Origin of the sequence: Xenorhabdus griffiniae, from assembly GCF_037265215.1 — a bacterium.
In the GTDB taxonomy this organism is placed as follows: Bacteria; Pseudomonadota; Gammaproteobacteria; order Enterobacterales; family Enterobacteriaceae; genus Xenorhabdus; species Xenorhabdus griffiniae.
Window position 1 is genome coordinate 3,699,880 of sequence record NZ_CP147737.1, and the last position, 115,343, is coordinate 3,815,222.

Genomic DNA, 115,343 nt, shown 5'->3' on the forward strand with positions numbered 1-115,343 from the left:
TAATCCCTGCCCGCGTTTTACATCCACTTCCAGCGTTACTGCATCAACCAGACGGTAATCGTAACCTTCCACGACAAGTTTTGTTCCTTTCGGGGTGACTAAATCAAGTAAGAATGTTTCACTTTCAAGTTGGCTAAGCAGGTTTTTCATGCTTGTGTTTTCCACCAGTTCACCATGTTGGATAATGCCGATGTTACGGCATAACATCTCAGCTTCTTCAAGATAGTGTGTCGTCAAGATGATCGTGGTTCCCTGCTCATTTAATTCTTTCAAAAATTCCCACATAGATCGGCGCAGTTCGATATCCACTCCCGCTGTAGGTTCATCGAGAATCAACAATTTTGGCTGGTGCATTAAAGCACGGGCAATCATTAAACGTCGTTTCATACCACCAGATAAACGAATTGCCCGCTCGTTACGTTTTTCCCATAGATCCAATTGAGTAAGGTAGGTTTCCGCCCTCTCCTGCGCCACATTACGCGGAACACCATAATATCCCGCCTGGTTTAGTACGATCTGAATCACCGTCTCGAATGGGTTGAAATTAAATTCCTGTGGAACAAGGCCAAGCTGCCGTTTGGCACTAACGAGATCCATATCGATATCGTAACCAAAGACCTTAACCTTACCGCCACTTTTATTAACCAAGGAACTAATAATACCTATCGTGGTGGATTTCCCTGCACCATTTGGCCCCAAAAGTGCGTAGAAATCGCCTGCTTCGACACGCAAATCAATTCCCCGCAGCGCTTTTACTCCACTCTCATAGACTTTCGTGAGCTGCCTCAATTCCAATGCGTAAGCCATAAGTAAAAAATACCCTTTATTATTTGCAATTGCTGACTGCTGAAAAATAGAAATTATGCCATTATTTTTCCCCTGTTTCTTAGCAATGGCAGGGGGTAAAATAAAAAACATTCTTCAATTAAATATTAAATTCTCAATTAATGTTGTATATGATTCTATCTCAAAAATGTTATCAGGCTATTAGTTATGATGAGAAAAATTGAAGAGCTGTTTGCCAGGAACAAACAGTGGTCAAAATCCGTAAACGAAGAAAACCCGCTTTTCTTCAAGGAATTATCAAAAGCGCAAAAACCTCATTTTCTGTGGATAGGCTGCTCTGATAGCCGAGTACCTGCCGAAAAACTGATTGATGCAGCCCCCGGCGATCTTTTTGTTCATCGAAACGTCGCTAACCTCGTTATCCATACCGATTTAAACTGTTTATCTGTTGTACAATATGCCGTTGATGTTTTACAGGTTGAACACATCATCATCTGTGGTCACTACGGTTGTGGTGGTATTGAAGCTGCCGTGGATGGCACTGAATTGGGCTTAATCAATAACTGGCTGCTCCATATCCGTGATTTGTGGTACAAACACAGTTCCATGCTTGGTGAGTTACCTCCTAACGACAGACTAAATCGCCTGTGTGAATTGAATGTCATTGAACAGGTTTACAACCTTGGCCACTCAACCATTATGCAATCCGCATGGAAACGCGGGCAGAAAGTGATGATCCACGGTTGGGTATATGGTTTGAAGGATGGTGAATTACATGATCTGGATATTACCGCTGACAGCCGTGAAAAGTTGGAACTTAATTACCGTCAGGCTATTTCCAAATTATCCCAGACAAAATAACCGTCCCAAAGACAACTTATTAATAAATGGCAGCAGAAAGGCTGCCATTTGCTCACTCAATATTAATCTTCTAGCAAGGTAACATGCCCGATATAAGGCAGATGGCGATAACGCTGTGCATAATCAATGCCATAACCGACAACAAATTTATCTTCAATTGAATAACCAATCCACTCAACGGGAACATCGACTTCGCGACGAGAAGGTTTGTTCAACAAAGTACAAATCGCCAGTGAATTAGGCTCACGCAGCGCCAGAATCTCGCGGATTTTATTCAGAGTATTGCCCGAGTCGATAATATCTTCAACGATCAACACATCTTTACCACGAATGTCTTCATCCAGATCCTTGAGAATTTTCACATCGCGGGTAGAACTCATCTCATTGCCATAACTGGATGCAGTCATAAAATCCACTTCGTGAGGAACCTGAATTTCACGGCATAAATCTGCCATAAAGATAAACGATCCTCTCAACAAGCCAATCAACACTAATTCACGATCGCTATTACGATAATGCTCTGTAATCTGTTGCCCCAGCTCAGCAATACGTTGCTTAACCTCCTGTTCGGAGATCATTACTTCTACAATATGTTTCTTCATTAAGATAACCAGTTGTTTTAATAACAAATTCATGTCTGATTATGTGATAATTCTTTAAAATTGATACACCGATTGATACACAGTTCGCCGCACAAATACGCACACATAAGAAAACATGAGAACAAAATATTGGCGAAGTATACCAGAAGGTATCGATTGCGGTAAAAGAGGAAGCTGGGTTTAGATGAATGTCTATTGGCAAAGATCGTTGGCTGTGAGTAGGTCAACATGCCAAATGTTACGACCTTGTGAATAGGTTGCGACGTATTGCGTCGAAAGCTATTGATATGACGTCACGAATGTTTATGCCAGTGATAAGTAGATAACGTGTGACACCGTGTCTCCTGTGATCTGACTTCCGATAAATATCGGATGAATTGAACAGGATACAACAGGAATATTTATGGATTCTAGTATGAGTAAAAGCTCATCAATGAAATTGTGATTAACGTCTATTCTTAAACAAAATCAGATAATTACATTATTTAAATTTCAGATAGCGCCAAAAAATAAAACGGATGCACTGCGTATGCTTTCTCTGATTGGTCTGACTTTTAGATAGAAATGCGGGGGCATGTTGCCGGATAAACTCACCAAGCGCATAAATTAACACTCTCTGCCATCAGAACAAACCTGTTCGTTAACATACAACCCGATTTTCTCACTGGCAGAAAAAAACGGTAATTTTATTAAAATGAAGCAAATAAAGTTTGGCTAACAAAGATATTAATATGTTAATTTAAGCAAAACGGTAGAAAATCAGTATAATAGAAATTATGCAAAAAATTGCCCTATTCGCGTACATTCTGGCTCTGTTTAGTTTTGCTCAACCAGCAATAGCGCTGTCTGAGAATGAAGCTGAAGATCTCGCCGATCTGACAGCCGTCTATATCTATCTAAAACATGACTGCGGCTATAGCCACATCCCGGATTTTCAAATTAAACGTACAATTATCTATTTTGCCCAACGTAACAAGTGGGATCTCAGTAACTATGATAGTCAGTTAATGCAGAAACTAAATCAATTAGGTTACAAAGACTTAAAGGGAATCAACCTACCTCATGAGGTTAAATGCCGTTCTCTTGCAAGGAACTCCCTCAGCCTGCTCTCTTATATAAAATAATTCCTTTTGAATACTTCCAAGATTAATTTCATGTTGAAACTAAGTGACAACAATGTAAATTATTGGCTACTATGTGCAGCCGATGCCGACGAAGATCACAATGGAGGAATAGCGGAACATGTCACAAAAAGAAATTTGGTATGAAACGTTGCATCCCAATTTCGGTCAGTATTTCGCCGTTGAGAACGTGCTTTATCACGATAAAACAGAACATCAAGATCTCATTATTTTTGAAAATACAGAACTAGGCCGCATCATGGCACTCGATGGTGTGGTTCAAACCACAGAGCGCGATGAGTTTATCTATCATGAAATGATGGCCCATGTACCGCTATTTGCGCACGGCCAAGCCCAAAAAGTGTTAATCATTGGCGGTGGTGATGGCGGGATGCTGCGCGAAGTTTGCCGTCATCACTATCTCGACAATATTACAATGGTAGAAATTGATGCTGGTGTGGTCGAATTCTGCCGCCAATATTTGCCAAACCATAACGCAGGGGCCTATAGCGATCCTCGTTTCAAGCTGGTGATTGACGATGGTGTTAATTTTGTCAAAACCACATCTGAAAAATTTGATGTTATCATTTCTGATTGTACCGATCCTGGTGGACCGGGTGAAAGCCTGTTTACTTCTGACTTCTATGCAGGCTGCGCTAATTGCCTAAACGAAGGTGGTATTTTTGTTGCCCAAAATGGTGTTTGTTTCCTTCAGCAAGATGAGGCCGTTAACAGCCATAAAAAGTTAAGCCACTATTTTGCGGACAGCAGTTTTTATCAGGCTGCCATTCCAACTTATTACGGTGGGATCATGACATTTGCTTGGGCAACCCAGAATTCTGCCTTGCGTCAGGTACCTCTGACAACGCTACAACAACGCTTTGAAGATGCGGCCATAGCTTGCCGTTACTACACACCCGCCGTACATACAGGAAGTTTTGCATTGCCGCAATACTTACTGAATGCCCTATCTGGAAACCAATAATCACCCATTAACCGGGAGGTGAATTAAATTGCGCAAACTGAAATTGCACGGCTTTAATAATCTAACAAAAAGCTTGAGTTTCTGTATCTATGACATCTGTTATGCAAAAACGAAAGCCGATCGCGACAGTTATATCGCGTACATTGATGAACAGTATAATGCCAACCGCTTAACTGAAATTCTTAGTGAAACCTGTTCAATCATTGGTGCAAACATTCTTAATATTGCTCGCCAAGACTACGATCCAAAAGGGGCGAGCGTTACCATTCTGATAAGTGAAGAACCCATTGATCCCAAGCTGGTAGATAATACGGAAAATCCTGGCCCACTTCCTGATTCTGTCGTCGCCCATTTGGACAAAAGCCATATCTGTGTACATACCTATCCAGAAAGCCATCCAAATGGCGGCATATGTACCTTCAGGGCAGATATTGAAGTATCAACCTGTGGTGTCATTTCTCCCCTTAAGGCACTGAATTATCTGATTTATGAATTGGAATCTGACATTGTGACGATGGATTATCGTGTTCGTGGTTTTACCCGAGATATTAATGGTGTAAAACACTATATCGACCATGAAATTAGCTCTATCCAGAATTATGTGACAGAAGAGATTCAATCTCAGTACCATATGCTTGATGTGAATATTTTTCAGGAAAATCTCTTCCATACTAAAATGATGCTGAAAGAATTTGATCTGAATGAATATTTGTTCAATACCACAGCAGAAGACTTGAGTGAAACGGAAAAGAAAGAAATCATTCATTTACTTAAGCAAGAGATACAAGAAATCTACTATGGCCGAAATTTACCCAATCTATAACTAATTGTATTCAGCCTGATCTCTTTGACTGGCAGAATATCAATCTGCCAGTCATTCATTTCTTACCAAGCATAGCATTCTTTATTTTGATAACACACCTAACTAAATAGTGTTTAAATGATAGCAGTATTCCTTACCCCGCGCTTCGCGGGGAGATATCAGGTTTCATATCGTGTTGTAAATTGCAATTTGAAGTTTAATGCGTATAAATGCTTTTGTTTTTTATGAAAAATTAATAAAAATAGAATTCATTATTACTATACCAATCCAACTTCAAGTAAGCAGCTTGCAAATCAATGTGATTGTTTATATCTCCCCGTTACGCGGGGAGATATAAGACGCATCTTGAAAGACGATTGGTATATACTTTATCTGCTTTAAAATAAATTTTGTTATCTAACTAACAAATTTAGTTTATTTATTTGCATGAATTTTATTTTATGAACATTATGATATCTGAATGATTTATAATAAAACCCCCTACGACATACAATAAAAATGACGATAAAAATTGCTCTCATTGATGATCATGTTGTTGTCCGTTCAGGCTTTGCTCAATTATTGACACTTGAAGATGATATTATAATCGTTGGTCAATACAGTAGTGCCGATGAGGCATGGCCGGATTTACTAAAAAAAACGATTGATATCGTCATCATGGATATTTCCATGCCCAACGAAAGTGGCCTGCAGCTTCTGACCCGACTTCGTCCTACCAACCCAAATTTTCGTACGATCATGTTAAGCATTTATGACACCGCTGCGCTTGTGCAAAGTGCACTAGATTCAGGTGCACGCGGTTATTTGACGAAATACTGTGGGCCAGAGGAATTAGTACAGGCCGTCCGGTTAGTCCATCAAGGAAACATTTATCTTTGTGCTCATGCAATGAAAGCACTTCGCCAAAAACCTCAAGAAATTACAGCACTACACGCTCTGACACCAAGAGAAAGAGAAATTTTTACCTTATTAGTTGATGGGAGCAGTGTAAAAGTAATTGCTGAACAACTTGAACTTAGCCACAACACAGTTCATGTCCATCGAGCCAGAATTTTAGATAAATTACAATGTAATACCACTATTGATCTAGTTCATTATGCCCTTAAGAATCAAATCATTACGACGAGTTAAACAATGAATGAAAAATTTCTCTTCATTTTACAATCACTATTCCTCGGTCTATTTTATTCACTGATTTGGATTTCATTATGGGTAATCAGTTTTTATTTTCACAATAGTGGACTACAGGCGACACTATTTTTACCCCAAGGGATACGCTTAGTATTTATGACCTTACTGGGGCGACGTTATCTTCCAATTCTGCTGATGAGTGAAATTAGTATATTACTATGGCTAAAAAGCGAACAACTCATTATATATCCAATCATTCTACTTTCCCCATTTATTAGTTTGATCCCTGCACTCATTATTCAAAAAATATGGTGGAATTATTCTCTTTATTGGCAACAGCTTTCTATTTTATTAGCGGGCGTTATCATTAATAGCCTTTTACAAATTTTATTTTTAAGCTTTTCGTTACCTGATAAAATCAGCTTTATTTTTCTCTCTTCCTTAACTGGCGGATTTTTACTCTCTCCATTCATTTATCTGATTTATGTTTATTTATATGAGAAATATTGGAAGAATCAGCATACTAAAGCTGATATAGCCGATCCACAATTAAGAACATCTTTGCTGATGTGGTGTTTCCTGTTTAGTTTGCTGGGAATAAGTGGCCAATATCTTCTATCCTCGGAAATAGAGTGGTTACTGTCAATTTTAGTCTTTATTCCTAATATATTTATGGCTTATCATTATGGTTGGCAAGGTGGAGTTCTCTCCGCATTATTAGGAAGTTTACTCGTCACTTCTGCCCGTCAATTCAATGGTTCATTCAGTGAATTACAGGAATTGGAGATTTTTTTAACCACGCAAGCTTTATTAGGGATAGGGCTTGGCATTGCCATCAGTCGCCAGCAACAATTAGCAGGTAGCCTAACCTATCAAAAACAATTGGCAAATAATTTAAACCGTTATCGTGAACGACTAGAAAAAGAGTTAGCAACACGTCATATCTTGATGCAAAAATTAGTACATACAGAAGAAGATATCCGTAAAAATATTGCCAGAGAACTCCATGATGCCATCGGGCAAAATATAACGGCCATTCAAATCCAATCTATGCTAATAAAACGGACTTCAACGTTGGCATTAGCTCAGAAATCTGCCGAACAGATTAATCACCTCTCCCAACAAATACATCAAACAACGCGTCAACTGCTGCGCGAGCTTCGCCCACCGGCACTCGATGAAATGTCTCTTGAACAATCAATTCATCACTTAATAAATGAATTTGCTTTTGAAGAGCAAAACATTTGTTGCCATTTTGATTATCAGTTACCACATACTCCCAGTGATAACACGATCACTCTGACGCTTTATAGGCTGATTCAAGAATTACTGAACAATATTAGTAAACATGCTAACGCCGACCAAATAAACATTACATTAAAGCAAAAAAGAAATTTAATCGTGCTTCAGGTTGACGATAACGGCATTGGTATTATTGATGATAAAAAAAATACAGGATTTGGGCTTAAGGGGATTGAAGAGCGTGTCCGAGCGCTTGGAGGCCATTGGAGACTCAAAATCCAACAAGGAACCCATGTCAATATATATTTACCTGTAGATTCAGGCAGTAATACTGAATAACAAAATATCCTCTTTGGGACGGCTAAAGCAACAACGACTATTCGTATCTTTTTTATGGAGGCACTTATGCAAGGCACCAGCCATGAGCAAATATCACAACATTATCGTTATTGGCGAAGCCATTTGCTCATATCAATGATTATAGGCTATGCCGCATTCTACCTAACTCGCAAAAGTTTGAATATCGTTATGCCCGCCATGCAACTGGAATTGGCTCTTAATAAAAATGATATTGGATGGATAATCAGTTTGTTTTACCTTGCTTATGGCAGTTCAAAATTTTTTGCCGGCATTTTCCATGATCATACTGGTTATCGCTGGTTCATGGGGGTAGGGCTATTAATGACAGGTGTACTGAACATTATTTTTACCTTCTGCTCATCACTGCCCTCCCTATTATTTGTCTGGACGCTGAATGGCTTTTTTCAAGGATGGGGATGGCCAACATGTGCTCGACTTCTCACTCACTGGTATTCTCGTAATGAACGAGGTTTCTGGTGGGGCTGTTGGAATATATCCATCAATATAAGTGGTATTTTTCTGCCACTATTGTCTGCATTTTTAGCCAATTATTATGGCTGGCGCGCTGCATTATTTGTTCCTGGACTCATCAGCATTGCGCTTGGAATTTGGTTATGCCGGAGAATGCGGGGAACGCCACAGGAACATGGTTTACCTAGCGTAGGGGATTGGCGACAAGATACCATGGAGCTACGACAAGAACGGTTATCTTTACCCATGCCTATGATAAAAATTCTAAAGGAAACCATTTTATTCAACCGTACCATCTGGCTCCTTGGTTTTTCTTATATTCTCGTCTATTTCATTAGGATCGCAATTAATGACTGGGGTAATTTATGGTTATTAGAAAAACATGGAGCTAACTTACTGAATGCCAATGCCACACTGTCGCTATTTGAACTGGGAGGATTATTAGGTGCTCTTTGTTCTGGATGGAGTTCTGATTTATTATTTCGCAGTCAACGTACACCCGTAATTCTACTATTTTCTCTTGGCCTTTTCTTTTCTATGGCTGCACTCTGGTTAATTCCTATAAATAATTACGTATTATTATCTATCTGTATTTTTAGTATTGGTTTTTTTGTATTTGGTCCTCAAATGTTAATTGGTCTTTCAGCAACTGAACACTGCCACAAAAAAGCGGCAGGTACGGTAACAGGATATTTAGGATTGTATGCTTATTATGGTGCCGCAATTGCTGGTTGGCCATTAAGCCAAATCATTGACCACTATGATTGGACAGGCATGTTTGCCTTGCTGACTCTTGCAGCCGCTGTGATAGGGTTATTACTGATGCCAATGTTAATGGCTGACGTCAGTAAAGAGTATAAAACAGACTGATAACAGAATTACCGGTGATGTATTCAAGGTGTTGATTGGTCTTAAACATAACATTTTCTTTCGATGAAAGTGCCGATCATTTCGTCATGCATTTTAGGGGATGTTGTGTCAACCGTTTTCCGAAAGTATGAGCGATGATACGCTTCAAGCGGATTATGAAGTTTAATTTATCTCTATTTATTAAAATTTTATTATTATATAAATTATGTATATATTAAAAATATAAATCTGTCGGCAAACCAGAATTAAAAAGCGCTCGTAATTTCAGACCTTGGAGTGTATAATCTCCATATTTCCTTTCCTTCAACACTTTCCCAAGGTGGAGAAGTCGGTTTACCATCTAACCAAAATTGAATTTTTCTTTGCACGTTAGGATTGTACCTGTTTCTATAGACCCATCTCAATTCATGTGAAATTATATCAGTCCTAACTCCTGGATATTTAATTTTATTTACTACATATCTCATATCGATGCCATCAAGAATAAAATGTATATTATTATTCTTAAGCAGATCAGTATTTCCATTGCTTGTAGTTACCCAAGATAATCCTCCTTTACATTTCCTTGAGAATATTTTGTCTGCATCTTCGGGTATTATTTCCAATGAGGTATTATATTTAGGATGATTTTTAAGATGTAACATAAAACTCTTCTGATAGGGAAGTTTTTTCGTCATGTGCATGTATTCATACTGTCTTTTCATATTTTCTCGGGCTAATTCATCTTTAACGCATAGTTCTGGAGGGATTGTAAATTGATCTATAAACATAACTTGAGCGTTAGGAAGCGTCCTTTGAGCGTTAAAACGCTTCTCTATAGCAAAAGCAACAGCCAGAGTACTTCCTTTGAAAGGCTGATATTCATGAAGATACCTTAATCTTTCACTTCCTAGTCCGTAAACTAAATCACCAATAATCAATTTGTGGGTAAAAGGCTCTTTAAATGGCATATTTTTACACTCACTACTAAATTCATTCTTAAAAGGGAAAGTATGACACCATAAAAGAGTATGCTATTTGACCACATCAGCGATTGTCAATGAGCAGAAGAAAATAAATTTATCGGGGCGAGATCTCACAATATTAACGATGCTATCTCGCTGAAAGCTCCCGATCGGGCAGCACAAATGGCACTTTTTAACCGGATTGCGTTAAATATCATTTACCAATCCAACTTCAAGTTACAGCTTGCAAATCAATGTGATTGTTTATATCTCCCCACTACGCGGGGAAATATGAGACTCATCAATTTAAGCTAAGCAGCCTATTTTTCACGTTCAGGATTTAGAATAAAACCAACGTCGTATCACTAACCACGCCATGTTGTGAGTCGGGATCTGAATTACATTCATACCGTGAGCACCTAATTAAGCAGTGTATTTTATACGCTGTAGCCAATATTCACGTTCCACGGAAGCAGATCATACTGGGGATCGTCGTAATGGCGTTTGAGGAGGTTCCAGTTCCGTAAAAAATTTACTAAGGTTGAGCTGTTCAAGTCACCGTTTAATTTGGGTACGCAGCTCAGCCAGCGATTCGGCCTACGCCTGAATCTGACGATCTTTTCCCTGAATATCGGTCTGAAGCTGGTAGATAGGGGCTTTCAATTGGTCAATATCATCAGTCATCATTCAGGCGCTCAGGGAAAAGCTTAAGTGTGACAGTGAAACAATCGCGTGTTCTGCCTATCAAATCAGCAATAAACCCTGTAAAATCAGCTACGCTTTCTGGGGATGTCACACCGCAAAAGACCATTCATTTCACTTCTAATAAATAGGTTTTACTAATGCATCAGTCTGATGTTGTTGATCGCTCTCTTTTTTCATTAAGTTGGCCGATTTTCATTGATATCTTTCTGCATATGGCGACGTTATTAATCAATACGTACATGGTCAGCCATATTTCTTCTGCTTATCTTGCTGCAATGGGAGTGGGTAATCATGTTTTTGATCTCTTTATTACAATTTTTAACTTTATCAGCGTAGGTTGCAGTGTTGTCATAGCTCAATATCTGGGATCAGGAAAACGTGATAAAGCAAGCCAGGCTATTCATATTTCCATTGCTTTTAATTTTGTGCTGGGTTTCAGTTGTGCGCTGATCACCGTGTTCTTCGGTTATAAGATCCTGTATATCATGAACCTGCCTGAAAATCTGATGGAAGATGGATTCGCTTATCTGCATGTTCTTGGCATCTGTCTGGTACCCGAAGCAATTTCGATTATTTTGGCGGCTTGCATGCGGGTTTATGGAAAGTCAAAATCGGCCATGTATGTCACGCTGATTGCCAACCTGCTTACCATTGTCGGCAATATGATCGTACTCTATGGATTCTTTGGATTGCCTCAATATGGACTCGAAGGCGTAGCGTGGTCTACAGTATTTGGTCGTACTGTCGCTGTTATTTTGCTCTGCGGATTACTGTTTTTTGGTTTGAAGATCAAATTCGAGCCTAAATTGCTCGTGAATTGGTCTAAGAATATGTTGAGCAAAATCCTGCACATCGGCTTACCTGCCGCGGGTGAGAATTTGGTGTGGATCCTGCAATATATGACTGCACAGGCGTTTATCGGCCTGATGGGTGAAATGTCTCTGGCCGCGCAAACACTGTATTTCCAGCTATCTCTGTTCATTATGTTGTTTGGTATCTCTATCAGCATTGGCAATGAGATTATGGTTGGTCACCTTGTTGGGGCAAAGCGTTTTGAAGATGCCTATCTTCGGGGGCTGAAGAGCCTGAAAATTGGTGTGATTGTTACAATAGGCGTCGTCTTAATGTTCTGGATTTTCAGGGAACCGCTTCTCTATGTTATGACGGAAGATCAGAAGATTGTTGAACTTCTGCTGCCGTTGTTCCTGCTCTCGGTCTTTTTGGAGCCAGGACGCACTTTCAACATTGTGATGGTCAATGCTCTGCGTGCTTCTGGTGATGCCCGTTTTCCTCTTTATACCGCATTGATTTGTATGTGGGGAATCTCTATTCCAGTCGGTTATTTTTTGGGAATTACCATGGGTATGGGGATCTTGGGGATTTGGATAGGATTCTTCTGCGACGAGTGGATCCGCGGGTTAGTGAACGCCTGGCGTTGGAAGTCTAAAAGATGGCAAACCAAGCGATTAGATGTCTAATTAAAAAATAACAGTAACAATAAGTATAAAAAATGCCGCAAATAGACTTGCGGCATTTTAATCAAAGATGGGTTTGATTAATAATTGCATAGTAACTTGAACAATTTTCTCATTAATATGTTATTCAGTATTTATCTGATAATTTAATTTCAAGACTGTAAAAAAATAAAAAACAGGGCTATTTCCATTTTATTTTATCAATAACATTACCCGCTTTGTTTTTATTAATACCAAGTCTATAGTAAAATAAGGTCTTACCAATTAAGTATTAATTTTCCTTTATTTTTCATCGAAAAACAGGATGACACATAGTTTAATCCTATTTCACTAAATAGCGTTTCAAAATGATAGAAATATTCCTTACGCCGCGCGGGGTAAGGAACGCCAACATCTGATATTCTCAGTATTATGGAAACCTAGTTAGATTGGTATAGATTAATCCTTTGAATTACAGCATAATATTAACGATAAAAAGGATTTAATCCTGACAACGTGTTTTTGACAATTTTCTTTTTTGCGCAGTTTCCCTTTGTAATTTCTTCTTCATGAAAAAGTTGTTCTCCTTGGAATCACATTAGCTATCAGCACACAATAATTCACTTACTAAAAGATATGAAAACAGCAACAAAAAACAATAACGTCACGCCACAGTTATCTCCAGCGGCCAAACGCGCCAACATGACGGAGAAAGAGTGGAAAAAAGCAATAAAATTCGACCATACCGATACTGGCTGGGTTATTATGAGTATCGGCATGGCAATCGGGGCCGGCATTGTTTTCTTGCCGGCGCAGGTTGGATTGATGGGATTGTGGGTTTTCCTGCTCTCTTCCATTATTGGTTATCCTGCCATGTATCTCTTTCAGCGGCTCTTCATCAATACCCTGGCAGAGTCACCAGAATGCAAAGATTACCCTAGTGTTATCAGTGGTTATCTTGGTAAAAATTGGGGCATTCTGTTAGGCGTACTCTACTTCATTATGCTGGTGATCTGGATGTTTGTTTATTCCACCGCGATAACCAATGATAGTGCTTCTTACCTGCAAACATTTGGCATCACAGATGAATTAATGTCGAAAAATCCGCTTTATGGATTGGTATTAATCTGTGTATTAGTCGCCATCTCTTCCCGTGGTGAACAATTACTGTTCAAAATATCCAGCCTAATGGTCATAACCAAGTTATTTGTTATCGCGGCATTAGGATTTTCCATGATCGGTATGTGGCATCTTTACAATATCGGGGCCTTACCTCCCCTGGAACTATTGATCAAACAAGCTATCATCACGCTACCTTTTACGCTCACGTCCATCCTGTTTATCCAAACACTTAGCCCAATGGTGATTTCTTATCGCAATCGGGAGAAAAACCGTGAAGTTGCCCGTCATAAGGCACTGAGAGCGATGAACATTGCTTTTGCTATCCTGTTTTGTACGGTATTTTTCTATGCCATCTCTTTTACGCTGGCAATGGGACATGACGAAGCACTCAAAGCCTATGAACAGAATATTTCAGCATTAGCCATTGCCGCCCAATTTTTCCCAGGCGGTTGGGTTATTGCTGTCAGTATCATGCTCAATGTTTTTGCCGTGATGACTGCCTTTTTTGGTGTTTACCTTGGGTTTCGCGAAGCCAGCCAAGGCATTGCCATGAATATTCTTAGTCGCCTGATGCCTGCTGAAAAGATCAATGAAAAGTGGGTACAAAAAGGCATCATGGTGTTTGCCATCTTATTGGCATGGAGTGCGATCCTTCTGAATGCCCCTGTATTAAGTTTTACTTCTATTTGTAGCCCAATATTCGGCATCGTTGGCTGCCTTATTCCGGCTTATTTAGTCTACAAAGTCCCTGGCTTGCGCCATTACAAAGAGATATCACTTATCTTGATCATCTTTACTGGAATTTTGTTATGTGTTTCCCCTTTCCTGGCCTTCTCCTGATATGAGGGCTTATTATTAAGGTTCACTTGGTGCGCCCTAAATTCTCATCTTTCTGTTAGAGGATATAAGGCGCATTTAACTAATCAACTCCCTACAAAATTTACTGTACTTATTTAGTAAGCAATTCTTTTAATGACACTTCTATACGCATTAAACTTCAAGTTGCAATTTACAACACGATATGAAACCTGATCTCTCCTCGCGAAGCGGGGAGAAATTACACATATCTTGAAGATAAATTGGTATATACGCATTAAACTTCAAGTTGCAATTTACAACACGATATGAGACCTGATCTCTCCCCGCGAAGAGGGGAGAAATTACACATATCTTGAAGATAAATTGGTATATCCTTAATTAATCATGAAAAATATCTATTTAATTAAATTTCACAAACAGAACAAAAAACAGCCAACCCACTCAATTCAAACAAGGATATAGTAAACAATAGAAATTATAACCACCGTTATCAAATTAACTAAATCTCTTCCTTTAACCTTGTGTAATTACAAACATTATCCCTTGTTCTCCCTTGATATTTCTCCTTTTTCGTCAAAAAAATGCATACATTCAGAATAAAAACCCGATAACAAACAAAAAACTAAAATATTATTTCGAAAACACTAAGTAAAAGTTAATTTTCAATCAATAATAAGGCGTTATCTAAACAACTTAGATAAATCATTTACTTTTTCCACTAAATGCAGTAAAAATACAAACTCGATACACTTAAAGGGATTTTTAAAAGAATAAAAAACTAAAAAACAAACCGAGCCAAATGATTAGTTGTAAAGTTCAATAGAGTTGTTTTTATATATGGAATTCTATTTATGAATACCTCATTCTGGGTATCAGAATCACATAGTACGTATTTATACGATTCCAATTAGCATTTTCATTAAAAATAAGACAAAAATAAGCAGCAATTTTTTATTTGCGCTATTCCAATTAAATCAATCTGGTATTTAGCTAATCATGTTTAAAAAACACTAATGTTTTGTTGTATTCGATTAACTTAAATACCTTGCCATTCACAATTTATCTCTCTGATTTCATAGGAATGATAATTTCATGAAACAACGTAAGTTTTTAACCCGATACGAAATAGACGCAATTTTGACAGCGACAAAACAAGGACGTCACGCAGAGCGTGATTATTGCATGCTGTTAATGTGTTTCATTCACGGCTTTAGGGTAAGTGAGTTATGTAATCTATGCCTATCTGATCTCGATTTGAACTCAGCAATCATTCATATCAGACGGTTAAAAGGTGGGCTTTCAACCACACATCCTTTAATTCCAGAAGAAATTGATGCGTTAAATAAGTGGCTAGATATCCGCCCAAAATGGCGCGAAGCCGATTCACCGTGGGTATTTCTTTCTCAAAAATCAGGCCCTGTTTCACGCCAGCAAGTTTATGGTTTATTAAAACGCTATGGAAAGCAGGCGTCTGTCAGTGTTTCTCCACATCCGCATATGTTAAGGCACGCTTGTGGTTATGCATTAGCTGATCTCGGTCGCGATACCCGCTTGATCCAAGACTATCTTGGACACCGTAATATTTCACATACTGTCATTTACACCGCCAGTAATGTGAAACGTTTTTCCAGAATTTGGGAGTCTCACTCTAAATAATTGTGTTATTTTTTCTGCTGTTTTCACTAACATGCACTGTTATTGCAACAATCTCCACTAATTAATTTGTGGAGATTGCCGGCAGATAGAATGGACAATGCCATGAATATCGAAGATAAATGATTATTGTGTACACATGACAAACTTAATTTGTAAATAAACTTTATTTTTACTGTTTTTTATTTGTTAATAAATCTAAGTTTATTTTAAAAAAGCCTAAATCTAACAGGCAAATATATAAATCTTTATTTAAATTTGAGCAGCGAATTTATATGAACAATTTCACTGCTCAATAAGAAATATTAATCTACAGACAGGAGGTGAATCACCTGCCTTTGGATAAGTCCGTATGAAAACCCCGTCATCGATGTGAAGATCCAGTGAGGTAATTTCCTGATTTTACTATTTTACTTAAGAAGAGAAGTTAATCACAAATTTGCTGATGTACTTTTATTCATAGTTGTATGTATAAATAATTCTATTATATTCTGTTTGTCGCTGTATTAAAAATAATCATTTATTATTTTATCATTAAATTATTTTTACCATTCTGACGATAACTGAGGATTTATACACCGATAGCTCATGAATAAAATGACTCAACGATTTGCTCGCTCAGGTTTAGTGTTTACGCTCATTACCGAACATTTACCTGAACAAGCCCTTGCTGTTCCCGCCATTTTGCTTGCAGCGGCAAGCAAAGGTTCAAAGTTCGTCGCCCTGTGCCGCCCGATGAAAGGGAAGGAGAAGCAGGAATGATTCAGGAAAAACTATACGCCATTATTGATGGCGCGGCAGAACCCGATTTGTTTTTAGCGTTGGAACGTTACGATCCGCCATCCACATGCCTTTACGGAGAACCTCTTCAACCAGAACTGGTTAACATTGTGCCTTATCTGGTGCAGGTGACGGAAGAAGTCAAAATCTGGCTGGAATGTCGCAAAACCCCGTGGGGAATTTTCGTTCACAGTGCAGCGGACATGAAAGCCGTGCGCCAGCATTTACGAAAGTACCTGCAAGTATTGCTTCCCCAACAAGAAAAACCCGTCTTTTTCCGTTTTTATGATCCACGCAATATCTGGGATTTTCTCGGTGTGCTAAGTGACTGGGAAGTACATTGTTTTTTGGGGCCAATCACGCGGATCACAACACGTTACCTTGAAGAAGAACGCACAGATAACTTTGTAAAAATCAGAGAACCTTTTCCCGATAATGCTAAGGGAAAATACAAAATTTTCAAAATCAGTGAAGAGCAGTATGAACTGATAGAAATAAAGAAAAAAGAGCAGTATTTACAAAAGCTTGATTCCATTTTGCTATCTGAATTAGCAGAACTAAGAATAAGTATCAGCATCAACAACTCATTACCCTTCTTAGCTTTTTTCTATGATTACCTTATGTCTGAGAAAATAACAGACACTCGCTCTATAGAAGGCATTCTTAAAAAAGTGATCAGAGAAGACAATTTTGACATTGATAACTTTGATAAATCAATTCTGACCAACCTTACTGATGATGGGACTCCTGGCTGGTATAGAGCCAATCAGTTCATTTACAATATTAAGGAGTAATAGGAATGGATACTGTCGTTGGAATTAATGCAGGAAAAGCGTGTGCAACATGTGATACTCCACCGTCTTGCACTCATAAATATGAGATAAAAGGAGAAAAAGAAACTTATATTAATTTCCCTGAAAAACACAAGACGTTCGAAATCATTAATATTATCTCAGACAAAAGAGAGCATACACTCACTTCAAAATTAACGCCTATTAGATGTATAAGTGGAAAACCCAATTGTCCCAGCACTTATATATATTCACACGAAAGTCAAGATAAGTTTGAGCTTGGCCCTAGTCATAAAAGTTCAACTTATACTATTAGGAGTAATGCAAAATTACCTGAAGCAAAACTACCAGGAATGGATATTTGGGATAGGATTGAAGAACTATTTAAACCATGGAATAATAGTATAGGGAAAATAAAGTATTATTCTCAAACTACTGATTGTTCAGGGCTAGTACAAAGCACACAAATTAATGTATATCCCCAATATACGTTGTCCGCCTCTTTCGAAATTAATTTTGAAAATAATGTAAAAGATCATTATGTCGCAAAACGCTCTGATTTTACAAAAGAAGATGTAAAAGAACTAAAAAAAGAATTAGGAGTAAAAAAATGGAGTGACATCAATAAATATGTTAACGAAAGGAAATCAACTCTTGAATTCAAATCAGAAATTAAATTGTTTGACGAAAAATATCCATATAATTTTATTTTAGGTGAACTCAATGAAAATATATGGAATAACAAAAATTCAGTAACTCAAAAAATCAGAAGATTATTAGATAAAGTAATAAACAGTATATTAAAGAAAGCTGGCGGTTCTTTTGGCATTAAAGATGCATTATTAAACGGACCTAATATTTCAGCAAAAGGTAAAAAAGATCTGATTATAGTTAACTCAAGACCTGATTTTGAGTATGAATGGAATTTATTATTTTCACCTCTCATAGGATTAACAATTACTCTCGATATTATTAATGTGATAATTGCTATATTTGCCACTCCAGTCACAGGAGATAAGTGGAGAAGCTTTAGAACATCAATGGAAGATCAAATGGATAAGCTTAAGGATCACAAAAATAGAATAGTAGCAGGAGGCCTTCCTTATGCTGATCTAATAATATCCGGTGAAATACTAAACACAGGAGTTTCTGTATTAAGAAAAGAGCAAAAAATGAATGTTATTGGAAAAACAGGAAGTAGTTTAGGATTGGCAATAAAAATAGGATTTGATACTGGCGCTAGAGTTTTTTTTGTTGAAGGAATGCTTAGTACATACGGTGGTGGAACAGCAAAGATCTCTTTTGATCTTATATGTGATTCTACAGGAATAGGGATTTCTTTTTCTCATGAAGGAGTAAAACTAATTTTCAAACTAGATTTTAAAGCAGGTTTTTCAAAAGAAGTTAGTAATAAATCCATTAGTCAATCAAGAGGAAGAGGAAAAAAACAAGGAAAAGGTACTAGTGAAAAAATGACACCTATTAATGATTCATTAATAGATTTTGAATATTTTCTTGCAGAAGAGTATAAAAGTGAACCATTTTATTTTTACAAGTTCTAATGAACTTTCACTCACAAAAAAAATAATTATTTGTTTTTTCATTTTTTTTATATTACCTAAAGGAAATGCTATGAACCCTGAAATTATTTCCGCTGATTACAGATTAGAAGTCGACTTAAAAAAATGTGCAATGGATATATCAATCAATGGACTAGATATTTTTTCATATTATGGAAATGGTCCAATTAATACATTGATCGGAGTAGGTGAATACCTAAAATCAAAAGGAAATAAGCTCAAGTTCACAACATGGCCATCAAATAACTCAAAAGACATTTTTGATGCTGATTCAATTTGCAACCTAACTTTAAAATCAAGAAATAGATTTGAAGATGGAAATTACTCTGATTTTTTTAAAATAAAATACTCTCCTAATGAAAATATTGTTCATAATACATCAGAAAAATCCATTAACATTATTGTAATGAATAAAGATTGGGGAAATGTGTCAAAAAAAGAAAACATCCATCATGATAGTGATAATTACTATTATGAATACACGCAAATCTTCGATATAATTAATGATTTTCCTGAATGGAAATGGGTTAATTCATATAAAATTTCAGACAATATAAAAAATACATCTTCTTTATCTCAACCGTATCAAGCATTACTCGAGTCAGCTTATGAAGAATATTGGAGTTTTCTTCAGTCAAAAGATCTTTCTAAACTAAAAAAAATTCATTCTGAAATGTTATATGAATCTGTTATGGCTAATGGTGGAACTATAGAATCATATTTCTTATCTTTAGGGTTAGACGAAACTACAAATAATAGTGAACTAGAATTACTGCCATTGAAATTTGAGGAATTAGAAATAGTATTAGATGGTAGAGTAATATATATGGAACCATCCCCATTGAGATATCTAAATAAAGAAAAAGACACAACTCTCTTTATATCTCCAAAATTCCGTTTTGATGGAAATAAATTCATTGTGACGCGTTAATTTAAATATTGGCACAGAACACAGTGATTGTTCAGCGAGGCATTAAACTTCAAGTTGCAATTTACAACACGATATGAAACCTGATTTCTCCCCGCTTTGCGGGGAGAAATCACCCAGTTTGTTGACAAAATCGACACTTCACTTCTACCGTTGTCATCTCATTTCCTTAGAAAAAGTGGGAAGGATACACAAAAAACAACAAATTGAATGCGTGACCAAATCACTCAATATAACGCATATTAGTATCATTGAGTGATAATATTTTAGAGTTCTATATCATATTTTTTATTATTGTCATTTTGTTTTATGGTAAATTATTAATATAGCTATTGACAGGCAGGAAAATGGTTATATATTTTATGACCATAAAATGGCAAATAAAAGGAAAGGAAATGGCTAACATTATTTACATGACCTTAAATGGAAAAAAACAAGGTTTGATATCAGCAGGTTGTTCAACCTATGATTCTATAGGTAATAAATATCAAGAAGAAAATAAAGATAAAATATTGGTTTATTCTGTAGACCACGATATCAGTAGGGAACACAATGTAAATCATCAGCCTATAATAATAACAAAACCAATCGATAAATCATCTCCATTATTAGGCGTTTCAATATCGAATAATGAGCATTTAGATTGTTTGCTTGACATATATAGGAATAGCTCAGCGGGAGGATTAGAAAAGTTTTACTCTATCAAATTAACAAATGCCACTATAAAAAATATCTCCAGCCACTATCCCAATTCACTAAGCCACAATGATATGCAACCATATGAAAGTATAACAATTTCATATGATAGCATAACATGGACACATCACATTGCTGGCACATCAGGTTATAGTATAAGAGAAGATAATGTCTTTTAGTTCTTCTCAACTAAAAACAAAATGGTACGTTCAGTATCATTTTGTTTTATATTTATAATGGTATTATCTTTACGCCAGCGTTCATCTTTCCAATACTTATCATAGTATTTTATAAATCCCATGTTCTCAGTATATTTTATTAATTCTGTCAGACGACTCAATTTTACATTTGAAAATATAATTTCGTTAGTCATGGTGTTGTTACCATCAGGGGAGTCATAGTATATGATATAATCACTTGAAATTAAAGGTACATTCTTAATTTCATCAAAAGTAAATGCGTAATAATAAATAAAATTTCTTTTTGTATATGATAAGCTAACATTCGCTAATGATGCAAAAAAAAGAATAACACCAATAGCTAAAGTAAATATAAGTATACATATACGTATGAAACTATTCAATCGCAATCCCAGCATATTCTTTACCTATATTAATCCAGCTTGCATCTTCAATAAGCATTATGTCTTGACCAGTTTTTATATCGCTCATAGGCGTTATTGTATTTAAAAAAATAGGTAAGGGAATATTATAAGGAATTGTATTATTTGGATACTTTTCAGGGTCGGGAAATAATAATGGTTTAAAAGATTTATTTTTATATTTTCCTATAGCTCCGTAGTAGTCCCATCGTTTGTATGCTTTTTCTTTACTTACTACCCCTACTTGAGGTAAATAATTAATACCATTGATAACCTGATAAAAACCGAATAAGTTAGAAATCAAATCTTCACCACTATAGCCACTATCTGAAATTAAAGTAAAAGGAAAGGAATCTTGATATGATTCAAATGAATGAGTTGTATACATCATAATAGTAAGAGCAACTCTTTTTTTATCATGTAAGGATAAACCTCTTCTAACTCTCCATCTTGTTTTTATAGATGTTCCTAGTCTACGCCCCCTGCCCATATATTGGACATATCTAACGATAAAATGCGATTTATTAGTAGTTTCATCCCCCATAGCAAGAGAGAGCATCAACTTTCTTGCATCATCACCATTAGCATGCCCTAAATCTAACCATCCTAATTTTTCTGTATAGACCAATCGTCCATTTTCTATATCAGATCTTTTAGTCATTATAACTCCTGTAATTTAGTTAAGTTAAGTGCGCTATAAAATTTTAAAAGAAACCAGACACAGCTATTTTACTCTCATTCTAAACAAAAAATTCATGTAGATATAATTAATAAACCAGTAAATATCACCCAGTCTTCTTTATAAACACAATGATAATCTTAGGTCAAAAATATTTAAATAGCAGTATCGTATATTTTCATTTTTAACATATCATCAGCAAAAACATCATCACATTGACTCCACGAAAAGTAATGTTAACTATAAACTATAACGGCTATTTAATTATCAATAATATCCGATTGGTATATAACGAATTCATTAGGCTAATTAATTGTTGATAATTATTAGCCTAATGTCTATTAATGAAGCCAAGGATAATTAAAATTCCACAAAAAGTGATGACTCAATCAATTATTCTTCAAACAATTCGGCAAATTTTTCACGGATTTTCTGTTCTGGCAGATCTATACCAATAAAAACCAACACACTTTCTCGTACTTCATTATCGCGCCATTCTCTATCCCAATCCGCGCTATACAGACGCTGAACCCCTTGAAACAGTAACCGACAGGGCTCTCCTTTGATAGCAAGAATACCTTTGTACCGCAGAAGATTATCCGCAAAACTCAGTAATAACTCTTCCATCAGGTTAGAAACTTCTGGCAGTTCAACGGGGTGCGCTAAGTTAATGACTATCGATTGAACCGAGTTTTGTGGCTGGGGTACAAATCGAAAAACAGGTGTCGAAACCGTCAGTTTGTCATTCAACATAAATCCTTCGATATCGAACAATAAGCCTAAATCTGCTTCACCGTGAATAACCTTATGAATAGGCGCTCTGGCATTGATCCGCTGCAAACGTTCAACCAAAGCATCATGAACCGGAACAACATCTGTTTTAGTTAAAAGAATTCTGTCTGCATATCCCACCTGCGCCTGTGCAATGGAAAAACGATCTAATTGCTGTTCCGCATGAACCGCATCCACCAGCGTAATAATGCCATCAAGCAAAAAACGCTGGCACAAAATTTCATGGGAAAAGAAAGTTTGCGTAATCGGTCCGGGATCAGCCATTCCCGTACATTCGATAATCAAGCGGTCAAAGTTGATCTGCCCTTTATCCAGGCTATCCAGCAAGTCCAATAATGCATCTTCCAGCTCATTCGAACGACTACAACAGATGCATCCGTTACTTAATGTCTTAATTTGGGTTGCGCGATCACCAATTAATTCGTCATCAATGGGGACTTCACCAAATTCATTTTCAATGACAGCTATTTTATGACCATGATTGGCATTAAGAATATGACGCAGCAGCGTCGTTTTGCCTGATCCCAAAAAACCGGTCAGGATCGTGACTGATATTGGTTGCATTTTCGTTTCCTGATTTTTAACTAACAGCAGCGCATTCCGCCTTTGCCATCGCCACCATAGCGAGCATTCTGACGTTCGCGAAAAAATTCTTCAAAAGACATATAAGGCTTATCAGGGTGATTTTCCTTCATGTGCTGTACATATGTGTCATAGTCAGGAACCCCCACCAACATTCGGGCAGCCTGCCCCAAATACTTGCCTGCCCGACCAAGATTACCAAACATACACTGTTCTCCAAGGCTTGTTCTATAAAAATACCCCACATAATACAAAGCCAATTATGTGGGGTATAGCGGTTACTGATACGCAATGATTTGGTCGGTAGCAGTTTTAGTGTTGCATCAGTGCGTAGAAGAGACGTTCACCCCACCTTCAGGAACCGGAACATAAGGCGTTTCATTATCGGTACGCTCTGGATTTTTGCTTGCTTTGATCGCAGTTTTGATACCATAGATAATGATGCTGTATACCACTATCAGGAACAGGATGCTCAGGCCCGCATTGGTGTAGTTGTTCACAACAATGTGATTCATGTTACTGATTTGCTCAGCCGTCAATTCTGCACCCCCTTCGGCAATCTTCTGCTTATATTCTTTCGCCAGGAAGAAAAAGCCTTCAAGCCGTGGGTTATCACTGAATAATTTCAGCCCCAGCGCCCATGTAGTACAAATCAACAACCAAACCGCAGGGATCACCGTTACCCAGATATATCGGGTGCGTTTCATCTTGATCAAGACAACCGTACCCAATACCAACGCAACGGCAGCCAACATCTGGTTAGAGATACCAAATAGCGGCCACAAGCTCTTGACGCCACCCAATGGATCAACTACGCCTTGATACAGCAAATAACCCCATAAGCCAACACAACCCGCTGTACCAATGATGCCCGCAATCAGAGAGTCCGTTTTTTTCAGGAACGGAACAAAGTTACCCAAAAGATCTTGCAACATGAAACGGCCAGAGCGTGTACCTGCATCCAACGCCGTCAGGATGAACAGTGCTTCAAACAAAATACCAAAGTGATACCAGAAGCCCATGTCTGCCGCAGGGATGATCTGATGGAATACATGAGCAATACCCACAGCCAGGGTTGGTGCCCCTCCTGCACGGTTCAGAACGGATGGCTCACCAATGTCTTTTGCCGTTTGCAAAATTTGATCGGGTGAAATAACAAAGCCCCAAGAACTGACGGTCGCAGCCGCATGGCTTGTTACTTCTTTCAAAGAGGCCATAATCATTGGCGCTTCGGCAGTACCCAAATTATGCAGGTCAGGCATGGTAATCCCCAACGCAGCCGGAGGGGTATTCATGGCAAAATACAGTCCCGGCTCAATGATGGATGCAGCAACCAATGCCATGATCGCCACAAACGATTCCATCAACATTGCACCATAACCAATGAAACGAGCATCTTTTTCATTTGCCAACAGCTTAGGTGTCGTCCCCGAAGAAATCAGGGCATGGAAACCAGACACTGCACCACAAGCAATAGTAATGAACAAGAATGGGAACAGAGTTCCTTTCCAGACTGGCCCAGTACCGTCAATATATTGTGTGACAGCGGGCATTTTCAGTTCAGGGTTCAGGATGATAATCCCAATCGCAAGGCCAACAATAACCCCAATTTTCAGGAAAGTTGCCAGATAGTCACGCGGAGCCAAAATAAGCCAGACCGGCAATAATGCAGAGATAAATGCATACCCGATCAATGCATAAGTGATGGTGGTATCTTTGAACGTCAGCGCAGGTCCCCAGTAAGGATCTGCGGCAACAACCCCACCAAACCAAATAGCAGCAATCAACAGGAAAATACCGATCACAGAGACTTCACCTACACGCCCCGGACGGATATATCGCATGTAGATCCCCATGAAAAGCGCAATGGGTACTGTTGAACAAACAGTAAATACACCCCACGGGCTTTCTGCCAATGCTTTCACGACGATTAACGCCAGCACCGCCAGAATGATGATCATGATTAAGAAGCAACCAAACAGAGCTATTGTGCCTGGCACTCGTCCCATCTCTTCTTTGACGATCTCACCCAGTGATGCCCCATTGCGACGGGAGGAGATAAACAGCACCATAAAGTCCTGCACCGCGCCGGCAAGCACCACTCCTGCTAACAACCACAGTGTTCCTGGCAGATAACCGACCTGTGCCGCCAATACTGGCCCGACTAATGGACCGGCTCCCGCGATGGCGGCAAAGTGGTGACCAAACAGGACATTTTTGTTGGTGGGAACATAGTTCAAACCATCATTATTGACAACAGCAGGGGTTGCTCGCGTGGCATCCAGTTTCATCACCTTTGTGGCGATATACAGGCTGTAATACCGATAAGCAACCAAGTAAACGGCTACGGAAGCGACAATGATCCACAAAGCACTAACGTGTTCTCCCCGACGCAGCGCAACGACTCCAAGACAGAATGCGCCAATTATCCCCAATATCATCCAGGGGATATGTTTTAACAATTTATTATTCTTCATAAAACTTCCTTTTCCACAGTAAGACGAACAGCAAGCCATTATTTAATTTTTTACTTCCTTCTCCATAAACCGGCCATATACAGCCAGCAGGAAGCGATACCCATAAAAGGTATATACTCCTCGTCACACTGCACTATGATATAAAACTCTCCCTGATAAGAGGGAGAGGATCTTACTCAGCGGTTGAATACCAACATTAAGCGGTCAAAATCCCCCAATCAGTGGTTCATACACATAAAGCATGAACCAAGTTTTGTGAGGTAACTCACTTCCTCAATAAATTGCAAAATGAAGGTATATACCAATCTAACTTCAAGATGCGTGTGATTTCTCCCCGCAAAGCGGGGAGAAGTCAGGTTTCATATCGTGTTGTAAATTACAACTTGAAGTTTAATGCGCATATTCATCAATCGAAATGAATGGCGTCATCCTTTAAGTGATTAAAGTCTTTATATTCGTTACTGAATGAAATCACTGTATGCTGGTTCGGACACGTTTGGTTAGAAAACCAAACACATTTGGATATCAGGCGAGGCTCTTCAATTCCCAACCATGTGGATAGCATAGATAGCAAATTCAAACCGCTGCGGTGAGCATCTATGATATTTTTGCTTACTGTGTTCTTGTCGGTATTTTTCATGGCATAGTCATAACCGGTAATAATAAAGGGAACTTGATAGTTCTGCTTATTACTATCGTTATGAGTCAAATTCTCGCTATCTGTATTCTTATTCACAAGTGACAAACCATGATCCGCAAAGTAAAGCATTGTCCAGTGCAATTGATTTTTATTGGCAATGCTTTCAATATCAGCTAGCAGGCTGTCCGTATTATGAATACTTTGAAGATAGCATGAAATATTTTTGGAATGAAAATAGGTGTCGTATTTACCATTCGTTCTGGTACAAGGTTGTGGATGCGACCCCATTAAGTGAATAATGATCAGTTTCTTTTTCCGCTCATTCTTCACTAATGCTTTACGAATATAAGGCAATAAATTCTCATCCGGCATATAACGGCGATCATCTGAATTGCCTTCTTTTAGAAAGGTATAATGATCAGCCTGCTGTCCAATCAGTGCTACAGGAGAATCAAATCCTCCCTTCATTCCCTGATTGGATAGCCAATAAGTCTCAAATCCCGCTTTTTTCGCCAGTGAAACAATACTGTTGTTCAGTTGAATTTCATTTGCTTCACGAACCGCCAGAGAGTTAGTCAACGATAATTGTGTCGAGGGTGCCGCAGAAATATAGTGGGTTAACACGGTAACATGCGCGTTATCCAACCAAGGGGTATTTTTATCTGGAAACCCATAGATACTCATAAAATCTTTTCGGACGCTCTCACCGATCACCATGATATAGGTATCGTATTTCTCTTCTTTTACTACTGGCTGCCAGTCATCCCGATATTTAATGATCTTGGCAAATCGGTTATTTTCTGACATGACTTGCTTGTAACTCTGATAGACATCACTGAAAAAGCGCACTTCCGGTAAACTGGTATTTAAAAGTTCCGAGCTATCTTCAAAACCCGATTTTATATATCCTTTGGCTGGCGACCAGAACGCTGAAATAAAGAACAGAGTAAACAACCACTTTTTACTTTTGCCTGATATGCTGATATTTAGCTTAAGTGAAAATATCATCAGAACAAAAATAGCGATAGCAGTTAAATAAGTTGAAACAGAAAGGCTGCTAATATATTCCACTGTTTCGTTTCTATTGGTATAGATTAATGATCCTACCGCATTGATGTCTGGATAACCGTAATTGAGGCCAATTGGGGTATAGAGCACGCCTATCAAGGAAAAAAAAGCAATTAAAAAGACATATATTCGTCTGCTGATAGCTGCCAAAAATAAAAAAAGTGCAAAGGCACTAAAGACATATATTAATTTTAATTGATACCCCAAACATTTATGTATCAGAAAAATAAGGAAAAAGAGAACAATAAAACAAGAGAGATTCTTGTTTTTATCAAACCAAGACATAATCACCCTATCATTTCACATAGCCGTAGTTAAATTTCTATCAACCCAACGTGGCGCTATTTTAGCCAGATAAAACCCAACACTGCACAATACAGTATTGGGAAAATTATTATATAATAAATTGTAATTTAAATACCTTCTCCCTCCTCGCCATAATGCAGAACTTGTGGTTCCTCATGCACATCGCAGCCAATACCGTGCCCGCAATATTCCCGTACCACCGTGTAATATTTTCTTAACTATACAACGCGCCAATAGCCTCCTTTTTTCGCCCCAACACGAATTAAACGCCCAATATCCTGTAATATCTTAATATTTCGCTCGATCGTGCGCCGGCTTACTCCCACTTCATTGGCCAATTGGGTTATGGTAATGGCAGGATGCGCAGCAATAACAAACAAGATTTTTTGCGCAGTAGCATTCAGTGGTTGTGGATTTTCTACCGACATTACGCCAGTATTCTGTTTTCGCAGATCTAAGCTTTCTTTAAGTGCTTCGGCTAATTTTTCCAGCATAAAATCGATAAATAGTGTACAGTCGCTGGTACGATCACATCCTCTAAGCACCTGATAATAATCCTGTTGTTGATAATGAATTAACGTTTCTACCGGTAACCACGCTAATTCAGGACGCCATTCGCTCAAAATCAATGTTTGCCACAAACGCCCCATACGGCCATTACCATCGGTAAATGGATGAATAAATTCAAACTCATAATGGAAAATTGAACTGGCGATCAATGGGTGAATAGCCGTCTGTTGCAACCATGTCAGTAACTCGCCCACTAACCGTGGTACTTGACTGGCAGGAGGAGCCATATGGATTAACTGTTTTTCTTGATAAATTCCCACATCTCCTCCACGTAATTGCCCTGGACGATCAACCAATCCAGTCATCAGTAGCCGATGTGCGGCCAATAAATCCGTCACACGGGAGCTATGCCAGTCCGGTAATTTTTCATAGGTTAATATGGCATTGCGCACTTCCTGAATATCCCTTGCTGGTGCCAACACGCGCTTTCCATTAATAATTGCCGTCACCTGTTCCGTAGATAAACTATTATGTTCAATTGCCAATGATGCCTGTATGGTACGAATGCGATTCTCTTTACGTAATACAGGCGAAGAAGTTTCCGCTTGCATTGACCAACGCCCTAATAGCTCACCAATTTCTACCTCTCGATTAAGTATATCCGGGGTAATAGTGTAGGGGGGTTGGTAAATAGCCACGATAATTTCCTCTAAGTCCGTCAATTTTTGATATCTCTTATAGCATTCAAGTGATTGATGCCATCTGTTTTCTTATTATTTGATAGCATGGCTTAAACCAAACAACAATCGAGCCGCTTCGCAATCCTGCTGAATTGTCAAAAAATCTGATACATTCCTGCGAGTAATCCTGCTAACCTACCGTGTAAATCTTCTAATCGCATCCACAGATGAATCACACAGATTATCAGTGATAAGATAGCGTTTTCGCCCAGGATGAGGTCTATTAACGTTCCATCCTTAGCTGATTATATTTAGGTTTTGTCATTTAGATGGGTTGACTGAGCGTCGATGGCCCAACTGAGTCAACAGGAATAATAGAATTGAATCAAGTCAATATGAAAGAATCTCCAGCAAAGGATATAGATAGCCATACTCCCATGATGCAACAGTATCTGCGTCTGAAAGCACAGCACCCCGATATTATGCTGCTGTATAGAATGGGAGATTTTTACGAGCTGTTTTATGACGATGCCAAAAAGGCGGCAAAGTTACTGGATATCTCTCTAACCAAACGCGGCCAATCGGCTGGTCAACCTATTCCGATGGCGGGTGTTCCTTATCACGCGATCGAAAACTATCTGGCAAAACTGGTACAACTCGGTGAATCTGCGGCGATCTGCGAACAAGTTGGTGATCCTGCAACCAGTAAAGGCCCTGTTGAACGCAAAGTTGTGCGTATTGTCACTCCTGGCACCGTCACTGATGAAGCTTTGCTACAAGAACGTCAGGATAATCTGCTCGCCGCTATCTGGCATGATAACCAGGGATTTGGTTATGCGACGCTGGATATCACTTCTGGCCGCTTCCGCGTTTCTGAAATGTCCGATCAAGATAGTATTGCCGCTGAATTGCAACGCACCCGTCCCGCGGAATTGCTTTATCCTGAAACCTTTGAGCATATGGCGTTGATTGAACGTTGTCATGGCTTGCGCCGACGCCCAATGTGGGAATTTGAGCTGGAGACAGCAAAACAACAACTTAATTTGCAATTTGGCACTCGTGACTTGATTGGCTTCGGAGTGGAAAAAGCGACGCTCGCCCTACGTGCAGCGGGCTGTTTGCTGCAATATGTCAAAGATACTCAGCGCACCACTTTACCCCATATTCGCAGCATAACGATGGAACGCCAGCAAGAAACGGTTATTATGGATGCCGCTACCCGTCGTAATCTGGAGATAACACAAAATTTATCCGGTGGCACTGAGAACACGCTGGCAGCGGTACTCGATCAATGTGTGACACCGATGGGCAGCCGAATGCTGAAACGCTGGCTCCATGCACCAACTCGCAATAAAGATATGCTGGAAAATCGCCATCAAGCCATTTCCGCATTACAAGAAATCGGTTATGAATTACAGCCATTTTTACGTCAGGTCGGTGACTTAGAGCGTGTGCTTGCCCGTCTTGCTCTCCGCTCTGCCCGCCCTCGTGATCTGGCCAGAATGCGCCATGCTTTCCAGCAATTGCCTGATATTCATCAGATCCTGACCTCCTCAGATGCCCCGTATATCCAAGCGCTACAACAGCGTGTGGGACATTTTGATGAATTACAAACTCTGCTAGAGAATGCAGTTGTCGAAACACCTCCTGTTCTGGTGCGTGACGGTGGCGTCATTGCCACGGGCTATAATGCAGAATTGGATGAATGGCGGGCACTGGCCGATGGCGCCAGTGATTATCTGGATAAACTGGAGATTCGCGAACGCGAAAAACTTGGTATTGACACCCTGAAAGTAGGCTTTAATGCGGTACATGGTTACTATATTCAGGTTAGTCGTGGACAAAGCCATTTAGTCCCTATCCATTACGTTCGTCGTCAAACGCTGAAAAATGCAGAACGCTATATCATTCCTGAATTAAAAGAATATGAAGACAAGGTGCTGACTTCCAAAGGCAAAGCACTTGCCATCGAAAAAGCCCTGTACGAAGAGTTGTTCGATCTGTTACTGCCTCATCTGGCCGATTTGCAAACCTGTGCCGAAGCGCTGTCAGAGCTGGATGTCCTGGCAAACCTCGCCGAGCGTGCTGAAACCCTAAATTACACCCGCCCGATACTAACCGATAAAGTTGGTATTCAGATCACTGGCGGCCGGCATCCGGTTGTCGAACAAGTATTAAGCGAGCCATTTATTTCTAACCCATTGACGCTCTCATCACAACGCCGTTTGCTGATTATTACAGGGCCAAATATGGGAGGGAAAAGTACCTATATGCGTCAGACGGCCTTGATGACGTTGATGGCTTATATTGGAAGCTTTGTTCCTGCCGAAAAAGCAGTTATTGGGCCGGTAGATCGCATCTTTACTCGTGTCGGTGCATCCGATGATCTGGCATCAGGACGCTCTACCTTTATGGTGGAAATGACCGAAACTGCCAATATCTTACATAACGCGACTGAATACAGTCTGGTTTTAATGGATGAGATCGGTCGTGGTACATCAACTTATGATGGTTTATCCCTGGCGTGGGCCTGTGCTGAAAATTTAGCTAACCGTATCAAAGCAATGACACTGTTTGCGACTCACTATTTCGAACTGACAACGCTGCCTGAAAAACTGGAAGGGGTTGTCAATATTCATCTTGATGCGGTCGAGCATGGCGACACCATTGCTTTCATGCACAGTGTACAAGAAGGGGCGGCAAGTAAGAGTTATGGATTAGCTGTTGCATCGCTGGCAGGTGTTCCACGCGATGTCATTAAACGTGCGCGCCAGAAATTGAAAGAGCTGGAATCACTCTCTAATAGTGCAACCGCAGGCCATGTCGATACACCACAGTTAACCCTGCTGACAGAAGAAACCTCTCCAGCAATTGAAGCATTGGAAAACCTCAATCCAGATAGCTTGACGCCACGTCAAGCATTGGAGTGGATTTATCGTCTGAAAGATATGGTTTAACAATGAATGAAACAGCAATGAAGTTTGATACCAATTTGTTAGCACCCATTTATCAATTTTTACAGTGTGCGACTCCCGATCAATGGGTAGAAAAGGCGCGGCAGCCTGAGAATCTGCCAATTTTATTGCGCGATCATCTGCTATGTGAATTGAAAGCAGCACAAAGTGCTATGTTCTTAATTCGCAAATATGCTGTTGCTCCAGAGAGTGCTGATGCTCTGTTGGCTTGGTTTCAGCCCTATGAGGATTTTGCCTATAAAAAAATTGGCGATATCCATTCATTGAAAGGAAAAAATCAGGCCACCAAGCAAATTACCGCGCGGGCAAAATCACCTTATAGTCAAGATCTCATCGATAAGATGGTGTTATTGATTAAGGAAGAATTGCATCATTTTTATCAAGTATTAGAAATCATGGATGCCAGAGGGGTAAACTATGACAGTATCAGTGCTAGCCGCTATGCTAAATCCCTATTTCAGCATATTACCAATCATGAGCCTTATACGTTGGTCGATAAATTGATTATTGGTGCTTACATTGAAGCACGCTCATGCGAACGTTTCGCAAAATTGGCTCCTCACCTGGATGAAGATTTGGGTAAGTTTTATATTTCTCTGCTGCGTTCAGAAGCTCGCCATTACCAAGATTATTTGATGCTCGCTCAGTCAATAGCTAAAGAAGATATTACAGAAAGAGTGAATTATTTCGGCCAGGTGGAAGCAGAGCTTATTCAAACTCCCGATCATGATTTTAAATTTCATAGTGGTGTTCCGATTATCTAAAATTGCTGAATGTCACACCAAATGGTATGAAAATATAAATGAGTAAATAAAAGGTGGGCTAAATAAGCCCACCTTAAGATTACCGCCTATCTTCATCTATACCAATCTAACTTCAAGATGCATGTGATTTCTCCCTGCGAAGCGGGGAGAAATCACGTTTCATATAATGTTGTCAATTGCAACTTGAAGTTTAATCCGTATATACCTTTATCTTTTCAATTGTCACTTTTGGAATTACGTCTGATCTTGCCATCACCAAGTTGTCTAATTATCTTTGTTTCAGGAAATTCGTCTATTTTCCACTAACAATGTAATTTGAAATTTCTTAGGTATACGTTCTCAGGAATAAAGAATTAAGTACGGAATAATGATTCTATATTCAACCCTTGGGTATGCAATATGTCTCTAAGGCGACGCAATCCCTCAACTTGAATCTGACGAACTCTCTCTCTTGTTAAACCAATTTCTCGTCCAACATCTTCCAATGTTTCTGCTTCATATCCAAGCAAACCGAAACGACGGGCCAAAACTTCGCGCTGTTTTGCGTTCAGCTCAAACAACCATTTCACGATACTCTGTTTCATATCATCATCTTGAATAGTTGTTTCTGGCCCTGAATCATTTTCATCAGATAAAATATCCAATAATGCTTTATCTGAATCACCACCCATCGGTGTATCGACAGAAGTAATACGTTCGTTCAGCCGCATCATACGACTGACTTCTTCAACCGGTTTATTCAGTTTTTCCGCAATTTCTTCGATACTCGGTTCATGGTCCAATTTATGTGCGAGTTCTCTTGCGGTACGTAAATAGACATTCAATTCTTTGACTATATGAATAGGCAGGCGAATTGTGCGAGTTTGATTCATAATGGCACGTTCAATGGTTTGACGGATCCACCATGTCGCATAAGTAGAAAAACGAAAACCCCTTTCAGGATCAAATTTTTCCACTGCACGAATAAGCCCAAGGTTACCTTCTTCAATCAGATCCAGCAGTGCTAATCCACGATTGCTATATCGGCGGGATATTTTTACAACCAATCGCAAGTTACTTTCAATCATACGTTGGCGTGCAGCAACATCCCCTCGTAGTGCTCGTCTGGCGAAAAGAACCTCTTCCTCCGCTGTCAGCAAAGGTGAAAAACCAATCTCTCCAAGATAAAGCTGTGTTGCATCAAGAACCCGTTGGTTGACTCCTTGCAACAAATCCAAATCTTCATCAAGATCAGTGACATCATCCTCACCTTTCAGCAACGCTTCATCAAAGTCATCAGCTTCCATGCTATTTTCGTCTAAATTCGCATCATCATACAACTCATTAACTTTAAGCGTACTTTGGCTCATCAGCTGCTCCTACCCATGATAATGCGGGCAGGAATTTCAGATCCCTGCCCCGGTTTATCGCTGCGGAAGATAACGCAGCGGGTTTACGGATTTTCCCTTATAGCGAATTTCAAAATGTAATCTTACTGAACTTGTTCCGGTGCTACCCATAGTGGCAATTTTTTGCCCCGCTTGGACGTCCTGTTGCTCACGAACTAACATTGTGTCATTGTGCGCATAAGCACTTAGGTAGTCATCGTTATGTTTTATTATTATTAGATTTCCATAGCCACGTAATGCATTTCCGGCATAAACCACTTTACCTCGAGCTGTAGCAAATACGGGTTGGCCACGATTCCCCGCAATATCAATGCCCTTATTTCCTCCCTGAGAATCAGAGAAGCCTTCAAGAATTTTTCCTTCTGCCGGCCATCTCCAACTATTAATGGTATCAGCACCATTAATCGCATTATTTCCCCCTGTACCTGTTGCTGTAGATACTTTTGGGGAAGAATTGTCGTCATCTGAAATTGTTGCCTTTGGCAACATTTTTTCTGACTTTGGTTTATCAATAATTGCAGGATACGCATTAATTTTTTGAAAATCAACCTGGCTAATTTTTGATTTCGTACTATTTGATGCTATTAATACACCGTTTTTGGAGGTTGGATTACCTATTCTCAGGACCTGACCAACATTTAAGCTATAAGGTTCTGAAATATTATTTCTGAGAGCCAGATCACGGAAATCACTGCCTGTAATCCAGGCTATATAAAACAAAGTATCGCCATGTTTAACCGTATAAGTGCTTCCGTTGTAGCTTCCTTTGGGAATATTTTCGTAGTTACGGCGATAAATAATTCGCCCTTGAGAGGAACTAGCATTATTCGCTAGCTGACGATTTTTAATAGCATGATTATCTGAAACACGATTTGTATCGATATTCACGATTGGGGCTGGGCGATTTGGTGTATTACTACAACCTATCAATACAACCCCCATAACAGTGCTGGCGATTATCCACTTTATTTTTTTCACTGGTTTTTCTAGATTCATACTTTATTCCCCCATAAAGGCAAATATAAGTGAAAATAATAATGATTTATAAAAATTTAGGATTACAAAAGATTTAAAGCGAAACATTTTGCTTAATTTCAGAAAAAATAACAGCTAATTTGGAAACTCCCCCTTCTAAAATAAATTAGCTGATTATGTTAGTTCGCCTTGAATTAGGGGTACAAAACGGACAGGTTCGATAACGTCGCTATGAAAATCATTCCCATAACGATGTACTACTTTCAGTAACTGATTTCGCTTACCGACAGGCAAAACCATCACGCTTCCATTAGCAAGTTGATGGAGTAATGCCTGTGGAATTTCTGGTGGTGCAGCTGTGACAATAATTGCGTCAAAGGGGCCTTTTGATGGCCAGCCATCCCAACCATCACCGTGGCGGGTTGAGATATTATGTAGGTCGAGTTGCTTCAATCTGCGCTTCGCCTGCCACTGCAATCCTTTAATCCGCTCCACGGAGAAAACATGTTTGGCTAAGTGAGCAAGTATTGCCGTTTGATAACCTGAGCCTGTTCCAATTTCCAATACATTGGAGGCCGGAGTTAAATTCAGCAACTCAGTCATGCGAGCAACAATATAGGGTTGGGATATCGTTTGCCCATGACCAATAGGCAGTGCGGTATTTTCATATGCCTTATGAGCGAGAGCTTCATCAACAAAATATTCTCTAGGTACTTTGCCAATCACTTCCAACAGAGGCTCATTGTGAATTCCTTGCTGGCGCAACTGCGCCAGCAAATTTTTCATTGCTCGGTTTAACATGCCCCAATATCCCCGACTTTTGCCAACCAATCGCTTACCAGCTCCTGGGCTTTATAAGCTGTTAAGTCCACTTGCAAAGGGGTAATAGAGACAAATCCTTCTTCCACCGCAGCAAAATCTGTTTCAGGCCCAAAATCACTTTTTTCTCCCGGAGGGCCTAACCAATAGAGCATATTGCCTTTGGGATCTGTCATCGCATAGACCTGCTCAGCCGCACTACGGCGACCACATCGCGTCACCCTAAAGCCCTTGATCTGTTCAATAGGAATATCAGGGACATTAACATTCAAAATATTGCCCGCTCGCAATGGGTATTTTTGCAGCAAAGCTAATAAACGCACGGTCACTTCTGCCGCTGTTTCGTAATGTTGATCACCGTTGAGTGAGACCGCCAATGCAGGTAAGCCTAAGTGACGCCCTTCCATTGCAGCCGCAACCGTGCCAGAGTAAATCACATCATCACCAAGGTTAGGGCCGCAGTTGATACCAGAAACGACAATGTCAGGACGAGGACGCACCAGATTATTCACGCCCAAATAAACACAATCCGTCGGTGTACCTTCCTGAACAGAAATATCACCATTGTTCAGCGTGTTGATGCGCAAAGGGCGATCTAACGTTAAGGCATTCGACGCACCACTACGGTTACGGTCAGGCGCAACGACCTGAACATGATAGTGTTTCCGCAATGTAGCCGCTAAGGTTTGAATTCCCGGTGCGGTGACACCATCATCGTTACTCAGCAATATCCGCAGCATTGATATATCTCATTGATTTAAATAAAATAAAAAGGTTTATAATGTAAATTACCCTGTGTGTGTTTGATCTTAGCATGACGTTGACCGTTTTGTAGAGTGCTTTGCATTCAGGCCACATCAAGGGAAGAGCCGAGATCCTGATTGATCAGTTCTCTCACAACACTGGTTGCAAAGCTACCAGATGGCAGAGAGAAATGCAGAATGACAGTTTGGTCATTTTGCCATTCCCAACGCAGGTTAAGCGGTTTCACCAATATTGCCCGACGAGCGCTTTCCACACGCTCACGTTTCACTAACGCCCAAAGCGTTTCATAATCCAATAAACATTGTTGTTCGAAATCCAGGGCCTGATATTGTGTTCCTAATGCTTTGTCACCCGGTAAAGGAGCCGTTATCTGTAATTCTCCCCCTATAACTCGCTGCTGCAATACCGACAATTCAGATTCATCAGCGACAAACCAGCTACCACGCCCCGTTAATTGTAGTGCATCGCCATTTTTTACCTTTTGGTGTTCATCTTGAGCAATCCGTTTGCTGGCAACCGCATTAAACATCGCGCTGCGGCAAGCAGAAAGATAAAAACTGCGGCGGTTACGTTCTTTGACTTGAATTTCATTAGCTGCCCAGCGTTGAGCCTGGACTAAATTTTGTCCATCCCGCCCGAAACGCTGTTCACCAAAGTAATTCGGTACACCGGTTTGCGCTATCTGCTGCAAACGTTTTTCCACTGATTGTCGGTCAGAAATGTCTCTTAATACCAGAGTGAAATCATTGCCTTGCAGCGCGCCAATTCGTAACTTGCGTTTCTGGCGGGAAGTTGCCAGCACTTCACAACCTTCAAGTTGAAATGCCGTGAAATCTGGATCTTGTTTCCCTGGTATATGTAAACAGAACCACTGTTCCGTCACTGCGTTACGATCTTTCAATCCCGCATAGCTGACAGAGCGAGCCGGTATTTTGGCAAAACGGGCAAGATGATCCGCGACAAATTGGGTGTTACATCCTGTTTTACGGATATGGACCATTAAGTGTTCGCCTTCGCCATCAGGAGAAAATCCCAAATCTTCGCGAACAATAAAATCTTCTGGTGTGGCTTTCACAATACCGGTGGCTTCCGGCCGGCCATAAAGCCAATGTAATTCACTCAATGTCATATTTATTTCTTTTACCCGCTTATTCTTTTACCAACAAAGCAACCGCTTCGCAGGCAATACCCTCTTTACGACCAACAAATCCCAGTTTTTCTGTTGTTGTCGCTTTAACGTTAATATCATCCATATGGCATTCAAGATCTTCCGCCAGGTTAACCCGCATCTGGGGAATATGCGGTAACATTTTTGGTGCCTGTGCGATAATGGTGATATCCAGGTTGCCTAACCGATAGCCCTTCGCACGGATACGGCGATAGGCTTCTTTCAGTAATTCACGGCTATCCGCGCCCTTGAAGGCAGGATCGGTATCGGGAAATAATTTACCAATATCTCCCAATGCTGCCGCGCCCAATAGAGCATCTGTAGCTGCGTGCAAAGCGACATCCCCATCGGAATGAGCGATTAATCCCTGTTCATAAGGAATGCGGACACCGCCAATGATCAATGGCCCTTCTCCGCCAAATTTATGCACATCAAAACCATGTCCAATTCTCATACGTTCGATTCCTTAGCTTTTTGGGATAGGTAAAATTCAGCCAATGCCAAATCTTCAGGTTGGGTTACTTTTATATTGTCCGCCCGTCCAGTAATCAGCACAGGACGATAACCACAATGCTCAAGTGCCGAAGATTCATCGGTGATACAGGCTTGATCTGCAAGTGCTTTGATCAAGCAATCACGCAATAACTGCAATGGGAATAATTGTGGCGTCAAAGCGTGCCACAATCCGTTACGGTCAACGGTATGTGCAATCAATGTGTGGTTAATTGTGGGTGACTCTGCGACTGGCAACGATACCATGCGTTTCATCGTATCTCTTACCGGTGATGCCAACAATCCACCGCATATGTCAGGAGATCCTGCGTTGTGATCAATCAGTCGCAACAGGCTATCGAGATCATTTCGATGAAGACAAGGGCGGGCTGCATCATGCACTAAAACCCAGCTTGTCCTGTCTGTAGGCAAACTAACCAGATAATCTAACCCGGCCAGAACCGAACCAGCTCGCTCTTCACCACCAATAACTGTCGTAATTCTCGGATCAGAAGCAACAGGCAATTGTGCAAATTGGGTATCAGCTGGATTCAGAGCAATGATAGCGCGTTGTATGCGAGGATGCTCAAACAACGCTGCCAGAGTATGTTCAAGGATCGTTTTTCCGGCAACTTTCAGATACTGTTTGGGGCAATCTGATTTCATCCTGCTACCAATACCCGCAGCAGGGATCAAGGCAATAATTTCAGCAGGGGAATGAAGTTGTGACTTATTCATTTTGATTATTATTTACTGTTTTTGATTTAACGATTATTGCGCATTATGTTTTGAGGTATCAGGCACCATACGATAAAAAGATTCTCCTGGTTTAATCATGCCCAATTCATTACGAGCGCGTTCTTCAATCGCTTCCTGTCCCCCTTTAAGATCCTTAATTTCAGCAAACAACTGGTCGTTACGTGCTTTTAGTTTTAGGTTATCAGCTTCTTGTTTATTAACTTCAGCCTTAACCCGCACATAATCGTGAATGCCGTTTTTGCCGAACCACAACGAATACTGTAACCAACCCAGAAGAACCAATAATAGTAGCGTTAGTTTGCCCATCTCCCCCCCTGAAAACCCGCTAATCATCCCACAACTGAAAGCATGACGCCACTGACTCTCACAAAACCGTTTACAAAACCATCCGCAAAAAAAGCCTCTTGCAAAACAGGATGGTACGATATATACGCATTAAACTTTAAGTTGCAATTTACAACACTCTATGAAACCTGATTTCACCCCGCTTCGCGGGAAGAAATCACACGCATCTTGAAATTAGATTGGTAGAGTAGAAATGCATTGCATTAAATGAGTGTAGAAACACATTATTTAACTAACAATAATAATGTGTTTCATGACAGTTTGTTGGGTTTAGTCGCTAAGTTGGTAGGATATCGTTGCTTTTCAGGGCAAAAAGCAGTTTTTCAATCGAAGATTCTACAGGCTGTGAACCCTCTAAATAGACTTCTGGCTGTTCTGGAGCTTCATAGGTGGCATCAATTCCGGTGAAATTGCGCAATTCTCCCGCTCGTGCTTTTTTATATAGTCCCTTGGGATCACGAGCCTCACAGATTTCCAGTGGCGTATCGACATACACTTCAATAAATCGCCCCTCTCCCATGAGTTCACGTATTTTTTGCCGTTCTGCTCTATGGGGAGAAATAAAAGCTGTCAGGACAACCAATCCCGCATCAACCATCAATTTTGCAACTTCACCGACGCGCCGGATATTTTCCTGCCGATCTATTGCAGAAAAGCCTAAATCACTGCACAGACCATGACGGACATTATCCCCATCCAGTAAGTACGTTTTGATTCCCTGTGCAAATAATGCCTGCTCCAATGCTCCTGCAAGGGTGGATTTTCCTGAACCAGACAGCCCTGTGAACCAAATCACCCGTGCAGGATGCCCATTTGCGCTTTCCCGCTGCGCCCGATCCAAAACATGTGAATGCCAGACGATATTATTCTGAGCCACTTATTTTCCTCCCAATAGATCACGTACTCCCCAGTGCGGGAAGTGGCGACGAACTAATTGGTTAAGTTCCAGCTCAAACTCACTGTATTCTTTAGGCTCTTCATAAACATCTGCCTGGATTTCACGCACCAATCCCGCTCCTACGGTCACATTGGTCAGACGATCAATCAGGATAATGCCACCGGTATCTGCATTTTGCGCATAACAGTCGAGCAACAAAGGTTCATCAAATGAAAATTCCACCCGCCCAATGGCGTTGAGGGGTAACTCAAGTGCAACTTTCTGTGTCAGGTTGTTAATATCCACTTGATATTGGACATTCTCGACTTTGCCACGGCTTTTTTTACCCGCGACTTTGATATCCAAACTTTGCCCTTGAATCAAAGGCTGTTCTGACATCCAGACGACATCAACCAAAGCGTGGCGAGTTGCCCTCATTTGAGCGTCAACAGCAATCAATAAGTCACCACGGCTAATATCTATTTCATCTTTTAATACGAGGGTAATAGCCTCTCCGGGTACGGCAAATGTGAGATCACCATTAAACGTGACGATCCTTTCTACCGTAGAAATCACACCTGACGGCATCACTTTTATTTGCTGGCCTTGCCATAAAATCCCTGATGACAATGTGCCGCTATATCCACGAAAATCAAGATCAGGGCGGTTGACATACTGTACGGGGAAACGCAAGGGCTGTTCTGTCGCTTTTGTTTTTACGTCCACGGACTCCAGGATATCCAGTAGCGTTTTTTCCGTATGCCACGCCATTTTTTCACTGCGGGTGACAATGTTATCCCCTTCCAACGCCGAAATTGGGACGAAATAGAGGGTGAGATCAGTAGGTAATTGTGCTGCAAAATTCAAATAATCTTGCTTGATCTGTTCAAATATCTCTTGCTGATATCCAACCAAATCCATTTTATTGACTGCCACCACCAAGTGACGAATACCTAGCAAGGTGCTGATAAAACTGTGGCGGCGAGTTTGTTCCTGAACACCTTTGCGTGCATCGATCAATAAAATAGAAAGATTACTGGTTGAGGCTCCTGTCGCCATATTGCGGGTATATTGCTCATGTCCTGGTGTGTCCGCAATAATGAATTTACGCTTTTCCGTGGAAAAATAGCGGTATGCTACGTCAATGGTGATGCCTTGTTCCCGTTCAGCCGCCAATCCATCAACTAATAAGGCTAGATCGAGCTTTTCTCCTTGAGTCCCAATTCGCTTGCTATCACTTTGTAAAGTTGCAAGTTGATCCTCATAAATTTGACGGGTGTCATGCAGCAAACGTCCAATTAGGGTACTTTTGCCATCATCCACGCTACCACAAGTTAAAAAACGCAGTAATCCTTTTTCCTGCTGCGTCCGAAGATAGGCTTCAACTCCGCCTTGTTGCTTGATCTGACTAGCAATAGTTTCATTATATGCAAGTGCTGGCATATCTGGACTCCTTAAAAATAACCCTGGCGCTTTTTCAGCTCCATAGAACCTGACTGATCACTGTCAATCAGCCGCCCTTGCCGTTCGCTAGTGGTCGATATCAACATTTCTTCGATGATTTCCGGCAACGTTTCTGCTCCTGATTCCACCGCTCCTGTCAGCGGCCAGCAGCCAAGTGTCCTAAAACGCACTTTCCGCTGGCTAATGACTTCCCCTGCTTTCAGGTCGATTCGATCATCGTCAACCATAATTAATGTCCCCTCACGCTGAACAACCGGACGAGGTTTAGCAAAATAAAGAGGGACTATCTCGATCTGCTCCAAATAGATGTATTGCCAGATATCCAACTCGGTCCAGTTGGATAACGGGAAGACGCGGATACTTTCCCCTTTGTTAATCTGGCCGTTATAGTTGCGCCAAAGTTCAGGGCGCTGGTTTTTAGGGTCCCAACGATGGGAACGGTCACGGAATGAGTAAATTCGTTCTTTGGCTCGCGATTTTTCTTCATCACGCCGCGCCCCGCCAAATGCTGCATCAAAGCCGTATTTATCCAGTGCTTGCTTCAATCCTTCTGTTTTCATGATATCGGTATGTTTGGCACTGCCATGAATAAAAGGATTAATTCCCAACATCTCTCCTTGTGGATTGCGGTAAACCAGCAACTCAAAACCATATTTTTCCGCTGTGCGATCACGGAAGTCGTACATGTCCTGAAATTTCCAGCCTGTATCTACGTGTAATAAAGGGAAAGGCAGTTTTCCCGGATAAAATGCTTTACGTGCAAGATGCAGCATTACAGAGGAATCTTTACCAATCGAATAGAGCATGACGGGGTTGGCAAATTCAGCAGCCACTTCCCGAATAATATGGATACTTTCAGCTTCAAGTTGCTGTAAGTGTGTTAGTCTTTTTTCGTCCATTGGACACTCCTTATACTAAATCAATCACAGCAGGGCGATTTACTTGATCAGCCGCGTTTTCGCTTTCAAACCATCCTATTTGATGGTGGAGTTGAGCCACCTCTCCTATTACCAGTAAGGCAGGTGAGGGAACTTCTTGTGCCAATCGTTCCAATTCGGATAAGGTTCCGGTCAATACTTGCTGTTCTGGACGAGTGCCACAACCAATCACGGCAACGGGGGTATGGCTATCCCGACCGTGTGAGATCAGCTTTTGGCTGATCAAGGCTGCTTTCATGATCCCCATATAAATGGCTAATGTTTGATTGCCCCGCGCGAGTGCAGGCCAATCCAATTCATTGCCATTTTCACGGCAATGTCCGGTAATAAAGGTGACGCTTTGCGCGTGTTCTCTGTGAGTCAATGGGATACCCGCGTAAGCAGAAGCACCTACCGCTGCCGTAATGCCAGGCACAACTTGAAAAGGAATTCCCGCTGCTGCTGCAATCTGTAATTCTTCTCCACCACGGCCGAAAATAAAGGGATCGCCCCCTTTTAAGCGAACCACTTTTTTCCCCTGATTCGCGAATTTGATGATAAGTCGGTTGGTTTCTTCCTGCGCTACGGAGTGATTACCTGCTCTTTTTCCAACACAGATTTTGTCTGCATCACGGCGAACTAACTCCAGAATTTCTGCGCTCACTAAATGGTCATAAAGAATGACGTCAGCCTGCTGGATCACTTGCAAGCCTTTTAAGGTCAATAATCCTGGATCACCTGGCCCTGCACCTACCAGAGCAAGTTCTCCTTGGGAATGAGAGTCATCTTGTGTCAACTGCTGTTCAAGTTGCTCTTCTGCTTGCTGTAATTGCCCATTGGCGATGAGTGTGGCAAAACGCCCATTAAACGCCTTTTCCCAAAAATGGCGCCGTTGACGTACGGAAGTAAAACGTTGTTTCACGCGTTCGCGCCAGCGCCCCGCGATATTTGCCATCGTACCCAGGCTAAATGGGAGCAAAGACTCCAGCTTTTCCCGCAATAATCTTGTTAATACCGGAGATTTTCCAGCCGATGAGATCGCCACAATAATCGGAGAGCGATCAATAATTGAGGGGAAAATGGCCGAACAGAGCGGTTGGTTATCCACAACGTTGGTCAAAATAGCGCGCTTATTGGCTTCGGTAAAAATATGTTGATTGAGGTTGTGATCGTCTGTGGCGGCAATCACTAAAAATACACCATCAAGATATTCTGTTTTAAACGTTCCCTGTAACCACTCAACTTCCCCTTTTTGGTAGCGTTGTTGCAGTTCTGCATGTAGCTCAGGAGCAACAACCGTTAGCACTGCACCAGTACGAAGTAATAAGTCTGCTTTGCGAGAGGCGATTTCTCCGCCCCCAACAAGCAGTACCGATCGGGCTTTAAGCTCAATAAATAAAGGTAAATAATCCACGATACCATCCTGCGTTAGAGCCTGTTCATGTTCTACCCTATGGATGTCAAGTCACAAAGGATATAGCTCTTAATTATTATGATGACCAGAAGATGAATATATGAGGCCGTGATTAGGTTATGAAATGACAAAAAGTAATTATTTGTTCCTGAATCGCATAAGCTAAAAAAGCAGCGGTAGCCCACCAGCGCAGTAACTCTGGTTTTCCAGCCTACCACGACTATTAATTAATAGTTTACTCGAATAAAAATGATCTCAAGCCGATCTTTTTTGCTTTGCTGTACCTATTACACATTTTTTTAATGTGTTAAGTTATACTTCTCTGATTTAAATTCAAGTCTTCTTCATTAAAATAAAAAACTAGGACGGTAATCATTATGTCATACATGATTTATCTTACCTTAAACGGTAAGAAGCAAGGCTTAATATCGGCAGGTTGTTCTACTCTCGATTCCATAGGAAACCGATATCAAAAAGGACACGAAGATCAAATACAAGTGTTAAGCTTAAATCATATGATGAATCGAGAACAAAATGTAAGTCATCATCCAATACAATTTGTCAAACCAATAGATAAGTCCTCTCCATTATTAGCAATGGCTATAGATTCTAATGAATCACTGAATGCCGCTTTTATTTTTTATCGGACAAATCCTACTGGACAATCAGAACTTTTTTATGAAGTAAAACTCACAGAAGCAACCGTTGTGGATATTTCTTGCACTTATCCAAATTCAATTAACAACAATGATATGATGCCATATGAAAAAATTTTACTTAACTATAAGTCTATATCATGGAGTCACGTAACAGCAGGTACATCTGCCTATAGTATATGGGATGACCGAGTTTACTAACACCAAGTTAAGCTAAGCATATATATGCTTAGCTTTTATTTTTTTCACTTATGTACGCAAAAATAAAAAACAAAGCCAAAATTATAATTATGCCAAATAAAGACAACCAACCCCATATATCAGGGAAAAAGTATAAACATACAGATACCCAGATAAAAATAACCACCACAGGAATATTTGTCCATAATAAGTCTTTAAAGAAAGACAAAATAAGTGCTTTAAACCATCCCTTACTAAATATTTTATTATTCATATATACACTCAAAAGTCTATTATATCTGAAATTACACGAGCAACAGAGTTTTCATCAGGTTTGTCTATTCCTTTTTTACCTATTAAATGAGTACCCTTAGATAATACAGGTTCAACTATAAAATACATCATTTCCAAATTCTTACTATATAATGCCCAGTAAAGAGATGGACATTCTCTTTTAAGCTTATCTGCTGATACTGCCGCCTTTTCAAAATATCCATATGATTGAAAAGCACTTAAAGCCATATTTATAAATTTTCTAGCTATGTTTTTTACAAGAATGTTTGTTATTAACGTTCTATATATAAACTCCGCTACTACAATAGATATTGATAATTTTGTTGATTTAGACGCCGCTACTTTAGCCGAAAATTTCAACACTCCAAGGTATATTCTTTCTCTTGCATCTTCACTATAGTCTTTGAATAATTCGTCAACATATGCTACTGCCATCCTCATTATAAAGTCTTTTTCATTCTTAGCAGTCCATAGGTTTATGATCATCCTCTTATCATCTGCATTTATTTTCTCATTTACATCTTCATATCCATCCCAAAAATATGATGTTCTCCAAAGTGCACGTTTAGCCCCCAATCCTATATTTTCCACTGTATCTATCGCCATTACTCCAACTTCTTCAACAGCACGTTCTAACCTTAAAGCGGCTTCACGTTGAGCTTCTTCTATTCTCAAAGCTAAATTTTGTTGAGCTTCTAATGACATCTTAAAATGACGGCTAATATCAAATCCCATGTATTACTCCACAAAAAATAATTCAATCAGTGTTTAACTGCTTTTCTATCCAGTTTTAATGATAAGATTCTACCATCCGAAATTTTCATATTAGCAGCATCAGTCTGAGTTGATGACAATAATTGAAAGCAAAACGTCATCATTATAGTTTATCCTCTGCAATCACAGGACTATTAGCTAACACATGATTTATTTGTTGTAGTAATTCTTCCCTCTTATCCATACGACATATCCTATTCTTAACGAAGAGTTAGAATATAACATTTCTATATAAAAAAATAGCCACATCAATCACATAATAATAATGTATTAAAAAAGCACAAAGTTACCCCCAATTCATCCATAAAGAATAATTGTAATTTTGAAGATTTTTAATTTTTCCTACCGGAAATAATAGAGGATTTAATAGTGCATTCAAGGCAGCTCGGTTTTTTTAACCATTCCAACCTAAAAAACCGAGCCTAAATTTACGCGGTTCTGAACAAACCCTTCTCAAATAAAGCTGGGGATTAATTCAACTTTCGTGCAAACCACACTCACGTTTCAAGCCAAAAAAACGCGTTTGTTCTTCACTCATACCGGGTTCCCATTTTTGGGTGGTATGCGTATCCCCGACAGAAAGGTAGCCCTGTTCCCATAATGGATGGTATTCAAGGCTATGCTTGGTCAAGTATTGGTGAACCTGCCTATTATCCCAATCAATTATAGGCAAGATTTTAAAAACTCCCCGTTGAACTGCCAGCACAGGTAAGTTAGTTCGGCTTTCTGATTGCTGGCGACGCAACCCCGCAAACCAGCTTTGTGCTTGCAGAGCTGCTAATGCACGATTCATCGGCGCAACTTTATTGATTTGGTTATAACGTTCTATCCCTTCTATTCCCTGTTCCCATAATTTGCCATAACGTGCTTCTTGCCAGGCGGGAGAATGTTCTGCACGAAAAATCTTCAAGTTCAAGTTGAGTTTTTCAGTCAGTTTATCAATAAATTGATAAGTTTCAGGAAATAAGTATCCCGTATCGGTAAGAATCACGGGAATATCAGGATACTCCCGTGTCACAAGATGCAAACAGACAGCCGCCTGAATACCAAAGCTAGAGGAAAGCACAAATTCGCCAGATAGATGCTCCAATGCCCATCTCACACGTTCACGAGCATCCAGTATCTCCAGTTGTTGATTGATGTCTGCCAATGACGTGATTTGCTGCTCTGGAGCCAGTGCCACCAGCTCCGATAAGTTCAATCGGCTCATACTGCCTCCTGCCAATCATAAAAATCGACGGCTGAATTCAATACGGGTTTGATGATATCAGCGCGGATCAGAAAATCACCAAAACATTCACCGGCATGACGCTCTGATGCCCAACGACCAATTAATTTATCCAGTATCTCAAGGATCTCTGCTGATGTAATATTTTCCTTGTACATGCGGGGAATGCGATCACCGATGCGATTTCCACCAAGATGCAGGTTGTAACGATCAAGTGCTTTACCCACCAGCCCAATTTCTGCCAGCATCGCCCTGCCACATCCATTCGGACAGCCTGTAACACGCAGTATGATCTCTTCATCACCCACACCATGTTTTTCCATTAACGCATCAACATAATCGACAAAAGTCGGCAGGAAACGTTCTGCTTCAGCCATCGCTAATGGGCAAGTAGGAAATGAAACACAGGCCATAGCGTGGTGACGCAAAGTAGTCACGCTATCGTCAATTAAGCCATGAGCACGGGCAATGTCTTCAATCCGCGTTTTTTCACTCTCCGGCACTCCTGCCACAATCAGGTTTTGGTTGGCAGTCAGACGAAAATCGCCTTTATGGATTTTCGCAATTTCTGCAATCCCTGTTTTTAATGGCTTGTTGGGATAATCCAACAAACGGCCATTTTCAATAAATAAGGTCAGGTGCCATTGATCATCAATGCCTTTTAACCAACCAATTTGATCGCCCCGACCAGTGAATTTATATGGCCGAATAGCTTCAAATTTCACACCAGCACGTTTTTCAACCTCTTGTTTGAAGGTTTCAATACCCACACGTTCAAGGGTATATTTGGTTTTCGCATTTTTACGGTCAGTCCGGTTACCCCAATCACGTTGGGTGGTCACTATCGCCTCTGCAATGGCCAAGGTGTGTTCCTGTGCAATAAAACCAAATTCACTCGCCAGTCGTGGGAAGGTTTTTTTGTCGCCGTGGGTCATGGCTAATCCCCCACCCACCAATACGTTAAAGCCAATTAATTGATCATTTTCCGCAATGGCGACAAAGTTCATATCGTTGGCATGTAGATCCACATCATTTTGTGGCGGGATCACCACCGATGTTTTGAATTTACGGGGCAAATAAGTAGTGCCAAGAATCGGCTCTTCATCGGTCGTTGCAATTTTTTCTTTATCCAACCAGATTTCAGCATACGCATTGGTACGAGGCAGCAGATGTTCCGATATCTTTTTCGCCCACTCATAAGCCTGTTGGTGTAAAGCAGATTGCACCGGATTGGACGTACACAGCACGTTACGATTGACGTCGTTAGCGGTAGCCAGTGAATCCAAGCCCATATGTGCTAATAATTGATGTGCTGGCTTGAGATTGTTTTTTAATATCCCATGAAACTGAAATGTCTGGCGGTTGGTCAATCTAATACTGCCATACAGCGTATTTTCTGTCGCAAACCGATCAATACCCAGCCACTGTTTTGGGGTAATAATCCCCCCCGGTAAGCGACAACGCAGCATCATGGCATGGCGTGGTTCGAGTTTTTGTTCTATACGCTCGGCCCGAATATCACGGTCATCTTGCTGATACATGCCATGAAAGCGGATAAGGAGAAAATTATCCCCCTCAAATCCGCCTGTCAGCCCATTTTTTAAATCTTCGCTGATCGTTCCTCGCAAATAATTACTGTCCAACTTCATGCGTTCACTGTCTGCAAGTTTGCCTTCAACGATTAAGATATCTGTTTTTTCTTTGCTCACATTGCTCATATTAGTAAACATCTCTCTGATAACGGCGCTCAAGGCGCAATTCACTCAAGAATTCATCAGCCTGTTCAGCATCCATACCACCATGTTGTGAAATGATGTCCAATAGGGCCTGTTCTACGTCTTTTGCCATGCGATTCGCATCGCCACAAACATACAGATGAGCGCCATCCTGGATCCAGCGCCAAACTTCTCCTCCCTGTTCACGCAGTTTGTCTTGTACATATACTTTATGTTGCTGATCCCTTGACCATGCCAGATCAATGCGGGTCAATAAGCCCTCTTTCATATAACGCTGGAATTCAACCTGATAAAGAAAATCTTCAACAAAATGGGGATTACCGAAAAACAGCCAGTTTTTACCTTCAGCTCCCTGACTGTCACGGTGCTGCAAAAATGCCCTAAACGGAGCAACCCCCGTTCCCGGCCCAATCATGATGATTGGTGTATTAGGATCGGCCGGTAAACGGAAATTGTCGTTCTGTTCGATAAACACGCGGATGCTGTCATCTTCTTGCAAGCGATCCGCCAGATAACCTGACGCGCCACCTGTACGGGCACGCCCTTCAATGTCATAACGAACAACGCCAACAGTAATATGAACTTCGTTTTCCACCTCAGATTGTGAAGAGGAGATGGAATAGAGACGTGGTGTCAGTGGGCGCAATAAATCAATAAATTGTTGGGCTTCTGGCTGTGAAGCCGCAGCCCTGACCATATCAACAATAGGTGTTGTCTGAGCGTATTGCTGCAAGGCTTGTTTGTTAGCGACTAGCGATAACAGTTTTTCATCTTTCGCCAACGCTGCATATTTCCCAACAATTACACCAGTATTTTGTGTCAACTCTACGTGACTAATCAAAGCATTACGCAATGGAAGTGATTTTCCATGCACATTGACCTGCTCTGAACCGTCTAACCAAAGCAGAGCTATTAATTCATCCACTAAAGCCGGATCGTTTTCAAACCAAACCCCCAAGGCATCTCCTGGTTGATAACGCAGCCCTGAGTCCCCTAAATCAATTTCAACATGGCGAACATCTTTGTCAGAACCACGTCCCGTTATTTTCTGGCTCGTCAACAGGGAAGCCGTCAAGGGGCTTTCTTTGGTATACGTTTGGGCTTCCTTGACATGCGCTGAAATAGTAGATGAAGTGACAGCATTTACCTGTACTGACAAACGCTGCTTCAAAATATCTGTAATTTGCTGACGCCATTGAGCCGCTTGTTCTTGGTATTCCACATCAGCATCAACACGATCCAATAGGCGCTGAGCACCAAGCTCATACAGACGACTGTCAAAATCTTTCCCTGCCTGACAGAAGTTTTCATACGACGTATCCCCAAGGCCAAATACGGCGTATACCGTCTCTTTCATTGATGGCGCTTTTTTGGCATAGAGATACTTATGGAGTGCTACAGCTTCTTCTGCGGGTTCACCTTCACCTTGTGTTGAAGCAATAATAATCAATATCCGTTCCTGGGAAATTTGTTTAAATTTATAGTCACCCGCATTAATTAAGTTTACATTGATATTTTCAGCTAATAGTGAATCTCTTAACTGTTCAGCCAGGCGACGGGCATTGCCTGTTTGCGATGCGGAAAGCAAAGTTACGGTTTCCTGTGCGGAAACGGCAGGTGCCTCTGCCCCCATTTGTGGCTGATGATTCACCATTCCCCAAAAGTAACCAGACAACCAGGCTAATTGGTGGGGAGAAAAATCGCTAATTGCAGACTGCAAGCGTGATAATTGTTCTGGAGAAACAGGTAGTAATGCGATTGAAGGTGGTTTTGCGGTCATTGTCCCAGTGCCTTTTGCTATAGCCAGTATCCATGTTGTACAAGATGCAGGAATCAATCCAGTCATGAACATGAATTGATTAAGGTTATCCCAGAATAGGAGCTGTATTTAAAGAAAGGATCGCAATATCTCATAACCAAAACACCTAACTTTATTTACAGATTTAATATATCAATAAAGTCGTTAAGCGTTGTGCTTTTTACTTCCAGAAAAATCACGTTAAGCTCGCAAAGTTCAGGTAGAATAGCCGACCTTTTAAAATCAGGGGAAAGCACAATGAGTACAACTATCTTTAAAGATTTTCAATTCGAGGCAGCACATCGCCTTCCACACGTACCGGAAGGACACAAATGTGGGCGTTTGCATGGGCATTCATTCATGGTACGTCTGGAAATCACCGGAGAAGTTAATCCGCTTAGTGGCTGGCTCATGGATTTTGCCGATGTCAAAGCCGCCTTTAAACCTGTCTGGGAACAGCTCGATCACCATTATCTCAATGAGATTCCTGGGCTTGAAAATCCAACCAGCGAAGTGTTGGCCAAGTGGATCTGGGAGAAGTTAAAACCGACGTTGCCTCAACTCAGTGCTGTTATGGTTAAAGAGACTTGTAGCGCAGGTTGTATCTATCGGGGAGAATAAGGATTCAGCACCAGAGCCTGGTGCTGAATGAGATTTAGGCGATATTTAAGTATTTATGGGTTTGCATCGAAAAACGCCAATTACGGGCAATACACGTTTCGATGCACAGGCGAGTAGCATCTTCTTTCTGGCTGATCGGCTGTAAGGCAATAACCGGAGTAGGATTTCCATCAAGCATAGTCAATAATTCATCTAATGCTTCAATATCGCGCTGCCGCCCAACAGGGTGCTTAATTTCATTAGCGCGTTTAATCGCCTCAGGCAAAACCCGATAGCCTCCGCGCATTTTCACTTTCGGAGAAACTGTCACCCACGTTTTGTCAGAACACTTAATAGCATGTGTACCACTCGTCTCTATCTGACATTGATAGCCTTCACTTTCCAGTGTTTCAGTCAAAGGATACAAGTCATATAAGCACGGTTCTCCGCCTGTAATAACAATATGCTTCGCACTATAACCTTGACGAGTGAATATGCTCAGTAATTGTTTTGCACTGGCAACGCCCCACAAATCGCTGTCTTGCGATTTTAGTAAGATATTTTCCATTGGCTGCTGCTTATCAGCCTCTTTTTCCCATGTATGTTTGGTATCGCACCAACTGCACCCTACTGGACATCCCTGTAATCGAATGAAAACCGAAGGTACACCGGTAAACACGCCTTCTCCCTGTAAAGTTTGGAAGATTTCATTTATTGGGTAAATCATAAAAAAACTCTGGTTTTAATAAACTGCCCGTTATTATTACAGATATCTATCCCGCGAACATCCATCTTTATGGTATTGTACCAGGTTGCTTTTGCTGGCATCTCACGCCAGACAGAGCATCGTATGCCTAAATACTCTCAGGCTGAAAGGATAGATGGGAATAACGAATGCAAAATAATGAAAATCAGCTTAAACAGGGTCTAAGCGTGCGGCATATCCGCTTTATGGCTTTAGGCTCTGCAATAGGCACAGGGCTGTTTTATGGCTCAGCAGCAGCAATACAGCAAGCAGGTCCCGCTGTATTGCTGGCCTATTTACTCGGCGGAGCTGCCGTATTTATCGTGATGAGAGCACTCGGCGAAATGGCCGTTCACCATCCTGTTTCTGGTTCTTTTTCGCAATATGCTAGCCATTATCTGGGACCTTTGGCCGGTTTCTTAACTGGTTGGATCTATATTCTTGAAATGCTGTTTGTTTGCCTGGCTGATGTTACTGCATTCGGCACGTATATGAAGCTCTGGTTCCCACATGTTGATCAGTGGATTTGGGTTTTAGGGATTGTCTGTTTTATTGGCGCCTTGAATCTGTGTCACGTAAAAATCTTTGGTGAAATGGAGTTTTGGCTTTCAATCATTAAAGTCACTGCCATTATTGCCATGATTATTGGCGGCCTTGCCATTATGTTTTACGGTTTCGGACAAGCAACTGAACATGCAACCGGTTTGTCCAATTTATGGGAACATGGCGGTTTTATGCCAAATGGTATCAGTGGCGTGATAGCTTCATTCGCCATTGTTATGTTCGCCTTTGGTGGCATCGAAGTCATTGGTATCACCGCTAGTGAAGCGAAAAATCCAGAAAAAACGATCCCTCAGGCAATTAATGCGGTTCCGTTTCGTATCTTGATCTTCTATGTTTTGACTCTGTGTATCCTGATGAGCATCTATCCATGGAATCAAATTGGTCAGGATGGCAGCCCATTTGTACAGATTTTTTCTAATTTGGGAATTAATTCAGCGGCAAATATTCTGAATGTGGTCGTGATTACCGCGGCGATTTCCGCTATCAATAGTGATATTTTTGGTGCTGGCAGGATGATGTATGGCATGGCGCAAGAAGGACAAGCACCCGAATCATTCAAAAAATTAACTCGTAATGGTGTGCCATGGATGACGGTTCTTGTCATGACTGCAGTTCTGTTACTTGGCGTAGTGCTAAATTATCTGATCCCTGAAGAAATCTTCATTCTTATCGCTTCTGTTGCCACATTTGCAACCGTTTGGGTATGGTTGATGATTTTAATCTCGCAGATTGCTATGCGTCGCCAAATGAGCGCAGAAGAAGTCAAGACACTGAAATTTCCAATCCCAATGTGGCCCATAGCCCCAATAATCACACTTGTTTTCATGGTCAGTGTCATCGTATTACTGGGCTATTTTGAGCAAACAAGAGACGCATTATATGTTGGTCTGGGCTGGGTGTTTATTTTGACTCTGGCTTATTTCTTCGGTGTGAAGAAGAAACTATCAGCAAATCGTTCTTCTAATCAGTAAACTGTTCAAGTATGTTTCAAAAAGCGTCGGTAAGCATCGACGCTTTTTTATCTTTTCTCTGCAAGATCAATAAGTCGTTTTAGCCAATCAATTATCATCACAAAGAAAATTTCACCATCAACGGGTTATGATCAGACGCACCCGTCATGACAACTGCTGCACGGGAAACTTTTAATTCACGATAAAAAACAAAATCCAGCGGCTTGCCAAAAACAATCGTTCTATGATCATCATTAAAATATACTTCTTTCAAATGCATACGATGTGTAAAACGTTCCAATATTTTTAATCTCTGCCGACTCCATGCATTAAAATCCCCAGCAAAAATAACAGGCCCATTATGTAAGCTGATATGAATGCCAATGTTATTGAGTTGTCGACTATAAACATCAACACCAAGGCTAAAGTTAATGGCATGCACGTTTATCACCATTAACTGACGTTTATCTGGCAATGGATAAATTGTAATTAATGACGATTTAGATAGTCTAAATATCGGTTCTTTTTCACGTAGCGGGCAGCAATAAACTGGTGAAGACGATGCTAATGTCATCACACCCGATGGATGTTGAGGGAGAGCAAATGCAGGAACCTGATCCGCGACCAAGCCACTGTCTGTAATAAATCTCAATAAAGCTGGGGTCGTTTGTGCTTCTTGTAGCAAGACAAGGTCACTCTTCTCAATCAAAGAAGACAAAACCTGTTGCCATGATGGGCGCTGTTGTTTATAGATATTCCAGATAGCAACAGAAAGCTCACGATTATGCTCAAGGAGAGGTTCTCCACGTGGTAGCGACTCATCCTCAAGTAATTGCTTAGAAGTAGGGAAAACACGCTCTACAGGCTGTCCGGCAACATATCTCATGGCAAAATTTTTCTGCGCATAATCTTTTCTCGCCCAACTTTTTCTTAAATAACTATTCCTGATCAAGTTTCCCCCAGTTTACCTCAACACCTTTATCTCCACTAATATGACATCTTGAGAATTGATTTCAATCTCTAGCGCTTAAAAAATCAGCATGATTGTGTAACTATATAATAACAACACAACATATTGGTAAAACATTTACTCACTATAATTAGTCGATTGATTTGTTTAATATTAAAAAAATAAATATTAATATATTTGATAAGTATCAAAAAATAGCATATTTAGGAAATAAATTTCTCTCAGGCAAAGTCATATAAGGATAAGATCAATTAATTTATAAAAGCTGTAATTATTCCACTATACATTGAAAGATCATCGCCCTATACCAATCCAACTTCAAGTTGCAGCTTACAAATCAATGTGATTGTTTATATCTCCCCGCTACGTGGGAGATATAAGACGCATCTTGAAGTTAGATTGGTATAGATGAAAAATACGAATTTAAGATCATTGATAAGGATATAAGCAATAAGCTATAGATTAGACAATAGAAAAAGCCCTGAAAGATATCTTTCAGGGCTTTTTCTAAATACGGTGGCGGTGCGGACGGGACTCGAACCCGCGACCCCCGGCGTGACAGGCCGGTATTCTAACCAACTGAACTACCGCACCACCGAATTTCTTTTTTCTTGCTGCCTTTTGTGCCGGCAACACTTATAAATTGATGTCTGGCAGTGCCCTACTCTCACATGGGGAGACCCCACACTACCATCGGCGCTACGGCGTTTCACTGCTGAGTTCGGCATGGGGTCAGGTGGGACCACCGCGCTATTGCCGCCAGACAAATCCTGTTTTCAATCCCGAACAAGCTGCTTTTCTACACTGAAACCCGTCTCTCTCTTTCCACTCCCGAAAACCCCTTCGGTGTTGTCAGGTTAAGCCGCACGGTTCATTAGTACCGGTTAGCTCAACGTCTCGCAACGCTTACACACCCGGCCTATCTACGTCCTCGTCTCGAACGTTCCTTCAGTACCCTCCAGGAGTAAGGGAAGACTCATCTTAAGGCAAGTTTCCCGCTTAGATGCTTTCAGCGGTTATCTCTTCCGCACTTAGCTACCGGGCAGTGCCATTGGCATGACAACCCGAACACCAGTGGTGCGTCCACTCCGGTCCTCTCGTACTAGGAGCAGCCCCTTGCAATCTTCCAACGCCCACGGCAGATAGGGACCGAACTGTCTCACGACGTTCTAAACCCAGCTCGCGTACCACTTTAAATGGCGAACAGCCATACCCTTGGGACCTACTTCAGCCCCAGGATGTGATGAGCCGACATCGAGGTGCCAAACACCGCCGTCGATATGAACTCTTGGGCGGTATCAGCCTGTTATCCCCGGAGTACCTTTTATCCGTTGAGCGATGGCCCTTCCATGCAGAACCACCGGATCACTAAGACCTACTTTCGTACCTGCTCGAGCCGTCACTCTCGCAGTCAAGCTAGCTTATGCCTTTGCACTAACCTCACGATGTCCGACCGTGATTAGCTAACCTTCGTGCTCCTCCGTTACACTTTGGGAGGAGACCGCCCCAGTCAAACTACCCACCAGACACTGTCCGCAACCCGGATAACGGGCCGGCGTTAGAACATCAAACATTCAAGGGTGGTATTTCAAGGATGGCTCCATGCAGACTGGCGTCCACACTTCACAGCCTCCCACCTATCCTACACATCAAGGCTCCATGTTCAGTGTCAAGCTATAGTAAAGGTTCACGGGGTCTTTCCGTCTTGCCGCGGGTACACTGCATCTTCACAGCGAGTTCAATTTCACTGAGTCTCGGGTGGAGACAGCCTGGCCATCATTACGCCATTCGTGCAGGTCGGAACTTACCCGACAAGGAATTTCGCTACCTTAGGACCGTTATAGTTACGGCCGCCGTTTACTGGGGCTTCGATCAAGAGCTTCTCGCCGAGGCGATAACCCCATCAATTAACCTTCCAGCACCGGGCAGGCGTCACACCGTATACGTCCACTTTCGTGTTTGCACAGTGCTGTGTTTTTATTAAACAGTTGCAGCCAGCTGGTATCTGCGACTGGCCTCGGCTCCGGAAGCAGGTTCCTTCACCTAACGCCAGCGTGCCTTCTCCCGAAGTTACGGCACCATTTTGCCTAGTTCCTTCACCCGAGTTCTCTCAAGCGCCTGAGTATTCTCTACCTGACCACCTGTGTCGGTTTGGGGTACGATGGACCCGAATCTGAAGCTTAGGGGCTTTTCCTGGAAGCGGGGCATCAGCAACTTCAGCACCGTAGTGCCTCGTCATCGTGCCTCAGTGTTGTGGCTCACCGGATTTGCCTGGTCAGCCCACCTACACACTTAAACCGGGACGACCGTCGCCCGGCTTGCCTAGCCTTCTCCGTCCCCCCATCGCAATTCGGGCCCGTACAGGAATATTAACCTGTTTCCCATCGACTACGCTTTTCAGCCTCGCCTTAGGGGTCGACTCACCCTGCCCCGATTAACGTTGGACAGGAACCCTTGGTCTTCCGGCGAGCGGGTTTTTCACCCGCTTTATCGTTACTTATGTCAGCATTCGCACTTCTGATACCTCCAGCCCACCTCACAGTGGACCTTCAACGGCTTACAGAACGCTCCCCTACCCAACGACACGTTGTGTCGCTGCCGCAGCTTCGGTGCATGGTTTAGCCCCGTTACATCTTCCGCGCAGGCCGACTCGACCAGTGAGCTATTACGCTTTCTTTAAATGATGGCTGCTTCTAAGCCAACATCCTGGCTGTCTGAGCCTTCCCACTTCGTTTCCCACTTAACCATGACTTGGGGACCTTAGCTGGCGGTCTGGGTTGTTTCCCTCTTCACGACGGACGTTAGCACCCGCCGTGTGTCTCCCGTGATAACATTCTTCGGTATTCGCAGTTTGCATCGGGTTGGTAAGTCGGGATGACCCCCTAGCCGAAACAGTGCTCTACCCCCGAAGATGAATTCACGAGGCGCTACCTAAATAGCTTTCGGGGAGAACCAGCTATCTCCCGGTTTGATTGGCCTTTCACCCCCAGCCACAAGTCATCCGCTAATTTTTCAACATTAGTCGGTTCGGTCCTCCAGTTAGTGTTACCCAACCTTCAACCTGCCCATGGCTAGATCACCGGGTTTCGGGTCTATACCCTGCAACTTAACGCCCCGTTAAGACTCGGTTTCCCTGCGGCTCCCCTATACGGTTAACCTTGCTACAGAATATAAGTCGCTGACCCATTATACAAAAGGTACGCAGTCACCCTGATAAATCAAGGCTCCCACTGCTTGTACGTACACGGTTTCAGGTTCTTTTTCACTCCCCTCGCCGGGGTTCTTTTCGCCTTTCCCTCACGGTACTGGTTCACTATCGGTCAGTCAGGAGTATTTAGCCTTGGAGGATGGTCCCCCCACATTCAGACAGGATAACACGTGTCCCGCCCTACTCATCGAACTCACAGCCTGTGTCTCTTCGTGTACGGGACTATCACCCTTTACTGTGCGCCTTTCCAGACGCTTCCACTGACACACACACTGATGCTGGTTCTGGGCTCCTCCCCGTTCGCTCGCCGCTACTGGGGGAATCTCGGTTGATTTCTTTTCCTCGGGGTACTGAGATGTTTCAGTTCCCCCGGTTCGCCTCATTAACCTATGGATTCAGTTAATGATGGTGCAACGGATTGCACCGGGTTTCCCCATTCGGACATCGCCGGCTGATAGCGCTTCATATCAGCTCACCGGCGCTTTTCGCAGATTAGCACGTCCTTCATCGCCTCTGACTGCCTAGGCATCCACCGTGTACGCTTAGTCGCTTAACCTCACAACCCGAAGAAGTCTTCCGGTCGGAGTGTTGAGAGTTTCATCAATGTTAATTCCATAACATTGACGGTTTCAAATTTTCAGCTTGTTCCAGATTGTTAAAGAGCCATAATTTCACAACACACCACGTTTGATGCGTTCTGAAATCATTCAAGTCAAGAAGAGTCATGGTGGAGCTAAGCGGGATCGAACCGCTGACCTCCTGCGTGCAAGGCAGGCGCTCTCCCAGCTGAGCTATAGCCCCATGTCACCGGACAGCAAAATTGGTAGGCCTGAGTGGACTTGAACCACCGACCTCACCCTTATCAGGGGTGCGCTCTAACCACCTGAGCTACAAGCCTATTTCGTTTCCGTCTCTTCTTTTATCAGACAATCTGTGTGAGCACTGCACAATCACTATCGTTTGGTAAGGAGGTGATCCAACCGCAGGTTCCCCTACGGTTACCTTGTTACGACTTCACCCCAGTCATGAATCACAAAGTGGCAAGCGCCCTCCAAAAGGTTAAGCTACCTGCTTCTTTTGCAACCCACTCCCATGGTGTGACGGGCGGTGTGTACAAGGCCCGGGAACGTATTCACCGCAGCATGCTGATCTGCGATTACTAGCGATTCCGACTTCATGGAGTCGAGTTGCAGACTCCAATCCGGACTACGACAGACTTTATGAGGTCCGCTTGCTCTCGCGAGGTCGCTTCTCTTTGTATCTGCCATTGTAGCACGTGTGTAGCCCTACTCGTAAGGGCCATGATGACTTGACGTCATCCCCACCTTCCTCCGGTTTATCACCGGCAGTCTCCCTTGAGTTCCCACCCGAAGTGCTGGCAACAAAGGATAAGGGTTGCGCTCGTTGCGGGACTTAACCCAACATTTCACAACACGAGCTGACGACAGCCATGCAGCACCTGTCTCACGGTGCCCGAAGGCACTTCCGCATCTCTGCAGAATTCCGTGGATGTCAAGAGTAGGTAAGGTTCTTCGCGTTGCATCGAATTAAACCACATGCTCCACCGCTTGTGCGGGCCCCCGTCAATTCATTTGAGTTTTAATCTTGCGACCGTACTCCCCAGGCGGTCGATTTAACGCGTTAGCTCCGGAAGCCACAGCTCAAGGCCACAACCTCCAAATCGACATCGTTTACAGCGTGGACTACCAGGGTATCTAATCCTGTTTGCTCCCCACGCTTTCGCACCTGAGCGTCAGTCTTCGTCCAGGGGGCCGCCTTCGCCACCGGTATTCCTCCACATCTCTACGCATTTCACCGCTACACGTGGAATTCTACCCCCCTCTACGAGACTCTAGCCAACCAGTCTTAGATGCCATTCCCAGGTTAAGCCCGGGGATTTCACATCTAACTTAATTGACCGCCTGCGTGCGCTTTACGCCCAGTAATTCCGATTAACGCTTGCACCCTCCGTATTACCGCGGCTGCTGGCACGGAGTTAGCCGGTGCTTCTTCTGTGGGTAACGTCAATCACAGGGTGTATTCGACCCTGTGCCTTCCTCCCCACTGAAAGTACTTTACAACCCGAAGGCCTTCTTCATACACGCGGCATGGCTGCATCAGGCTTGCGCCCATTGTGCAATATTCCCCACTGCTGCCTCCCGTAGGAGTCTGGGCCGTGTCTCAGTCCCAGTGTGGCTGGTCATCCTCTCAGACCAGCTAGGGATCGTCGCCTAGGTGAGCCATTACCCCACCTACTAGCTAATCCCATCTGGGTTCATCCGAAGGCGTGAGGCCCGAAGGTCCCCCACTTTGCTCCTTAGAGATTATGCGGTATTAGCCACCGTTTCCAGTGGTTATCCCCCGCCCTCGGGCAGATCCCCAGACATTACTCACCCGTCCGCCGCTCGCCGGCAGGAAAGCAAGCTTTCCCCCGCTGCCGCTCGACTTGCATGTGTTAGGCCTGCCGCCAGCGTTCAATCTGAGCCATGATCAAACTCTTCAATTAAAAGTTTGATGCTCAAAGAATTTCACTGTTAGTTCATAATGAATTAACTGCTTAGTCACTCTTTAAGACTTGAATCTTTTTTGCCTTGCGGCAATTCGATAGTCTCTTGCGAGTGCCCACACAGATTGTCTGATTAACTTGTTAAAGAGCATTGGCAACCGGAAATCACTTCCGGGTTGCGAGGCTGCGTATCTTACGCTTTCCTCTTACCGTGTCAAGCCTTATTTTTCGAGGCTTTTCACGTTGTCATCCCGACCGGTTTGTGTGTTTGTCGTGACAACGGAAGCGCATTATAGGGAGTTTTACGGCGCTGACAATAGTTTTTTTTAAATTTCTTTCTGTTCGTGTTTTTTTTCCTCAAAACGAGGCAATAACCAGCAGAAAGACTGTTTTTAAGACGTTTTATCACACGTTATTTGCAAAAATTTCTCAGAAAAATGATCTACCTGTTCCCAATCGGTGTATTCGACTTCTTTCGTCGTATCTGTTTCTCCTCCGGTCATTCGCATAATGAACTGAATCATGATGCGATCCAACCAACGATAACGTGGATAAAGTAGCGCTCCCGCAAAAACTCCGCATAAATCAGGTTGCCACGGACTTTTTATTAAAAACTTACGTACATAAGCGTTCGTTTCTGGCGTTCTTTTTTCTGGCTTTCTCGCCGTTAAATTGACGCCAAAGAAAGCTGCTGGCATTTGGTTCAATTGTTGTTGATGGCGAATGACAAAATCATGCAATACAGAATTGAAACGGCCATAACGTATCGACGCACCTACCATTACTTTTTGGTAAGGCGTCAAATTGACTTGTTTCACGGTAGAAAGATCTCTTAATTCACACTTAATACCAGCACGACGAAGGTTCTCTGCGATACGGGTAATAATTTTTTTAGTCTGTCCATCTTGGGTAGAATAAAGCAACAAATAACTCATAGATACGCCCTTATTAAACAGAGAATCACATATAAAAATTCAATCGTTCACTATTCACGCCAAAAAGTCGGTGTAAACAACACCAATAATGTGAACACTTCCAGACGTCCAAATAACATAGTGACAACCAATATCCATTTAGCCGCCGGATTCATGGTTGTAAAGTTATCAGCAACCACTCCCAAACCGGGTCCCAGGTTATTCAATGTTGCGGCGATAGCAGAAAAAGCAGAAAATTCGTCAACACCCGTTGCGATCAGTAACAACATACTGACAACGAAAACCAGTGCATAAGCAGAGAAAAAACCCCAGACTGCTTCAATAATTCGTTCCGGTAATGCTCGCCGTCCCAATTTAATGGTATACACTGCATTCGGGTGCACTAATCGCTTTAATTCACGCGATCCTTGCAAGAATAGCAACAAAATGCGGATAACTTTGAGACCGCCTCCCGTTGAACCCGCACATCCCCCTATAAATGCAGAACATAACAGCAGAAAAGGCAGAAAAAGAGGCCAATTGGCAAAAGAGTCCGTTGTAAATCCGGCTGTTGTCGCCATGGAGACAACTTGAAAAAAAGCGTGATTCAACGCTTCCCATTCTGATTCATAAACGGAATGTTGCCATAATATCAGCATACAGATTGCCAATAGTGCCAACTGGATAGTAATGAACATCCGAAATTCTGGATCACGCCAATACACGTTCAAGCTTCGTCCAGAAAGAACCGCGAAATGCAAACCAAAATTACAGCCCGAAATCAATAAGAAAATGGCAATAATCGTGTTGATGGCTGGGCTATTGAAAAAACCGATGCTGGCATCATGGGTAGAAAATCCACCAATAGCGATGGTAGAAAAGCTATGAGAAATCGCATCGAACACCGGCATCCCCGCAGCCCACAATGCCAGGGCACAGGCAATGGTCAACAAGACATAAATCAGCCAAAGCGTTTTTGCCGTTTCTGCAATACGAGGACGCATTTTATTGTCTTTCAACGGCCCTGGCATTTCTGCACGATAAAGCTGCATTCCCCCCACACCAAGCAGAGGTAAGATCGCCACAGCCAAAACGATAATCCCCATCCCCCCCAACCATTGCAACATTTGTCGGTAGAACAAAATAGCCTTGGGAAGGGAATCGAGGCCAACAAGCGTCGTCGCACCAGTAGTCGTTAGGCCAGAAAATGATTCAAAAAAGGCATCGGTGACTGAAAGATTGGGTTTTTCAGAGAAAATGAATGGCAATGCCCCCACACTTCCCAATACAGTCCAGAATAGGACAACAATCAAAAAGCCCTCTTTCGGCTTAAGCTCAGATTTTTGTTCGCGATTAGGTACCCACAATATTAAACCAATGACGAGAGCAAAGATGAATGTCTGGCTAAATGCCCTGCCTGCGCCATCGCGATAGATCAATGCGACCAGCCCCGGAATAATCATTGTGACAGAAAAAAGAATGACAAGTAGTCCAACAATACGGGTTATGGCGCGAAAATGCATTCGGCTGGTTCCTTAGAAATCCGATATGAAGAATAGTTATGATTTTGGTGTTAAAAACAAAGCACCACGGCTCAAGTCCCGTAATTTATCACCTATCTCACCAACAAGGGTAGCTGGCAGCGAGACTTGCAACGTGACATTTTCAGCATAATCACTGGCGATCACCTGCCCAGAAAATTGGTGTAGCAACTGTTCTACCATTGAAATATGCGAATATTCACACTGTAACTGGTATAACTTCTGCGGTACTTTGTATTCGGTTTGCAACAACTTCAGAGCTTGTTGTACCCCATTGCCATAGGCTTTGACCAAACCACCCGTACCAAGTTTTATGCCACCAAAATAGCGAACAGATACAGCGGTAATTTCCCCCAGACCACTTCCGATTAACTGGGCAATCATTGGCTTGCCAGCGGTTCCAGTAGGTTCGCCATCATCAGAAAACCCTAACTGTTGGGAATCATCCGGCGCTCCTGCCACAAAAGCCCAACAATGATGCCGAGCATCAGGATATTGCTCTTTAATGCTTTGGATAAATAACTTAGCCTCATCCACCCCGCTGGTATGCTCCAGCAGGGTAATGAAACGACTCTTTTTTATTTCTTCAGTAAAGCTGACTGAAGCCGCAGGAATTAAATAAGGCTTCATTACGATAATTGTAATTCTCTGGTCATATTTTCAATTTTTCCATCGTGAATAACGATGTTATCTTCAATACGAATACCACCATAAAGTTTCAACATTTCGATTTTTTTCCAATCAAAATGTTGACGATATTCGCTTTCACGCCATTGCGCTAATAATGTTTCAATGAAATAGATCCCAGGCTCAATGGTCAAAACCATTCTTGGTTCCAGAATACGGGTGCAGCGCAAATAAGGATGCCTCTCCGGTGCGGCCAGATAAGTTCCTTCATCATCTTGCATAAACCCAGCCGCATCATGCACTTGCAAACCTAAAGGATGGCCGAGTCCATGTGGGAAAAACGGCGTCGTCAATCCTGTCTCAACCATACCTTCTTCACTGATCCCATGAACAATATCATGTTTTTTCAGTATCCTGGCTATACGTTGATGCATATTAATATGGTAGTCGGTATATCGAACTCCCGTTTTAATTGTGCCAATGAGCGCCTGTTGTTCTTCATTCAAATCCTTTATCAGTGAAGCGAAATCGTTATGAGATTTTGCTGCATAGGTTCTGGTGATATCCGCGGCATAACCATGATATTCCGCTCCCGCATCAATCAAGAAACTGCGTATTTCCGCAGGAACTCTCTGCTGTAATTTGTTGTAGTGCAAAACAGCCGTATTTTCATTCAGAGCAACAATATTATCATAAGGAACATCGGTATCACGGTGCCCTGTTGCCATCAGATAGAACATATTGATTTCGAATTCGCTCACACCAGACAAAAATGCATCATAGGCTGCCAGATGACCATTAACGGCGGTTTTCTGGGCCTCACGCATACAAGCCAATTCATAATCTGTTTTATATGAACGATGATAATGCAAGTAGTCCAAGACAGCTTTTGGGTTGATATTGTGCTCAAGAATCCCCAAGGATTTAGCACGCTCCGTTTGTTCACCAATATAAGCAGCGTTCTGTTTTGATAATCCATTCAGCTTAATGCTGATATCTTCAGCTTTTGCCAAATGAATCATTTCTATGTCTTCAGTCCAATAGCCACTAGGTAGTGGCTCTACGCTGTGCCAGTAGTCTACCGGTGAATAAAACCAGAGCTTAGGTTTATTGACACCATCAATCCACAACCAGCAATTAGGCACTTTGGTCACAGGTACCCAAGCCTTAAAGTGTGCATTTACCTTAAACGGATAATGGCTGTCATCCAGAAAAACCCGTAATGATTCGCCTGAATGAATAAGCAAAGCGTCAAACTGAGTTCGTTCTAAGATTTCTCGGGCACGTTTTTGTAAAATTTTAATATGTTCTTGGTACAGAGATGCCAACTTTTCCATCTTAATTAGCCTTTTGATTTTTTGGCAGGAGCTTAAATATTACCACAATTCATTATCGTCGGAGCTATCACGTAAAAAACGTACTTTCTACAACCAAATCAATATAGTTATATTTTTCAAATGATTAACAAAATATATTGTTCTCTGCCATAAATCTTACCTGTGATCCGCCCTACAAAAAATTAATCATCAGTTTGCATTAAATTAACACAGTAATCACAATCAACTGCATCTGGTCATACCAGAAGGTATGCACTCATTGAGGAGAATGACATGCTCTACCTAAGTGAAACTATTCAAGTAAAATGGCTAAAAGATGGCATTGCTGAACTCATTTTCAATGCACCGGCTGCAATTAATAAATTAGACACAAAAACGGTCACTTCACTGGATAAAGCCGTTGCGACCCTTGAGCAAGAGACTAAACTAAAAGGGTTACTGCTACGCTCTGAAAAACAAGCTTTTATTGTTGGTGCTGATATCACAGAATTTTTATCGCTATTCAGTGCACCAGCAGAAAAACTGCACGAATTACTGAATCTCGCTAACAATATCTTTAACCGTATAGAAGATCTTCCGGTTCCGACTATCTCGGCTATCAATGGCTATGCCCTTGGCGGTGGCTGTGAATTGGTACTTTCAACAGATTTTCGTATCGCATCCCCCGATCTTCGCATTGGATTACCAGAAACTAAATTGGGCATTATGCCGGGATTTGGGGGTTCTGTTCGCCTGCCACGCTTGATTGGCACAGATAATGCTCTCGAAATCATCTCCGCAGGAAAAGATATTGGTGCTGAAGAAGCGCTGAAAAATGGCTTGGTCGATGCCGTCGTTTCTGCTGAAAAACTGGTTGATTCTGCCGTTTCAGTTCTGGAACAAGCCATTCGAGGAGATTTAGATTGGCAAGCCGCCCGTCAGCCTAAATTGTTGCCTCTGACTCTCAATGAGATCGAACGTACCATGAGTTTCACCGTAGCAAAAGGTATGGTAATGAAGGTTGCTGGCCCGCATTATCCAGCACCAATCACAGCGGTAAAAACCATTGAAAAAGCCGCTACACTCGGTCGCGAGGAAGCCTTAAAACTGGAATCAGCCAGTTTTGTATCATTAGCGCACACTTCTGTCGCTCGTGCGTTAGTCGGCATCTTCCTGAATGAGCAATATGTTAAAGGGCTGGCGAAGAAACATCTGCAAACCGTTACAACCCCTGAACATGCGACTGTACTGGGTGCCGGTATTATGGGAGGCGGTATTGCCTATCAATCAGCGCGCAAGGGTATTCCTGTCTTGATGAAAGATATTAATCAAAAAGCGCTGGATTTAGGTATCAATGAAGCGGCCAAGTTGCTGAATAAACAGTTTGAACGGGGACGTTTAGATGCCATGAAGATGGCCAAAATTCTGTCATCCATCCAACCAACCCTGAATTATGCGGGTATTGAACAATCCCAAGTTGTTGTTGAAGCTGTAGTTGAAAATCCTAAGATTAAAGCTGCGGTTTTGGCAGAAACAGAATCACATATCAGCGATGACTGCATTCTGACTTCCAATACCTCCACTATCCCAATCACTGAATTAGCAAAATCGCTAAAACGTCCGGAAAACTTCTGTGGTATGCATTTCTTCAACCCAGTACATCGTATGCCGTTGGTTGAAGTCATCCGTGGAGAAAAAACTTCAGAGAAGACTATTGCAAGCGTTGTCGCCTATGCCAGTAAAATGGGTAAAACACCGATCGTTGTTAATGACTGCCCTGGCTTCTTTGTAAACCGCGTGTTGTTCCCTTATCTGGCTGGTTTTGGCATGTTGCTACGGGATGGTGGCGATTTCCGCCAAATCGACAAAATCATGGAAAAAGAATTTGGCTGGCCAATGGGTCCTGCATATCTCATTGATGTTGTCGGTATTGATACTGCTCACCATGCACAAGCTGTCATGGCTCAAGGTTTTCCAGCCCGCATGAGCCGCGATTATCGGGATGCCATTGATGTACTATTTGAAAATCAGCGTTATGGTCAGAAAAATGGCGTTGGTTTCTATAAATATACCCAAGATAAAAAAGGTAAACCGAAAAAAGAGCTGGATGAAACTACCGATCAGTTACTGGCAAGCATCAGCAAACCGAAACATACTTTCTCCGGTGAAGAGATCATTGCCCGAACCATGATCCCAATGATCAACGAAGTTGTTCGCTGCTTAGAAGAAGGTGTCATTGCCAGCCCAGCAGAAGCAGACATGGCATTGGTATATGGTTTAGGCTTCCCTCCATTCCATGGTGGCGTTTTCCGTTACCTGGATACCATGGGAACCGCAGCCTATGTGAAGATGGCAGAAAGTTATGCTCATTTGGGCGCACTCTATCACATACCCGCTGGCCTGAAAGCAAAATCCGAAAGCAATGAAAGTTACTACCCTGCACCGGCAGAACTTGCTGTTAATCCAGGTGAAAAAGCGTGAGGTCTGAAAACATGGAAAACGTAGTTATTATTGATGGTATCCGTACCCCAATGGGGCGCTCAAAAGGTGGTGTATTCCGTCAGGTCCGTGCCGAAGATCTCTCCGCACATCTGATGAAGTCAATACTCAAGCGCAATCCTGCCGTTAAGCCTGAAGATATTGATGATATCTCGTGGGGATGCGTGCAACAAACACTGGAACAAGGGTTCAATATTGCCCGCAATTCTGCTTTACTGGCGGGCATTCCTCACTCAGTCCCCGCGGTAACCGTTAACCGCCTCTGTGGTTCTTCAATGCAATCATTGCACGACGGTGCCCGCATGATCATGACCGGTGATGCCAGTGTTGTTATGGTCGGCGGTGTTGAACATATGGGACATGTTCCCATGACACACGGTGTCGACTTTCATTCCAAATTAAGCCGTAACGTTGCTAAGGCAGCAGGTGTGATGGGATTGACGGCAGAAATGCTGGCTAAAATGCACAATATTAGTCGCGAAATGCAAGATGAGTTTGCCCTGCGCTCTCATCAACGGGCAACACAAGCGACTGAATCCAAAGCTTTCGCTAACGAAATCGTTCCTATATATGGCCATGATGCTGATGGGAATATGAAACTCGTCGATTTTGATGAGGTGATCCGCACAGACGCTAATCTCAAAGATTTGGCTGCATTGCGTCCCGTTTTTGATCCTGTCACTGGAAGTGTGACTGCGGGTAACTCCTCAGCGCTTTCCGATGGCGCCTCTGCCATGCTGATCATGAGCGAAAGCAAAGCTAAAGCGTTAGGATTAAAACCTCGCGCCCGTATTCGCTCAATGGCAGTGGTTGGTTGTGATCCTTCGATCATGGGTTATGGCCCTGTGCCGGCCACACAAATGGCCTTGAAAAAAGCCGGCTTAAGCCTGACGGATATTGGCGTCATGGAATTGAACGAAGCATTCGCTGCACAATCCTTGGCCTGCGTAAAAGGGTTGAATCTGCTGGATAGTATGGATGACAGAATCAACCTGAACGGTGGTGCTATTGCTCTCGGTCACCCATTGGGATGCTCTGGTACTCGCATTACAACCACCTTGCTTAACTTGATGGAAAGTAAAGATGTTCAGTTCGGGCTATCAACCATGTGCATTGGGTTAGGTCAGGGTATAGCCACGATTATTGAAAGAGTATAGTCATGAAAATTTGGCTATAAAGCCAAGCTGATGATTAACATTGATGACTTTTAAAAATTAACGTTTTTCCCTTGTCTGTCTTATCTATTGCATCACTCTAGTAAGTTGTTGCCATAGTTTCCCGCCTGTCAGGGGCGGGTTTTTTTATTTTTGCGTCTTATCTTTTATCGGCAAATGGCTCAAATAAACTCAAATGCATCCCCATACATGCGTTCGATAGATGCATCACGCTCACTACAGAACCGTTCACGGGCAATTTTAGCCATCTCAAAGCGACCAGCAATGTAAATATCATGGTTTGCCAAACTGCCGAAATCTTCCAAAACCGCACTCAGAACTGTCCCCGTTCTTCCGCGCCAGTGTTCATCAACTTGTTCAACTACCGGTACAATGGTCAAATTAGGATAGTGCTCACTTAATGATTGCAACTCCCCCAAATCATACAGATGTTGCAGCTCTCGTCCTCCCCAATAGATGGAAATTTCGCGATTAGGATTTTTTTCCAATGCAGCCAATAAGATAGAGCGTGTATATGAGAATCCCGTTCCACCAGCAATCAATAACATCGGATTTTTGCTGTCTTCACGAAACCAAGCCTGACCATGCGGAATATCAATATCAATGACTTTCTGATCCAGAATTCTATCCATTACCGCCATCGCATAGAGATTTAGCTCAGAAGCACCAATATGCAACTCAATGATCTGTTTTTCTGATGGTGGTGATGCCATGGAGAAAGGACGCTTATCCCTCTCATCCATAATCACCATTAAATATTGCCCCGCACGGAAAGAAAAAGGCGAATCAGGTAATAAACGAACCCGATAAACTGTATCTGTAATGGAGTCAACCGATGTTACTTTACAGCTTAATATTGTCATGCGTTCCCTCTTATCGCTTCAAAATATCTAATTGATCCCAAATTTCATCGACACGGGCCCGAATCTCATCGCTCATCACTATCGGGCGCCCCCATTCCCTTTGTGTCTCTCCTGGCCATTTATTCGTTGCATCTAACCCCATTTTTGAACCTAACCCAGAAACAGGGGATGCAAAATCGAGATAGTCAATAGGTGTATTTTCCATTAAGACAGTATCTCTCTGCGGATCCATTCGCGTTGTTATCGCCCAGATGACATCATTCCAATCTCGCGCATTGATATCATCATCACAAACGATAACAAATTTTGTGTACATAAATTGTCTTAGATATGACCAAACTCCCATCATTACTCGCTTGGCATGGCCTGCATACTGTTTTTTCATTGTAACGATCGCGAGTCGATAAGAGCAGCCCTCTGGCGGCAAGTAAAAATCCACAATTTCAGGAAATTGTTTTTGCAATATTGGCACCAATACTTCATTCAACGCAACCCCTAACACCGCAGGTTCATCCGGTGGACGTCCGGTGTAAGTAGAATGATAGATAGCGTCACTGCGTTGACTAATATGGGTTACCGTAAATACCGGGAACGTATCTACTTCGTTGTAATAGCCGGTATGATCACCATATGGCCCTTCTGGAGCCATTTCGCCTGGCTCAATATAGCCTTCAAGGATAATTTCAGCACTGGCCGGCACTTCCAGATCATTAGATATACATTTAACAACTTCCGTTTTATGTCCTCGTAATAATCCAGCAAACGCATATTCAGACAAAGTATCAGGAATTGGGGTAACCGCCCCCAATATCGTGGCAGGATCGGCGCCCAATGCAACGGACACGGGAAAACGTTCCCCCGGATGTGCCTGACACCACTCCTGAAAATCAAGCGCACCGCCACGATGTGATAACCAGCGCATAATCAGTTTGTTTTTTCCCAATACCTGTTGGCGGTAGATCCCCAAGTTCTGGCGCTCTTTATTAGGCCCCTTAGTCACCGTCAACCCCCAGGTAATCAAAGGGGCGGCATCTTCTGGCCAACAATGCATGACTGGAATACGGGTAAGATCCACCTCATCTCCTGCCCAAATTTGTTCCTGACACGGCGCAGAGCTGAGGCGTTTGGTTGGCATATTCAAGACCTGTTTGAACTTAGGCAGTTTATCGACCAAATCACGAAAGCCTTTTGGCGGCTCAGGCTCTTTAAGGAAAGCCAATAGCTTCCCAACATCATGCAGTGCTTTAACATCATCCTGCCCCATCCCCATGGCAACACGCTTAGGTGTACCAAACAAGTTGCACAAGACAGGCATCGAATATCCCTTAGGATTTTCAAATAATAAGGCGGGACCACCGGCACGAAGAGTACGATCTGCGATTTCAGTCATTTCCAGGTATGGATCAACTTCCATACGAATTCGTTTTAATTCACCTGATTGTTCCAACAAGGAAAGAAAGTCTCTTAGATCGCGATATTTCATAGTGTTCATTCGTGCCGATTTTCAAGGAGGGAAAGCCATTATAATCCCTCCCATGAGGGTTACAAGGAAAACTCATAACCTGCTAAAAAGCAATGAATTTAAGGCAATAATTAATACATATACCAACCGCCTTTCAAGATGCGTCTTATATCTCCCACTAGGCGGGAAGATATAAACCATCACATTGATGTGCAAGCTGCAACTTGAAGTTGGATTGGTATAAACTTTTACTGAAAATAAGCACGGTAAGAGATAAAAATACGGCTCACACTTTAAATAACTTCTATCTTTATTGATGACCCCTTAGCACTGGTTTTGTTATGCTAAACATTCTACGCAATGGAGTCGAAATATGATGGGAAATTGGTATCTTCTTTACTGTAAACGTGGGCAAGTCTCTCGGGCAATAGAGAACTTAGAGCGACAGGACGTGATTTGCTTAACACCTACAGCCAAAATTGAAAAAATCATTCGAGGTAAACGATCCATCGTTACTGAACCTCTGTTTCCCAATTACCTATTTGTCCATTTTGATCCCGAAATTATTCATACTACAACCGTTAACTCAACACGAGGCGTCAATAATTTCGTTCGATTCAGCACTTATCCTGCCATTGTTCCACAAACATTAATTGATGAATTAATGTCTGTTACTGAGCAAGAATATATTGCACCTGAAACCCCAATTACTGGTGATACTGTCCTGATCACTGAGGGAATTTTCGAAGGCATTCAGGCAATTTATAATGAACCGGATGGGGAAACTCGTTCCATTCTCTTGCTAAATATTCTCAACAAAGAAGTTTCTAAAGTTTTAGACAATAAATATTTCATCAAAATTTAATCATAACCACCCGCTATGCGGGTGGTTTTATGTTTAAGCAGCTGACGCTACTTAAACTGGCTAAAGCCATAAATCAGAAGACGGGCAAAATTGCCCGGCTTTATATCCCTTGGCTATTACAATAATCAGTATCTTTGTTCATGCAGCCATTGCGCTACACGCTTGGCAAAATAGGTCAGAACACCATCTGCTCCCGCCCGTTTGAAGCATAATAATGATTCCATAATCACGGGCTGCTCTTTCAACCAACCATTTTGAATGGCCGCCATATGCATGGCATATTCACCCGAAACCTGATAGGCAAATGTTGGTACACCGAAAGTATCTTTTACCCGGCGAATCACATCCAAATACGGCATACCAGGTTTAACCATAACGCTATCTGCACCTTCCTGTAAATCCTGCGCAATTTCCTGCAAGGCTTCATCACTGTTTGCAGGATCCATTTGATAGGTCATCTTATTGCCACCTTTCAAGTTACCGCTGGTACCAATCGCATCTCTAAATGGCCCATAGTAACAAGAGGCGTATTTGGCAGAATAAGCCATGATTTGGGTATTCACATAACCAGCCATCTCAAGCTGCTCACGAATAGCACCAATACGGCCATCCATCATATCGCTTGGTGCGACAATCTCAGCCCCAGCTTCAGCATGGGATAATGCCTGCTTCACCAGAATATCTTTGGTCACGTCATTGATAACATAGCCATCCTGATCAATAACACCATCTTGACCATGGGTAGTAAATGGATCGAGTGCTACATCTGTCAAAAGCCCCAATTCAGGCACAGCAACCTTCAGAGCACGCACAGCACGCTGGATCAAGCCATCTGGATTATAAGCTTCTTTCGCATCCAACGATTTCTTATCCGCTTCAATGGCTGGAAACAGGGACAAAACAGGAATACCCAGTCGGGCAATCTCTTCTGCTTCTTTCAGCAAAAGATCGATTGTCAGACGATACACTCCTGGCATTGAAGACACTTCCTGACGCTGATTTGTTCCTTCCATAACAAATACAGGATAAATCAGATCATTAACAGTAAGTTGATTTTCAGCAACTAAGCGGCGGGAAAAATCATGACGGCGCACACGGCGCATACGACGACCGGGAAACGCCCCCGGAAATACATAGCTCATATGGTTCTCCTAATGTAAAACCCAGCGACAAAGCGCTGGGTTAATAGCCATCGTTTTATGATAATGATATTAACACCATCAATCTGTTCACGATAATTATGAATGTCTGGCATCAGATTATTTTTTAAAATTATCACCAATATCACTGTCTGCTTTATCTTCTGGATTGATAAAATTACGCCGTCCCCATTTACCAACATAGAACTGCGAAAGCAGAATCCCCAGTTCAAATAGCAAATACATGGGAACAGCCAGCAGAGTCTGGGAGAAAACATCAGGTGGTGTTAACAACATCCCAACCACAAACGCCCCAACTAAAATATAAGGACGTTTTCTCTTTAGTGATTCTGGCGTCACAACCCCACTCCAACACAGCAAAATAATGGCAATAGGTATTTCGAATGAAACCCCAAAAGCCATAAATAGCGCCATGACAAAGCTTAAATAATTGCTGATATCCGTCGATATTACGACCCCAGCGGGCACGGTATTGATAAAGAAACCAAACGCAATGGGAAAAACAATAAAATATGCGAATGCCATTCCCAGATAAAACAATATGCTACTGGAAAACAGTAAGGGCATAATCAAACGACGTTCGTGCTTATACAGTGCCGGTGCAATAAATGCCCATACTTGATAGAGGATCATCGGTGCCGAAACAAAAATAGACACCATAATGGTCAGTTTAATTGGGGTAAAAAAAGGTGATGCAACATCTGTTGCAATCATATTGGCGCCTTTAGGCAATTGTTCCATTAAAGGCGCTGCAATAAGCCGATAAATGTCATTGGAAAAATAAACTAATGCCAGAAATACTACCAGCACAGTAATTAGACTATTTAAAATCCGCTTACGCAGTTCAATCAGATGACTGATAAGAGGTTGGGTATTATCCACAGACATGTTTCAGTGTTCGCCATTTGCTTGTTCAGGAAGTTTTCTTTTCTGCTGCTCTGGTATTGTGCTCGATTGCTCTGCAATCACGGGTTCCAGACTGGCCTGTTCTGAATTCGAGTGCCTTGCAACCGATGGGGACCCAGAAGAATGAAAATGCGTTTCGTCTTCCTCCAACTCCCTCATTTCATCCGGTTTCAACTGATAGGTATTTTTCAATGATTCAGCCGCTTCCTTCAACTCCTCCATTGAAGCTTTCAGTTCTGGCGAAAGTGATTGCAGGTCGGCTTTTTCTTCCATTTTTTTCAATGTGTCCTGAAGCTCTTGCAATTTTAGTTCCTGAGCAAGTTCATTCTGAACATTAGCCGCCAGCGAGCGCAATACTCGAATCCATCCAACCACTGTTTTGACCGCAATAGGCAAACGTTCCGGCCCCAAAACAACCAAGCCAATGATCATCACTAACAGTAGCTCACTAAAACCAATGTCAAACACGGTTTATACCTGCTCTTTGTCTTTACTTTTACTCTCTGATTTTTCAGATTGCGCAGCCGTGGACTTTTCAGTCAGGTTTTTAGTTTCGAACTCGGCATCCTGACTCATTTTTTCCGGCTGCTGTGACTTGTCATCATCACTCATTGCCTTTTTAAAGCCCTTTATTGATTCGCCCAAGTCCGAACCCAAGGTACGAAGCTTATTAGTACCAAATAACAGTACGACAATGACGGCAATGATGAGCAATTGCCAAATACTTATACCACCCATACTGACCTACCTCTATTCATCAGAATATTACTCGTGATTTAATTATAAACGACGAACTTGATGTTCAAAAATAATGCAATTATATCAAGGTTCGTGGCAAAATTACCTTCATTTAATATTCATCATTACTGAATTATTGAAGTTTACTTAAATGACGCCAGCCCAATCCCCATGATGCAATGCCGGCCCCTATCATCCCCCATGCCAGATGTTTATGATCTATAATGAAAAACAAACTACCACAGATAAAGAGAGTTGCACCAATCCCCAATAAATAAAGAGACTTGCGTTGTCTGAGCTGTTGTTGCCTGAATTGTTGTGATATTTGATCAATGCTGCTCTGCAAACGTCGGTGCTGCTGAAGCGAGCCATATACCAGTTCGGGAAGCTCTGGTAACTTTTCCGCCCAATAAGGCGCTTTTTCTTTAAAGGCACGCACAATAGCGGGAAGCCCAACCTGATCATGCAGCCAATCTTCCAGAAAAGGTTTTGCTGTTTTCCATAGATCAAGCTGAGGATAAAGTTGACGCCCCAAGCCTTCAACATACAACAACGTTTTTTGCAGCAGAACCAACTGGGGCTGAACTGTCATATTAAAACGGCGGGCGGTATTGAAAAGGTTTAGCAGAACATGCCCAAATGAAATTTCAGCCAGTGGTTTTTCAAAAATGGGTTCACAAACGGTACGGATAGCAAATTCGAAATCCTCCACATTGGTATCCGCGGGCACCCAGCCAGAATCGACATGCAGTTCAGCGACCCGACGATAATCACGATTGAAGAAAGCAATGAAATTTTCGGCCAGATAGCGTTTATCATCTTTATTCAAAGAGCCAACAATACCGTAATCGATACCGATATAAGTAGGATCTTCTGGTTTGTTATAACTGACGAAAATATTACCGGGATGCATATCTGCGTGGAAGAAACTATCGCGAAATACTTGGGTGAAGAACACCTGAACGCCACGCTCAGCCAACAATTTCATATTGGTGTTCTGCGCCTCTAACGCTGCAACATCTGACACAGGAATGCCATAAATGCGCTCCATCACCAAAACATTTTCTCGGCAATAGTTAGGATAGACCTCTGGCACATAGAGCATAGGACTATCTTCAAAATTGCGCCGCAATTGAATCGCGTTTGCAGTTTCACGCAATAAATTCAGCTCATCAAGCAGGGTTTTTTCATATTCTCTGACAACTTCACGCGGACGAAGACGACGACCATCAGGTAAAAGGGGAACCAAATTTGCCAGGCGATACATTAACCGCACGTCAGCTTTAATTACAGGCAGAATATCCGGGCGGATTACCTTTAGGACAACCTCTTTGCCATTTTCCTTCAACCGAGCAGTATGTACCTGAGCAATAGACGCGGAAGCCAGCGGTTGTGGATCAAAATCCTCAAACCACGTTTCCAGTGCTCCCTCTAACGCCGTTTCAATTGATTTTCGTGCCACTGCACCGTCAAAGGGAACCACCCGATCTTGTAACATCGAAAGTTGATCTGCGATGGCAGGTGGGAACAAGTCACGACGCGTGGAGAGCATCTGGCCAAATTTGATCCACACGGGGCCGAGTTCTTGTAATGCTAAACGCAAACGCTCGCCGAGAGGTTTATCCTTATGCTTATTAGGTATCCAAAACAGGAAATAACGGCCAAAACGTAACGGCCAGGTCAAACGAATATTCGGGATGAGTTCATCCAACCCGTAAGAAAGAAAGACCCGGATGATAAAGTAAAGTCGTCTAATTTCACTGGGTGTCATGTTTTCCCTCCAGGGCCGCCAACCGTTTTTCGAGTTGGTTTATCTGATTGGCAACGGCATTAACTTCTTCACTGAAATAAGCCACTTCCAGCGCACTAGGAACCATTTCCCATTCTTCCGTCAATGATTCGGTGAAATGCGTTTTCTTCCTTGCAATGGTATTGCTGGCAAATTCAAAACTTTTCTTCACCATCCGGGTAATGCCTTCCGCAGCAATATCACCAACATAAGGGGAGAGATAATGCGCAGGATCCCACTCTGACATATCCAGCAAAGCAGACCATTGTTGAATCACCTGCATGTCCCCTTCAATGATAATTTCACCGCGGTTAATCAGGGCTGAAAGGCACTGGCGATCCCGTAGCTTGAGTAATGCAGGGAGCGTTGTTTTCATTGAGCAATCCACTGACTCTGACCATTGACTCAAAACATCCACTCGTTTCTCACTGAATATCAGTATCAAGGGGGAGGCGATTTCTTTCAGTTTGATAGACAGTATCTTACCGGCCAATCTTAAGCGGGCAGGTTTTAATACAGCTTCTCGATATAAAAGATGATTCAAGGTTGTTTCCAGAAAGGCCGTTACTACCGGAAACAACACTTTTTCATTTGAGATCGCAAAAGCCATATTATGGCTTGATGAGGGTATTTCCATCTCAGAATTTGAACCCTTTGTGCAATGCAACAACGCCACCAGTCATATTGGTGTAGTAAACCTGGTCAAAGCCCGCTTCTTCCATCATGCCTTTCAAGGTTTCCTGATCAGGGTGCATACGGATGGATTCTGTCAAATAGCGGTAACTGTCCGCATCATTCACAACGATCTGACCGATTCGGGGCAGAACGTGGAATGAATAAACATCATAAATCTTACTTAACGGTGCCAGTACAGGTTTGGAAAACTCCAGCACCAACAAGCGGCCACCAGGCTTAAGTACCCGATACATGGAGCGTAGCGCTTTTTCTTTGTCCGTGACATTACGCAAGCCAAAAGAAATGGTAATACAGTCAAAATGGTTATCCGGGAAAGGCAGTTCTTCAGCATTGGCTTGAACATAACTGACGTTGCCTACGATACCGATATCGCGTAATTTTTCGCGGCCAACTTTCAACATTGAGTCGTTGATATCCGCCAAAACAACCTGCCCTTTTTCCCCCACAATTCGGGAGAATTTTGCGGTTAGATCGCCTGTCCCACCAGCAAGATCAAGCACCTTATGACCACGGCGGACACCACTTGACTCAATTGTGAAACGTTTCCAGATACGGTGAATGCCAAATGACATCAAATCATTCATTAAGTCATATTTCGAAGCCACAGAGTGGAACACCTCTGCCACCATCTCTTTTTTTTGTTCTTTGGCTACAGTGCGGAAACCAAAATCAGTGGTTTCTTTTGATTGATCTGCCATATTATTTGTCCGCTTTTTATTCAAAAAAATTTATAGTCAGTGTATCAGCCTTTCCAACAAAACCCTATTCCAGACTTTACTCATTTACCTGCAACGATTGGAAAGATTTATCAATCAACTGTGAATCAATAGGACACTTCACATCCACGCCTAAATCACGAAATCCTTCGGCCTGACTAATTAAATTACCTCTGCCCTCAACAAGCTTTTTCATTGCGCAATGGTAACTCGTCTGTGCTTTGTTAAGGCTTTGCCCTAATCCTTGCATATCATCCACAAACAATCGCATTTTGTCATACATTCTGGCGGCTTTATCAGCAATCAAACGGGCATTTTGACTTTGATATTCATAACGCCACAAGTTATTGATAGTACGAACGGCAACCAGCAAAGTTGATGGGCTAACCAGCATAATATTATGTTTCCATGCTTCATCAAGTAATTCTGGCGCCTGATTGAGTGCAACCAAATAAGCAGGTTCCACAGGAATAAACATCAAAACATAATCCAGTGATCGTAATCCGGGTAATTGTTGATAATCTTTTCGGCTCAGACCGCGAATATGTCCTCTGATAGAGTTGATATGTTCCTGTAATGCTTGCGCCTGTTGTTCTTCGCTATCACTGTTGAAATAACGTTCATAAGCGACCAGGGACATTTTGGCATCAATAATGACATCTTTTCCCTGTGGCAGATGCACGATCACATCAGGTTGAAAACGTTCATTGTTTTCAGTCTTAATATTGACCTGTGTATCGAATTCATATCCCTCACGCAAGCCAGAAGCTTCCAAAATTCGAGCCAATATCATCTCTCCCCAATTTCCCTGTATTTTATTGTCTCCTTTCAGGGCTTTTGTAAGATTAATAGCTTCTTTCGCCATCTGTGCATTAAGTTGCTGAAGATTGCGAATTTCATGAGTCAAGGTATGGCGCTCACGAGCTTCTAACCCAAAACTGTCTTGTACCTGACGGCGAAATCCCTCAAGTTGTTCACGAAATGGCATCAGAAGATGATTGAGATTTTGGCGATGATATTCATCGGTCCGGAGTCGATTCTGTTCAAAGATACGATTGGCCAGATTTTCAAATTGGGTACTTAATCGCTGCTCACTGCTGAGCAATAAACGCTGCTTTTCCTCCGCAGCTAGTCTGGTTTCTTCAAGCCGAGTGCTCAATTCGCGCAACTCAGCTTCCTGCACACTGCTAATTTCGCGTTGCGCCAGTAACTCTTGGTTTAATTGATCGCATTCAGTACGCCAATAATGGGCTTGCTCCAGTTTTTCATGGCTGACAGCCAGTTGGCTATATAATTCACGCAACTCCTGCTCTTTTTGCTGGAGCCTCTGCTGAACAGAAAGCCAGACGAAGATCCCTCCGCCCAGCAATCCACCCAAGCTACCGATCAGCATGTATAACCACTGGATATCCACCTATACACCCTCGCTAACTCTATTATTTTTTAACCTTAATCTTTATTGGCACAATTACCGATAAATTTCAGACAACTTTTGTGAGTCATTAACCTCAATGTAAGTTAAATAGAGACTGTATAGATGTCCAGAGTATTCAATGGCTTTCTTTCAGTTTGCAAAGTAGCTCGCAATTATCCCATCCACTCTGCCAACCAACGCAAACCAAATGCCCCTGGTGCTAAAATACCGAATGCCCAAATCAATGCAGAAGCTAGGTTAGCAAGCTGAAAATGGCGTTTTGGCATAGCACAAATTCCGGCTACCAGCGGTACAACGGCTCTCAAGGGACCAAAAAAACGCCCAATGAAAACACCCCAGACGCCCCATCGTTCAAAAAAACGATGTCCGCGAACCAAAGTTTGAGGATGACGAGAAAGCGGCCACATCTTGCCAACATCTTCTTTGTAATGGCAACCAAACCAGTAAGAAACCCAATCACCAAAGAAAGCACCGGCGGCTGCGGCTATCCATATTGGCCAGAAAGTTAACCCACTTTCACCAATTAACGCTCCCAACCCCAACAAAATGATCGTTGCTGGTAACAATAGGGAAATAAATGCCAACGATTCACCAAATGCCAATAGGAAAATGATGGGAATTGCCCAAACCTCATGGGCTTTTACGAAGTTTATGACCGATTCGATAATTTCATGCAGGCTCACATTAATCTTTCCTGTATTATCAGTGGGAGGTGATAAGGTCAGCCCTGAACAATCCGCCCAATGCTAACCTGATATTTTTATTCAAGAAAATAAGCTTGTAGTTTTTCACGCGCAGCGATATTGAGTCCAATATCTTTTTCCAGCCAAATATCTATGCTGCCATAATGCTGGTTGATACTATCCAGTGCGGTCAGTAAAAACTCTTCCCGCACTGAATAAACATAGGCAAATTTTTCGACCACACTTTCGCTCATAATTTTTGCGTGTTCATTCAATAAATAGTCGCGGTATGGAGCCAGCGTGACATTGGTCAACAAATAATCTTCCATCACCGTATCCAGATCAGCACCCAATGCGAATAAAACCAGTGCCGAACCCACGCCTGTCCTGTCTTTACCAACCGCGCAATGTTGCACAATGCCGCCTTTCTCTGGTTGCAGCAATAATGTCGCTAACGTCTTATACGCTGGATTATTAATGGGTAACAATTCATATAGGCGAGACATAAATGTTTTCGCGTCGAATTGCTCCAATATTTTCATGTCTAACTTATCCAGATTAGCATCCACTTCTTTGGAAAGAGGATTGGCAGGAGCATGGTGATAATGCGCCCCATTCCATACTCGATCTGGTTTATCCATAATTTCGCTGCTATCACGATAATCAATGATCTGCAAAAGGTTTTGATCCACTAAAAAAGCCTGATCGTTTTCTGTCAGCCTGTCTAATGAGCCGGAACGAAATAACACGCCTGGTTTTATCCTGACGCCGTTGCTTAGTGTCTTATTACCTAAATCACGAAAATTAATGCCGCCATTTAAAGGAAGTAGTGAAGGATGGGATAGAAATGTTATGGTCATAGTCACTCTTGTTAGATTAAAAATAGTTAATAGAACACACTATCTATTAGTACAAAATGCTATGACATTAGCAAATTTTGCAATGAAAGGAAGAGAAGATCACACAAACGATAGGGCCAGAATCATCTGACCCTTGATGAAAGGCATTACAGCAGACGACGAGCAGCCTCCACAACTATCCCCAGCGCATTGCTTTCTGTTTTCTTCAGCAGCTCAACATCTGGGATTTCCTGTTGGGTACGGTTAACAATCACGCCAGCAACCATACCGGCACGCAGTCCCTGACTGGCACACATGGTCAGCAATGTTGCTGATTCCATCTCAAAATTCATTACGCCCATTTCTTGCCATTCTTTCATCGAACCCTGGAAACGACGAACGACACGGCCAGAATAAGTGTCGTAACGTTCCTGGCCGGGATAGAAGGTATCGGAAGATGCCGTAATACCAACATGGGTCGCAGAACCAGAGGCTTTTGCTGCTTCATACAGGGCATTCGTACACTCAAAATCAGCAACTGCCGGGAACTCCATTGGGGCAAAATGCAGGCTGGCGCCGTCCAAACGAACCGCCGCAGTCGTCACCAATACATCCCCTACATTAATATGTGGCTGAATTGCCCCCGTTGTTCCGATACGCAGGAAAGTACGTACCCCCAACTGTGCCAGTTCCTCTACAGCAATCGACGTTGAGGGGCCTCCAATGCCTGTAGAGCAGACAACCACAGCTTTTCCGTTAACTTCTGCACGCCAGGTTGTAAATTCACGGTGGGAAGCCAAATGTACTGGGTTATCCATCAGTCGCGCAATTTTCTCAACACGGTTAGGATCGCCGGGTACAATCGCCAGAGTTGCGCCTTGCAGGTCGCTTTTGGTGATACCTAAGTGAAACACATCAGACATATCAGACTCCTCAACGGACAAAAATATGAATACCTAAATTTAGTCAATACTCTGACATTTTTTAGTGATTGAAATCATCTTTAATTGAGATAAGAAAGAAACACATACATTAATTTGTGATAAAAATCACATTTAAAAGGTAGCGCCCGTTACAGAGCACTATCACTATTCACATAAGCCATTCACATGACGAGATTAAGAAGCAGTACACCACACAATCCAATCCCCCATGCAATTGTGGTAGGAATCGACCAAACGATAATCTGCTGCCTTGCACTTTTAATCCCCATCATCCGGTTAACTACCCAGAAAAAACAGTCATTGAAGTAACTGAAAAACAGTGTGCCCATCATCGCAGCTTGAGCCGCCACCAACAGATTAACATCCGGTATCTGTTTGATAACTGGCGCAGAAATAGACGCCGCAGTTATCATTGCCACTGTGCCAGAGCCTTGAATTATGCGTATCAGTGTCGCAATGATAAATGGGATCAAAACAGGTGTTATGGGCAGGCTGGCAATATAGTGCGCCAATATCGTCCCTGTTGCGCCTTCGTTCAACACTGCACCTAATGCCCCTCCCGCTCCTGACACCAATAAAATAATGCCTACCGTTTTTAACCCTGTTTCCAGATGTTCAATTACTTCATGCTTACTGACGTTTGGCATTAAGGTATAAACCGCCAGTAATACACTGATTGCTAGCGCGATAATGGGGGAGCCTAGAAAATCAAAAATCTGAAAATAGAAAGCATTCTCCTTACCGGCAAACTCATCAGTTTTCAGTATCATTCCATTAATTACGCCAATAAAAATCAGAATAATTGGCACGACGATGGGTAAAAGAGAAAGAAATAGGCTTGGAAGTGATTTTTGCTCTTTCTCTTCCAGATAACGCTGATGAACTTGTGATAAGTTTTCTGTTCTTTCTTCTGTATCACCAAGTTGATATTCAGGATATTTAGTCTCCAGCCACTTTGCATAGCAGGTAATACCAATAACACAGGGTACCGCCAGTATCATACCTGTCAGCATCATTTTGCCGATACTCACCCCAAATATTCCGGCGACACCAAGCGGCCCTGGCGTTGGCGGAACGATATGGTGAGTGACCACTAACCCTCCTGCCAGAGCAACCCCAAGGGACAGTACATTGCGTTTACCTTTCTTCGCCAATGCCTTCACCAGCGGATAGAGGATCACAAAAGCTGAATTTACAAATATGGGGATACTGACAATATAACCGGTAATCGCCAAAGCCCACTCTTCGCGCCTTTTACCTAACCATTTAATCAGGCTATAAGCGATCTGCTCTGTTGCTCCCGATACTTCCAATATTCGCCCCATAATGCATCCCAATCCAATCACAATACCGATGTTGCCTAATGTCGAACCAAATCCTTTAGCGATCACTTCAACGACATTATTCATAGTCAAACCGCCTGATATTCCAGCGATTATCGCTGCAATTAGCATAGCAATCAGAACATGAACACGAGTCCGCAAAACCAGAAAAACCAGCGTAAATACCGCCACTCCCAACCCAATAATTGGAATATAAAACTCCATCACAAAACCTCATCAAAAATGGACAAACTGGAACATGCCATATTTGTTATGCTTTTCGCTATCAGAAATCGATATTGGTAGTTGAAAAACTCAGTGATAAGGAATGAAAATCGCAATTGAAAAAGGAGATTGTTTGAAAATAGTCTGACAATTATCTAAGTAATGGAATTATGCATTGAATAATTCCAAATCGGAAGAATTGCATGACAAAGTGATAGGGATGTTTATTGAGCGCGTCTAACTATCCAATACATGACCAACTTTTCTACCCGCCATATTGCACTAATTGTAGCGGGCAGTTTTATTACTTATTAAGTTTAAATTAAACAAATAAACGCTATACGCATTAAACTTTAAGTTGCAATTTACAACATGGTATAAAACCTGATTTTTCCCCACTTCGCAGGGAAAAATCAGATTGGTATCAGTTAACTATTTAATGAGGAGCGCAAGCGTTTTGCCGCTTCAACCATGTTTGCCAACGCTTGTCTGGTTTCTGTCCAACCACGCGTTTTCAATCCGCAGTCTGGGTTCACCCACAAACGCTCGACTGGAATACGATCAGCCGCTTTGCGTAACAATGCCTCAATCCATTCAACGCTGGGGACGTTTGGTGAGTGAATGTCATACACACCAGGCCCTATCTCATTCGGATAAGAGAAATCTTCGAATGAATCCAGCAATTCCATATCCGAGCGCGAGGTTTCAATGGTGATCACATCCGCATCCAGCGCTGCAATCGACGGCATGATGTCATTGAACTCGCAATAACACATATGAGTGTGGATTTGGGTATCATCTTTCGCAATGGCTGCGCTCAGTTTAAAAGCATCCACCGCCCACTCCAGATATTCCTGCCACTCTTCTCTGCGCAGTGGCAAACCTTCACGCAATGCCGGTTCATCAATCTGGATAATGCCAATGCCTGCCTTCTGCAAATCATCAACTTCATCACGCAAAGCCAGTGCGATCTGTTTAGCAATGGTTTCACGACTAATATCTTCCCTTGGGAATGACCAGCAGAGAATGGTCACAGGCCCAGTTAACATGCCTTTGACTGGCTTCTCAGTCAAGGATTGCGCATAGGTCGCCCAGTTTACTGTTATCGCCTCTGGACGGCTAATATCGCCAATGATGACCGGTGGTTTCACGCAACGGGAGCCATAACTCTGTACCCAGCCATTTTGGGTAAAGACATAACCGTCAAAGTGTTCGCCGAAATATTCCACCATGTCGTTACGTTCAGCTTCACCGTGTACCAAGACATCCAACCCCAAACGCTCCTGCTCTTGGATCGCCTGTTTAATGTGTTCATTGATATTGGTTCGGTAGTGCGTACTATCTACCCGACCTTTTTTGAAATCGAGACGTAGGCTACGAATTTCCGTCGTTTGTGGGAATGAACCTATGGTTGTTGTTGGCCACAGCGGTAAGTTGTAACGTTGACGCTGGAGCTTAGCACGTTCAGCATATGCCTGCTGACGTTCACTGTCCTGTGGCTTAATTGCCGCAATACGCCCAGCGACCGCAGGATTGTTCACTCTTGTGGAACTGCGACGGGCGCGAATTGGTGCACTATAGGCATCCAGTTCGGCTTGTTTATTGCCTTCTGGCACATTCAATGCTTGCGACAACAAAGAAAGTTCCGCACATTTTTGTAATGCAAAGGCAAACCAGCTTTTCACTTCTTCATCCAGCCCAGTTTCATCATTCAGGTCAATAGGGCTATGCAGCAGTGAACAGGAAGTGCCAATCCACACATTTCTCTTACCAACCCATGGTGCAACAAGCTGATATTTCTCACTCAAATCGGCTCGCCAAACATTACGGCCGTTAATCACTCCCAATGAAAGCAACCAATCTTTCGGCAGAGATTTATCCAAATTCTCAAGTGAATCCCTTCCCGCAACCAAATCAACATGCAACCCCTGCACTGGCAACGATTTAATTGTCTCCAGATTGTGCCCGACGCTATCGAAATAGGTCGTCAGCAACAATTTCACCTGCCCCTCAAGTGCTTGATAAGCCGTTGAGAATGCCGCCAGCCACGTTTCTGGTAATTCCAGTACCAGAGCCGGTTCATCAATCTGTACCCATTCAATGCCACGTTTTGCCAGTTCTGCCAGTACTTGCTGGTATACCGGCAGGATATCTTTTAATAGAGACAAGCGCTCAAAAACTTTGCCTTTTACCTTACCAAGCCATAAATAGGTCACTGGTCCCAAAAGTACAGGTTTTACGTTGTGCCCCAGTGCCAGAGCTTCGTCAACTTCGTCCAACAACTGAGTCCAACCCAGCTTAAATGCCTGCCCTTCCTGAAATTCAGGCACGATATAATGATAATTTGTATTAAACCATTTAGTCATTTCCGAAGCAGCCGCAGGTGTACCTGTTGGTGCCCGGCCGCGGGCAATACGGAACAGTGTATCCAGATCAATATTGCCATCTTCATTTTGATGACGTGGTGGAACATTGCCCAATAACAGGCTTGTGGTCAATACTTGGTCATACCAGGCAAAATCACCAACGGGGACTAAATCAACGCCCGCTTCTTTTTGTTGTTGCCAGTGGCGTGCACGTAATTCACGACCTGTCTCCAGCAATTCCTGTTGAGAAATTTTGCCCGCCCAATAGTTCTCTTGCGCCTTTTTTAGTTCTCTTTTCAATCCGATACGTGGAAAACCTAATGTATGATTCAAAACCGTCATGTCGTCACCCGTAATTTTTAGCCGTCTAGATGTTTACACCTCTATAATCAACAGGTAATGTATAAACCACAAGCGCAAATTATTCATTATCATCTTGAAGGTTTTTCATGATCGAACTAAAACACTTAAAAACACTACAAGCACTGAACCATTGTGGCTCACTCGCAGCAGCAGCAAATTATTTGCATCAAACGCAATCTGCGCTCTCTCATCAGTTCAGTGAATTAGAACATCGGCTGGGATTTAAGTTATTCATTCGTAAAAGCCAACCCCTGAAGTTAACGCCTCAAGGAGAAGTGCTATTAAAATTAGCAGAGCAAGTCTTGCCCTTGGTGACAGCTTCCTTACGTCAATGTCATGAACCACAAGAAACAAACTTACGCATTGCTATTGAATGCCATAGCTGTATTCAATGGCTGACACCCGCACTGAAGCGTTTTCGTGAAAGCTGGCCGCAGGTTAATGTGGACTTTAAATCTGGTGTGACATTTGATCCTCAACCTGCTCTGCAAAAACGCGAGCTGGATATTGTCCTGACATCTGACATTATTGCAGACAGTAACCTGCACTACACACCGCTGTTTGATTATGAAGTGAAGCTGGTGATCGCACCAGATCATCCACTGGCAAATACACGCGATATTCGCCCACAAGATCTCGCCGCTGAAACTTTGCTGATTTATCCGGTCCAGCGCCAACGGCTTGATATCTGGCGACGCTTTCTCCAACCCGCGGAAATTACGCCGACATTAAAAACAGTCGACAATACGCTATTGTTGATTCAGATGGTTGCCGCCCGATTGGGTATTGCCGCGTTACCACACTGGGCTGTAGAAACATTCGAACGACAAGGGTTAGTTGTAACCCAAACGTTAGGAGAGGGATTATGGAGCAGATTGTACGCTGCCTGCCGAGAAGGGGAGCAGCGCCAACCCGCTATCGATACTTTTATTCGTTCTGCGCGCCAGCACGCGGTGGACAATTTGCCGTTGGTGAAACGGGTCTCAGTATCCAACGGTGATGCACCCAAAGTGACGCAACAATCAGGCTGCCTCCAATGGTAAAGTTCAGCCAGTTAGGATGCTGCTGCCAAATTGCAAAATTGACCAATAACCCCGCCGGAACCAACATATTATTCATAATTGCCAGTGTTCCGGCATCCACTTGGGTAGCACCATAGTTCCACATAAAGTAGCCAATCCCCGATGCCCCAACACCCAGCCAAACCAAAACACCCCACTGAAGCTGAGTTGTGGGCAATTTTTGCGGATCACCAAACATTAGCCAGCCGATGATGGCGACGGCACAAGCACCCAGATAGAACCATGAAAATGCCACTCGTTGTGGAATGGGATGGATCTCCATTAAGCGCTTATAACCGACCTGACCGATCGCAAAGAAAATATTTGCCAGTTGCACTAACAGTAAGCCAATCCAGAAAGATTCACTCAATCGGTCATAACGAATAATCGCTGCACCAGCCACTGCCAATAAAGAACTCAAGGCATAACCCCAGCGCAATCGCTGACGTCCCATCAGATCATAAATTAATGTGACATAAAGTGGCGTCATAATGGTAAACAGCAAAAATTCTGCCACAGTCAGATAATGATAGGCATGAAAAACAAACAAATACATCACACCAAGCTGACAGGCACCAACAGCCATATACAGTGAAATAACTTTCAGAGATAACCCACGCCAGCGCAAAAATGGTAAAAATACCATTGCTGCCAACATTACCCTGACAAGAACCGAAAACCAGCTATCAACCTGACCAGCGAGATAAACGCCAATCAGGCTAAATGAGGCGGCCCACAAAAATGTTGTGATCGTTAACAGCCACATAATTTATTGGTCTTTCACCTTTTATTGATCTTTCTCCACTAAAAGCGCTTCTAACAAATCAAGATCATGTAGCAACGTTTGTAGTGTTTCATTACTAATCTTACGAGTTGCACGCAAGTGATATAACTCCCCGCGCTCAGCCCTTAATGCCGTCAAACGGAAACGGCGTTCCAAATCTTCAACCATCAGATTATGCTCGATTTCATCCGTTCCCGCGGTACGACGCCGCAAATAACCGGTCACGCGAGACGCAACCTCACTAATGACTTCTGCATCCAATTTTTCTTCAGTGCTGGCCGACAGACGCTCTTCCATCTTATTCATACTGACAATAGCAACTTCAGCCATTGCCGATTTTGCCATTCTGATTTCAGTGAGATCTTCCTGCTTATCGCCAACTTTCATGCCACGTAGCAGCAAAGGTAAACCGATAACCCCGACAAAGAGGGAGAACAAAATCACGCCCGCAGCAATGAAAATCAACTGATAACGTGCCGGAAATGGGTCACCATCCGGCAGGAACAGTGGTACAGACAGAGCACCTGCCAGCGTAATTGCCCCACGGACACCTGCAAAGGAAGCCAACCACAACTCACGTGTCGTATAGGAAGCAAACTGAAGCGGTCTTTTCTTTATCAGCATCTTGCTGATATTTTTCATCAGCCATAACCAACTGAATCGCAGTAATACCAGCGCAACGTAAATGATGCCAACGGCAGCGAACAGCATCCAGGTTTCAACATTTGGATCAAGCTCAGCCTGATCTACCGATGTTTCCCAAATGCCCGGCAATTGCAGACCCAGCATGATAAACACCAAGCCATTGAAGACAAAGGCCAGCATTCCCCATACATTATCGGCACGCAGACGCATATCCAGTGGTGCGTTGCGGATCACGCCTGCTTTACTGATAGTCATACCTGCGGAAACCGCAGCCAAAATCCCTGATACACCGATATGCTCAGCAATCATATAGGAAGCGAACGGTAACAACATCATAAACATGATTTGAGTTGCCGGATCATCCCCGCTCCAACGACTCATTAAGCGCAGTGATTTGCTGTATAACCATGTGATGGCGATACCCGACAACAAACCACCAACCGCAACCTTGAAAAATTCCACCGTTGCGCCAGTGACAGTAAATACCATCGTGCCCATGGCAATCGCCACCGCAAATTTCAGAGCCACCAGACCGGAAGCATCATTCATTAATGCTTCCCCTTCCAGCACGCTCATCATATTTTTCGGAATACGCCCTTTTCCAACAATTGATGACAATGCCACCGCATCTGTTGGGGACAATACCGCCGCCAGCGCAAAAGCAGCAATAAGAGGGATACTTGGCAATAACCAATAGATCAAATAACCAATGCCAATAACCGTCACCAATACCAAGACTAAAACTAAAATGACGATTTCACGCCCATGCTGGAAAAACTCTCTGGTTGGTGTTTTCCAACCATCCACAAATAACAAAGGAGGGATAAGTAATACGAGGAAGAGTTCAGGATCGAAAGTAACGTGTAAACCAAAATGAGGCCAGGCCAGCAACGCTCCCATTGCTATTTGCACTATCGGCAAGGGGATACGTAACGGAATCATTTTAGTAAGAACACCAGAAACTGACACCACCAAAATCAAGATCAAGATAGTAAAGAATATTTCCATGTTACCCTTACAAATTGCCAAAAATCCGTCAGTGGAAAGATTGTGACTGTTTTTTACTGTTAATAATAGCGCTAATAACCATAAATATTGCAGTTATTAAAGAAAATCAAAAAGCAATCACATTGTGAATCAATGTTTATTGATTCATTTTTCTATTTTATGCTTATTAGCTTGAGAGTGTTGGAAAATTAACGCATTTTAGAATATATCTGGCGGTCGCAATATGATTAACCGTGGAATGGAAGGGATGCGCAACGCCTTGTCGTTTACGCATCCTATTTTAATTAGATAGCCCAATTGCCGGCATAAAAGACCACTAATACAATGGCAAGTATAACCGTACCAATATTCAATTTACGCCATTCACCCGAAAAAATACGCCCAACAACCAGTGTACTGAAACCCAGCATAATGCCTGTGACGATATTACAAGTCAGCACAATAAATACCGCACACAGTAAACCTGACATTGCATCAACAAAATCATCAAAATTCAGCTTTCGCACATTGCTCAGCATCAGTAATCCGACATACATCAAGGCAGGAGCCGTAGCATAGCCAGGAACTAAATACGACAGCGGGGATAGGAATAAAATCAACAGGAATAAAATACCAACAACGGAAGCTGTTAAACCCGTCTTACCTCCAGCAGCGGTTCCTGCGGCAGACTCAATATAAACCGCTGCGGGAGAAGAGCCGATAATCCCAGCAAAAATACTACTGACAGAATCGGCTGTCAGCGCCTTGCCGCCATTGATAATCTGGCCTCTCTTATCCAATAAATTAGCTTGCCCCGCCACAGCCCGGATCGTACCCGTTGCATCAAATATAGCTGTCATGACCAGAGCCAAAACACTGGGTAATACAATAGGCTGTAAAGCGCCCATAATATCCATACTGAACATCAGGGACAGACCATCTTCCCCCAATGTAGGAAATTTAAAGAATCCTTGATATTTAACGGCCGGATCAAAAATTAAGCCGATAATAGAAATTACGATAATCATCAGCAAGATACCGCCCGGCACCTTCTTGCGTTCCAGACCGATAATGCCCGCCAGCCCCAATAACGTCATCACCACAGGAAATGACGTCAATGAACCAAAGGACACAGGCAAGCCAGCGTTTGGGTTCTTTACCACCAGACCTACGCCATTGGCTGCAATCAACAATAAAAACAAACCGATGCCAATACCCGTTCCATGTGCAATACCCATTGGCATATTACGCAAAATCCACGCTCGCACGCCCGTTACTGAAATTAACGTAAACAAACATCCCATCAGGAAAACCGCACCGAGAGCCACGGGAATGCTGACCTGTTGCCCTAATACCAGGCTAAATGCGGTAAACGCTGTCAACGAGATCGCACAACCAATCGCCATTGGCAAATTAACCCACAACCCCATCAATAACGAACCGATACCGGTCACCAAACAAACAGAAATAAACACGGCGGTATGAGGAAATCCGGCTTGCCCAAGCATCCCTGGCACCACAATAACGGAATAGACCATCGCCAAAAATGTCGTTAATCCAGCGAGAACTTCCTGACGTATCGTCGATCCGCGTTCAGTAATCTTAAAATACCTATCGAGTTTGCATTGAGTTGGTGCCTGCATACCAGACATGTTTTTCCCCTGCTTCTGTTAACTATATCGCTTTAAAAGTTCTCTCCCTATTTCTTCACCTCTTCAAACGAAAACGATTACGCCACAAGATAATAAAAATCAGTGCTGCATTCATTGGCTCAACCATTCGTTTGCGCAATCGTTTGGCCTGCTGGATAAAGAAACAGTGAGAAAATTTGAAGCCAACGATTATCCAGTGAATCAGGGATAAGAATCAAGCAATAATCACATCAAAGATGATAAAACTCATACTCTGTATTCTGTATATTTACAGGGGTATTGGTTAACAAAGATGTTTTGCTTTCCGAAGCCAAATCGCAGGCCAAATTTACCGTGATAATCCCTCTGCCCAAGCAATAACGTGGGCATCAAAACAACATGGCGATAAGGCAATCATGCTATTCGGTGATCGGCTTAAAGAAAATCAACTGTCAGTCGCTATTGAATCACAGCCACTCTGATCTTCTAACTCAGTTATCAAAGCCGTAGATTTGCTGGCAGATGAAATGGATCTTATAACCTATAATAATCAATATATTATCTGATTCCCTCACCACATCGACACATTTTTATGCGGCCTTTAAGCCTGACCTTGTGTAAAATCCCCTCAATTCGACTTTTGACTGCTTCATTAGGATTTCTGTAAGAATTAAGGAGATAAACCATGACAACTTATGCCCTGGTAGGTGATATCGGCGGTACAAATGCACGTCTGGCATTATGTGATGTAGATACTGGGCAATTGAGCGCGGTCGAATTCTATCCCTGTGCGCATTATGAATCGCTCGAAATTGTTATCCGCCAATATTTGAAACAGCAGAATTGTGCAGTCAAATATGGCAGTATCGCTATTGCCTGTCCGGTGACGGACGATGTAATCAGTATGACTAACCATAGTTGGCGTTTTTCTGTTAGCCAAATGAAAGCCTCTTTGGGGTGGGAACGTTTTGAGGTGATTAACGATTTTACCGCCGTTTCCCTCGCCATTCCGGTTCTGGCAGCAGGTGACGTAATTCAGATTGGTGGAAAGCAACCTCAAACTAAACGCCCTATTGCGGTTTATGGTGCAGGGACTGGGTTAGGAGTCGCACATCTTATTCACACTGGCAGCCAATGGATGAGCTTACCTGGTGAAGGTGGTCACGTAGAGTTCGCGCCAGATAGTGCGGAAGAAGATCATATGTTGCGCGTACTGCGCGAAGAATATGGACATGTCTCCGCTGAACGAGTCCTTTCCGGCCCTGGTTTAGTGAATATTTATCGTTCCCTGATGAAACTCAACAGTCAAGTCGCCGAAGATCTTACCCCTCGCGATGTTTCTGACCGTGCACTGAATGGAACTTGCCCGATCTGCAAACAGGCACTAGAACTCTTCTGTACCGCGTTAGGACGTTTTGGTGGGAACTTAGCGCTGAATATTGGTGCATTTGGCGGTGTTTACATTGCAGGTGGGATCGTCCCACGTTTCTTTGATTTCTTCCAAAAATCAGGTTTCCGGCAAGGGTTTGAAAACAAAGGCAGATTTACGGACTATTTAAAAGATATTCCCGTGTATCTGATTACTCATGACAACCCAGGGTTATTAGGTGCAGGATCTTATATTCGCCAATTGCTAGGTAAAGCGATTGGTTAAATAGAACCAAGATATTTATATATACGCATTAAACTTCAAGTTGCAATTTACAACACGATATGAAATCTGATTTCTCCCCGCTTTGCGGGGAGAAATCACACGCATCTTGAAGTGAGATTGGTATATGCTCATGCTGTTTGCTTTGCTGGTGATAATTTTGAGCAATATTTAGCATAAATATTTAAGGATGTTGCTGCCGATTGGGCGGCTGCGCGTCTTCCTGCCACACAGGCCGCAGTCTTAGCCGATGCGCGGGAAACCTATTTGAAAGGACATGAAGAAGATTGGCAAAATCGCCAGCAAGAACTTCAAATTACGGTAAGTGTGCTGCACGATTGTGTGCTAACAAATCTATGTGTGAAACCTAAGACTTGATCTGACAATTATCGAAACAAGAAATAATTGCCAGATCAAAGTTAAACGACTACAGATCGCAAAATCTGTGACTGTTCCTGACCAGAATCAAGCTACTTTTTCAGTTCACTCGTAGAGTAGGCCTCAAGTTTGATGTCATCTCCCCAGCGGCCCCTCGTCAAACCGTGCGTGCGGTTTTCCCGCACACGGCTTTCCGACTGTCTTCTTCCTGCTGCATTACGACGTTACAAGGCGAGCATACCGACTGACTTCGTTTCCGTTTATCGACAGACTATACAACTTAAATAACCCGTGATACTTGTAGAACCAGCTCGGCGGATGGTCCCTCCATCCTTTAGTTCGCTTCTTGTGCTTCTTCCTCAACATAATACAGAGTGTCCATATCGTGTAATTTGCGATGCTTTTGAAATGCATCCGGGAGTTGCACGTCTTGAAATAATTACCCCACCCTCTAAGGATTGGGTTTATTTCTGTTCTGATTAGCTCCGGAAGATCCCGATGCTGACCTTTTCGTGTCACTTCACGAATCTTTCGCTTTACTCTTTTCATCGCTTCTGGTGAGGGGTAGTAATAGGTTCTCAATTTTCCATCCCTTTTGGACGGCTGCACTGCAAACCTGTGCCCCAGAAAGTCAAACGGTGACTTTATTGCATGAACGACTTTCGTCTTTTCGGTATTTAGCGTCAATCCAAGCCGATCAAGTACCTTACAGGCTTGAGCCAGATAAAACCTCGGTGCTTTCTTACACAAAATGACAAAGTCATCGGCATAACGAACAAGATGAGCGTCATGCTCACGCTGATTGAATCCCTCTTTTTCCCAGATATGATCCAGCCAGTGCAGGTAAAGATTAGCCAGTAGTGGAGATATCACGCCTCCTTGTGGAGTTCCTGCTATCCCCGCTTTCAGGTTTCCCTCTTCCATTACTCCAGCTTTCAGCCACATTTCAATCAGTTTCACAACTGAGCGATCTATGACTCTGGTTCTCACCGATAACAACAATTTATCATGGGGGATAGTGTCAAAATAAGACTTCAAATCAGCATCTACCACCCAGTAACATTTAAAATTTAGCCACTTATAGATTTCTCTCAGCGCCTGCTGCGCATTTCTGCGAGGCCGAAAGCCATATGAAAAATCTTTAAAACTCGCTTCGAAAAGCGGTTCTATGACTATCTTTACTGCTGCCTGAACTACACGATCTTCAATAACAGGTATGCCCAGTGGTCTTTCCTTTCCATCCGGTTTAGGAATGTAAACCCTACGCACCGGTTGAGGAGAGTACTTCTTTTGAACTAGCTTCTTCTGGATGTCTTGCAGAAAGTTACCTACACCAATTTCAGTTTCAATCTTATCGATTGTTAACCTGTCAATTCCTGAAGAACCTTTATTGGCTTTAACCTGCGTCCATGCCATAACAAGCACACGACCACTACATACCTTGTCATACAGAACACCAAATTTACGTTTTGGATCCGCCTTGGCTGCCAGGTATAGCTTGCGTTGCAGTACTCGTACCTTTTCAAATGCCGTGTTTAGAGCTTTCGCAATCACGTAGTACCTCCTGTAACAACAGGCATGACAGAAGTAGAGGTCCTTCCCTACGGTCAGGTTATGTTGTCCCTACCATCAACAGTACTATGACCTCCTCCGACTCCTCTATCCTGCATCTCTCAGAATTTCAGCGGTTACCTTATATCTTTGATTACGCAGTGGGTTAGACTACGACAGGGAGAGGTCTCGTTCGTTCCACTCAGTGCTATACATGCATCCCATCCTCAATACCCCGGATCCCTGTCATGACTTCATATGGTTGTTAATCCATCATGATTCACTGGCCTTCGCCCCCATTCTAAAGGCTCGGCAGGATCACCCTACACCACACTCTCCCAGCATAACGGTATGGCTGAAATTTACGAGGCTTGTTCAGGTTCACTTGCGTTACGGGCTGCATACTTGCGCGCACCCACAGTCTGGGTCAGGGGTCACGTTTATCCGGCGTTGCTCCCGTGTTTCAGTCACCATCCACACGTACGCCATAGCTACGCAGTCAAATCAACCAACTACTGCGGCAGGACTTTCACCTGCAAGACACTGAGCAGCTTAGCGAACCGCTCAAAAAGGAATATCGTCATCGAAATCCATCGGCGGTTCATTGCTCTGTGGCATAGGCGACTGCGCTGGACGAGATGGAGCACCGCCACTGAATTGTTGAGAGGCTTGTGGCTGTTGTGGTTGCCCCCAACCGCCTTGCGCTGGCGCATCCTGTGCTGCACCACTACGGCTACCCAGCATCTGCATTACCCCACCGACAGGATTGACGACAATTTCCGTGGTATAACGGTCTTGGCCATTCTGATCCTGCCATTTACGAGTCTGCAAAGAACCTTCAATATAAACCTGAGAACCTTTGCGCAAATATTCACCGGCAACTTCGGCTAATTTGCCGAAAAACACGACACGATGCCATTCGGTTTTCTCTCTCATCTCACCGGTTTGTTTATCACGCCAGCTCTCAGACGTTGCCAGGGTAATGTTGGTCACTGCACCGCCATTCGGCATATAGCGAACTTCTGGGTCCTGTCCCAAATTACCCACTAAAATAACTTTGTTTATGCCTCTGCTGGCCATTGGGAATACTCCTGATGAAATGAATTTTGCTAAAAACGGATTTCTCTAATTATAAGCAAAGTAGTTTACCATGCGAGGCACAAGTTTAAATAGAGAGCCATTATATTATACTTTGCGAAGCGCATCGTACTTTACATTGTCATGGTTACAGCACGATTGTCCGTTAAATACTGTATATCCATTCAGCAATGTTTGTGCAATAATAACGCGTTTGTGAGTTTTGCTCTATCAATCATCTGGGAAGTGGTATATGGATAACATCGAAGTTCGGGGCGCCCGCACCCATAATCTTAAGAATATCAATTTAATAATTCCCCGTGACAAGCTGATAGTCATTACTGGGCTATCGGGTTCCGGTAAGTCATCTTTGGCTTTCGATACCCTGTATGCGGAAGGGCAACGTCGCTATGTTGAATCCCTCTCTGCGTATGCGCGCCAGTTTTTGTCACTGATGGAAAAACCGGATGTCGATCATATTGAAGGGCTATCCCCGGCCATTTCCATTGAGCAAAAGTCTACTTCCCATAACCCACGTTCTACGGTCGGCACGATAACTGAAATTCACGATTATCTCCGTCTGCTATTTGCGCGAGTGGGTGAACCACGTTGTCCTGAGCATGATATCACGCTGGCGGCACAAACGATCAGCCAGATGGTAGATAACGTCTTGGCACTACCAGAAGGCCAACGCCTGATGTTACTGGCTCCTGTCGTCAAAGAACGTAAAGGCGAACATACCAAGCTGCTGGATAATCTCGCTGCACAAGGCTATATCCGCGCCCGTATTGATGGCGAAGTATGTGACCTTTCCGATCCACCAAAACTCGAATTACAGAAAAAACATACCATTGAAGTCGTCATCGACCGCTTTAAAGTGCGAGCTGATCTCGCCCAGCGATTAGCGGAATCATTCGAAACTGCATTAGAACTTTCCGGTGGTACTGCCGTCATTGCCAATATGGATGATACACAGGCCGAAGAACTGATCTTCTCCGCTAATTTTGCCTGTCCAATCTGTGGCTATAGTATGAGCGAGTTAGAACCTCGCCTGTTTTCTTTCAACAACCCCGCAGGGGCTTGCCCTACTTGTGATGGATTAGGGGTTCAGCAATTTTTTGATCCCGAACGCGTTGTCCAAAATGAAGGTATCTCCCTTGCCGGAGGTGCGATCCGTGGTTGGGATCGCCGTAACTTCTATTATTTTCAGATGCTAAGATCACTGGCAGAACACTACAAATTCGATATCGAAACACCGTTTAATCAGTTAAGCCCAACCATTCAGAAAGTGGTTTTATACGGTTCCGGTAAAGAATCCATCGAATTTAAATACACCAATGATCGTGGTGATGTGACTGTTCGCCACCATCCGTTCGAAGGTGTGCTGCACAATATGGAACGCCGCTATAAAGAGACGGAATCCACCGCCGTACGGGAAGAGTTAGCAAAATATATCAGCAATCGATCTTGCGTTTCCTGCGATGGAACGCGACTGCGTAAGGAAGCGCGTTATGTCTTTATTGAAGATACTACGCTGCCACAAATTTCGGATTTCAGCATCGGTCATGCGATGGCGTTTTTCCAAAATATCAAGCTGAGTGGACAACGCGCCCAAATTGCCGAAAAAGTCCTGAAAGAGATCCGAGATCGCCTGAAATTCTTGGTTAATGTTGGATTAAATTACCTGACGCTCTCCCGTTCAGCAGAAACGCTTTCCGGTGGGGAAGCTCAGCGTATCCGTTTGGCGAGCCAGATTGGTGCAGGACTCGTCGGTGTGATGTATGTGCTGGATGAACCTTCCATTGGCCTGCATCAGAGGGATAATGAGCGTTTGCTGGAAACCTTACTGCACCTGCGCAATTTGGGTAACACGGTTATCGTTGTCGAACATGACGAAGATGCCATCCGTGCGGCTGACCATATTATTGATATCGGACCAGGCGCAGGTGTACATGGCGGCGAGATTGTTGCCGAAGGAACGATTACCGCTATCATGGCAAGCCCAAAATCACTCACAGGAAAATTCCTCAGTGGTGAACGTCAAATTGCTATTCCAGAGCAGCGCGTGTCTGTTAATCCAGATAAGATGCTGAAATTGATTGGCGCAAAAGGCAATAACCTGAAAAAAGTGACATTAAATCTCCCCGTCGGCCTGTTCACTTGTATCACAGGCGTTTCTGGTTCCGGTAAATCAACGTTGATCAACGATACGTTATTTCCTATTGCACAGCGTCAGTTAAACGGAGCAACAAATATTAGCCCTGCCCCTTATATTGATATCCAGGGTCTTGAGCATTTTGATAAGGTGATCGATATAGACCAAAGCCCGATTGGCAGAACCCCACGTTCAAATCCTGCCACTTATACGGGTATATTTACGCCTGTCAGAGAGTTATTCTCAGGCGTTCCTGAATCCCGTACCCGTGGCTATACACCGGGGCGTTTCAGTTTCAACGTTAAAGGCGGACGTTGTGAAGCCTGTCAAGGTGATGGCGTAATTAAAGTTGAGATGCATTTCTTACCTGATGTTTATGTGCCTTGCGATCAATGTAAGGGCAAGCGTTACAATCGAGAAACGCTGGAAATCAAATATAAGGGCAAGAATATTAATGAAGTGCTGAATATGACCATCGAAGAGGCTCGTGAGTTTTTTGACGCAGTTCCTGCGCTTTCCCGCAAGTTGCAAACTTTGATAGATGTCGGTCTTTCCTATATTCGCCTGGGGCAATCCGCAACGACACTTTCTGGCGGGGAAGCGCAGCGGGTAAAACTGGCACGGGAATTGTCTAAACGAGGTACAGGCCAGACACTGTATATCCTTGATGAACCAACAACCGGCCTGCATTTTGCGGATATTCAGCAACTATTATCCGTTCTGCATCAATTGCGGGATCAAGGAAATACAATTGTCGTCATCGAACATAATCTGGATGTGATCAAAACGGCTGACTGGATTGTCGATCTTGGCCCTGAAGGTGGAAGCGGTGGTGGTGAAATATTGGTTTCAGGAACACCCGAAGAAGTTATTCAATGTGATAAATCTCACACTGCCCGTTTTTTGAAGCCAATACTTGAACGAAATTAATTTATTAATTTTAAAACTAAACTATCTATAATCCTCCTCACAACGTGGGGAGTTTTTTATTTATTTTATAGCTAATTATTTATCAAATTCAATTTACTACGGACAGCAAAGCCTTTTCTGACGGTCAATTTAGGTGCAACAACCTCTCGTGAATTAGTATTATATTGTTGATCTAATATTATTAATACTCACATTGCCGAAGCATTAGTGCCATAATGGCATAACATATGCTTCAAATTTATTAATGGAGATTAAACATGTATATGTTTTTACCGTTCTTAATTGCGCTAATTATCATCGTCACAGTTGTTACCGACAAGAAAAAGCTGACGTATACCCTGTGGTTTGCTTTATTCATCATCACGGTATTTTGGTTTAAATATCATGCAACTGATGCATTGAACCTTTCTTTCTAATCGGAGGCCGTAATGAATAATACAATGTCAGCACCGCGTAATATTAACCTTGCAATGGCCTTAAATATTCTGGGTCTGTTCGGTATTAGTGTGGTTTTGATAATCGCGTTTTATTATCAATTAGCCCGCTTTGAACTTCCCTGCCCGTTATGTTTATTGCAGCGAGCAGGTATTATCATGATTGGTTTTGGTTTTTTGTTTAATATTTATTTCGGCATAAAAAATGCCCATTATAGCCTTTCACTGCTTGGCTGCATTGTGACTGGTTTCATTGCCATGCGTCAGGTGTCTCTCCATATCATGCCGGGCGATACGGGATATGGTTCAGCTTTCTTCGGTCTGCATTTTTATACTTGGGCTGCCATTCTATCTATTCTGACTATTATTGCCATCGCCGCTATCATGCCCCTGAAAGCAGGCAATGTTGATTCATCAAGATACACACCACCAACTTCAGGCAAAATTGTCATGGGCTTATTCGCATTTTTGATTGCAGCTAATCTGGTTTCCACCCTATTAGAGTGTGGTGGCGGACAATGTGATGATAACCCAACGTTCTATCAGTTATTGCAAAAGTAATCTTTATTTATATTGAAACTATTAAAACAGAAGGCTGCATAATTCCAGCAACCTTCTGTTTTTACAACGGAATGTTTTTAAGCCGGTTTTTTCACCAACAAGTCACTAAAAAGATATTGTTCATCAACATTCCAGAGTTACCTACTTCAATCGCCATAAATCTCATTCGATAATTCAAACAATTGAGATAATTTATTTTTGTTTTTTAAACTTAAAACCGTGTTGATATCAGCCGTAATTTTGGCATTTTCTGCTAATTCTGGTTCAATCATTCCCTTACGGCTCAGCCAATCAGCAATTTCTTTCCATTCATATAAAGGAGTTTTACTGTTCAATCGAAAATAAGGTGTTGGAAAAAAACCATCACCTCTAACCCCTTTACTAAATTTTGACATGGCAGAACGAGTCAAATGAGCAAATTCAGCCGCATCAGATAAACCAACATATTGGCCAGCATCAATGCTTTTCACAACTAAACCTATAGACTGCACCTGTTTGATGGCTGATAAGATAGCCTTTTTGTATGAGTCAGCTTCTCTATCAAATTCAATAATAAATGCATTATCACGGGATAAAATAGTACAATCATCCGCTCCCACTTCATAAAGAATATTGGCTACCTGACATAAGAGCTCTGGGTCAATTTTTTTTTCTGGGTAGATTGCAACTAATGCAAAATCATACTCTTTCATTATGATATGCCTTATTAAGATATAAAATCTCCAACTTTTATTCTATAAAGCCGCTCACTGAACGGCTTAGACTGGTTAACAATTGTAATTATCAATTGTTTTTCTAATTTTCTTGGCGTGATTAGTAGGATTCTTAGGTGTAGAGAATACTGCAACCATACATTTTATTTCTTCATGTTTGCCGCCTGAATCTGCTGTACAGTATAGATATCCAAAAGTATGCCCATCACCTCGTTTTTCCCAACGCCAGCCTTTAGAAAGTGCATAAGCAATAGCATCATTCACATTTTTATTTTTGTGGTATTTTCCAGCTATTAGGCTTCCTCCATAGCAAAAGTTTCACTTTTATTTAAGAAGCTATTTTAGATATCACACCACACCGTCTACAAATGTAGACAAGCATGGACATTTAGTCAACACTCGCAAGCAATAAAAATTATTAACTCACTGCTGCAAACGCTTCTGCAATGCGTTGCACGTTATGATGATTCACGCCAGCCATACAAACACGGCCAGAACCGACCAGATAGACACCAAATTCTTCACGTAATCTATCCACTTGTGTCTGACTAAATCCGGTATAACTGAACATTCCACGCTGTTGCAGTAAATGGTCAAAGTTTTTTTCTGGTAGTGCTTGTTGCAGGGCATTGACCAATACTGTCCGCATTTCCAGAATACGCAAACGCATCCGTTCAACTTCGTCCAACCACTGGTTTTTTAATTCAGGGTAACTCAATACTCTGGCTACAATCTGCGCACCAAAATTTGGTGGGCTGGAGTAAATACGACGCACCGTCGCTTTCAATTGTCCCAAGACATGTTCAGCTGCTTTTACATCGTCACAGATAACTGATAATCCACCAACACGCTCACCATACAATGAGAAAATTTTCGAAAATGAGTTGCTGACCAGGCAAGGCAACCCCGCATTGGCCATTGCGCGGATAGCGTAAGCATCTTCTTCCATACCGTCGGCAAATCCCTGATAAGCGATATCAAGGAAAGGCAGCAATTCCCGCTCTTTAGTCACCTGAACCACCTGATCCCATTGGTCATTGGTGAGATCGGAACCTGTTGGGTTATGGCAACAAGGATGCATCAAAATAATACTTTTTGCCGGCAATTGCTTAAATGTTGCTAGCATTTCGTCAAACTTTACCCCTTTGGTTTTATCATCAAAATAAGGGTAATAGTTCACTTTGATGCCTGCTCCGGCAAAAATAGTGGCATGGTTTTCCCACGTCGGATCACTGCACCATACTTCAGAATCAGGAAAATAACGCTGTAAAAAATCAGCCCCTACTTTTAATGCGCCTGAGCCACCCAGTGTTTGGATCGTAGCAATACGTTGTTGGTTTAATAGTGGGTGATCTTTGCCAAACAGTAATTCCTGAATTGCTGTGCGATAGGCAAACAACCCTTCCATTGGGAGGTAAAGGGAAGCAGACTGTGGCAAGGCGTTTATCTGTTTTTCAGCAGTTGCAACAGCCTGTAATTTTGGCGTTATACCCTGTTCATCGTAATACAGCCCGATGCTGAGATTTATTTTTTCTGCGCGGGGATCGTTTTTGAATTCTTCCATTAACGACAGGATAGGATCGCCCGCATACGCATCAACATTCTGGAACATTACGTTATACTCCCTGCTATTGAATTATTTATTAAAAGTGCAATAACAGACAATATAACTTACCCGGATTATTCGTCTAGATATTCCATCGCAACACGTGAAGTCAGTTTCGTAATTAGCTCATAAGCGCTGATCCCCGAATGCGCTGCAATTTTTTCAACTGGCAGGGCATTCCCCCAAAGGATAACTTCATCTCCAACTTTATCCTGGCATGTTGGTCCCAGATCCACAGTAATCATATCCATAGATACACGGCCAACAAGTGGCACTTCTCGACCATTAATAAATACTGGCGTACCGACAGGTGCACTGCGGGGATAGCCATCACCATATCCCATTGCCACAACGCCAAGATAGGTGTCTTGTTCACTGCTCCACGTACCACCATATCCTACTGTTTCACCCGCTTTGTGTTTACGAACGGCGATTAAACTGGATTTAAGTGTCATGGCAGGGAGTAAATTAAAATCGGCAGCGGTCTTATCTGCCATCGGCGAAGCACCATACATAATGATGCCGGGACGAACCCAGTCCAAATGCGCCTTTGGCCATAATAAAATCCCCCCTGATGCAGAAATGGATTTTTCGCCAGATTTATCCCCAATAAATGCCATAAAACGCTCAATTTGTTGTTGAGTCGTTTCAACTGTGGGTTCATCTGCACGGCTAAAATGGCTAATGATATTAACGGGTTGCTCAACATGACGACAGCGGCTGAGACGGTGATAAAATGCGTCTGCTTCATCGATCCTGACTCCCAGACGATGCATACCTGTATCGAGTTTCATCCACACTTTAATGGGATGGGATAAATCCGCCTGTTCCAATGCTTCAAGCTGTTCAATGCTATGCACCACGGTTTCAATATGATTGACGACTAAAACGGGGAGATCTGCCGCTTCAAAAAAACCTTCTAATAGCAAGATTGGCTTGACGATCCCACCACTGCGCAAAGCCAGCGCTTCCCCAATACGGGCAACACCGAAACAATCAGCATCTTCCATTGTGTAAGCAGTTTCTAATAAACCATGTCCATAGGCGTTTGCTTTCACAACTGCAATTAACTTACTGTCAGGCGCTTGTACTCTCACCTGTTGCAGATTGTGTCGCAGAGCGCGGCGGTCGATAACAGCAGTTGCCGCTTTCATTCCATCCCCTTTTATCATTTTTCAGTCAGGTTTGATAATAACAGCCTATCTTCGATATTGATGATTGAAGCTATTTGAACACGAACGATAGGCACTTGGATTTATTCGTCACTGTAACTTGGTCCAGCATAATTATCGAACCGTGACCATTGGCCATTAAATGTCAGCCTTACCGTGCCGATAGGGCCGTTACGCTGTTTACCAAGAATAATTTCTGCCACACCTTTCAGTTCACTGTTATCGTGATAAACCTCGTCACGATAGATAAACATGATCAAGTCAGCATCCTGTTCGATAGAGCCTGATTCACGCAGATCGGAGTTAACCGGACGCTTATCGGCTCGCTGTTCCAAGCTACGGTTAAGCTGGGAGAGTGCAACGACCGGCACTTGAAGCTCTTTCGCCAATGCTTTTAATGAGCGGGATATTTCCGCAATTTCCAGTGTTCGGTTGTCAGATAATGAAGGTACTCGCATCAATTGCAGGTAGTCGATCATAATCAAACTGAGCCCACCATGTTCGCGGAAAATACGTCGCGCACGGGAACGCACTTCTGTTGGCGTCAAACCAGATGAGTCATCGATATACATATTGCGTTTTTCCAGCAAGATCCCCATCGTACTGGAAATGCGTGCCCAATCCTCATCATCAAGTTGACCGGTACGAATACGTGTTTGGTCTACGCGGGAAAGGGACGCTAGCATACGCATCATGATCTGGTTGCCGGGCATCTCAAGGCTGAAAATCAAAACAGGCTTATCCTGCATCATGGCCGCGTTTTCACACAGGTTCATCGCAAAAGTCGTTTTACCCATTGAAGGACGCGCCGCCACGATGATTAAATCTGATTTTTGCAATCCTGCGGTTTTCTTATCCAGATCTTGGTAACCGGTAGAAACGCCTGTTACGCCATCATGTGGGCGCTGATAGAGCTGTTCAATCCGTTCAACGGTTTCTTCCAAGATCTGTTCAATGCCTTTCGGACCTTCATCTTTATTTGCCCGATTTTCTGCGATCTGGAATACTCGTGATTCTGCCAAATCCAACAGTTCTTCGCTGGTTCGCCCTTGTGGATCATAGCCTGCATCGGCAATTTCATTGGCTACCGCGATCATATCGCGTACTACTGCACGTTCGCGGACAATATCGGCATAAGCATTGATATTCGCCGCGCTTGGGGTATTTTTCGATAATTCAGCAAGATAGGCAAAACCCCCGACATTATCGAGTTCGCCATTCTGTTCAAGAGATTCCGATAACGTGATCAGGTCGATCGGTTTGCCCGTTTCGAGCAAACGCTGCATTTCAGCGAAAATACGTCTGTGTGGTCGGCTAAAAAAGTCATTGCTAGTAACCCGTTCGGATACATTATCCCAACGTTCATTATCCAGCATCAAACCGCCTAACACGGATTGCTCTGCTTCCAAAGAGTGTGGTGGAAGTTTCAGCCCTTCCACTTGGCGATCTTTTGGTTCAGCCATACTGTTGTTAGTTGGTTTTTTTCCAGCCATGTATACCGCATCAATCCACTAAACAAAAAACGAAATAGGGTATCAGTATACGCCATGAAAACAGCCTTGAGTAATTATATATATACCAATCTAATTTCAAGATGCGTGTGATTTCTCCCCCGCGAATCGGGGAGAAATCCGGTTTCATATCGTGTTGTAAATTGCAGCTTGAAGTTTAATGCGTATAGTCTATACTCGCAATTTAAACACAACTGTTTGATATTGAATAAATAATATTCATTTTTTAACGCATTTGTTCTTGTTTGTTTATATAATTGTTTATACATAGAACACTGAACAAATCTTTGATATCCTCCCCGCCCTGAAGAGGGTGTCGTAAAAGGGGGGAGGTCATTTTTGCAACGCGTTAAGTTGAGATCCTCTCCCATTTTTCAGTGCCTGTTATTTGAACCAATAACAGGCTGAAAATCATCCATAATATCAGAGCCACTGCTCTTGATAAGTTATAGGCCATCGCATGCAGGGTAAATTCCAGCTTTACCGCTGATAATCCTCTACGCCGAAAGCGCTCCAGTCCCTGAATTCCCCGCAAAGCTGAAAATACCGGTTCTACTCTGCTCTTTCGTTGACTCAATATCCGTTTTGACTCAGGGTTAGCCATATGCAAACGCAGTTCATCCCGCTTTTCATCTTCCCGATAGCGTTTTATTTTTCTTCCACCTTTGGCCCGTGTACATTGGGTTTTTTGCCGGCATTGAGTGCCATTGGCACTGCCATAGACCCGATAGCCTCGCGCTTTTTCTGACGCGGCCACGGTGCTTTTCAACGATAATGAATGATGGGCCGGGCAGAGATAAGTGTCTTTCTCAGCCTCATAGATAAATAACGATTTGGGGGCGATTTTTCGGGGGCTCTGCCGGGTTGAATTTTCAGAGCAAAACAGCGGGATCTGATATTTTTGTGCCTCAGCCATCACCGCGTCATGGAAATAACCGGCATCCAACAACAATTTGTCCGGATGATATCCCGATAAATTGAAATTCTGCACCAATAAATCCGCCATTACCCGTGTCTCACTGGATGGATCTACGGTTTGGGCGACGATAATACGTCCTGTGTTGACTAAAACAGACGGTTTATAGGCTGTTGAAAATCCCTTTCCCCGCTTGAGTTTCTGGACGACAGCGTCTGGCTCTGTGGGATTAATACGTAACTGGCTACCATCTTTCCCCTTTTTTGCCCGGTTTTCTTGCCGGCGTCGTAATACTTCTGTGCCCTGTTCCAATTGCTGAAGACGTTTCTCTGTCTGCCCCGTGGCAGGCGCTGCACTGAGGGTCTTTTTTTCGCGGGAAATGGCTGCCTGAGTCAAAAGATGATAATGAGAACACATGGCCTCAATCACTGTCCCGTCACCCGCCAGACACGAAATACCGGATTGACTGCGGCGCAAAACAGATAAGGTCAGCTCTTTAAAAAACATCCCCGTCAGGACAGTTTGATGCTGATAAATGAAACGTCCAAGACTGGCATGATCAGGGGTAATTCCCTGACTGACCCAAATACAGCCCAAATCTAAACGCGCCAAGCGTTCAAGTGCTCTGAGCGAACGCTGTCCTTTCATGATCCCATAAAGCAGGATCCCCATCATGGAGCGGGGAGAATAAGGAGCCCTGCCTGTTGAAGCATAATGACGTTCGAAAGGTCCCCAGTCTTGTTCATCCAGGATCTCCGCGACAATAAGTGCACTGTGTTCTCCCATTTGCTTGAGATAATCCCCAAGGGAAAGAGAGCCATCCAATACAGGTAAATGCTGCGCTTTGACAAATTGACGTTGGGTGTGAACAGACGATTCCAGTTTTCGGGTGAATAAGGTCATAAAAGATTGGCGCCTAAAGGAAGAGCGCCGATCTTAATGGATAACATGAGCTTTTACGACACCCTCTGAAGGACGGGGTTTTACGGCGCACCTGATAAACAAAGCATAAGATAAAAACAAGGCAAAAGAAAAGAAAGAATGAGAGTGAATGTGTGAACAATAAAACGTGGTCAGTACGTTTAACGTTCCAAGCTATGAGGGTTGCGCGTATTCAGTTGAAAACTATTAACGTAACAACTACGAATGTTACTGCTAGTGAGAAGATACCCCGTTACGGCTATCTTCCCGATGATTTTTAAATGGAACTGATTATTTTTATGATTTATCCCGAACCTTGCGTTCAATCAATTCACCATACGAATCAAAATAGCGACTAGGCCAAATTTCAGATGGGTGTATTTCGAGATAGTTAGCAATAATCCATTCGCCTTTAATTCACGGGAATTGAGAACATTTGTTAGTTAAGCCCCGCCTCACGAAACATAACCGTTAAGATTATCAGGGTGAGGCGAGCAAAATAATTTAACAAATTGAATAAATTAAACTTATTTTTATTAATTGCATGTCCCTTGATTGGCGAGTGGCTTGATATTAAACCTGTTGATATGTACCTTGTTCTGCAACAAATATTCTTGGTATTCTAATTTCAGGGCGAAAAAGATCATTAACGATCATATTTATATCATAATCACTACTAAAGTTAAGTATTTTTCTTGCATCATCTAAAGGTAGTATTCTTGTAGTGGATATAATAGCATTCAGCAATCCATTAATATTGTTATTATAACCATAAAAACAACATCCATATCTACTAAGACATCTTTTCTGTAATCTCCTTATTGCTATCTCACTAATTTTATTTCTTAAATTTTTATATTCTAAAAACATTAGTCCATTAAGTTGATCAGCTAATACTAAGGATGAATATTCAAAATCTGGATTTCCCTGTGTATATTCTAATCGATAGAACGTACTACCGAATCTACTGTTTGTTTTTTTATTTCGTCACCAACCTCTAGAGAAAAAAACACATAATCATCATTTCCTAATATCTTAGAATCAATATCTGAATGTTTCATAGGAAATTCAATCTTTTTTTCCTTCCATTATAATCGCTATTATATTTTTGAATACCAAACCTTGATCTAAGAACTAATCTTGTTCCATTTATAACTTCTTTACTATCAGTAGCATGAGAAATATAAAACCTCTTACGTCTAAAATTAGTTGAAAATGATAACTCCAGTTTTTTTCGTTCTAATTTTTCTTCTTCTGAACTTTCTTCTTGCATTTTTTCATCAAATTGTTCCTTTGACATAAAAATATCTTTTTTATTGAATTTTTCTATATTATTAATCATTTCATCACGAACATCTACCTTTTCTCCCAATTCTCCAGAAGATGGATCGCGAACAGAGCTAAATTCTGTCATTCTGTCGATTGCTTTATCTCCCATTTTTCTATAGAAATTATTCCTTAAATTATGTATTCTCTCACTAATATTATCAATTCTTTTTAACTTATCTATTGATATATTAATTTTATCAATGTTCATCACTTTCTTCATAATACCACCTGTTTTATTTTAAACTAACTTGATGCATTTCCCTGTTTATATACATGTTATAGATAAATAATGATAGATTCTAGCTTATTCATCAGGGCAAGATCACGAATATTTTTTCGCCAAAAATAAAATAGGTTGCTTCGAATAAAGCACTGTGATCTTATACTCTCTTTTGAGAGTGAAAACCTATACCATGTGCCTTGAGAACTTTACCCTGCATTTTTCGGCGATCCAAGACCCTCGCCAGAGTGCGAAAGTCACCTATCCTTTATTTGACATCCTGTTTGCGTCACTGTGTGCCGTGATTGCGGGTGCAGAAGGCTGGAGTGATATTCAGGAATATATAGTGGCGCAGCCCGTTGTTGTTGAGTTTGTCACTGGTCGGCTGGGTCTTCGCCTGATGGCGCTCTTCGTCAGACAGAGCCTCATAACGGGCAATTTCGGCGTTCAGTGAGTCGGACTGGCTGCGCAGTTCGTCAAACTGTTTGGCTTCCTCTGCGGTCAATGAGCGTTTTTCAGTTTCGGCCTTGGTAAGCAGGGTGCGCATTTGTTCGGTGAGGGCTGCCTTTTGCTGGCGTAATTCGAGTAGCTTTTTCATGGTGTTTTGTGGTTGGTTTTTATATGCTTTAAACACTATTTAACATTATGATAAACAATAAAAAAGCCCCTGACATTCAGAGGCTAAACTTGCGAAAACATGAGGACAGAATATTTACAAAAGTTTTCAATTACACAGTGATAAATCTTTCACATATGTTGTTGGTGACATCCACGATATTTTATCACATGTCAGATAACCATCATTTTTTAACTTATAGCTAACATAAAAAGAGACAGGTAAGCTGATGATGAATGATAAAATTGCCAACCAAACCATAAAGTTAACAATCACTTTATTAAATTTAGGTTGCCTATTAAAAATAAAGAAAAAAATAGAGCATAATAACGCGTAAAATAATAGAGGTGAAGTCATGACACCAATAACAACAGTGGCAGAAAATGTTATTTCATCTTTCATTAATATTAATGAAACAGCATCGCCAATAACGAAAATAACCGTAAATATTACTAACAATAATAATATTAGCACACCTAATGCTTGGAAATATTTACTATTCACCTAAACCTTCCTAATTCATTAAAAAAATGCTGTAAATCCGCTTCCGGTGTTCTTGGTTTTCTTTTCATTTCTTCTTTCAAAAGTGCTATTAATTTTTCACTTATCCCATATTGCTTATCAAGAGTATCTAAAATATAAGCCGCTAGAACTCCAACAGCTAAAACTATCAGAGCAACGGCAATAATACTTCCACCTAAAAATGCAGTGGCAGTTAAAAGTGATCCTACAACCCAGGAGGAAGCAGCAATAATAGCAGTTTTAGCCATATCCATGGTTACATTTCCAAGAAAATCGGCTAGCGTATATTCATCCTTAAAAATACTTTCTATTACTCGATATCCAATAGAAAAATCCCTCAATACTTTTTCTAGACCAATAGCATCAAAAAATTCATGTTGAGGCTTTAGCTGATTAATTCCCACATTCCCCCTTAAAACATCCCCCATATAGCCATCCCAAGTGGGATTATATTTCTTATGTGTCATTCCTCAATTTTCTGTAGCACTCAATATCAAATTAATAATTGATTGACTTGTGTCAAGATTTCCGATGTAGCATCAATTAAGCAGGATATAACAATAATGCTTACCCATTCCAGCATGGAAAAGATCCACCTTTAAATTTGTGATGAATCTCTATTCTTAAGCAAAATCAGACAATTACTTAATTTTAATTTCAGTCATACCATAATAAAAAAATTATGCACTAAATTTATTATCCCAGACTCATCCGGCTTTTATTTTCCTGCCAGAGATACCCCCTATAAATCTTTTTTCTCCTCTCAGTTATGCACCCTCTGCACATTCCCCTGAAAGCCTTGCTACATCTGGGTTTTTGGCAATTAATATAATATTCATTAACTGTAACCCCTATTCACCCCTTTTTTATCCTAATGAAGAGAATGTATATTTGATGTATAGCTCATAGACAGGATCTTAAGCATTAACTGTATATTTTAGATAGAAAAAAGGCTTCATTTATGATCTGATAATCGTCGCCAAATTCATATCAAAACCACGGATGAAGCCTGTGACAATTATCGCTATAAAACACCAGTTAATGCAATTTTTTAGTGACGTTTCTTTGCAAAAGATAGCGTTTGGCTGTGGATTTACCCAACGCATTAGAAATATTGAACCCCGTACCTTGCTTCTTAGCCTGATTGCAGCGCTCAGCACAGGTAAAATCACCTCTATTGCCCAATTACATCAGAAGTTTAATGGCCTGTGCTCTGAGGCTCAGCAACAAGTCAGTTACCGACCGTTTTACAATCAGTTACGTAAACCGGCCTTTGAGGAATTTGTAAAAATTATCGTTAGGTTTGTCATGGCACAATGGGTTGAAAAACAAGTGTCGATACCTAAAAAATTAGCTCAATTTCAAAATGTTATTTTGCAGGATGGTCGTTCATTCAACGTGCATGGCGGTGACGGCGGATACCGCGTCTGAACGTGCTTATTTGCCTGCGCCGGCAACATTACGGAGGCAACTCTTGCTTGCGGATGCAGGATATCCGGATTTTGATTATTTTGAACAACTCTCCCATTTTGGCGCTTCATTTATTGTCAGAGGAAGCAAATCTCTGAATTCTCAGATTGTCGCCGCGCATAATGGACAAGGGAAACCACTGCGGAAACTGGCCGGAAAAACCTTAAAAGAAGTCACCCGAAGAACCAACCGGTCAGAAGTCTTAGACCTATGTTGTAGGAGAAAAGGCTATGAATTCCGGATCATCCGTCGCTGGTTTGCAGAAAAGAAACGGTTCTGCATTTGGCTGACAAACTTACCGCCAGAGGAGTTTACCGCGAATGACATCATGGACATTTATCGTTGCCGCTGGCAGGTCGAATTGTTATTCAAGGAATTGAAATCACACACCAACTGGCAAGGATTTACCCCCCGAAAAGCGTCGTTAGTCACCGGGCTTATCTGGTCAAGTTTGCTCGCATTGCTGGTCAGGCGAACAATGGCAAGACGACTATTTCCAGAGGTGGCTTTGCTTAAAGCCGCCCAAAATACAGATATATGGTTACGGCCGATAATAGAAAATTTGCTCCAACGAGCCTGGTCGGAAACCGACTTTCTTCTCGAAAAGGCGAGAGGATATTTATTTCGGAATGCCTGTAAAACGCAACAAAGAAAATCATGCAAAAACAAGACATTGGATGCGTGTTTTGAAAGGCTTAATTCTTAAGAAATACAATTAATATTCTCAATAGATTACGATAATAAGGCATGTAGCCATTGGAGTTTATAGACTTCCATAACTGACCAAGTTCATTGTCAGTTAAAAACCTATCTCCTTTATTCTGTTTTTTTCCAACATCCTGTATAGTCAAATCATCCAATACATGGCTAACTGTATACCTTCTTACCCGACAAAATTTCAAGGCTTGCTTGCACAATTGAAGTATAGAACCAGAACCCACCGGAGCTTCCTTTTCCATTCTATCAAAGCATTGCAGCCAATATATTATTTCACAGTCAGACAATGCCATTTCACCGATATAGGGATAAATATGTTTTTCTAATTGAAGAATATGGTTATCAATATTTACCCGGTTTTCTCTGCCATAGTGCTCTATCCAATATTCGATAGCGTCTTTTACAGTGACTGGTTTCAATGATTCCTGCATCGTTAGATTAAATTGCAGCTTTGGGTCTTTACCGGATGCTAACCAGTTACGACATTTATCCCTCGTTTCTCTGGCCTGTTTAAGACTCACGTCAGGATAGCGCCCAATGGTAAGGCGATTTAACTTTTTTCCATCAAGTCGGTACGTAAAAACCCAACTAACGCCACCTGCTTTAGATGCTTTGGCGCTCAACCCCGCACCATCGGCAAAAAATTCAATATTGCCCCTTTCTTTTCCGTGCAGGGTTCTAAGTTTTTTGTCACTGAGCTTGTTTAGTTCGGCAGCCATGATCACTAAAAATATTTATACAATTGTTTATACGCAGTGTGCTGTAAGAAGAGCAAAACATCAATAAACACTGTAACAACATACAGTTGAATTATTAATTAATTATTTGATATTTATATAAAAACAATAATCATGGACAAACTTCAAAACACAAAGTAATTATATATAGTCTGTAATGATTTCAGATACATTAACGTTATTTGCAGCTATTTCATTGCAAACGTGCGAAGCTGTTCCCAGTATTTCTAATATAATGAGAGCGTTACCATGGCAAAACACATCGAATTATCCGCCACTGGCGGCCCAGAAGTACTCCGATATTGTGAATTTACACCTGCTGACCTTGCTCCCGATGAAGTACAAGTCGAAAACAAAGCTATCGGTATTAATTATATTGATACCTACATACGCAGTGGGTTATATCCACCAGCTAGCCTGCCCTGTGGCCTGGGAACGGAAGCCGCAGGCATTGTCACTAAAGTTGGCTCTAGTGTGACATCAATTAAAGTCGGTGATCGTGTGGTTTATGCTCAGTCAGCTTTAGGTGCTTACAGTGAAATACACAACGTTCCTGAAAGCAAAGTCGCGCTGTTACCGAATGAAATTTCGTTCGAACAAGCGGCTGCGTCATTCTTAAAGGGGCTGACTGTTTACTATCTGTTCAATTTGACTCATAAGCTCCAGACAGGCGAAACAATTCTATTTCATGCTGCCGCTGGTGGTGTTGGTTTGATTGCCTGCCAATGGGCAAAAGCACTGGGTGCGAAATTGATTGGCACAGTAGGCTCAGACGAAAAAGCGGCACTCGCCAAGGCAGCAGGGGCATGGCAAACCATCAACTATCGTCGCGAAAATATTGCAGAACGTGTCTTGGCTATTACTGGCGGGGAAAAAGTTGGTGTCGTATACGATTCTGTTGGCAAAGAAACTTGGCTGGATTCACTGGATTGCCTGAAACGACAAGGCTTGATGGTCAGTTTCGGTAACGCTTCAGGCCCCGTAACTGGCGTGGATTTGGGTATCCTCAATCAGAAAGGTTCACTGTTCCTCACCCGCCCTTCCCTTAATGGCTATATCACTACTCGCGAAGAGTTAGCTGAAGCCAGCAAGACATTATTTGCTTTAATTGCCAGCGGCAAAATTAATGTGGATGTACCAGAAAACCAGAAATTTCCACTGAGAGAAGCAGTAAAAGCACACCAGACGCTGGAAAACCGTGCAACCCACGGTTCCAGCTTATTGATTCCATAATTTCAGACAAAATTTCTGAACGGATTTACATCCGCTCTGTCACCATTTCCAACGCTTTTTCAACAACCATAATATCAGCGCCCGACTTATGGGCGTTTTCACTTAAATGACGACGCCACTGACGTGCCCCAGGGATCCCCTGGAAAATGCCTAGAATATGGCGGGTGATATGCCCTAAATAAGTGCCTTTAGACAGCTCTTGTTCGATATAAGGATAAAGCGCTTTAACGGCCTCAACCGTATTGGTCACTGGAACTGTTTGATCAAACAATTCACGATCCACATGTGCCAGAATGGATGGGTTTTGGTAGGCTTCTCGTCCAACCATCACACCATCCATATACTGTAAATGCTGTTTGGCTTCTTCCAACGATTTAATGCCGCCATTAATTGAAAGCGTCAGTTGAGGAAAGTCCCGTTTCAATTGATAGACTCGCGGGTAATCCAAAGGTGGAATTTCACGGTTTTCTTTCGGGCTTAAACCCGACAGCCATGCTTTACGTGCATGGATAATAAAATTATCGCAATCGCTGTTTTTCACAACAATATCAATAAAATCACACAAAAACTCGTAGCTATCCTGTTCATCAATTCCAATGCGAGTTTTAACGGTAACAGGAATATCCACAACATCCTGCATTGCCTTAATACAATCAGCTACCAGCACTGATTCTCCCATCAGGCAAGCACCGAAACGACCATTCTGCACACGATCAGAAGGACAACCCACATTCAGATTGATCTCATCGTAACCTCTTTCCTGTGCGATCCTGGCACACTGCGCTAATGCCTGTGGATCACTCCCCCCCAATTGCAGTGCGACTGGATGTTCTTGCTCGTTATAGGCCAGATAATCCCCTTTGCCATGAATAATCGCCCCCGTTGTAACCATTTCCGTGTAAAGCAGCGCTTCCTTGCTTAATAAACGATGAAAGTAACGGCAATGGCGGTCAGTCCAGTCTAACATGGGCGCAACGGAAAAGCGGGAAGGTTTGAATCTTCTCGCATCCGTTGATATTACAGTGAATTTATTAGGTTTTTGCATCTGTATATTTTCGTGCATTTTAGGCTATTTTGAGATTATCGGTACACCATACAAATGGTGTACTGGTGACTGAAGAGGTAAATAATGGCCTACTATAACATAGTGAAACGCCCGCGCGCAGATGGCACTATTAGGTATCGCTGCACAGTGGGAATAAAGGAAAACGGCAAACATCTTCATCGTGAAACAAAAACATTCGGCAAAATGGCTCAAGCTAAAACTTGGGGCGCCATACGATCCGCTGAACTTGAGCAAAGTGGAGCTCCCGCACAGAATGTGCATCGAAGATATAACAGTCGGTGATCTGCTGCACAAATACATCAATGACCCAGATTTAGGCGGAAAAGCAGGAAGAACTAAAAAATATGTATTAGACATGCTCTTAGATAGTGAATTAGCGAAACTAACACTTTCAGAGCTATCAGTTAGCCATGTTATCGAGTATTGCAAGCAGAGGCATTCTACAGGTATTACTCCATCAACCATCAACCACGATGTCAGCTATTTAACATCAGTATTAAAATCAGCCAAGCCAATCTATAATATAGACTATGTATCAAATCCTGCATATGAAGCGCGTCCTTTGCTAACTCAGATGGGGTTGATTGGAAAATCTCAACGTCGTAGTCGAAGACCAGCACAAGACGAGATAGATAAACTTATTGTTGGGTTACGTAAGCGTAGTAGTCATAGGGAAGGGAAAATACCCTATGAAGATATCTTAAATTTTTCAATTTTAAGCTGTATGCGCATAGGGGAAGTCTGCAAAATTCGATGGGATGATATATACGAAAAACAAAGATCTGTCGTTGTAAGGGATAGAAAAGACCCAAGAAAGAAAACAGGGAATCACATGTCCGTTCCTTTACTTGGGGATGCCTGGGAAATAGTTCAAAGGCAACCAAGAACAGGTGAGCTGATATTCCCGTACAACTC

94 protein-coding genes, 3 tRNA genes, 3 rRNA genes and 6 pseudogenes (2 of these 106 only partly in view) are annotated in these 115,343 nt (G+C 42.4%); 33 read left to right on the plus strand and 73 right to left on the minus strand.

Features of this window, described 5'->3' with window-relative positions; translation table 11 throughout:
• Positions 1 to 807 carry the 5' portion of an ABC transporter ATP-binding protein gene (locus WDV75_RS16535; RefSeq protein ID WP_273560213.1) on the minus strand. Its footprint begins 120 nt before the window's first position, so the window shows 807 of its 927 coding nt (coding positions 1-807); it begins with the start codon at positions 805 to 807; the stop codon falls past the left edge of the window.
• 186 nt (positions 808 to 993) lie between these two features.
• Here WDV75_RS16535 and can point away from each other — a divergent pair, with 186 nt between their 5' ends.
• The gene (can, locus tag WDV75_RS16540; protein WP_099116848.1) at positions 994 to 1,647 is read left to right on the plus strand and encodes a carbonate dehydratase; all 654 of its coding nucleotides are present in this window, start codon (positions 994 to 996) and stop codon (positions 1,645 to 1,647) included.
• A gap of 62 nt (positions 1,648 to 1,709) precedes the next feature.
• Here can and hpt read toward each other — a convergent pair whose 3' ends face one another.
• Positions 1,710 to 2,249, minus strand: a complete 540-nt coding sequence (hpt, locus tag WDV75_RS16545) for a hypoxanthine phosphoribosyltransferase (protein ID WP_273560212.1) — start codon at positions 2,247 to 2,249, stop codon at positions 1,710 to 1,712.
• A gap of 776 nt (positions 2,250 to 3,025) precedes the next feature.
• Between hpt and WDV75_RS16550 the strand changes: the two genes are divergently transcribed.
• The 6 genes from WDV75_RS16550 to uhpC all read left to right on the plus strand — a co-directional run bounded on the left by WDV75_RS16550 (position 3,026) and on the right by uhpC (position 9,252).
• Positions 3,026 to 3,373, plus strand: a complete 348-nt coding sequence (locus WDV75_RS16550; protein WP_273560211.1) for a YacC family pilotin-like protein — start codon at positions 3,026 to 3,028, stop codon at positions 3,371 to 3,373.
• Positions 3,374 to 3,491: 118 nt separating this feature from the next.
• Complete coding sequence (gene speE / locus WDV75_RS16555; protein ID WP_273560210.1) at positions 3,492 to 4,355, plus strand: polyamine aminopropyltransferase; 864 nt, start codon at positions 3,492 to 3,494, stop codon at positions 4,353 to 4,355.
• 28 nt (positions 4,356 to 4,383) lie between these two features.
• Positions 4,384 to 5,178 (plus strand): adenosylmethionine decarboxylase, encoded by a 795-nt coding sequence (speD, locus tag WDV75_RS16560; RefSeq protein WP_273560208.1) that lies wholly within the window; start codon positions 4,384 to 4,386, stop codon positions 5,176 to 5,178.
• 498 nt (positions 5,179 to 5,676) lie between these two features.
• The gene (locus tag WDV75_RS16565; RefSeq protein ID WP_273560207.1) at positions 5,677 to 6,309 is read left to right on the plus strand and encodes a response regulator transcription factor; all 633 of its coding nucleotides are present in this window, start codon (positions 5,677 to 5,679) and stop codon (positions 6,307 to 6,309) included.
• Positions 6,310 to 6,312: 3 nt separating this feature from the next.
• Entirely contained in the window at positions 6,313 to 7,890 is a 1,578-nt protein-coding gene (locus WDV75_RS16570) for an MASE1 domain-containing sensor histidine kinase (RefSeq protein WP_273560206.1), read from the plus strand.
• A gap of 66 nt (positions 7,891 to 7,956) precedes the next feature.
• Positions 7,957 to 9,252: an MFS transporter family glucose-6-phosphate receptor UhpC gene (gene uhpC / locus WDV75_RS16575; RefSeq protein WP_420497529.1), complete on the plus strand. Its 1,296-nt coding sequence runs from the start codon at positions 7,957 to 7,959 to the stop codon at positions 9,250 to 9,252.
• Between the two features lie 245 nt (positions 9,253 to 9,497).
• Here the strand turns inward: uhpC and WDV75_RS16580 are convergent, their stop codons facing one another.
• Positions 9,498 to 10,202 carry a hypothetical protein gene (locus WDV75_RS16580; RefSeq protein WP_273560204.1) on the minus strand — a complete coding sequence of 235 codons (705 nt, stop codon included), beginning with the start codon at positions 10,200 to 10,202 and terminating at the stop codon, positions 9,498 to 9,500.
• Positions 10,203 to 11,038: 836 nt separating this feature from the next.
• Between WDV75_RS16580 and WDV75_RS16585 the strand changes: the two genes are divergently transcribed.
• From WDV75_RS16585 to WDV75_RS16620, 8 genes are all read left to right on the plus strand, one after another.
• Positions 11,039 to 12,379, plus strand: a complete 1,341-nt coding sequence (locus WDV75_RS16585) for an MATE family efflux transporter (RefSeq protein ID WP_273560203.1) — start codon at positions 11,039 to 11,041, stop codon at positions 12,377 to 12,379.
• Between the two features lie 612 nt (positions 12,380 to 12,991).
• A complete protein-coding gene (locus tag WDV75_RS16590) occupies positions 12,992 to 14,317 on the plus strand; it encodes a hypothetical protein (RefSeq protein ID WP_273560202.1) in 1,326 nt (441 codons plus the stop codon).
• Positions 14,318 to 15,388: 1,071 nt separating this feature from the next.
• On the plus strand, positions 15,389 to 15,952 hold the full coding sequence (locus WDV75_RS16595) for a tyrosine-type DNA invertase (RefSeq protein WP_338860169.1): 564 nt from the start codon (positions 15,389 to 15,391) through the stop codon (positions 15,950 to 15,952).
• A gap of 594 nt (positions 15,953 to 16,546) precedes the next feature.
• Positions 16,547 to 16,711, plus strand: coding sequence for a hypothetical protein (locus WDV75_RS16600; protein ID WP_338860171.1), 165 nt, complete (start codon positions 16,547 to 16,549; stop codon positions 16,709 to 16,711).
• Positions 16,708 to 17,523 carry a DUF4123 domain-containing protein gene (locus WDV75_RS16605; RefSeq protein ID WP_273560200.1) on the plus strand — a complete coding sequence of 272 codons (816 nt, stop codon included), beginning with the start codon at positions 16,708 to 16,710 and terminating at the stop codon, positions 17,521 to 17,523. Before WDV75_RS16600 ends, WDV75_RS16605 begins: the two co-directional genes overlap by 4 nt.
• Positions 17,524 to 17,528: 5 nt before the next feature.
• A complete protein-coding gene (locus WDV75_RS16610; RefSeq protein ID WP_273560199.1) occupies positions 17,529 to 19,082 on the plus strand; it encodes a hypothetical protein in 1,554 nt (517 codons plus the stop codon).
• 70 nt (positions 19,083 to 19,152) lie between these two features.
• Positions 19,153 to 20,031, plus strand: coding sequence for a hypothetical protein (locus WDV75_RS16615; protein ID WP_273560198.1), 879 nt, complete (start codon positions 19,153 to 19,155; stop codon positions 20,029 to 20,031).
• A gap of 392 nt (positions 20,032 to 20,423) precedes the next feature.
• The gene (locus WDV75_RS16620) at positions 20,424 to 20,903 is read left to right on the plus strand and encodes an Hcp family type VI secretion system effector (protein ID WP_273560197.1); all 480 of its coding nucleotides are present in this window, start codon (positions 20,424 to 20,426) and stop codon (positions 20,901 to 20,903) included.
• Here the strand turns inward: WDV75_RS16620 and WDV75_RS16625 are convergent.
• The 8 genes and pseudogenes from WDV75_RS16625 to WDV75_RS16660 form a co-directional block, all read right to left on the minus strand.
• Entirely contained in the window at positions 20,900 to 21,322 is a 423-nt protein-coding gene (locus WDV75_RS16625) for a hypothetical protein (RefSeq protein ID WP_273560196.1), read from the minus strand. The genes WDV75_RS16620 and WDV75_RS16625 overlap by 4 nt on opposite strands.
• A complete protein-coding gene (locus WDV75_RS16630) occupies positions 21,300 to 21,986 on the minus strand; it encodes a hypothetical protein (RefSeq protein ID WP_273560195.1) in 687 nt (228 codons plus the stop codon). The genes WDV75_RS16625 and WDV75_RS16630 overlap by 23 nt, the downstream gene beginning before the upstream one ends.
• A 411-nt stretch (positions 21,987 to 22,397) precedes the next feature.
• Entirely contained in the window at positions 22,398 to 23,360 is a 963-nt protein-coding gene (gene yjiA, locus WDV75_RS16635; protein WP_273560194.1) for a GTPase, read from the minus strand.
• A 20-nt stretch (positions 23,361 to 23,380) separates the two neighbouring features.
• Positions 23,381 to 23,584 (minus strand): YbdD/YjiX family protein, encoded by a 204-nt coding sequence (locus tag WDV75_RS16640; protein ID WP_273560193.1) that lies wholly within the window; start codon positions 23,582 to 23,584, stop codon positions 23,381 to 23,383.
• Positions 23,585 to 23,701: 117 nt separating this feature from the next.
• Positions 23,702 to 25,855: a carbon starvation CstA family protein gene (locus tag WDV75_RS16645; RefSeq protein ID WP_273560192.1), complete on the minus strand. Its 2,154-nt coding sequence runs from the start codon at positions 25,853 to 25,855 to the stop codon at positions 23,702 to 23,704.
• Positions 25,856 to 26,261: 406 nt separating this feature from the next.
• Positions 26,262 to 27,653 carry a phosphoethanolamine transferase gene (locus WDV75_RS16650; protein WP_338860174.1) on the minus strand — a complete coding sequence of 464 codons (1,392 nt, stop codon included), beginning with the start codon at positions 27,651 to 27,653 and terminating at the stop codon, positions 26,262 to 26,264.
• A gap of 329 nt (positions 27,654 to 27,982) precedes the next feature.
• A pseudogene (locus tag WDV75_RS16655) lies at positions 27,983 to 28,075 on the minus strand (M24 family metallopeptidase); the annotation flags it as partial.
• 12 nt (positions 28,076 to 28,087) lie between these two features.
• A complete protein-coding gene (locus WDV75_RS16660; RefSeq protein ID WP_273560188.1) occupies positions 28,088 to 29,077 on the minus strand; it encodes a Fic family protein in 990 nt (329 codons plus the stop codon).
• 377 nt (positions 29,078 to 29,454) lie between these two features.
• Here WDV75_RS16660 and mutS point away from each other — a divergent pair, with 377 nt between their 5' ends.
• Together mutS and miaE are read left to right on the plus strand one after the other, a co-directional pair.
• Positions 29,455 to 32,016, plus strand: coding sequence for a DNA mismatch repair protein MutS (gene mutS / locus WDV75_RS16665; RefSeq protein WP_273560219.1), 2,562 nt, complete (start codon positions 29,455 to 29,457; stop codon positions 32,014 to 32,016).
• A gap of 17 nt (positions 32,017 to 32,033) precedes the next feature.
• A complete protein-coding gene (gene miaE / locus WDV75_RS16670) occupies positions 32,034 to 32,798 on the plus strand; it encodes a tRNA isopentenyl-2-thiomethyl-A-37 hydroxylase MiaE (RefSeq protein WP_338860175.1) in 765 nt (254 codons plus the stop codon).
• 353 nt (positions 32,799 to 33,151) lie between these two features.
• Here the strand turns inward: miaE and rpoS are convergent, their stop codons facing one another.
• The 12 genes from rpoS to cysG all read right to left on the minus strand — a co-directional run bounded on the left by rpoS (position 33,152) and on the right by cysG (position 44,181).
• Entirely contained in the window at positions 33,152 to 34,147 is a 996-nt protein-coding gene (gene rpoS, locus WDV75_RS16675; protein WP_273560184.1) for an RNA polymerase sigma factor RpoS, read from the minus strand.
• Positions 34,148 to 34,201: 54 nt separating this feature from the next.
• Positions 34,202 to 35,182: a murein hydrolase activator NlpD gene (gene nlpD / locus WDV75_RS16680; protein WP_273560182.1), complete on the minus strand. Its 981-nt coding sequence runs from the start codon at positions 35,180 to 35,182 to the stop codon at positions 34,202 to 34,204.
• Positions 35,183 to 35,335: 153 nt separating this feature from the next.
• Positions 35,336 to 35,962 carry a protein-L-isoaspartate(D-aspartate) O-methyltransferase gene (locus WDV75_RS16685; RefSeq protein ID WP_189759511.1) on the minus strand — a complete coding sequence of 209 codons (627 nt, stop codon included), beginning with the start codon at positions 35,960 to 35,962 and terminating at the stop codon, positions 35,336 to 35,338.
• A complete protein-coding gene (gene surE / locus WDV75_RS16690) occupies positions 35,956 to 36,720 on the minus strand; it encodes a 5'/3'-nucleotidase SurE (protein ID WP_273560180.1) in 765 nt (254 codons plus the stop codon). The genes WDV75_RS16685 and surE overlap by 7 nt, the downstream gene beginning before the upstream one ends.
• A gap of 107 nt (positions 36,721 to 36,827) precedes the next feature.
• Entirely contained in the window at positions 36,828 to 37,874 is a 1,047-nt protein-coding gene (gene truD, locus WDV75_RS16695) for a tRNA pseudouridine(13) synthase TruD (RefSeq protein ID WP_273560178.1), read from the minus strand.
• A gap of 19 nt (positions 37,875 to 37,893) precedes the next feature.
• On the minus strand, positions 37,894 to 38,367 hold the full coding sequence (ispF, locus tag WDV75_RS16700; RefSeq protein WP_189759508.1) for a 2-C-methyl-D-erythritol 2,4-cyclodiphosphate synthase: 474 nt from the start codon (positions 38,365 to 38,367) through the stop codon (positions 37,894 to 37,896).
• Positions 38,364 to 39,143: a 2-C-methyl-D-erythritol 4-phosphate cytidylyltransferase gene (gene ispD, locus WDV75_RS16705; RefSeq protein ID WP_273560175.1), complete on the minus strand. Its 780-nt coding sequence runs from the start codon at positions 39,141 to 39,143 to the stop codon at positions 38,364 to 38,366. The genes ispF and ispD overlap by 4 nt, the downstream gene beginning before the upstream one ends.
• Positions 39,144 to 39,176: 33 nt before the next feature.
• Positions 39,177 to 39,470 carry a cell division protein FtsB gene (ftsB, locus tag WDV75_RS16710; RefSeq protein WP_189759506.1) on the minus strand — a complete coding sequence of 98 codons (294 nt, stop codon included), beginning with the start codon at positions 39,468 to 39,470 and terminating at the stop codon, positions 39,177 to 39,179.
• 316 nt (positions 39,471 to 39,786) lie between these two features.
• Positions 39,787 to 40,386, minus strand: a complete 600-nt coding sequence (gene cysC / locus WDV75_RS16715; RefSeq protein ID WP_273560172.1) for an adenylyl-sulfate kinase — start codon at positions 40,384 to 40,386, stop codon at positions 39,787 to 39,789.
• Positions 40,387 to 41,829, minus strand: coding sequence for a sulfate adenylyltransferase subunit CysN (cysN, locus tag WDV75_RS16720; RefSeq protein WP_273560170.1), 1,443 nt, complete (start codon positions 41,827 to 41,829; stop codon positions 40,387 to 40,389).
• An 11-nt stretch (positions 41,830 to 41,840) separates the two neighbouring features.
• On the minus strand, positions 41,841 to 42,749 hold the full coding sequence (gene cysD, locus WDV75_RS16725) for a sulfate adenylyltransferase subunit CysD (protein ID WP_273560168.1): 909 nt from the start codon (positions 42,747 to 42,749) through the stop codon (positions 41,841 to 41,843).
• 10 nt (positions 42,750 to 42,759) lie between these two features.
• Complete coding sequence (gene cysG / locus WDV75_RS16730) at positions 42,760 to 44,181, minus strand: siroheme synthase CysG (RefSeq protein WP_273560166.1); 1,422 nt, start codon at positions 44,179 to 44,181, stop codon at positions 42,760 to 42,762.
• A 377-nt stretch (positions 44,182 to 44,558) separates the two neighbouring features.
• Here cysG and WDV75_RS16735 point away from each other — a divergent pair, with 377 nt between their 5' ends.
• A complete protein-coding gene (locus WDV75_RS16735; RefSeq protein WP_273560164.1) occupies positions 44,559 to 45,038 on the plus strand; it encodes an Hcp family type VI secretion system effector in 480 nt (159 codons plus the stop codon).
• 28 nt (positions 45,039 to 45,066) lie between these two features.
• Here WDV75_RS16735 and WDV75_RS16740 read toward each other — a convergent pair whose 3' ends face one another.
• The 5 genes from WDV75_RS16740 to cysJ all read right to left on the minus strand — a co-directional run bounded on the left by WDV75_RS16740 (position 45,067) and on the right by cysJ (position 50,829).
• Positions 45,067 to 45,291, minus strand: a complete 225-nt coding sequence (locus WDV75_RS16740; protein WP_338860180.1) for a hypothetical protein — start codon at positions 45,289 to 45,291, stop codon at positions 45,067 to 45,069.
• An 8-nt stretch (positions 45,292 to 45,299) separates the two neighbouring features.
• On the minus strand, positions 45,300 to 46,046 hold the full coding sequence (locus WDV75_RS16745; RefSeq protein ID WP_273560162.1) for a hypothetical protein: 747 nt from the start codon (positions 46,044 to 46,046) through the stop codon (positions 45,300 to 45,302).
• 514 nt (positions 46,047 to 46,560) lie between these two features.
• Positions 46,561 to 47,295: a phosphoadenylyl-sulfate reductase gene (locus tag WDV75_RS16750; protein WP_273560160.1), complete on the minus strand. Its 735-nt coding sequence runs from the start codon at positions 47,293 to 47,295 to the stop codon at positions 46,561 to 46,563.
• Positions 47,292 to 49,031 carry an assimilatory sulfite reductase (NADPH) hemoprotein subunit gene (gene cysI / locus WDV75_RS16755; RefSeq protein ID WP_273560158.1) on the minus strand — a complete coding sequence of 580 codons (1,740 nt, stop codon included), beginning with the start codon at positions 49,029 to 49,031 and terminating at the stop codon, positions 47,292 to 47,294. Before cysI ends, WDV75_RS16750 begins: the two co-directional genes overlap by 4 nt.
• 1 nt (position 49,032) lies before the next feature.
• Entirely contained in the window at positions 49,033 to 50,829 is a 1,797-nt protein-coding gene (cysJ, locus tag WDV75_RS16760) for an NADPH-dependent assimilatory sulfite reductase flavoprotein subunit (protein WP_273560156.1), read from the minus strand.
• A 276-nt stretch (positions 50,830 to 51,105) separates the two neighbouring features.
• On the opposite strand from cysJ, the gene queD reads away from it, so the two are divergent.
• Positions 51,106 to 51,468 (plus strand): 6-carboxytetrahydropterin synthase QueD, encoded by a 363-nt coding sequence (queD, locus tag WDV75_RS16765; protein ID WP_189759495.1) that lies wholly within the window; start codon positions 51,106 to 51,108, stop codon positions 51,466 to 51,468.
• A 34-nt stretch (positions 51,469 to 51,502) separates the two neighbouring features.
• On the opposite strand, the gene queE is transcribed toward queD, so the two are convergent.
• Entirely contained in the window at positions 51,503 to 52,174 is a 672-nt protein-coding gene (queE, locus tag WDV75_RS16770; protein ID WP_273560155.1) for a 7-carboxy-7-deazaguanine synthase QueE, read from the minus strand.
• Positions 52,175 to 52,341: 167 nt separating this feature from the next.
• Here queE and WDV75_RS16775 point away from each other — a divergent pair, with 167 nt between their 5' ends.
• Complete coding sequence (locus tag WDV75_RS16775) at positions 52,342 to 53,727, plus strand: amino acid permease (RefSeq protein WP_189759493.1); 1,386 nt, start codon at positions 52,342 to 52,344, stop codon at positions 53,725 to 53,727.
• Positions 53,728 to 53,824: 97 nt separating this feature from the next.
• Here the strand turns inward: WDV75_RS16775 and WDV75_RS16780 are convergent, their stop codons facing one another.
• From WDV75_RS16780 to pepQ, 11 genes are all read right to left on the minus strand, one after another.
• Complete coding sequence (locus tag WDV75_RS16780; RefSeq protein ID WP_338860183.1) at positions 53,825 to 54,592, minus strand: endonuclease/exonuclease/phosphatase family protein; 768 nt, start codon at positions 54,590 to 54,592, stop codon at positions 53,825 to 53,827.
• A gap of 601 nt (positions 54,593 to 55,193) precedes the next feature.
• Positions 55,194 to 55,270: transfer RNA gene (locus tag WDV75_RS16785), tRNA-Asp, on the minus strand.
• A 54-nt stretch (positions 55,271 to 55,324) separates the two neighbouring features.
• Positions 55,325 to 55,440 (minus strand): 5S ribosomal RNA (gene rrf / locus WDV75_RS16790).
• A gap of 89 nt (positions 55,441 to 55,529) precedes the next feature.
• A 23S ribosomal RNA gene (locus tag WDV75_RS16795) occupies positions 55,530 to 58,440 on the minus strand.
• Between the two features lie 169 nt (positions 58,441 to 58,609).
• Positions 58,610 to 58,685 (minus strand) — tRNA-Ala (locus tag WDV75_RS16800).
• Positions 58,686 to 58,705: 20 nt separating this feature from the next.
• Positions 58,706 to 58,782, minus strand: a tRNA-Ile gene (locus WDV75_RS16805).
• A gap of 66 nt (positions 58,783 to 58,848) precedes the next feature.
• Positions 58,849 to 60,390, minus strand: a 16S ribosomal RNA gene (locus WDV75_RS16810).
• Together the 16S, 23S and 5S rRNA genes with 3 tRNA genes alongside form the textbook arrangement of a ribosomal RNA operon.
• Before the next feature lie 392 nt (positions 60,391 to 60,782).
• Positions 60,783 to 61,325 (minus strand): menaquinone-dependent protoporphyrinogen IX dehydrogenase, encoded by a 543-nt coding sequence (gene hemG, locus WDV75_RS16815; RefSeq protein WP_273571134.1) that lies wholly within the window; start codon positions 61,323 to 61,325, stop codon positions 60,783 to 60,785.
• Between the two features lie 50 nt (positions 61,326 to 61,375).
• Positions 61,376 to 62,827 carry a Trk system potassium transporter TrkH gene (gene trkH, locus WDV75_RS16820; protein ID WP_189759032.1) on the minus strand — a complete coding sequence of 484 codons (1,452 nt, stop codon included), beginning with the start codon at positions 62,825 to 62,827 and terminating at the stop codon, positions 61,376 to 61,378.
• A gap of 36 nt (positions 62,828 to 62,863) precedes the next feature.
• Positions 62,864 to 63,475 carry an IMPACT family protein gene (locus tag WDV75_RS16825; protein WP_099131520.1) on the minus strand — a complete coding sequence of 204 codons (612 nt, stop codon included), beginning with the start codon at positions 63,473 to 63,475 and terminating at the stop codon, positions 62,864 to 62,866.
• The gene (gene pepQ, locus WDV75_RS16830; RefSeq protein WP_273571132.1) at positions 63,475 to 64,809 is read right to left on the minus strand and encodes a Xaa-Pro dipeptidase; all 1,335 of its coding nucleotides are present in this window, start codon (positions 64,807 to 64,809) and stop codon (positions 63,475 to 63,477) included. Before pepQ ends, WDV75_RS16825 begins: the two co-directional genes overlap by 1 nt.
• A 273-nt stretch (positions 64,810 to 65,082) precedes the next feature.
• On the opposite strand from pepQ, the gene fadB reads away from it, so the two are divergent.
• Together fadB and fadA are read left to right on the plus strand one after the other, a co-directional pair.
• Positions 65,083 to 67,269, plus strand: a complete 2,187-nt coding sequence (gene fadB / locus WDV75_RS16835; RefSeq protein ID WP_273571131.1) for a fatty acid oxidation complex subunit alpha FadB — start codon at positions 65,083 to 65,085, stop codon at positions 67,267 to 67,269.
• Between the two features lie 11 nt (positions 67,270 to 67,280).
• A complete protein-coding gene (gene fadA / locus WDV75_RS16840) occupies positions 67,281 to 68,444 on the plus strand; it encodes an acetyl-CoA C-acyltransferase FadA (protein WP_273571129.1) in 1,164 nt (387 codons plus the stop codon).
• A gap of 179 nt (positions 68,445 to 68,623) precedes the next feature.
• On the opposite strand, the gene fre is transcribed toward fadA, so the two are convergent.
• Positions 68,624 to 69,325 (minus strand): NAD(P)H-flavin reductase, encoded by a 702-nt coding sequence (gene fre / locus WDV75_RS16845; protein ID WP_273571127.1) that lies wholly within the window; start codon positions 69,323 to 69,325, stop codon positions 68,624 to 68,626.
• Between the two features lie 10 nt (positions 69,326 to 69,335).
• Entirely contained in the window at positions 69,336 to 70,808 is a 1,473-nt protein-coding gene (gene ubiD / locus WDV75_RS16850) for a 4-hydroxy-3-polyprenylbenzoate decarboxylase (RefSeq protein WP_273571125.1), read from the minus strand.
• A 355-nt stretch (positions 70,809 to 71,163) separates the two neighbouring features.
• On the opposite strand from ubiD, the gene rfaH reads away from it, so the two are divergent.
• On the plus strand, positions 71,164 to 71,652 hold the full coding sequence (gene rfaH / locus WDV75_RS16855) for a transcription/translation regulatory transformer protein RfaH (protein WP_189759068.1): 489 nt from the start codon (positions 71,164 to 71,166) through the stop codon (positions 71,650 to 71,652).
• A gap of 125 nt (positions 71,653 to 71,777) precedes the next feature.
• On the opposite strand, the gene hemB is transcribed toward rfaH, so the two are convergent.
• From hemB to metE, 13 genes are all read right to left on the minus strand, one after another.
• Complete coding sequence (gene hemB, locus WDV75_RS16860) at positions 71,778 to 72,794, minus strand: porphobilinogen synthase (protein WP_273571123.1); 1,017 nt, start codon at positions 72,792 to 72,794, stop codon at positions 71,778 to 71,780.
• A 117-nt stretch (positions 72,795 to 72,911) separates the two neighbouring features.
• A complete protein-coding gene (gene tatC, locus WDV75_RS16865; RefSeq protein ID WP_273571121.1) occupies positions 72,912 to 73,700 on the minus strand; it encodes a Sec-independent protein translocase subunit TatC in 789 nt (262 codons plus the stop codon).
• Positions 73,701 to 73,703: 3 nt separating this feature from the next.
• A complete protein-coding gene (tatB, locus tag WDV75_RS16870; RefSeq protein ID WP_189759039.1) occupies positions 73,704 to 74,186 on the minus strand; it encodes a Sec-independent protein translocase protein TatB in 483 nt (160 codons plus the stop codon).
• A gap of 3 nt (positions 74,187 to 74,189) precedes the next feature.
• Complete coding sequence (gene tatA, locus WDV75_RS16875) at positions 74,190 to 74,456, minus strand: Sec-independent protein translocase subunit TatA (RefSeq protein WP_189759040.1); 267 nt, start codon at positions 74,454 to 74,456, stop codon at positions 74,190 to 74,192.
• Positions 74,457 to 74,589: 133 nt separating this feature from the next.
• Positions 74,590 to 76,227, minus strand: coding sequence for a ubiquinone biosynthesis regulatory protein kinase UbiB (gene ubiB / locus WDV75_RS16880; protein WP_273571120.1), 1,638 nt, complete (start codon positions 76,225 to 76,227; stop codon positions 74,590 to 74,592).
• Positions 76,214 to 76,882: a ubiquinone biosynthesis protein UbiJ gene (ubiJ, locus tag WDV75_RS16885; protein ID WP_273571119.1), complete on the minus strand. Its 669-nt coding sequence runs from the start codon at positions 76,880 to 76,882 to the stop codon at positions 76,214 to 76,216. The genes ubiB and ubiJ overlap by 14 nt, the downstream gene beginning before the upstream one ends.
• A gap of 1 nt (position 76,883) precedes the next feature.
• Positions 76,884 to 77,639: a bifunctional demethylmenaquinone methyltransferase/2-methoxy-6-polyprenyl-1,4-benzoquinol methylase UbiE gene (gene ubiE / locus WDV75_RS16890; protein WP_273571118.1), complete on the minus strand. Its 756-nt coding sequence runs from the start codon at positions 77,637 to 77,639 to the stop codon at positions 76,884 to 76,886.
• A 76-nt stretch (positions 77,640 to 77,715) separates the two neighbouring features.
• The gene (gene rmuC, locus WDV75_RS16895) at positions 77,716 to 79,071 is read right to left on the minus strand and encodes a DNA recombination protein RmuC (protein ID WP_273571117.1); all 1,356 of its coding nucleotides are present in this window, start codon (positions 79,069 to 79,071) and stop codon (positions 77,716 to 77,718) included.
• Between the two features lie 173 nt (positions 79,072 to 79,244).
• Positions 79,245 to 79,775: a DedA family protein gene (locus WDV75_RS16900; protein WP_273571116.1), complete on the minus strand. Its 531-nt coding sequence runs from the start codon at positions 79,773 to 79,775 to the stop codon at positions 79,245 to 79,247.
• A gap of 77 nt (positions 79,776 to 79,852) precedes the next feature.
• Entirely contained in the window at positions 79,853 to 80,635 is a 783-nt protein-coding gene (locus WDV75_RS16905; protein ID WP_273571115.1) for a tyrosine-protein phosphatase, read from the minus strand.
• Positions 80,636 to 80,781: 146 nt separating this feature from the next.
• Positions 80,782 to 81,537: a uridine phosphorylase gene (udp, locus tag WDV75_RS16910; protein WP_273571114.1), complete on the minus strand. Its 756-nt coding sequence runs from the start codon at positions 81,535 to 81,537 to the stop codon at positions 80,782 to 80,784.
• A 182-nt stretch (positions 81,538 to 81,719) separates the two neighbouring features.
• Positions 81,720 to 83,105 (minus strand): GntP family permease, encoded by a 1,386-nt coding sequence (locus WDV75_RS16915; protein WP_273571113.1) that lies wholly within the window; start codon positions 83,103 to 83,105, stop codon positions 81,720 to 81,722.
• Between the two features lie 428 nt (positions 83,106 to 83,533).
• Positions 83,534 to 85,813: a 5-methyltetrahydropteroyltriglutamate--homocysteine S-methyltransferase gene (metE, locus tag WDV75_RS16920; protein ID WP_273571112.1), complete on the minus strand. Its 2,280-nt coding sequence runs from the start codon at positions 85,811 to 85,813 to the stop codon at positions 83,534 to 83,536.
• Between the two features lie 107 nt (positions 85,814 to 85,920).
• Between metE and metR the strand changes: the two genes are divergently transcribed.
• Complete coding sequence (gene metR / locus WDV75_RS16925; protein WP_273571111.1) at positions 85,921 to 86,877, plus strand: HTH-type transcriptional regulator MetR; 957 nt, start codon at positions 85,921 to 85,923, stop codon at positions 86,875 to 86,877.
• On the opposite strand, the gene WDV75_RS16930 is transcribed toward metR, so the two are convergent.
• The 3 genes from WDV75_RS16930 to WDV75_RS16940 all read right to left on the minus strand — a co-directional run bounded on the left by WDV75_RS16930 (position 86,762) and on the right by WDV75_RS16940 (position 90,963).
• Positions 86,762 to 87,661, minus strand: coding sequence for a carboxylate/amino acid/amine transporter (locus WDV75_RS16930; protein WP_273571110.1), 900 nt, complete (start codon positions 87,659 to 87,661; stop codon positions 86,762 to 86,764). The two genes, metR and WDV75_RS16930, sit on opposite strands and share 116 nt — an antisense overlap.
• Before the next feature lie 21 nt (positions 87,662 to 87,682).
• A complete protein-coding gene (locus WDV75_RS16935; protein WP_273571109.1) occupies positions 87,683 to 89,332 on the minus strand; it encodes a Na+/H+ antiporter in 1,650 nt (549 codons plus the stop codon).
• 284 nt (positions 89,333 to 89,616) lie between these two features.
• The gene (locus tag WDV75_RS16940; protein WP_273571108.1) at positions 89,617 to 90,963 is read right to left on the minus strand and encodes an NCS2 family permease; all 1,347 of its coding nucleotides are present in this window, start codon (positions 90,961 to 90,963) and stop codon (positions 89,617 to 89,619) included.
• A gap of 664 nt (positions 90,964 to 91,627) precedes the next feature.
• Here WDV75_RS16940 and glk point away from each other — a divergent pair.
• Both glk and WDV75_RS22185 read left to right on the plus strand, forming a co-directional pair.
• The gene (gene glk, locus WDV75_RS16945; protein ID WP_273571107.1) at positions 91,628 to 92,596 is read left to right on the plus strand and encodes a glucokinase; all 969 of its coding nucleotides are present in this window, start codon (positions 91,628 to 91,630) and stop codon (positions 92,594 to 92,596) included.
• 177 nt (positions 92,597 to 92,773) lie between these two features.
• Positions 92,774 to 92,971 (plus strand): aminoglycoside adenylyltransferase domain-containing protein, encoded by a 198-nt coding sequence (locus WDV75_RS22185; RefSeq protein WP_420497550.1) that lies wholly within the window; start codon positions 92,774 to 92,776, stop codon positions 92,969 to 92,971.
• A 216-nt stretch (positions 92,972 to 93,187) separates the two neighbouring features.
• Here WDV75_RS22185 and ltrA read toward each other — a convergent pair whose 3' ends face one another.
• Positions 93,188 to 94,525 (minus strand): group II intron reverse transcriptase/maturase, encoded by a 1,338-nt coding sequence (gene ltrA / locus WDV75_RS16955; RefSeq protein ID WP_338803455.1) that lies wholly within the window; start codon positions 94,523 to 94,525, stop codon positions 93,188 to 93,190.
• 561 nt (positions 94,526 to 95,086) lie between these two features.
• Complete coding sequence (locus WDV75_RS16960) at positions 95,087 to 95,602, minus strand: single-stranded DNA-binding protein (RefSeq protein ID WP_189759054.1); 516 nt, start codon at positions 95,600 to 95,602, stop codon at positions 95,087 to 95,089.
• A 250-nt stretch (positions 95,603 to 95,852) separates the two neighbouring features.
• Between WDV75_RS16960 and uvrA the strand changes: the two genes are divergently transcribed.
• The 3 genes from uvrA (at position 95,853) to WDV75_RS16975 (ending at position 99,679) form a co-directional block, all read left to right on the plus strand.
• Positions 95,853 to 98,684, plus strand: coding sequence for an excinuclease ABC subunit UvrA (gene uvrA, locus WDV75_RS16965; protein WP_273572055.1), 2,832 nt, complete (start codon positions 95,853 to 95,855; stop codon positions 98,682 to 98,684).
• A gap of 257 nt (positions 98,685 to 98,941) precedes the next feature.
• Positions 98,942 to 99,100, plus strand: a complete 159-nt coding sequence (locus WDV75_RS16970) for a DUF5993 family protein (protein WP_189759056.1) — start codon at positions 98,942 to 98,944, stop codon at positions 99,098 to 99,100.
• A gap of 12 nt (positions 99,101 to 99,112) precedes the next feature.
• Positions 99,113 to 99,679, plus strand: a complete 567-nt coding sequence (locus WDV75_RS16975) for a disulfide bond formation protein B (protein ID WP_273572030.1) — start codon at positions 99,113 to 99,115, stop codon at positions 99,677 to 99,679.
• A gap of 146 nt (positions 99,680 to 99,825) precedes the next feature.
• Here the strand turns inward: WDV75_RS16975 and WDV75_RS16980 are convergent, their stop codons facing one another.
• The 8 genes and pseudogenes from WDV75_RS16980 to WDV75_RS17015 form a co-directional block, all read right to left on the minus strand.
• Positions 99,826 to 100,371, minus strand: coding sequence for a DNA-binding protein (locus WDV75_RS16980; protein WP_273572028.1), 546 nt, complete (start codon positions 100,369 to 100,371; stop codon positions 99,826 to 99,828).
• A gap of 75 nt (positions 100,372 to 100,446) precedes the next feature.
• Positions 100,447 to 100,656 carry a hypothetical protein gene (locus WDV75_RS16985; RefSeq protein ID WP_273572026.1) on the minus strand — a complete coding sequence of 70 codons (210 nt, stop codon included), beginning with the start codon at positions 100,654 to 100,656 and terminating at the stop codon, positions 100,447 to 100,449.
• 154 nt (positions 100,657 to 100,810) lie between these two features.
• On the minus strand, positions 100,811 to 102,004 hold the full coding sequence (locus WDV75_RS16990) for an amino acid aminotransferase (RefSeq protein ID WP_273572025.1): 1,194 nt from the start codon (positions 102,002 to 102,004) through the stop codon (positions 100,811 to 100,813).
• Between the two features lie 68 nt (positions 102,005 to 102,072).
• The gene (alr, locus tag WDV75_RS16995) at positions 102,073 to 103,152 is read right to left on the minus strand and encodes an alanine racemase (protein ID WP_273572023.1); all 1,080 of its coding nucleotides are present in this window, start codon (positions 103,150 to 103,152) and stop codon (positions 102,073 to 102,075) included.
• Between the two features lie 101 nt (positions 103,153 to 103,253).
• Positions 103,254 to 104,663, minus strand: coding sequence for a replicative DNA helicase (gene dnaB, locus WDV75_RS17000; RefSeq protein ID WP_189759062.1), 1,410 nt, complete (start codon positions 104,661 to 104,663; stop codon positions 103,254 to 103,256).
• Positions 104,664 to 105,030: 367 nt separating this feature from the next.
• Positions 105,031 to 106,500 (minus strand): transposase, encoded by a 1,470-nt coding sequence (locus WDV75_RS17005; RefSeq protein WP_338860190.1) that lies wholly within the window; start codon positions 106,498 to 106,500, stop codon positions 105,031 to 105,033.
• A gap of 315 nt (positions 106,501 to 106,815) precedes the next feature.
• A pseudogene (locus WDV75_RS17010) lies at positions 106,816 to 106,932 on the minus strand (helix-turn-helix domain-containing protein); the annotation flags it as partial.
• A gap of 643 nt (positions 106,933 to 107,575) precedes the next feature.
• On the minus strand, positions 107,576 to 108,067 hold the full coding sequence (locus tag WDV75_RS17015) for a hypothetical protein (protein WP_273572279.1): 492 nt from the start codon (positions 108,065 to 108,067) through the stop codon (positions 107,576 to 107,578).
• A gap of 193 nt (positions 108,068 to 108,260) precedes the next feature.
• Here WDV75_RS17015 and WDV75_RS17020 point away from each other — a divergent pair.
• A pseudogene (locus WDV75_RS17020) lies at positions 108,261 to 108,413 on the plus strand (transposase family protein); the annotation flags it as partial.
• Here the strand turns inward: WDV75_RS17020 and WDV75_RS17025 are convergent.
• The 3 genes from WDV75_RS17025 to WDV75_RS17035 form a co-directional block, all read right to left on the minus strand.
• Positions 108,357 to 108,665 (minus strand): phage major capsid protein, encoded by a 309-nt coding sequence (locus tag WDV75_RS17025; protein WP_338861225.1) that lies wholly within the window; start codon positions 108,663 to 108,665, stop codon positions 108,357 to 108,359. The pseudogene WDV75_RS17020 and the gene WDV75_RS17025 overlap by 57 nt on opposite strands.
• Before the next feature lie 126 nt (positions 108,666 to 108,791).
• On the minus strand, positions 108,792 to 109,187 hold the full coding sequence (locus tag WDV75_RS17030; protein ID WP_254851503.1) for a DUF1240 domain-containing protein: 396 nt from the start codon (positions 109,185 to 109,187) through the stop codon (positions 108,792 to 108,794).
• Positions 109,184 to 109,672 carry a hypothetical protein gene (locus WDV75_RS17035; RefSeq protein WP_273572277.1) on the minus strand — a complete coding sequence of 163 codons (489 nt, stop codon included), beginning with the start codon at positions 109,670 to 109,672 and terminating at the stop codon, positions 109,184 to 109,186. The genes WDV75_RS17030 and WDV75_RS17035 overlap by 4 nt, the downstream gene beginning before the upstream one ends.
• Positions 109,673 to 110,216: 544 nt before the next feature.
• On the opposite strand from WDV75_RS17035, the pseudogene WDV75_RS17040 reads away from it, so the two are divergent.
• Positions 110,217 to 111,381: pseudogene (locus WDV75_RS17040) on the plus strand (IS4 family transposase).
• Between the two features lies 1 nt (position 111,382).
• Here the strand turns inward: WDV75_RS17040 and WDV75_RS17045 are convergent.
• A pseudogene (locus WDV75_RS17045) lies at positions 111,383 to 112,111 on the minus strand (tyrosine-type recombinase/integrase); the annotation flags it as partial.
• Between the two features lie 267 nt (positions 112,112 to 112,378).
• On the opposite strand from WDV75_RS17045, the gene WDV75_RS17050 reads away from it, so the two are divergent.
• Positions 112,379 to 113,362 (plus strand): quinone oxidoreductase, encoded by a 984-nt coding sequence (locus tag WDV75_RS17050; RefSeq protein ID WP_273572162.1) that lies wholly within the window; start codon positions 112,379 to 112,381, stop codon positions 113,360 to 113,362.
• Positions 113,363 to 113,387: 25 nt separating this feature from the next.
• On the opposite strand, the gene dusA is transcribed toward WDV75_RS17050, so the two are convergent.
• Positions 113,388 to 114,407, minus strand: coding sequence for a tRNA dihydrouridine(20/20a) synthase DusA (gene dusA, locus WDV75_RS17055; protein WP_273572161.1), 1,020 nt, complete (start codon positions 114,405 to 114,407; stop codon positions 113,388 to 113,390).
• Positions 114,408 to 114,491: 84 nt separating this feature from the next.
• Here dusA and WDV75_RS17060 point away from each other — a divergent pair.
• Positions 114,492 to 115,343, plus strand: a pseudogene (locus WDV75_RS17060) (tyrosine-type recombinase/integrase); it runs 241 nt beyond the window's last position.

Excerpts from the sequence above, each read along its gene's own strand:
- hemB (WP_273571123.1), bottom strand. The coding sequence starts at position 72,794 with ATGAGCTATGTATTTCCGGGGGCGTTTCCCGGTCGTCGTATGCGCCGT.
- metR (WP_273571111.1), top strand. The coding sequence starts at position 85,921 with ATGATCGAACTAAAACACTTAAAAACACTACAAGCACTGAACCATTGT.
- WDV75_RS16550 (WP_273560211.1), top strand. The coding sequence starts at position 3,026 with ATGCAAAAAATTGCCCTATTCGCGTACATTCTGGCTCTGTTTAGTTTT.
- WDV75_RS16960 (WP_189759054.1), bottom strand. The coding sequence starts at position 95,602 with ATGGCCAGCAGAGGCATAAACAAAGTTATTTTAGTGGGTAATTTGGGA.
- WDV75_RS16585 (WP_273560203.1), top strand. The coding sequence starts at position 11,039 with ATGCATCAGTCTGATGTTGTTGATCGCTCTCTTTTTTCATTAAGTTGG.
- ispD (WP_273560175.1), bottom strand. The coding sequence starts at position 39,143 with ATGAATAAGTCACAACTTCATTCCCCTGCTGAAATTATTGCCTTGATC.
- cysJ (WP_273560156.1), bottom strand. The coding sequence starts at position 50,829 with ATGACCGCAAAACCACCTTCAATCGCATTACTACCTGTTTCTCCAGAA.
- trkH (WP_189759032.1), bottom strand. The coding sequence starts at position 62,827 with ATGCATTTTCGCGCCATAACCCGTATTGTTGGACTACTTGTCATTCTT.
- tatC (WP_273571121.1), bottom strand. The coding sequence starts at position 73,700 with ATGTCTGTGGATAATACCCAACCTCTTATCAGTCATCTGATTGAACTG.
- WDV75_RS16935 (WP_273571109.1), bottom strand. The coding sequence starts at position 89,332 with ATGGAAATATTCTTTACTATCTTGATCTTGATTTTGGTGGTGTCAGTT.
- uvrA (WP_273572055.1), top strand. The coding sequence starts at position 95,853 with ATGGATAACATCGAAGTTCGGGGCGCCCGCACCCATAATCTTAAGAAT.
- WDV75_RS16930 (WP_273571110.1), bottom strand. The coding sequence starts at position 87,661 with ATGTGGCTGTTAACGATCACAACATTTTTGTGGGCCGCCTCATTTAGC.
- alr (WP_273572023.1), bottom strand. The coding sequence starts at position 103,152 with ATGAAAGCGGCAACTGCTGTTATCGACCGCCGCGCTCTGCGACACAAT.
- uhpC (WP_420497529.1), top strand. The coding sequence starts at position 7,957 with ATGCAAGGCACCAGCCATGAGCAAATATCACAACATTATCGTTATTGG.
- pepQ (WP_273571132.1), bottom strand. The coding sequence starts at position 64,809 with ATGGAAAAGTTGGCATCTCTGTACCAAGAACATATTAAAATTTTACAA.
- WDV75_RS16615 (WP_273560198.1), top strand. The coding sequence starts at position 19,153 with ATGAACCCTGAAATTATTTCCGCTGATTACAGATTAGAAGTCGACTTA.
- WDV75_RS16975 (WP_273572030.1), top strand. The coding sequence starts at position 99,113 with ATGAATAATACAATGTCAGCACCGCGTAATATTAACCTTGCAATGGCC.
- WDV75_RS16570 (WP_273560206.1), top strand. The coding sequence starts at position 6,313 with ATGAATGAAAAATTTCTCTTCATTTTACAATCACTATTCCTCGGTCTA.
- truD (WP_273560178.1), bottom strand. The coding sequence starts at position 37,874 with ATGACATTGAGTGAATTACATTGGCTTTATGGCCGGCCGGAAGCCACC.
- ubiD (WP_273571125.1), bottom strand. The coding sequence starts at position 70,808 with ATGAAATATCGCGATCTAAGAGACTTTCTTTCCTTGTTGGAACAATCA.
- fadA (WP_273571129.1), top strand. The coding sequence starts at position 67,281 with ATGGAAAACGTAGTTATTATTGATGGTATCCGTACCCCAATGGGGCGC.
- WDV75_RS16630 (WP_273560195.1), bottom strand. The coding sequence starts at position 21,986 with ATGACTAAAAGATCTGATATAGAAAATGGACGATTGGTCTATACAGAA.
- rfaH (WP_189759068.1), top strand. The coding sequence starts at position 71,164 with ATGGGAAATTGGTATCTTCTTTACTGTAAACGTGGGCAAGTCTCTCGG.
- WDV75_RS17035 (WP_273572277.1), bottom strand. The coding sequence starts at position 109,672 with ATGACACATAAGAAATATAATCCCACTTGGGATGGCTATATGGGGGAT.
- WDV75_RS16595 (WP_338860169.1), top strand. The coding sequence starts at position 15,389 with ATGAAACAACGTAAGTTTTTAACCCGATACGAAATAGACGCAATTTTG.
- WDV75_RS16990 (WP_273572025.1), bottom strand. The coding sequence starts at position 102,004 with ATGTTCCAGAATGTTGATGCGTATGCGGGCGATCCTATCCTGTCGTTA.
- tatA (WP_189759040.1), bottom strand. The coding sequence starts at position 74,456 with ATGGGTGGTATAAGTATTTGGCAATTGCTCATCATTGCCGTCATTGTC.
- WDV75_RS16905 (WP_273571115.1), bottom strand. The coding sequence starts at position 80,635 with ATGACCATAACATTTCTATCCCATCCTTCACTACTTCCTTTAAATGGC.
- udp (WP_273571114.1), bottom strand. The coding sequence starts at position 81,537 with ATGTCTGATGTGTTTCACTTAGGTATCACCAAAAGCGACCTGCAAGGC.
- cysD (WP_273560168.1), bottom strand. The coding sequence starts at position 42,749 with ATGGACGAAAAAAGACTAACACACTTACAGCAACTTGAAGCTGAAAGT.
- WDV75_RS16600 (WP_338860171.1), top strand. The coding sequence starts at position 16,547 with ATGACTCAACGATTTGCTCGCTCAGGTTTAGTGTTTACGCTCATTACC.
- WDV75_RS16590 (WP_273560202.1), top strand. The coding sequence starts at position 12,992 with ATGAAAACAGCAACAAAAAACAATAACGTCACGCCACAGTTATCTCCA.
- speE (WP_273560210.1), top strand. The coding sequence starts at position 3,492 with ATGTCACAAAAAGAAATTTGGTATGAAACGTTGCATCCCAATTTCGGT.
- WDV75_RS16605 (WP_273560200.1), top strand. The coding sequence starts at position 16,708 with ATGATTCAGGAAAAACTATACGCCATTATTGATGGCGCGGCAGAACCC.
- glk (WP_273571107.1), top strand. The coding sequence starts at position 91,628 with ATGACAACTTATGCCCTGGTAGGTGATATCGGCGGTACAAATGCACGT.
- WDV75_RS16750 (WP_273560160.1), bottom strand. The coding sequence starts at position 47,295 with ATGAGCCGATTGAACTTATCGGAGCTGGTGGCACTGGCTCCAGAGCAG.
- can (WP_099116848.1), top strand. The coding sequence starts at position 994 with ATGATGAGAAAAATTGAAGAGCTGTTTGCCAGGAACAAACAGTGGTCA.
- WDV75_RS16825 (WP_099131520.1), bottom strand. The coding sequence starts at position 63,475 with ATGAAGCCTTATTTAATTCCTGCGGCTTCAGTCAGCTTTACTGAAGAA.
- WDV75_RS16780 (WP_338860183.1), bottom strand. The coding sequence starts at position 54,592 with ATGAGATATGTTGCCGGACAGCCTGTAGAGCGTGTTTTCCCTACTTCT.
- WDV75_RS16645 (WP_273560192.1), bottom strand. The coding sequence starts at position 25,855 with ATGAAGAATAATAAATTGTTAAAACATATCCCCTGGATGATATTGGGG.
- nlpD (WP_273560182.1), bottom strand. The coding sequence starts at position 35,182 with ATGAATCTAGAAAAACCAGTGAAAAAAATAAAGTGGATAATCGCCAGC.
- miaE (WP_338860175.1), top strand. The coding sequence starts at position 32,034 with ATGAAGTTTGATACCAATTTGTTAGCACCCATTTATCAATTTTTACAG.
- WDV75_RS16580 (WP_273560204.1), bottom strand. The coding sequence starts at position 10,202 with ATGCCATTTAAAGAGCCTTTTACCCACAAATTGATTATTGGTGATTTA.
- WDV75_RS16745 (WP_273560162.1), bottom strand. The coding sequence starts at position 46,046 with ATGGGATTTGATATTAGCCGTCATTTTAAGATGTCATTAGAAGCTCAA.
- WDV75_RS16980 (WP_273572028.1), bottom strand. The coding sequence starts at position 100,371 with ATGAAAGAGTATGATTTTGCATTAGTTGCAATCTACCCAGAAAAAAAA.
- ubiB (WP_273571120.1), bottom strand. The coding sequence starts at position 76,227 with ATGACACCCAGTGAAATTAGACGACTTTACTTTATCATCCGGGTCTTT.
- fre (WP_273571127.1), bottom strand. The coding sequence starts at position 69,325 with ATGACAATATTAAGCTGTAAAGTAACATCGGTTGACTCCATTACAGAT.
- WDV75_RS16685 (WP_189759511.1), bottom strand. The coding sequence starts at position 35,962 with ATGTTAAACCGAGCAATGAAAAATTTGCTGGCGCAGTTGCGCCAGCAA.
- WDV75_RS16940 (WP_273571108.1), bottom strand. The coding sequence starts at position 90,963 with ATGTCTGGTATGCAGGCACCAACTCAATGCAAACTCGATAGGTATTTT.
- queE (WP_273560155.1), bottom strand. The coding sequence starts at position 52,174 with ATGATTTACCCAATAAATGAAATCTTCCAAACTTTACAGGGAGAAGGC.
- ftsB (WP_189759506.1), bottom strand. The coding sequence starts at position 39,470 with ATGGGCAAACTAACGCTACTATTATTGGTTCTTCTGGGTTGGTTACAG.
- WDV75_RS16565 (WP_273560207.1), top strand. The coding sequence starts at position 5,677 with ATGACGATAAAAATTGCTCTCATTGATGATCATGTTGTTGTCCGTTCA.
- WDV75_RS16915 (WP_273571113.1), bottom strand. The coding sequence starts at position 83,105 with ATGGAGTTTTATATTCCAATTATTGGGTTGGGAGTGGCGGTATTTACG.
- WDV75_RS17025 (WP_338861225.1), bottom strand. The coding sequence starts at position 108,665 with ATGAAAAAGCTACTCGAATTACGCCAGCAAAAGGCAGCCCTCACCGAA.
- fadB (WP_273571131.1), top strand. The coding sequence starts at position 65,083 with ATGCTCTACCTAAGTGAAACTATTCAAGTAAAATGGCTAAAAGATGGC.
- yjiA (WP_273560194.1), bottom strand. The coding sequence starts at position 23,360 with ATGCAACCAATATCAGTCACGATCCTGACCGGTTTTTTGGGATCAGGC.
- WDV75_RS16775 (WP_189759493.1), top strand. The coding sequence starts at position 52,342 with ATGCAAAATAATGAAAATCAGCTTAAACAGGGTCTAAGCGTGCGGCAT.
- cysI (WP_273560158.1), bottom strand. The coding sequence starts at position 49,031 with ATGAGCAATGTGAGCAAAGAAAAAACAGATATCTTAATCGTTGAAGGC.
- WDV75_RS16740 (WP_338860180.1), bottom strand. The coding sequence starts at position 45,291 with ATGAATAATAAAATATTTAGTAAGGGATGGTTTAAAGCACTTATTTTG.
- dusA (WP_273572161.1), bottom strand. The coding sequence starts at position 114,407 with ATGCAAAAACCTAATAAATTCACTGTAATATCAACGGATGCGAGAAGA.
- mutS (WP_273560219.1), top strand. The coding sequence starts at position 29,455 with ATGAAAGAATCTCCAGCAAAGGATATAGATAGCCATACTCCCATGATG.
- dnaB (WP_189759062.1), bottom strand. The coding sequence starts at position 104,663 with ATGGCTGGAAAAAAACCAACTAACAACAGTATGGCTGAACCAAAAGAT.
- queD (WP_189759495.1), top strand. The coding sequence starts at position 51,106 with ATGAGTACAACTATCTTTAAAGATTTTCAATTCGAGGCAGCACATCGC.
- WDV75_RS16735 (WP_273560164.1), top strand. The coding sequence starts at position 44,559 with ATGTCATACATGATTTATCTTACCTTAAACGGTAAGAAGCAAGGCTTA.
- WDV75_RS16610 (WP_273560199.1), top strand. The coding sequence starts at position 17,529 with ATGGATACTGTCGTTGGAATTAATGCAGGAAAAGCGTGTGCAACATGT.
- WDV75_RS16640 (WP_273560193.1), bottom strand. The coding sequence starts at position 23,584 with ATGTTTGGTAATCTTGGTCGGGCAGGCAAGTATTTGGGGCAGGCTGCC.
- hpt (WP_273560212.1), bottom strand. The coding sequence starts at position 2,249 with ATGAAGAAACATATTGTAGAAGTAATGATCTCCGAACAGGAGGTTAAG.
- cysN (WP_273560170.1), bottom strand. The coding sequence starts at position 41,829 with ATGCCAGCACTTGCATATAATGAAACTATTGCTAGTCAGATCAAGCAA.
- WDV75_RS17005 (WP_338860190.1), bottom strand. The coding sequence starts at position 106,500 with ATGACCTTATTCACCCGAAAACTGGAATCGTCTGTTCACACCCAACGT.
- surE (WP_273560180.1), bottom strand. The coding sequence starts at position 36,720 with ATGCTGCGGATATTGCTGAGTAACGATGATGGTGTCACCGCACCGGGA.
- WDV75_RS17050 (WP_273572162.1), top strand. The coding sequence starts at position 112,379 with ATGGCAAAACACATCGAATTATCCGCCACTGGCGGCCCAGAAGTACTC.
- metE (WP_273571112.1), bottom strand. The coding sequence starts at position 85,813 with ATGACGGTTTTGAATCATACATTAGGTTTTCCACGTATCGGATTGAAA.
- WDV75_RS16625 (WP_273560196.1), bottom strand. The coding sequence starts at position 21,322 with ATGCTGGGATTGCGATTGAATAGTTTCATACGTATATGTATACTTATA.
- ubiE (WP_273571118.1), bottom strand. The coding sequence starts at position 77,639 with ATGGCAGATCAATCAAAAGAAACCACTGATTTTGGTTTCCGCACTGTA.
- rpoS (WP_273560184.1), bottom strand. The coding sequence starts at position 34,147 with ATGAGCCAAAGTACGCTTAAAGTTAATGAGTTGTATGATGATGCGAAT.
- hemG (WP_273571134.1), bottom strand. The coding sequence starts at position 61,325 with ATGAGTTATTTGTTGCTTTATTCTACCCAAGATGGACAGACTAAAAAA.
- ispF (WP_189759508.1), bottom strand. The coding sequence starts at position 38,367 with ATGAGAATTGGACATGGTTTTGATGTGCATAAATTTGGCGGAGAAGGG.
- ubiJ (WP_273571119.1), bottom strand. The coding sequence starts at position 76,882 with ATGGAAATACCCTCATCAAGCCATAATATGGCTTTTGCGATCTCAAAT.
- WDV75_RS16620 (WP_273560197.1), top strand. The coding sequence starts at position 20,424 with ATGGCTAACATTATTTACATGACCTTAAATGGAAAAAAACAAGGTTTG.
- WDV75_RS17015 (WP_273572279.1), bottom strand. The coding sequence starts at position 108,067 with ATGAAGAAAGTGATGAACATTGATAAAATTAATATATCAATAGATAAG.
- WDV75_RS16970 (WP_189759056.1), top strand. The coding sequence starts at position 98,942 with ATGTATATGTTTTTACCGTTCTTAATTGCGCTAATTATCATCGTCACA.